This is a genomic window from Streptomyces sp. NPDC045470, assembly GCF_040646595.1.
Classification (GTDB): Bacteria; Actinomycetota; Actinomycetes; order Streptomycetales; family Streptomycetaceae; genus Streptomyces.
Window position 1 is genome coordinate 189556 of sequence record NZ_JBEZAN010000001.1, and the last position, 115343, is coordinate 304898.

Sequence of the window (115343 nt, forward strand, 5' to 3'; positions counted from 1 at the left end):
GCCCCGGACCGGCTGCGGCTGACCGGCCGCGAACTGTACCTGTGGTGCCCGGGCGGAGTCGGCCGCTCCAAGCTCGCCGAAGCCGTGTCCCGCGCCCGGCTCGGCGTGACGGCCACCGCCCGCAACTGGAACACGGTGACCAAGCTGCTGGCCTTGGCCGACGCCTGACACGGTCCGGGGCGGCCCGGCGGGCGCTCAGTGGAGGGACGTATCGGCCGGGCCCGTGGCGAAGCGGGTGAACCGTACCCGCAGCCCGGCCCGCTGCGGCGCGCAGCAGAACGGCCCCGCGGCCGCCGTCGCGTCCGGGGCGAGGGGCGCCAGCCGCACCATGCGCCACGGTTCCTGTTCGCGCCGCGCCCGCACGGTCAGCGCGTCACCGCTGCGGCTCACGCGCACGGTGACCTCGCGCCCCGCCCAGGACGGCACGGGCGCCAGCGACCAGTCCGACCACTCACGGGTGACCACCGCGCCCAACTGCGGCGCGCCGTCGCTCATTTCCACCCCGGCCTTGACCCAGGTGCGGCCGTCCACCCGCACCAGCACCCCGGCCTGGTCGTACAGTGCGTCGAAAGCGGCGATGAAGGAGACTTCCACGGCCGAGTCCGCGGGGAAGGGCGTCAGCAGCGCGTGGCCGGTGTCCCGGTCGAAGCCGTAACTGGTCCGCCGCCAGAAGTCACTCCCCTCGGCGGCTGTGACGACCAGCGTGCCACCGCCCACCACCGCCGGCTCGCGCACCGCTTCCGGCGGTGGGTTCAGCCACTGCGCCGCGTCCGTGTCCCAGCCGATGTCCTCCATGCGCAGCGCCCTCCCGGATTTCCGCACGCCGTGGTCGTCGGCTCACGCTAACCGGCACCGCACTCGGCGGTGACGGCTTGTCAGTGGTGGGGCGTACGGTTTTCGGGAGCGGGACGACTTTTCGGAAAGGGGGCGGCTTTCTGGTGGGGCGGCTTTCGCGGCGGCGTGTGCCGGTTCTCGGGAGGCGGGTGACCGTGATCGGCGGGTCAGCCGTGTCCGTTCCAGGCCGGGCGGTCGGGATCGTCCGCCTTCACGACGACATCGGCGGCCTCCTCGGGCCGTACCTCGTCCTCGTACCGCGCGAAGGCGGGCAGCGTCCACCGCTCGTCTTGCGGAGTGCGGCGGGCCAGCGCGGCGGACGACAGTTTCAGGTGGACCGACAGGTCGAAGGGGAACCAGTGCCCGAACAGCAGCGGACCGTGCAGGAGCAGCACGCCGCCCGGCGGCAGTTCGGCGTACGGGCTGCGCGTGGCCCGGTCCGTCCGGGGGTCCCACAGGTCCGGCAGCACCCGTCCCGTACCGCCCGGGTCGAGTGGCGTGAACACCTCCCGCCAGAGCGCCTGCCGGTCGAACCACGTGTCGTAATACGCGTCGGGGTCCTCCTTCCCGTACTCCAGGCGCAGGGACGCGGGACGCAGGAAGCCCTCGGCCGCGACGACGTGTACGGGCCTGCCGCGCAGCCGCAGCGCTTCGGCGAGCCGTCCGGCGGCGTCGGCCGGGCGGGCCGCCGACGCTCCGTCGACGGCCACACGCAGCCACGGGCCGCCGTCCGCCGACGTCGTCGCACCGATGCGCTCGGCGAGCGCGTCCGTCAGCCGGTCCCAGGTGATCGCTTCGAGCCGCACCTCTACATTGTGCCGGGCGCGCCGGATGACCGAGCACAGCGGCTAGGGTGGCCGGTCGAACCAGGGGTGAAGGGTGAGGTGTGTGGGGGAAGCGGTCACGGACGGGCAGAAGTGGCTGCGGGTTCCGGTCGGCCCGGAGGCGTCGCAGTGGTCCACCCGGACCGGGGTCGCACGCGTCCTGTTCGTCGTGCACAACGTCACCTCCGCCACCCGGCTCCTGGACGTGCTGCCCCTGTTCGACGCCGATCCGCGCGTCCAGTGCCTGGCGACGTGTACGGGTTCCTCGCCGTACCTGCACGGCGTACCGGAACTGCTGGCGGACGCCGGGCTGCCCGTCCTGCCCTGGGAGCAGGCCGTGGAGACCCCGGTGGACCTGGCGGTCAGTGCCAGCTATGGCGGCGAACTTCATCTGATTAAAGGGAAGTTGGCTGTCCTGTCGCACGGCATTGGCTACAATAAGAGGCTGCCTACACCGGACACCGGACACCGGACACCGGACACCGGACACCGGGAGCCGGGGCCGGGGCCGGAGCAGGATGCTGGACGGGCGCCGGTTTTCGGGCTCTCGCCGGAGTGGCTGCTGCGGGACGGTGCGCCCGTCGCGACGACGACCGTCCTGTCCCACCCCGAACAGCTCTCACGCCTCCGCGACGCCTGCCCGCCCGCTGCCCGTACCGCCGTACTCGCCGGTGACCCCTGCTTCGACCGCCTGCTGGCCGCGCTCCCCCACCGTGACAGCTTCCGCCGCGCACTCGGCGTGTCCGCCGGCCAGCGCCTCGTCGTCGTCAACTCCACCTGGGGACCGCGTTCCCTGTTCGGCGACGCCGACGACGTCCTCCCCCGGCTGCTGGAAAGCCTCACCCGCGAACTGCCCGTCGACTCCTACCGCCGCTGCGCCGTCCTGCATCCGAACATCTGGCACGGTCACGGCCCTGGTCAGGTGCGTGCCTGGCTGCGCCGTGCCGAGCAGGCCGGGCTGACCGTGGTCCCGCCGCTCGGGCCGTGGCGGCAGGTCCTGGCCGCCGCCGACGCCGTCATAGGCGATCACGGCAGCGTGACGTACTACGCGGCCGCCATCGGCACGCCCGTCCTGCTCGGTGCCTTCCCGGAAGCAGACCTCGACCCGGCGTCGCCCGTCGCCGAACTGGGCCGCACGGCTCCCCGTCTACGCCCGTACGAACCGCTCCTCCCCCAGCTCGACGAGCTGCTGGCCCACCACCGCCCCGACCGTTACGCCCAGCTCACCGCCCTGGCCAGTTCCTCTCCGGGCAGTTCGGCCGCGCTGCTCCGGCGCACTTTCTACGGGCTCATGGGCCTCGCCGAGCCCGGCACTCCGGCCTACCTGCCGCGACTGCTCGACCCCACGTTCGGTGACCTGCCCTCCGACGTCCCGCCCGCCCCTCCGCTTCTGGCTCCCCTCCGGGTCCTGACCCGCCTGCGCGACCACCGCCCCGCCGCGCCTCCCGAGATAGCCGTCACCCGCCATACGGACAGCCTCGGCGCGGCATCACACCCGGCTCCGGTCCCGGCACCGGGCCTGGGCCCGGAACCCACCGCACCCCCGGGTGCCGTCCCCACCGCATCACCGGCCCCTGCCCACAGCCCTGCCCACACCGCTGTGCACCCCGGCGCCCACACCGCCGTCCACGAGGATGTCCCGGACGCGACCCGGCTGGCCCTCGCCGACCTGGTGCTCCACGACTCCCGGCCCGAACCCGCGGCGTGGGCCCAGGAGGCGATGCGGCACCACCGGCACTGCGCCATGGCCGCGTGTGTCACCGCGCCGGACACCTGCCTCGTACGCATTCCGGACGGGCGCCTGGTCACCCTCACCGCGGCACCCGGCCCGGACGGCCATCGCGACCTGTGCGATCCGGCCGTCTACGCCTCGGCCCTCTACGCCTGGTACGAGCGCGGAAAGCCGGTTGAAAAACTCCTCGACGGCCTGGTCGTGGTGACAGGCGGCACCAGCCACCACCTGACGGTGACGATCACTCCTCCTCGCTGACCTCCTCGCCGGCCTCCCCGCTCGGAGCCGCTCTCCACCGGGCGGCGGCCTCCAGCCGGCCGAGCCGTGCCCGAACGGCACTGGTCCTGGGTGACCCCGTCCTCTCGTGGAAGCCGAGCGCTGCCCGCAGGTACCGGCTCTCGCCCGCCGTGTCCCCGGCCAGTCCGGCCCGGTCGGCGCGCAGCTCCGCCAGGTCCGCCTGCTGGACGACCGAGCCTTCCGTCGCCATGACCGACGCGGCCCGGCCGAGCGCCTCGTCCGCCTCCTCGGCACGCCCGGCGTCGAGCAGGGTCCGTCCGAGGCTCATCAACACCCGGGCCTCGTTGTACGGGTCGGGCAGCGCGCGTATCAGCTCCTGCGCGTGCCGCAGCTGAACGACCGCTTCCTCGTGGCGGCCCATGCCCTGGAGCGACCGTCCGAGGTGATGTTCGAGCAGCGCCAGCGCACGCGGGTCGCCGACCTGCTGTGCCAGGCGCCTGGCCGCCCGGAAGCACTCGGCGGCGTCGCTCCACCGCTCCTGCTTCAGATGCAGCAGTCCCAGGGACTCCACCGCCGTCGCCTCACCCCGTACGTGCCCGGCCCGCCGGTCGGCCGCGGCCGCCGCCGCGAACTGAGCCCCCGCCTGCCCGTACTGCGCCAGTCCCAAGTGGGCGAAACCGAGCTGGGCACGCATCCGCCCTTCGGCCTCGGGGCACTCCTCCGCGCAGCGGGCGGCGGCCTCGACGCCGAGCCGGTGGGTGGAGACCCACTGCTGGTGGAAGCCGAGCCGCAGGTGCAGCCCCCACATGGCCTCGCACAACTGCCACGTCAGGTCGTCGAGTCCGTGGTCGGCCGCGGCCCGTACCGCCTCCGCCAGATTTTCCCGTTCGCCCCGCAGCCAGGCCAGCGCGCTGATGCCGTTCTCGTAGGCCGCAGGCCGGCCCGCCAACCGTGTGTACGCGGGCCCCAGGTGCCAGCGGCCCGGCAGCACGCACGCATCGGCCGCGGCTGCGGCCCGCACGTACCAGAGCAGCGTGCGGCGGACGGCTGCCGCGGCCCCCGCGATTCCGTCCTGGGCCGGCGCACGCTGTTGCGCGTACTCCCGCCACAGGTCGTGAAACCGGTAACGCACCTGGCCGGAAGCGTCGGCCCGGCCCTCTGGCCCGGCTTCCGCCCCTCCTTCCTCGCCGGTCGCGTCCTCCAGCAGCCGCGCGTCGGCGAGTTCGGCGAGCAGGGGGCCCGCCGCGTCCTCGGGGATTCCCGCGGCGGCCGCGGCGGCGCCCGGCGTCAGATGCCGCCACGGCCGCAGGCTCGCCAGCCTGAACAGCCGGGCCGCGGCCTCCGAAAGGTGCCCGTACGAGGCGTCCATCGCGCCGCGCATCGGCTCTTCCGCCGTATCGGCGGGTGCGGCGACTGCGGTGGAGGGGTCAGGTGCGGTGACGGGGGCACCGGATGCGGCTGGTTCGGAGTTCGGCGCGGCGGCCGCCGCATCCGCGCCGTGCGGCGGGGGCGCCGCCTCGTTCCCGCCGTTCGTGCTCATCTCGCGCTCCAGCCGTTCCCAGTCCGGCTGCTGCCGGACGGCGGCGCGTGCCCCGATCGCGCACAGCGCGAGCGGCATACCGCCGCACCGCCGCGCCACCGCCTCGACTCCCGGGCCCGTCCCGCCCAGGCGGGCGAGCAGCCCCACCGCGTCGGGTGTGCGCAGCGGTCCGAGCCGTACGGTGTGCGCGCCGTACTCGATCACCAGGCGGCCCAGGTCGGTCCGGCTGGTCACGATCGTCAGGGAGCCCGGTGACGCGGCGAGCAACGGCCGTACCTGTGCGGCGGAATGCGCGTCGTCCAGCACCGTGAGGATGCGCCGATCGGCCGTCACGCTGCGGAACGTGCTCTCCTGGGCGTCGGGTTCCGCCGGTATCCAGTCCCGGTGGACCCCGAGGTCCCGCAGGAAGCGCGACAGCACGTCGGACGGCGCGGCCGCGGTCGTGGCGGACGCCCCGCGCAGGTCCGCGTACAGCTCGCCCTGCCCGAAGCGTCCCCGCAGCGCGGCGGCCAGACGCAGGGCGGTGGCCGATTTGCCCACCCCGCCCGGCCCCCACAAGACGACCACAAGGGGCGCTCCGGCCTCCCCCGTGCCGCCGGCGCCGTCCCTCGGCGACGCCTCGTCCAATAAGCGCGTCACCTCGGCCAGTACGGCGTCACGGTCGACGAAATGGCGGGTGCCCGGGGGCAGCGTACGGGGCACCGGCGCGCCCGGCATGATCGCCGGTGTGGCCTCCTGGATCGTCACCGTGCCGATCGTCCGGGCCTGCACGACGGCCCCGTACACCGTCCCGCCACTGATCTCGTTCCGCACACCGGCGGCCGCCGGAACGGGCGTGGCTGCATCGAGCGGAGCCTCAGCGCGTGAGGACTCATCGGGCAGGGTCGTATCGAGGGAGCGCTCATCGGGCGGGGCCGCGCCGGGCACGGAGGAGGAGGGTGCAGGAGCGCCGGGCTCCGGGTCAGCCACGAGCGGGCCCTTCGCCGAACCCACCGCCACGCTGGTCCAGCCGGGTGACCACACCGGCCTGGATGGTCGTCCCGTGATGCACCCCGCCGCTGATGGAGTTGTGCACCTCTCGCACCTCGACCCTGGTGCCCTCGTCCGGCCGGAGTTCCGCCAGCAGCCGCCGCAGTTCCTCGGCCGCCGCCGGGTCGTCGCGGAGTGCCCGCCGCAGCCGCACGCGCCACTCGGCCGCCACGTCGGCCGCGCCGTCCTCGTCACCGTCGCGCTGCGCGGTCACCAGCTCCGTGCGCGACACTTCCAGCTCCCCTTCGAGAGTTTCTTCCGCACTGCCGCCCCGGCGCCGCGCGAGGAACGCCGCCACCCGTTGCCGTGCCTGCGTCCAGCCCTCGGTCGCCATCTGCTGCACCAGCGCCGTCGCCCCCGCCGTCGCGAGCGCCGTCAACTCCGCGTCCATCGGTCCCCCCTTGTCCCTGCCGTACGAGGTGTACGGACGTGCTCGCTGTCACGGTGCGTCGCTGCCACGGTAGGGGAGGATGTCCCCCGCCCGCTTCGCCCGTTCCCTCCGCTCGCCCCTCCGACTCCTTCTTCTCCCAAGCTACTTGACACCACTGACAGTCACCGTCCTCCGCCGCTTCCCTCACCCCGAAAGGAGTCGTCGGGCAAGGGTCAGGGGCGCGGTGGCGGGGCCGGACGAGGTGACGCCGGTGCGGTGGCCGGTGGGCCGTTCGACGGACGCGGTGCCGGTTTCGGATTCGAGCGCGGGAGCGTAACCGGCACCGCGGAGCGCTTCGAGCGTCTCGGCGGGCGGCCGGGCACTGGCGAGGACGGTGGGGGCGATGGCGCGCAGGCCGAGGGCCTGGAGGGCGCGGTGGGCGGCGAGTTCGCGGATCAGGGCCTCGTCGTCGGAGCGGACGCAGCATGCGGTGGGCAGTACACGCATCCGGCCGTGCGCACGGGCGGCGTCCTGGACGAGGTAGGTCAGGGGCTGCGGCAGGGGGCCCGCCGCGGACACTTCGGCAAGTGCGGTGAGCAGATCCGCGGCTCCGTGTCCGGCGTCGAGCGCCCGGCGTACGGACGCCGGGCTGAACCGCCAGGTCACGGCGTGCCCTTCGAATTCGCGGTCGGCGGCCGAGGACAGCAGGCTCGCGAGGGGCGCGGACGGGGCTCCCGGCACGACGGCCGTCAGGTCGGCCTGGAAGTGGGCCTGCCCGACGGGCGGCGGAAGCAGCTCCCGGAGGTACGAGCCAAGCACTTCGGGGTCCGCTGGGGACGCTGCGAGCAGAGCATGGCCCAGAGGGGTCAGGGCACCGTGTGCGACGAGTGCTAGGAAGGCGGCCTCGTCCAGGATGTGCGCGGCACGGTCCTCGGCCAGCGGCTCACCGACGACGGCCAGCGGCCGGTGCCAGGCCGCGGCGTCGAGGAGCGCGGGCAGGTCGGGCCGGTGGTCCGGCGCTCCGGACGGCCCGGCCGGGAGGGACGGGTCCGCCGGAAGCCGGGGAGGCTGCTCACCCGCCGGGGCGCTGGCCAGAGCTTTGAGGAGCGCATGGCGCAGCGCCGGAGCGTGCCGGTCCTCGCCGCGCACCAAGGCGGTGGGGGTTTCGCCGAACGGCGTGTAGGTGGGGATGGCCCAGAGGCCGGTCCATGCGGTGAGGACCGGCACCAGCCGGTCACCGGGCGCCTCGGCCAACCATGCGTCGTACGCCCCGGTAGGCACCGCCGTGATGCCGGCGGGAGTCCGCTTCAGGGCGACGAGGTCGGCGGCGAGCACGAGGTCGAGCAGGAGGCGGGTACGGGCTTCGGAGGTCCCCGCCGCCTTGGCCAGCCGCTTGATCTCACGCAACGCCAGGCCACCGGTCTTGCGGAGAGCCGCGGGCTGGGCGGCGAGCGCGGCGAGCAGCCGGTCCAGGATGGCGGCGAGGGCCGATGCGGCGGCCTGGGACTCGTCCCGGAGGGAGGCCGCGGCAGGAGCGAGCGCTTGCGGTGCTGCGGCTGTCACGGGTACGGATTCCGGTGCGGCGGTTTCCGGGAAACACGGCGCGACAGGAGTGAAGACCCCCAGGTCATGGGCGGCCAGGAGTTGCGGCGTGCGCGGCGGGACCACGATGGCGCCGTCCTCGGTGGGGGCGGCGAGCCCGTCCGCGTAGAGGAGTTCCAGGGCGGTGGTGACGGCATCGCGTGCGGGGCCGGGGGCGGCGGCGCCGAGGGCCTGGAAGGCGTCGTCCGCCGGGACCGGTTCGGTGGCCAGGTCCGGGAACGACAGCCGGTGCGCCATCAGTGACTGGTAGTCGGCTCCGGCGGTGGGGGCCGCGGGTACGGGGGCGGCGCTGCGGGCCAGGCCCTGGCTGATGCGGGCGGTGGCGGCGAGCAGGTGGAGGCGGGGGTGGTCGAGATGGAGAACGGTGTGATGGAGGGTTTCGTACGACCAGAGGGCCCCGGCCAGCTCGCGGAGCCTGGTCGGGGCCGGCCTGCGGGACAGCGGTTCCGCGTGCCGGGTGAGCAGGGCGGCCAGCTCGTCGGGGGTGCGCTGTGCGAGGGAGCGGGTGAGTGTGTCGAGACCTTCCACGGTCCCGAGGTTAGTCATCGGCCGAGCAGCGCGGTGAGGGCCCCTGCGGGATCGGCGTCGGCGCGGCCGGTGGGCCACCAGTCCTCGGTGCCGGGGTCGGATTCGTACGGGTACCAGCGGTTGTCGTGGCCGAAGCGGAGCTGGATGCCGCGGGCGGGGTCGGTGAGGTGGTTGTACCGGGGTCGGAGGGCCGGGAGGCCGGCGGCGATCAGGGCGCTGCGGGCCCGATCGAAATCACCGGCCGGCGGGTTCCAGGTGGTGTCGAGCAGGTCCAGCCCTTCGAGACCGCCCTGGCGCCAGGCCGCGACGGCGCGTGCCACGTCCGTGACGGTACGGCCGGTGGCCGCGGCGAGGTCGCGGTAGAGGGCGCGGGTGGTGGAGGTCAGGCCGGCGGTGGGGTGGGCGGCCGCGGCCAGCCTGATGCCGTCCTGCCAGGGTGTGAGGGCGGGGAACGGGGACCGGTCGGACGCCTGCGGGTGGTCCGGCCCGGCCGGGTACGCCGGCGGAACGCCCGGCCGGGCCGGTTGCGCCGGCGCGGATCGTGGGCCGTCGGTCTGCGGCTCCAGGGTGGCGGTCTGCGGCTCCGGGGTGGTGGCCCGTATGTGGCTCAGGTAGGCGTGTGCCCGGACTGTGGCGTCGGTGGCGAGGAATTCGAGGGCGCCCGCGTCCAGTGGGAGGCCGTCAGCGTCCGGTAGGGCAGGGGTCTGCCCGGGTTGTGGCGGGAGGGGCATGGGGGGCGGGAGGGGCGGCAGCAGTCTGTCGGCCAGGGCGGCGCGGGCGAGCACGCCACGGGGCACACGAACTTGCCGGACCGGCTCCGACGGCGCGGAATCCGGCGTGTACTCCGTCTCCGCTTCCTCGCTCGCCCCGCTCTTCTCCCGGGCCCCGGGACTCCCCGGCGCGGTGGCGGTCCTCGCCGCCCTGCCCGCGGCAGCCGCCGCCCGTGCGTCGGCGCGGGGGCCGTTGCGGGCGTCGGACAACGGCCCGGCGGCCGTGCCCGGCGGCGCGAGCTGCGCGCCGCGGGATTCGCGGGCGGTGAGTGTCGCGTTACGGCGGGACAGCTCGTCGAGGAGTTCGCGTTCGCCGCGGCCGCGCACGAGGAGCAGGACGAACGGGTCGGCGTCCAGCAGCCGCGCCACCTGGAAGCAGACCGCGGCGGCGTGCTTGCAGGGGTTGCCGTGGTCGGGACAGGAGCAGCGCGGTACCAGGTCGCCCGGGCCGGGCAGCAGTTGTACGCCCGCTTCGGCGACGGCCTTCGGCAGCTTCTTGGCCAGGAGTGCGGTGAGCTGGGCCGGCTCGGCGGCGACCGAGTCCAGGAGGACGGTCCATTCGTCGGCGGTGAGGTGCCGGAGCCGGATGACCACGTTGTACGGGCGTGGTCTGCTGCCCCGTACGGAGGCGGCGATGCGCCCGGGGGTGATGTTGATCGTGTCGACGTTGCCGTCACGCGCGTACGTACGGCCGCGGGCGAGCCGGGCGCTGTCCAGGGCCGTGGTCTCCAGCGCGTCCAGCCAGGCGCTTCCCCACCAGGTCTCGGCGAACAGTCCTCGGGCGCCGGAACGCTGTGGCAGGGGCGGGAACGTCCGTGACCGGTCGGCGCGGTCCAGGTGTTGCGGCAGGTGCCGCGCGGCATGCCCCGCCGCCTGCCCCTGGCGGTCCTGTCCGGCACCGCGGCCGGGGCGGGCGGCCGGAGGCGCGTCCTCGCCGGATGGCGGGAAGCGGTCGGCGCCGTCTCCGGGGAAGGGGCGTGGGCGGCGGCTCATGCGGCCCTCCTCAGGGAGACGAGGTCGGCGAGCTGGGCGTCGGTCAGTTCGGTGAGGGCGGTCTCCCCGCCGGAGAGGACGGCGTCCGCGAGGGCCCGCTTGGCGGTGAGCAGTTCCGCGATGTTGTCCTCGACCGTCCCCTCGGCGATGAGCCGGTGGACCTGGACCGGCTGGGTCTGGCCGATGCGGTAGGCCCGGTCGGTGGCCTGTTCCTCGACTGCCGGGTTCCACCACCGGTCGTAGTGGATGACATGGCCGGCCCGGGTGAGGTTGAGGCCGGTGCCGGCCGCCTTCAGGGAGAGCAGGAAGACCGGTGTGCGGCCCGACTGGAACCGGTCGACCATCGCCTCGCGGGCCTGCACGGGGGTACCGCCGTGCAGGAGGGCGTTACCGATGCCGCGTGCGGTCAGGTGTTTCTCCAGCAGGCGCGCCATCTCCACGTACTGCGTGAAGATCAGTGTCGCGCCGCCCTCCGCGAGGATCGTGTCGAGCAGTTCGTCCAGCAGCTCCAGCTTCCCCGACCGGGCCGTCAGGCCGGGCGCGGCCTCCTTCAGGTATTGCGCGGGGTGGTTGCAGATCTGTTTGAGGGCGGTCAGCAGCTTCATCACGAGGCCGCGGCGGGCGATGCCCTCGGCCGCTTCGATACGGGCCAGAGTTTCGCGGACGACCGCCTCGTACAGCGCGGCCTGCTCGCGGCCCAGGGCGACCGGGTGGTCCGTCTCGGTCTTGGGGGGCAGCTCGGGGGCGATGCCGGGGTCGGACTTCTTGCGGCGCAGGATGAACGGGCGGACCAGCCGGGCGAGGCGTTCGGCGGCTTCCGGGTCCTCGCCGCCTTCGACCTCGCGCGCGTACAGGGCGCGGAAGGTCTTCAGGGAGCCGAGGAGGCCGGGAGTGGTCCAGTCGAGGAGGGCCCACAGCTCGGAGAGGTTGTTCTCGACGGGGGTGCCGGTGAGGGCGATGCGGGCCGGGGCCTTGATGCCGCGCAGTGCCTTGCCCGTGGAGGAGCGCGGGTTCTTCACGTGCTGTGCCTCGTCCGCGACGACCCAGGCCCAGGGGCGGGCGGCCAGGGCGGCGGCGCTCGAACGCATCGTGCCGTACGTGGTCAGGACGAAGCCGCCGTCCACGTCGTCCAGGCTGCGGCCGGTGCCGTGGAAGCGGCGTACGGGCACGCCGGGGGCGAAGCGTTCGATCTCGCGCTGCCAGTTGCCGAGGAGGGAGGCCGGGCACACCACGAGGACGGGGGCGGCGGGCCGTTGGTGGAGGTGCAGAGCGATGACCGTGATGGTCTTGCCGAGGCCCATGTCGTCGGCGAGGCAGCCGCCGAGGCCGAGGGAGGTCATCCGGTCCAGCCAGGCCAGGCCACGGAGCTGGTAGTCGCGCAGGGTGGCGTTCAGCCCGGCGGGCTGCGGCGGTACGGGAGCTTCGCCGGTCAGGCGGGAGCGCAGGGCGGCGAGGGCGCCCAAGGGCACCACCTCGATCTCTTCCCCGTCCACCTCGGTGGAGCCGTTCAGCGTCGCGGCCAGGGCGTCGACCGGGTCCAGATAGCCCAGTTCGCGCTTGCGGGCCTTGCGGACGAGCGCCGGATCGACCAGCACCCACTGGTCGCGCAGCCGCACCACGGGCCGGTGGGCCTCCGCGAGGGTGTCCATCTCCGCCTCGGAGAGCGGCAGGCCGTCCAGGGCCACCTGCCAGCGGAACTGCAGCAGCTTCTCGGTGTCGAAGAAGCCGAACCCGTCGGCTGCGGAGCCGGGGGCCGGGCGGATGACGGCGGCCGCGGTCAGTCCGCGAGCCAGTTCCTTCGGCCAGTGGACGGCGATGCCGGCGGCGGCCAGGCGGGGCGCCGCGTCACCCAGCAGCTCGTACAGCTCGTCCTCGGCCAGCGGCAGGACATCGGGAACCGGCCGCTCCAGAAAGCGGGACAGCGGGGACCAGACGCGGGCGGCCCGGCGCAACGCCAGGAGGGTGTCGACGCGGGCACGCGGGCCGAAGTGGTCGGAACCTTCGCCCTCCCACAGTTGTACGGCGTCGGCGACGAGGGTGGGATCGGTGAGGCTGTGCACCTGGAGGACAGCTGCCGCGGCACTGCGCTCTTCCGCAGCGGCATGATCCGCTACTGCCTCGGTGGAGACCTCGCCCTCCACAGCCCCGGGCTCCGCCCGCATGTCGAAGAGCCCGTGGGCAGCCAGGTCGAGTCGCAGCGACAGCCGCACCCCGGCATCCACCCCGGCTGCCACTTCGGCAGCCCAGTCCCGCGCGCCGGGAAGATACTGCGGCGCCACTGCGGCAAAGGGGGCGCCGGTCAGGTGTGCCGCCGCCGGCGTACGGGGCAGTGCGTCGGCCACTGCGTCCACGAGGGCTCTGACCAGCAGCTCCGGGTCGTGGAGCTGCAACGGGCTGCTGTCGGGCAGCGGAACGGCGTACCCCTCGGACGGCATGGCGGCGGCGACCGCCCGCAGGTGCGCGACATCCTCGGGCTCCAGGGGTCCGGCACGCCATGCGTCGTTGTCCCGGTCGGTCAGTCCGGGCAGTAGGCGGCCGCGCGCGACCAGGTTCAGGGCGTGCAGAACGGCCGCGCCCCAGCAGGCGGCGGCAGGATGAGCAGACGTGTCGTGCCGGGCACGGGCCAGCAGCGGAACCGCCCCGGCGACGGGCAGCAGCACCGCGGGAACCGTACGTCTACGGGCGCCGTTGCCATGCCGCCGCGCGACCGTGAGCTCCACCGCTTCGGCCGCGCCGGCCGTCCCTACCGCGCTGTCCGCCCCGGCTGCGCCGGTCGGCCGCGCTCCGTCTCCCGCAGCCGTGCGAACGCTCGGAAGCGGGCCACCGTCCGGACGCCAGAAAGCGAACCGGCCGGCCCGGGGCGGCTCGGCGGGCAGGAAAACCGCGGCACAGCGAACCCACGCGGAAGACTCCGCACTCCCCTGACTTCCCTGCTTCGTCCGCTCCTCCCGCCTCGCGTGCCCCGCAGTACCGGCGGAACCGGCGGACGGCAGCCCGGCGGCAGGCACCCACTGCCCCGCTGCCTCTCCGCGATCCACCATGCCGCTGCCTTTCCCTGGCTCCCGTCGCGCCCCACGCGCCCATCGCGCCTGACTCGTCCCCGCCCCGTTCCCTGCCTTGGCCCCCGCTCCTGCCCGTCGCCGCTCACGTCTCGGCTGTCCCGGGGGTTGCCCCACACCCCGACCTGCGAGTTTACGGTCGTCCACGCCCACCCCTCCTTTCCGCAGCCGACGGGCGACAGTGACGGACCGGAACCGGAACCGCGCCGACAGCACCGCGACCGAACCTCGGAACCGCTCGGACCGCGTGAGATCGATGGAAGCAGACGCCACTGACAACGGCCCCGCCGACGAGCGCCGGAGCGAAGTTATCCACAGGCCGCGAGAGAAATCCCACGGCCGGCCCGCGATCGGCTACCGTCGATTCCATCGTCACGCACAGTGACGACGGAACCACGACGTGAGGACCTGCCATGGACCGTCCGGGCACCGACTTCAACCACCCGACAGCCGAGCAGACCGCCGCCGCGGACGCCTTCCGCTCGGGCGACCATCTCGTGATCCAGGCCGGGGCGGGGACGGGAAAAACCACGACGCTCGCGATGCTCGCCCACTGCCCGCCCCCACGCGGACGCCCGCCGTGCGGCCAGGGCCGCTACATCGCTTTCAACAAAGCGACCGCGCGGGACGCCTCCCGGCGCTTTCCCGGCCACGTCACCTGCAGCACGGCCCACGCGCTCGCGTACGCGTCCATCGGCAAGGACTACCAGGCCCGGCTGAACGCCCCACGGCAGGCGAGCTGGCGTATCGGCGCCTCACTGGGCATCGACGCCGGGACGACCGTACGCATCGGCGCCCGCCGGATCGGCAACAAGGCCCTGTCGTACACGGCCCTGCGTACCGTGTCCCGGTTCTGCCAGTCCGCCGACCCGGATCTCACGGATCAGCATGTGCCCCGGCTGCGCGGAGCCGAGGAGGACGTGTTGCACGGGCAGTTGTCGGAGGCCGTCCTGCCGTTCGCCCGCAAGGCATGGGCGGACCTCCAGCACCCCGACCGGGGCACCGTGCGCTTCGAGCACGACCACTATCTGAAGATGTGGGCACTGCGCGGCCCGAAGATCGCGGCGGACTTCCTTCTCCTCGACGAGGCCCAGGACACCAACCCCGTGGTCGAACAGATCTTCACCGCTCAGCGCGGGCACGCCCAGCTGGTCATGGTCGGGGACTCAGCGCAGGCCATCTACGGATGGCGCGGAGCACGTGACGTGATGAGCAGCTTCGACGGGAGACAGCTGGCCCTGTCCCGGTCCTTCCGTTTCGGCCCGGCGCTGGCCGCGGAGGCCAACCGCTGGCTGGCCATCGTCGCCGCCCCGATCCGGCTCGAAGGCTCACCGTGGCTGGCCACGGAGCTGGGGAAGGTCTCCAGACCGGACGCGGTCCTGTGCCGGACCAACGTCGGAGCGATGGTGGAGGTGATACGCCAGCTCGAACAGGGTCGCCGGGTGGCACTGGCGGGCGGCGGAGGAGCCCTTGCCGCGCTGGCGCAGCCCGCGCACGACCTCCGATCGGGTCGCCGCCCGTCCCACCCCGAGCTGATGCTCTTCGAGTCCTGGCAGGAGCTACGGGAGTACGCGGGGTACGACCCGTCGGGGCGGGATCTCCAGCCCTTGGTCGAACTGGTCGACGAGCACGGAACGGAGGCTGTACTGCAAGCGCTGGACCGCTTGTCGGAGGAGGAAGCGGCGGAGGTCACCGTATCGACGGCGCACCGGGCCAAAGGGCGGGAGTGGCCGACGGTCCGGATCGCGGACGATTTCACGGGCCCTGACGACCTCGACGAACGGGACGAGCACGGAGAGCCGTTACCCGGGCCCGTCGACCTCGCGGAAGCGCGCCTGGCCTACGTAGCCGTCACGCGGGCCCGGACCCGGCTGGACATCGGCGGCCTGTCATGGATCAACAGTCATCCGGCCGGCGACCCTCGCCCTGACCTGCCCCGGGGAGCACCGTGAGCCCGCGGCGCATCAAGTGCCGGGCCCCCGTCGGGACGATCACGGGCAACATGACGCAGCCCCCAGATCAGGAGGACCCTGGAAGGGACAGAGACAGGCCCAGGGACAGGCACATCGACACCGCACGAACAGCTGGCTCAGAGCAACGAGTGATGAGTCGTGAAGGGTGATGAGTGGAGATGGGTGATGCGTACCGGTAATGAGCCTCTTCAGGCGCGCAGCCCGCTGAAGATGCGCCGTGGACTGGCGTTGTGGGGAATGCTGTGGGCCGCGGCAGGCACGGCGGCTTTCGTGCTGGCCGGCAGGCCGGGGTGGGCAGCAGCGTGCGCCGTGGTGACCGCACTGGCCGCGACGGATCTGGCCATGGTGATACGGCACATCCGCCAGGGCCCGCACTACCAGCCGGGAAAGGACGTGCCCCCGTACGAACCGGACCACGGCTCCGCCACCGGCTGCGGACCACGGAGCACCAGCCTGCCTGGCCGCGATCCGAGTGGCCGCCCGCCGGGTGATCACGACACAGGGAACCGGGGTCGAGGACGCCCTGGTGCGGACGGGAGCGAGGACGACGACGGGGAAGGGGACAGCCGAGGACGAATAGACGACGGCCGCTAGGAGCGGCCCCGGGTGGAAGCCGCACGAACGGAACCGGGAGACGCCGACCAGGCCACAGACCACATCAGGTCAGGCCAGGCTAGGTCGAGTCGGGCAAGGGAGGTCAAGGGGACAGAGACAGGGACAGGTCAAGCCGCGCCAGGCTGACCAGCCGGACCCAAGCGGGCCAGCCGGGCCAGGGTGAGTCGAGCCTTACGTCTCTTCGGAGCCTTCCGGGGGCTCGAAGCGGGCGGCTTCGATGAATTCGGGGCGGGGGTCGAGAGCTGCGGCCAGGCGGAAGTGACGCCGGGCTTCTTCCGGGCGGTTGGCGCGCTGGAGGGTGCGGGCGAGGGCGAAGTGGGCGAAGGCGTTGTCCGGTTCGCGTTCCAGAACGATCTGGAATTCCAACTCGGCCGGACGCAGTTGTGCGGCGAGGAAGAAGGCACGGGCGCGCAGCAGGCGGGCCGCGGTGTTCTCCGGGTGCGCGGCGATGACCGGGTCCAGGAGTTGCACGGCGCCGCGGGGGTCGCGGGCAGCCAGCAACTGCTCGGCGGCCCGGAAGTCGATGACGTTCGTCTCGGGGCTGCGTTCGGCCACGGCCGTCTCCTTTCCCGTGCCACGGGCCATCAGTTGCACGTGGCTCGCCGCTTCGGTACGGGCAAGCCCATGCGTCACCCGCTCGGCAGGCGTTACGTGCGGCTCAACAAGCACGTCGCCCGTCGCATTCCCCACGTGGACGTCCCGCAACCTGGCGTCGAGCGTCCGCACGGCCCATTCGATGCCGGGGGCCGGCAGCGTGGGGCCAGGGAGCCGTCGGCGGATGTGCGCCGCCGGTCGTTAGGGAGTGTGTCGCTCTCGCTCAGCCGGTCCGTTCGCGCAGGTTGTGCCACACCTTGCGTACCTGGGGCTCCAGGGCTTCCAGTGGGCCGTCGTTGTCGATGACCAGGTCGGCGATCGCGAGGCGCTTCTCGCGTGTCGCCTGTGCCTCCATGCGGGCCCTGGCCTCGCTCTCGGCCATGCCTCGCAGCCGTACCAGCCGGTCGAGCTGGGTGTCCGGCGTCGCGTCGACCACGACGACCAGGTCGTACAGGGGCGCGAGGCCGTTCTCGGTGAGCAGAGGTACGTCGTGCACGACCACCGCGTCCGGGCCGGCCGCCGCTTCCAGCTCCACCGATCGTGCGCCCACCAGGGGGTGCACGATCGCGTTCAGGGCCTGGAGTTTCTGCGGGTCGGCGAAGACGATCGCGCCCAGTCTGGGCCGGTCCAGGGTGCCGTCCGCGGACAGTACGTCCTCGCCGAACTCCGCGGTCACGGCGGCGAGTCCGGGCGTGCCGGGCTCGACCACCTCACGTGCGATCTTGTCGGCGTCCACGATCACCGCGCCGTACGACGCCAGCATCCGCGACACCTCGCTCTTGCCTGCGCCGATACCGCCCGTAAGCCCCACCTTCACCATGGGGCCCACGCTATACGGCTCGGTCCGCCCCCGGCCACGGGCACCGGCCCGATGGGCGACAGGTGCTCCTCAGGCGCCCGCTCTTCAGGCGCCTGCTCTTCGGGCACCTGCTCCTCAAGCGCCGCCGTTCTCGCCTTCGCGTTCCGCGAGGAAGCGCTCCAGTTCCCGGCCGATCTCGTCCGCGGACGGCAGTTCCATCGGCTCGGCGACCAGGTTGCCCCGGCTTTCCGCGCCGGCCACGGCGTCGTACTGGTGCTCAAGGCCGCTCACCAGCGCGACCAGTTCCTCGTCCCCTTCGGAGATCTGCCGTTCGATCTCCTCCTGGGTGCGCAGCGCCTCCGTACGCAGCGAGTGCGCCGCGGTCGGGAGCACGAGTCCGGTGGCGGCCGTCACCGCCTCCAGGGCCGTCAGGGCCGCGTCCGGGTACGGGGAACGGGCCACGTAGTGCGGTACGTGCGCGGCCACGCCCAGCACGTCGTGACCTGCCTCCGCGAGCCGGAACTCGATGAGCGACTCGGCGCTGCCCGGCACCTGGGCCTCGTCGAAGAAGCTGCTGTGGCCGGGCATGAGGTCGGTGCGGTTGCCGTGCGGGGTGATGCCCACAGGACGGGTGTGGGGGACGCCCATCGGGATACCGTGGAAGTTGACCGCCAGTCGTACGCCGAGCCGCTCCACCATCTGCCGCACCGCGGCGGCGAAACGCTCCCACTCCACGTCCGGCTCCGGGCCGGACAGCAGCAGGAACGGTGCGCCGGTGGCGTCCTCGACGAGGCGGAGTTCGATGCTCGGGGTCTCGAACGCGGTCCAGCGGTGGCGCTGGAAGGTGAGCAGCGGCCTGCGGGCGCGGTAGTCGACGAGGCGGTCGTGGTCGAAGCGGGCGACGACCCGGTGGGTGAGGCTGCCCAGCAGGCGCTCCACGATCTGGTCGCCGGTCTCACCGGCGTCGATGTAGCCGTCGAAGTGGTACAGCAGCACCAACCCCGCGGAGTCCCGCGCGGTGATCGCCTCTACCGCCGCGAGCCCGCTCGGCTCCCATTCGTACAAACCCTGGGGATCCAACACAGTGACCGCTCCTCCTCGATGTCCGTCCCCCAGAACGCCGTACGTGCCTCCGGCATTCCCGCCGCGACGCACCATCCGCCGATGCTGCGCGGACAGGTGTCCGTGGCAGCGACGCCGACCGGCGTATCGCGGGGCCACCAAGAAGGTAATGGGGAGACGCGTACACGGATGTTCATGTTGGTGAACGGCAGAGTTCGAGGGCCGAAGGTGGAACCGCCACCACCACGCAGCCACCACCGCACCTACCGCCCCCCAACACCCCATCCACCTCCCGCGGTTGACCGTGCATCGATTAGTGCTACCTTCACCATCGTTCCCTGTTCATGGTGACGTTCTGCGTTCACGTACAGGAAGGCGCATCGATGCGTACGCGTTCTCTTCTGTCGCTTCCCGCCGCCGTGCTGCTGAGCGTCGGCGCCCTGCTCTCGACCCCTGGCGCGGCGCACGGGAGCACTCCGGGGCCTGCCCCAGCCGCTCCCCCAACCACCGCCCGCACCATCGACGTCTCCACCGCCGCCCAGCTCAAGGACGCCCTGTCGGCCGCCGAGCCCGGTGACACCGTTCGCCTCGCGGACGGTACGTACCAGGGCAACTTCAAGGCCGCCACCGCGGCCGGCACTTCCGCGCGGATCACTCTCACCGGCTCGGCCAAGGCTGTTCTGGCGGCGAGCGGCGGTTACGGGCTCCACTTGAACGGCGCCTCGTACTGGACGGTACGGGGCATCACCGTCACCGGCGGCCAGAAGGGCATCGTGACGGACGGGGCGAACGGCGTGGTCCTCGACTCCGTCACCGTGCACGGCCTGGACATGGAGGGGGTGCACTTCCGTAAGTCCAGCAGGGACGGCGTCATCAAGAACTCGCGGATCTACGACACCGGGCGGGACGGCAGCGGTATGGGCGAGGGGGTGTACGTGGGCAGTGCGGGCGGAACCGGGGACAAGAGCGACAACGTGCAGATTCTGCGCAACACCATCGGGCCCGGCGTCGGCGGCGAGAACATCGACATCAAGGAGGGCACCACCGGGGCGAAGATCATTGGCAATACGTTCGACGGCAGCGGGCTGACCGGCGCCCACTTCGACGACTCGTGGGCCGACATCAAGGGCAACAAGGTGCTGGTGGAGGGCAACACCGGCAAGCACACCCGTAACAACGGTTACGAGACGCACAGCCAGCAGCCGGGCTGGGGCTGCGGCACGGTCTTCCGCGGCAACCGGTCCGACCTGGGCGGAGCGTCGGGCCCGAACCGCTACGGGTTCCACATCACCAACTACAACGCGTCCACCTGTCCAGTGACGATTTCCGGCGACAACACGGTCACGGGCGGACGCGGGATCGCCACCCCGGGCGTTCCGGTCGGCTAGCTCCCGACCCCGGCCCGAACCTCAACCCCGACCCGGCCCCGACCCCGGCCCCAGTCCCAACCCGAACCTCACCCCCAGCAGCCCCAATAAGACATCACGGCCCCCGGCAAACACCTTCAGCCCCCCGACCCCCGAACCACGACGAAGGCCCGCCCCCACAAGGGGAGCGGGCCTTCCATGTCCTACCTGTCAGCGCTCACCGGTCTTCACCGACGGCACTCACCGGCCGGGACGCGTTCAGCTCTGGCCACCGGCCAGCTTCTCGCGCAGCGCGGCCAGGGCCTCGTCCGACGCCAGGGCGCCGGAGTTGTCGCTCGACTCGGAGGAGTACGAGCCACCCGAGACGTTGCCGCCGCCGGCGTTGCCCGAGCCGCCCGCGGCCGGAGCCGCCGCACCCTCGGCCGCAGCCTGCTCGTCGGCCTCGCGCGACTTGATGACCTGGGCCTGGTGCTGCTCGAAGCGCTGCTGCGCCTCGGCGTACTGGGTCTCCCACGCCTCGCGCTGGGCCTCGTAGCCCTCCAGCCAGTCGTTGGTCTCCGGGTCGAAGCCCTCGGGGTAGATGTAGTTGCCCTGGTCGTCGTAGGACGCGGCCATGCCGTACAGGGTCGGGTCGAACTCGACCGCCGTCGGGTCGGCGCCGAAGGACTCGTTGGCCTGCTTCAGCGACAGCGAGATCCGGCGACGCTCCAGGTCGATGTCGATGACCTTGACGAAGATCTCGTCGTTGACCTGGACGACCTGCTCCGGGATCTCCACGTGGCGCTCGGCCAGCTCGGAGATGTGGACCAGACCCTCGATGCCCTCGTCGACGCGGACGAACGCACCGAACGGAACGAGCTTGGTGACCTTACCCGGGACGACCTGACCGATCTGGTGGGTCCGGGCGAACTGCTGCCACGGGTCTTCCTGGGTCGCCTTGAGCGACAGGGACACGCGCTCGCGGTCCATGTCGACGTCCAGCACCTCGACCGTGACCTCCTGGCCGACCTCGACGACCTCGGAGGGGTGGTCGATGTGCTTCCAGGACAGCTCGGAGACGTGCACCAGGCCGTCCACGCCACCCAGGTCCACGAAGGCACCGAAGTTGACGATGGAGGAGACGACGCCGGAGCGCACCTGACCCTTCTGGAGGGTGGTGAGGAAGGTCTGACGGACCTCGCTCTGGGTCTGCTCCAGCCAGGCACGGCGGGACAGGACCACGTTGTTGCGGTTCTTGTCCAGCTCGATGATCTTGGCTTCGAGCTCCTTGCCCACGTAGGGCTGCAGGTCGCGCACGCGGCGCATCTCGACCAGGGAGGCCGGCAGGAAGCCACGGAGGCCGATGTCGAGGATGAGACCACCCTTGACGACCTCGATGACGGTACCGGTGACGATCCCGTCCTCTTCCTTGATCTTCTCGATGGTGCCCCAGGCACGCTCGTACTGGGCGCGCTTCTTCGAGAGGATCAGGCGGCCTTCCTTGTCCTCCTTCTGGAGAACAAGGGCTTCGATCTCGTCACCGACGGCGACGACCTCGTTGGGGTCGACGTCGTGCTTGATCGAGAGCTCGCGGCTCGGGATAACGCCTTCGGTCTTGTAACCGATGTCGAGCAGGACCTCGTCCCGGTCGACCTTCACGATGACGCCGTCGACGATGTCGCCGTCGTTGAAGTACTTGATCGTCTCGTCGATCGCGGCGAGGAAGGCTTCCTCGTTACCGATGTCGTTGACCGCAACCTGCGGGGTGGTGGCGGTGGTCTCGGTGCTGCTCGTCATGTGGGAAAGGGCTCCGGTACGGACATTGAAGTCGTAGGTACTGCTACGCCGAGAGCCTGTATCGCCTCTGCATAAGACCGGACAGCGTCAGGGACGGCTGAACACGGCACTCCTAACCAACCGAAGCACCGGCAGCGTCCCGAAAACCGAGGGGACATACATACAGATGCGAGCGCGACCTGCTCCGTCTGAGGTGCGCAGGCCCGCAGCGCAACTTGTAGCATACGGGGGCAGCCGGACACGGTCAATGCGCGAAGACGCACACCCGGGGCGGAACGCCCCATAACCGGCACCCGCCATGTTCCGCGAGGCCGTCAGGGCCTCTGGGCCACCGGCAGCCACAAGCTCACGAAGAGTACGACGACGGGGCGCAATGAACCAAGAGTGCGAGCCGGAGGCGACACGACGTGCCGCCTCGGACGCGGAGAGCAGCCGGGCCAGCCGCGGCTGGTGGGACCGCAACGCGGACGAGTACCAGAACGATCACGGAGCGTTCCTGGGGGACGACCGGTTCGTCTGGGGCCCCGAAGGGCTGGACGAGGCGGAAGCCGGGCTCCTGGGGCCCGCGACCGGGCTGAAGGGGCAGCGCGTCCTGGAGATCGGGGCGGGCGCGGCCCAGTGTTCCCGCTGGCTGGCGGCGCAGGGCGCCCACCCGGTCGCGCTCGACCTCTCGCACCGGCAGCTCCAGCACGCCCTGCGCATCGGTACGGGGGCGGAGCCCACCGGGCCGGACGGGTCCACCGGCCGGGCCCCGGCTCCGGGCGTGTCGGCCCAGGTCGAACTCGTCGAGGCGGACGCGGGCGCGCTCCCCTTCCGTGACGCCTCCTTCGACCTCGCGTGCTCCGCGTACGGGGCGATCCCCTTCGTGGCCGACCCGGTACGCGTGCTGCGCGAGGTACGGCGGGTGCTGCGGCCCGGCGGCCGCTGGGTGTTCTCGGTGACCCACCCGATCCGCTGGGCCTTCCCCGACGAGCCGGGCCCGGAGGGCCTGAGCGTCGGCGCGTCCTACTTCGACCGCACGCCCTACGTCGAGCAGGACGAGACGGGCCGCGCGGTGTACGTGGAGCACCACCGGACGCTGGGCGACCGGGTGCGGGACGTGGCCGTCGCGGGCTTCCGGCTGGTGGACCTGGTCGAGCCGGAGTGGCCGGAGTGGAACACGCAGGAGTGGGGCGGCTGGTCGCCGCTGCGCGGGAATCTGATTCCCGGTACGGCGATCTTTGTCTGCGTCGCGGACTGAGTTCGTCTGCGTCACGAGCTGGCCGACGGGCCGGCTGCCCACCTGGCTGCCTGGCTGCCTGGCTGCCTGGCTGCCTGGCTGAAGGAACGGTCCGGCAGCGCCCCGCACCACCCCGCCCGAACCGTTCCGGGAAACTGGTGGCGTGATCCACCACGACGCCCTCGCCCAGTTGCCCGTACGGACCGCCCTGCCCTCCCTGGAGCGAGCGCTGGCCGCAGACGGCGCGGCGGTGCTCTGCGCGCCCCCGGGCACCGGCAAGACGACCTTGGTGCCGCTGGCGCTGGCCGGTCTGACCGGTCAGGACGGCCCGTACTCCCCTGCGGACACCCCCCGCCGCGTCCTCGTCGCCGAGCCACGCCGGATCGCGGCCCGCGCCGCCGCCCGGCGGATGGCCTGGCTGCTGGGCGAGCAGGTGGGCGACCGGGTCGGCTTCACCGTGCGCGGTGAGCGCCGGGCCGGGCCCCGTACGGTCGTCGAGGTCGTGACCACCGGTGTGCTGCTGCAACGGTTGCAGCGGGACCCTGAATTGTCGGGCGTCGACACCGTGATGCTCGACGAGTGTCACGAGCGGCACCTGGACGCCGACACCGCCGCCGCCTTCCTCCTGGACGTACGGGCGACGCTGCGCCCGGAGCTGCGGCTGATCGCGGCTTCGGCGACGACGGACGCGGCGGGCTGGGCCCGTCTCCTGGGCCGTGACGGCACCACCGCGGGCAACGACACCACGGGCGACGGCGACGGCGCGGCCCCGGTGGTCGAGGCGGCAGGGGTGTCCCATCCCGTGGAGGTCGTCTGGGCGCCGCCGGAGCGGCCCGTGCGGCCCGCGCACGGCATGCGGGTCGATCCGGCGCTGCTCGGGCACGTCGCGGCGACGGTGCGGCGGGCGCTGCGTGAGCGGCCGGGGGACGTGCTGTGTTTCCTGCCGGGGGTCGGCGAGATCGCGCGGGTGGCGGGGCAGTTGGGCGATGTGGCGGACGCCGGTACCGAGGTGTTGCAGGTGCACGGGCGGGCGCCGGCCGCCGTCCAGGACGCGGTACTGGCCGGCAGCGCGGACCGGCGCCGGGTGGTGCTGGCGACCTCGGTGGCCGAGTCGAGCCTGACGGTGCCGGGCGTGCGGGTGGTCGTGGACTGCGGGCTGGCGCGGGAGCCCCGTACCGATCATGCGCGGGGGCTGAGCGCGCTGACGACCGTACGGGCCTCCCAGGCGTCGGCGCGGCAGCGTGCGGGGCGGGCCGGGCGCGAGGCGCCGGGAACGGTCTACCGCTGCTGGTCCGAGGGCGAGGACGGGCGGCTGCCGCGTTTCCCGGCGCCGGAGATCAAGGTCGCGGACCTCACCGCGTTCGCGTTGCAGGCCGCCTGCTGGGGTGATCCGGACGCGGCGGGTCTGGCCCTGCTGGACGCGCCGCCCGCCGGTGCGCTGGCCGCCGCGCGCGAGGTGCTGACGGCGATCGGGGCGGTGGGCGCGGACGGCCGGGTCACGGACCGGGGCGTACGGATGTCCCGGCTCGGCCTGCACCCGCGCCTGGCGCGCGCCCTGCTGGACGGCGCGCGGCAGGTCGGCGAGCGCCGTGCCGCCGAGGTGGTCGCGCTGCTGAGCGAGGAGCCGCCGCGGGAGTACGGGGACGATCTGGCGGCCGCGTGGCGTACGGCCCGGAGGGGGCAGGACGCCTACGGTGCCCGCTGGCGCCAGGAGGCCCGCCGGCTGGCCTCCGCGGTGACGGCCGGCTCGCGGAAGCGGTCCGAGAACCGTACGGACGCGACGTCGGGGACCGGCCCGGCCCGCCCCGCCGACAGCGCCGGGGAAGGGGCCGGTGCGGGTGCAGGGGCCAGGGCCGGTACGGGTGCCGGTGCCGATGCCGGTGACGACGCGGTCGCCGGACTGGTCGCCGCTCTCGCATTCCCCGAGCGGGTGGCGCGCTCCCGGGGCGCGGGGACGTTCCTGATGGCGTCGGGGACCGGCGCCGAGCCGGCGGACGGTTCACGGCTGCGCAGCGCGCCGTGGCTGGCCGTGGCGGTCGCCGACCGTCCGGTGACGGCGGCGTCCGCGCGGGTGCGGCTGGCGGCCGTGATCGACGAGGACACCGCGCGTGCGGCGGCCGGGGCGCTGTACGCGGCGGGCGAGGAGGTCCGCTGGGCCGACGGCGACGTGGTGGCCCGTTCCGTCGAACGGCTCGGCGCCGTCGAACTGGTGGCCCGCCCACTGCGCTCCCCCGCCCCCGCCCTCGTCCGGGAGGCCTTGGAGGACGGCTTGCGCGCGGACGGGCTCGGGCTGCTGCGCTGGTCCGACGGCGCGCGGTCGCTGCGGCAGCGGATGGCCTTCCTGCACCGGGTGCTGGGCGGCGACTGGCCCGACGTGTCGGACGCGGCGCTGCTGGGGCAGCTCGACGCGTGGCTCGGGGTGGAGCTGGGCCGGGCGCGGCGGCGTGCCGATCTGGAGCGGGTCGACGCGGGTCAGGCGCTGGCCCGGTTGCTGCCGTGGGCGAGCGGGGCGGCGGTCCGGTTCGACGAGCTGGCGCCGGAGCGCATCGAGGTGCCGAGCGGGTCGCGGATCCGGGTGGACTACGGCGGCGAGCAGCCCGTACTGGCCGTCAAGCTCCAGGAACTGTTCGGCCGGCAGGAGTCCCCCCGGGTGGTCGGCGGCCGCGTCCCCGTCCTCGTACATCTGCTGTCCCCCGCCGGGCGCCCGGCCGCCGTCACGGCCGATCTGGCGTCCTTCTGGAAGGACGGTTACCGGTCCGTACGGGCCGAGTTGCGCGGCCGGTACCCGAAGCACCCCTGGCCCGAGGACCCGTCGGGCGCCCAGCCGACCCGGTACACGACGGCGCGTCTCAAGCGGAGCTGACACGCTCGGCGCGGTCCGGTTCCGGGCGGCCCCGGTGCGGGCGGCGGCCGCGGGCCTCCAGCACGAGGCTCAGGGTGAGGAGCGCGGCGCCGAGGCCGAGGAAGCCCCAGGGCAGGTGGCTGGTGAGGAGCAGGACGAGCCGGCGCTGCGAGGTCACGAGGTCGACGGTGGCCGCCACGTAGTCCGGCCGCATCTTGACGTGGCCGGAGAAGGCGGTGACCTTGCCGCCGCCGGGCACGAGGCTGCCGCCGCGCAGTTCCTCGCGGTGGTCCTCCTCCCCGTTGACGGGCGCGCCGGTGACCGGATCCACCCAGAACATCCGCTTGGTGCTGTACCAGCGGCTGGTGCCGGCCTTCTCGACGGCCTGCGGGGTGATGCCCTGGACCGGCATCTTCTTCGGGAGCGGGACCTTGGTCCAGGGGATGGTCTGCTCGAAGTAGTACACGTCCAGGCCACGGAAGGTGCGGGTGCCCTTGTAGTGGATGGGGGCGGAGGTACGGGTCTGCGCGTCGAAGTAGTCGTAGTCGCGCGGCTCCGTGAGGAAGGGCCACTTGAACTCGATGCCGGTACGCCGTACGGGGTCGCCGTCGACCATTTCGCCGGTGGCGTGCACGGGTTCCTGGGTGTGGGCGTCGAAGATGTAGCGTTCGGGGATCTGGGAGACCATGGTGCCGTCGGGGCCCACGACATGGGAGAGCGCGTCCCAGACCACGACGTCGCGGCCGGCGGTCCGCTCGATGCGTTCGGACTCCTCGACGTTGCCCTTGAGGGTCTGGACGATGGAGACCTCGGGGACCTGGCGGGCCTTCATCGTGCCGTAGTCGAGGAGGGTGGCGGGCTTCGCCTCCAGGACCATGTCCTGGTACTGGTTCGGCGGGACCTTGGCGAGCCGCGGGAAGGCGTACCAGCGCAGCAGCGGGGACAGCGCCGCGAAGAAGACGGCGAAGGCGAGCAGGACCAGGCTGGCTTTGCGTCGCATGGCGGCGGCGCCCTCCCTCTCAGGGGTGTGCGGGGACCGTGGTGCGCAGCGGTTCGGGTGAGGTCCCGCCGCTGGGCACGCCGGCCGCGGTGACGGCGAGGACCAGGGCGAAGGCCGCGGCCAGTCCGATCGCGACGGCGGTCAGTGCGCGCATGGTCGGCCTCCCTTGAGCTGTACGGGCGTCAGGGCGTCGAGGCTGGGGCACCGTAGCAACGGGCGGCGCAGATGAGAACACGTTGCACCACGGCCGCGGCCGCGGCCCGGGACCGCGACTGCCACCGCCGTCCGGCTCGGTGGGAGCGGGACGGCGGTGGCAGTGGCTTGGGAGTACGCGCGGCGGCTAGGTCGTGACGGTCAGTTGCACGGTCAGGACCGCGCCGTCCGCGGTGGTCAGACGCAGCAGGAACGTGCCCGCGTGCTGGTCGGTACGGATCTCCGGCAGCTTGAGCAGGCCGTCGGCGCCGGTCTTGAGGGTGAGGCTGCGGACCGGCTTCTCCTGGTCCTTGGCCTGGTCCTTGGCCTGGTTGTTGGCCGAACCCGTGGCCGTGCCCTGATCCTTGGCCGTGCCCTTGCCCGCCGCGGCGAAGTACGGCCCCTTGTCGTTCTCCACGGGCTGCTTCGGGTCGTCGGTGACCATGGTCGCGGTGACCGCGACGCCCGCCGCGATCTTCCCCTGGTAGGTGGCCTCGACCTCGACGGCGCCCTCGGCGAAGGAGGTGCCGGCCTTGGCCGTCAGCTCCTTGTCGGAGGTGCGGGCCAGCGCGTCGGCCTTGGGCTCGGGCGCGGGCTTGGCCTTGACGGTGGCGCGGACGTCGGTCGGCGGGACCTGGCGGCCCACCGCGGTCGCCCGGACGGTGAAGCTGCCGGCCTGGTCGCCCGCGCCGAGCTTCGGCGCGGTGGCGATGCCGTCGGCGCCGGTCGGGACGGTGACATGGTCGGTCTTGCCCGCGAAACGGGCACCGGTCCTGCCGATCAGGCGGAACTCGACGGGTACGCCCGCTACCGGCTTGCCGTCGGCGTTCTTCGCCCGTACGCGTACCGGCTCGGCGAAGTCCTCGCCCGCGGTGGCCGTGAGGTCCTTCGCGCCGAGCCGCTCCAGGGCGGTGACCGGCGCGGGCTTGGTCGGCGGCTTGGTGGGCGGGGTGGTCGGCGGGTCGGTGGGGTCGGGCTTGGAAGGGCCGGGGCCGGTGGGCGGGGTCGTCGGCTTGCCGCCGCCCGGCTTGCCGCCCGGTGTGCCGCCGCCCGGCTTGCTGCCGCCCGGGGCGGGTTCGGTGGTCTTGCCGCCGGTGTCCTTGCCGCCGTCGCCGTGTCCGGTGCCGGGCCGGGGGCTGGGGAAGGTCGTACGGCCCGGAGTGGGCCCGGCGCCCGCGGCGACGTCCCGGCCGCTGCCCGAGCCACCGCGGTGCACCGGCAGCAGACCCTTGCCGTCGGGGACCTCGTGGGTGCCCTTGCGGTAGAAGGCGAGCCAGGACAGGACGGTGTTCAGGTACTTCGTCGACGGGTTGTAGCCGAGGACCGCCTTGTCCAGGTCGCCCTGTGCGGACAGGTCGCGGTTGTTGGCACAGAGGTAGCGGCCGGCGCCGAGGGCGGCGTCATAGATGTTGTTGGGGTCCTTCTTGCCGTCGCCGTTGCCGTCGGCACCCCAGCCGGTGCCGTCGGGGCCGCCCTGGGACCAGGTCGAGGGGATGAACTGCATCGGGCCCACCGCGCGGTCGTGCGTGGTGTCGCCGTCGAAGACGCCGTGGTCGGTGTCGGTGATCCTCGCGAAGCCGTTGCCGTTGAGCTGCGGTCCGGTGATGCGCTGCACGGTGGTGCCCTCGGCGTCCACGGCGCCGCCGCGGGCGTGGCCGGATTCCACCTTGCCGATGGCGGCGAGCAGTTGCCAGGGCAGCCGGCAGCCGGGGTCCGACTGGGCGACGCGGGCCTCGGCCTCCTTGTACGCGTCCAGGACGGTGGCGGGGATGCCGGCCTCGGCCGGGCCGGTGGCGGCCGGGCCGCCGGTGCCGGGCGAACCTCCGGGCTTGACCGGGCTGTTCAGGGGCGGCAGGTCGGTGTAGTAGGGCGAGCCGCCGTCGATGGGCGTGTCGCCCGCCGGTGCCGCGGGCTCTCCGGTGGCGTTCCCGGTCCTGGCCTCGGCCGCTCCCGGCGCCTGGGACGCGGTCAGGGCGGCCAGCGCGAGCGCTGCCACCGCCGTCGAGGCCGCTCCTTTGCGGAGCCGCCGCCCGAATGTGGCTGCCATCTGTTGCCCGTCCCCTCCGCGTTGATCCACCGCGCGCACGGCGCCGTGCAGCGCTCCCCGGCGCTCCCAACTCACGTGACACTACGACAACTTCCGGCGGGCATCTACTGCTCTCAACGCCAGACATACTGATCCTAAACGATCAGGGAGAGAGTCATGCCGTTCACACTCAGCCATGCCGCCGCGGTGTTCCCGGCCCTGCGGCGGACCGGGACGGCGCGTGGGCCGCTGGTCGCCTCGGCTCTCGTCGCCGGATCGTTCGCGCCGGACCTGACGTACTACGCGGACACCGTGGTGCCCGGCGCGATGCTCTTCGGCGACGTCACACACGGGGTGCCGGGCGTGCTCACGGTGGACGTGCTGGTCACCGCCCTGCTCGTCGGCGGCTGGCTGCTGCTCCGCGAACCGCTGGTGGCGCTGCTGCCGGCGGCCTGGCGCGGCAGGGTGTACGCGGTGGTCCGCGGTCGCCCCTGGCCGACGGGCGGCGGGCCGCTCGCGGCGTTCGCCATCTGGTTCTACGTCTCGGCGGTGCTGGGCGCGCTGACCCACGTCGTCTGGGACGCGTTCACGCATCCGGGGCGCTGGGGCACGCGGCTGTTGCCCGTCCTCAACGAGGCCGTCGGGGGCTTCCCGCTCTGCACGTACGTCCAGTACGGCACGTCGGCGCTGGCCCTGGCCCTGATCGGCTGGTTCCTGTGGACGGCGCTGCGGCAGGCGCCGGACACGCCCGCTCCGGCCGGGCTGCCGGCGCTGGCCGGAGGGCGGCGGCTGCTCGGCGTGGCGCTGCTCGCGCTGTGCCTGGTCGGCGGCGCGGTGCACCGTACGCTGCGGGCCCGCGCCGCGTACGGGGACCTGGCCGTGACCTGGTTCGACTACATACCGACCGTGCTCTTCGGCGCGGGAGCGGGCCTCGCCCTCGGGCTGCCGCTGTACGCGGTGGCGGTACGGCTGCTGCACCGCCGCACGCCCCGGGCCGACGGCACGGCCGCGTACGACCACTCCGGCGCACAGTCGTAGACGGCCACACGCGCGGACGGGAGGCAGCGGCGCCGCGCACCCGTCCGTGCGCGCGGCGCCTCCCGCCCGTCACGCGGCTCAGTGCGCGGCCGACTCCCAGTCGCCGCCGGAGCCGACCGACACGTCCAGCGGGGCGCGCAGCTCCACGGCGCCCGCCATCTCGCGCCGCACCAGCTCCTCGACCTGCTTGCGCTCGCCGGGCGCGACCTCGACCACGATTTCGTCGTGCACCTGGAGCAGCATCCGGGAGGTGAGACCGGCCGCCCGCATCGCCTCGTCGACCCGCAGCATCGCCACCTTGACGATGTCGGCTGCGGTGCCCTGGATGGGGGCGTTCAGCGCCATCCGCTCGGCCATCTCGCGGCGCTGGCGGTTGTCGCTGTTCAGGTCGGGGAGGTAGCGGCGGCGGCCCATGATCGTCTCGGTGTAGCCGGTGGCGCGGGCCTTGTCGACGACGTCCTGGAGGTAGTCGCGCACCCCGCCGAACCGCTCGAAGAAGGTGTCCATCAGGCGGCGGGCCTCGTCGGGCTGGATGCCGAGCTGCTGGGACAGGCCGAACGCCGACAGGCCGTACGCCAGGCCGTAGGACATCGCCTTGATCTTGCGGCGCATCTCCGGGTCGACCTCGGACTTGGCGACCGAGAAGACCTGGGAGGCGACGGTGGTGTGCAGGTCCTCGCCGGAGGTGAACGCCTCGATCAGGCCCTCGTCCTCGGAGAGGTGGGCCATCACGCGCAGCTCGATCTGGCTGTAGTCGGCGGTCAGCAGGGACTCGTACCCCTCGCCGACGACGAAGCCGCGGCGGATCGCGCGGCCCTCGTCGGTGCGGACCGGGATGTTCTGCAGGTTCGGTTCGGTGGAGGAGAGGCGGCCGGTGGCGGCGACGGTCTGGTTGAAGGTGGTGTGGATACGGCCGTCCGCCGCGATCGTCTTGATCAGGCCCTCGACCGTGGTGCGCAACTTGGACTGCTCCCGGTGGCGCAGCATGATCACCGGGAGCTCGTTCTCGGTCTGCGCGGCGAGCCAGGCCAGGGCGTCGGCGTCGGTGGTGTAACCGGTCTTGGTCTTCTTCGTCTTCGGCAGGCCCAGTTCGCCGAAGAGGACCTCCTGGAGCTGCTTGGGCGAGCCGAGGTTGAACTCGTGGCCCGCCGCGGCGTGCGCCTCCTGCACGGCCTGCTGGACGGCGGCGGCGAACTGCTGCTCGATGCGCTCCAGCCAGCCCCGGTCGGCGGCGATGCCGGCCCGCTCCATCCGGGCCAGCAGCACGCTGGTGGGCAGCTCCAGGTCGCGCAGCAGACCGGCCGCGCCGACCTCGTCGAGCTTGGTGGTCATGGCGGCGCCGAGGTCCAGGACCGTACGGGCCTGGTTCATCAGGGCGTCCGCCTGGGCACGGTCGTCGGCGCCGAAGGCCAGTTGTCCGTCGCTCTCGGCGGCCGGGGCCAGGTCGCGGCCCAGGTACTCGACGGACAGGGCGTCCAGCGCGAAGGAGCGGCGGCCGGGCTTGACCAGGTAGGCGGCGAGGGCGGTGTCCATGGTGACGCCGTCGATGCTCCAGCCGTGCTCGCCGAAGACCCGCAGGAGGCCCTTGACGTTGTGCATGACCTTGTGGCTCGCCGGGTCGGCGCTCCAGGCGGCGAAGGCGCGCTCGTCGGCCTCGTCCAGCGTGGTGGGGTCGAACCAGACGGCCGGGCCCTCGGCGGTGGCCAGGGCGACCTCGGCGACGCTGCCGCTGCCCACCGTCCAGGTGTCGACCGTGGAGACGCCCAGCAGCTTGCCGCCGTGCTCGGCCAGCCACGGGGCCAGCTCGCCGGCGCCGGCGACCGTGCCGTCGATCTCCACCTCGGCGGGCGCGGGCCCGGCGTCCTCGGCCTCGGCCGCGCCCGGGTCGGCGGCGAGCAGGCGCTCCCGCAGCCCCTGGTTACGGATCTCCAGCGTCTCCAGGAAGACGGTCAGCGCCGAGCGGTCGTACGCCGCGCGCGCCAGCTCGGCGGGGCCGCAGGGCAGCTCCACGTCGCGCACCATCTCGGTCAGGACGCGGTTGAGCTTGACCGCCTCCAGGTGGTCGCGGAAATTCTGCCCGGCCTTGCCCTTGACCTCCTCGGCGCGCTCCACCAGCTCCGCGAACGAACCGAACTGGTTGATCCACTTCGCGGCGGTCTTCTCGCCGACGCCGGGGATGCCGGGCAGGTTGTCGGACGGGTCGCCGCGCAGCGCCGCGAAGTCCGGGTACTGGGCGGGGCTCAGGCCGTACTTCTCCTGGACCTTCTCCGGGGTGAAGCGGGTCAGCTCGGAGACGCCCTTGGTGGGGTACAGCACCGTGACGTCGTCGGTGACCAGCTGGAAGGAGTCGCGGTCACCGGTGACGATGGAGACCTCGAAGCCCTGGGCGGTGGCCTGGGTGGCGAGCGTGGCGATGACGTCGTCGGCCTCGAAGCCCTCCACGGCGAAGCGCTTGACGTGCATCGCGTCCAGCATCTCGCCGATCAGCTCGACCTGGCCCTTGAACTCGTCGGGCGTCTTGGAGCGGTTCGCCTTGTAGTCGGGGAACTCCTCGGAGCGCCAGGTCTTGCGGGAGACGTCAAAGGCCACCGCGAAGTGCGTGGGCGCCTCGTCACGCAGGGTGTTCGCGAGCATCGACGCGAAGCCGTAGATCGCATTGGTCGGTTGCCCGGAGGCGGTGGTGAAGTTCTCCACGGGCAGGGCGAAGAACGCCCGGTACGCCATGGAATGCCCGTCCATCAGGAGCAGCCGGGGACGGCCGCCCTCCACCGCTTCGGTGCCGGTCGCTTCGCTCTTCTTCGCTGCCTTTGCTGCCACACCCCGATCCTGCCACGCCCCACTGACAATCCCCGCCGCGACGACCGCGGCGGCGCCACCGTCAGCCGTCCGTGACAGGATTCTGTATACGGCACCTATCACCGCCCCGCGGTGTCGGCGGCGCCGTACCCCTAACCGCACAGCACTCGGCTCAAGGGAGAGCGTCATGGCAGGCAAGCCGCCCGCGTCGGACCCCATCCAGGACGCACCCGAGGTCACGCCGCCCGAGCACTACGCCGTCGGCCTGCCGGCCATCGGCCACGCACTGCGCGTCTCCCAGCAGCAGATGGGCGTGCGCCGCACGGCCCTGACGCTGCTCCGGGTCAACCAGAAGGACGGCTTCGACTGCCCCGGCTGCGCCTGGCCCGAGCCCGAGCACCGCCATGCGGCCGAGTTCTGCGAGAACGGCGCCAAGGCCGTGGCCGAGGAGGCCACCCTCCGCCGCGTCACCCCCGACTTCTTCGCCGCCCACCCGGTCTCCGACCTCGCGGACCGCAGCGGCTACTGGCTCGGCCAGCAGGGCCGCCTGACCCAGCCGATGTATCTGGCCGAGGGCGCCGACCGGTACGTACCGGTGTCCTGGGAGCGGGCCTTCGACATCATCGGCGAGGAGCTGACCGCGCTCGACTCCCCCGACGAGGCCGTCTTCTACACCTCCGGCCGCACGAGCAACGAGGCCGCCTTCCTCTACCAGCTCTTCGCGCGTGAATTCGGCACGAACAACCTGCCCGACTGCTCGAACATGTGCCACGAGTCGTCGGGCTCCGCGCTGACGGAGACCATCGGCATCGGCAAGGGCAGCGTCCTGCTGGAGGACCTGTACAAGGCCGATCTGATCATCGTCGCCGGGCAGAACCCCGGCACCAACCACCCCCGGATGCTCTCCGCCCTGGAGCAGGCCAAGGCCGGCGGCGCCAAGATCATTTCGATCAATCCGCTGCCCGAGGCGGGCCTGGAGCGCTTCAAGAACCCGCAGAGCCCGCGTGGCCTCGCCGGGCGCGGCACGGCCCTGACCGACCTCTTCCTCCAGGTGCGCCTCGGCGGCGACCAGGCCCTCTTCCGTACGCTCAACCGACTCGTCCTGGAGACCGAGGGCGCCGTCGACACCGAGTTCGTCGAGGAGCACACCCACGGCTTCGAGGAATTCGCCGCGGCCGCCCGCGCAGACGACGACTGGGACGCCACGCTCGCCGCCACAGGCCTGACCCGCGAGGAGATCGAGCGCGCGCTGGAGATGGTCCTGGCGTCCCGCCGCACGATCGTCTGCTGGGCCATGGGCCTGACCCAGCACAAGCACTCCGTCCCCACCATCCAGGAAGTCGTCAACTTCCTGCTGCTGCGCGGCAACATCGGCCGCCCCGGCGCGGGCGTGTGCCCGGTGCGCGGCCACAGCAACGTGCAGGGCGACCGTACGATGGGTATCTTCGAGCGCCCCGCCCCCGCCTTCCTGGACGCCTTGGAGAAGGAGTTCGGCTTCGCGCCGCCCCGCGAGCACGGCCTGGACGTCGTACGGGCCATCCGGGCCCTGCGCGACGGTGACGCCAAGGTCTTCTTCGCGATGGGCGGCAACTTCGTCTCCGCCACCCCCGACACGGACGTCACCGAGGCCGCCGTACGCCGCGCCCGGCTGACCGTCCACGTCTCCACCAAGCTCAACCGCTCGCACGTCGTCACCGGCGCCCGCGCCCTGATCCTGCCCACCCTGGGCCGCACGGAGCGCGACGTGCAGGCGGGCGGCGAGCAGTTCGTGACCGTCGAGGACTCCATGGGCATGGTGCACGCCTCGCGCGGCCGCCTCGCGCCCGCGAGCCCCCACCTGCTCTCCGAGCCCGCCATCGTGGCCCGCCTCGCGCGCCGCGCCCTCGGGCCGGGCAGCCGCACGCCCTGGGAGGACTTCGAGAAGGACTACGGCACGATCCGTGACCGGATCGCCCGTGTCGTCCCCGGTTTCGAGGACTTCAACGCCAAGGTGGCCCGCCCGGGCGGCTTCGCCCTCCCGCACGCCCCGCGCGACAGCCGCAGCTTCCCCACGGCCACCGGCAAGGCCAACTTCACGGCCGCGCCCGTGGAGTACCCGCATCTGCCCGAAGGCCGGCTGCTCCTCCAGACGCTGCGCTCGCACGACCAGTACAACACCACCGTCTACGGCCTCGACGACCGCTACCGCGGCATCAAGAACGGCCGCCGCGTCGTCCTGGTCAACCCCGAGGACGCCCGCGCGCTGGACCTGGCCGACGGCTCGTACACGGACCTCGTCAGCGAATGGACCGACGGCACGGAGCGGCGCGCGCCCGGCTTCCGCGTCGTCCACTACCCGACCGCGCGCGGCTGCGCTGCGGCGTACTACCCGGAGACCAACGTCCTGGTGCCGCTCGACCACACCGCCGACACCAGCAACACCCCCGCCTCGAAGTCGCTGGTGGTCCGCCTGGAGCCGGTGGCGCCGCAGACGTGACCGGACGCCGCAGGCGTGACGGGGAGCCGCGAGCGTGAGCGGACCGCGCAGGCGTGACCAGGAGGCGCGTACGGTACGGGTCGCCGCCCCGGCCCGTACCGCCGCTCCGTAGCCTGATAAGAACGTGCACGACTCAACGACCGGCGTCGGACCGGCGCCGCCCCGGCGCGCCGCACCGCCGCCACCGGCACACGAACGGAGCCGCAGGACATGGGCGAGCAGCGCGCGACCACGTTTCCGCAGGAGATCATCGACCAGTGGGCCGGGCTCGGCCTGGACCTCGCCGCGCTGTTCTCCGCCGGTCACCTCGGTACGCGTATGAGCGTGCAGGTCCTGGAGGCCGCGCCGGAGCGGATCGTCGGCACCATGCCGGTCGAGGGCAACACCCAGCCGTACGGGCTGCTGCACGGCGGCGCCTCCGCGGTGCTCGCCGAGACCCTCGGCTCGGTCGGCGCGATGCTGCACGGCGGCCCCACCAAGCTGGCGGTCGGCGTCGACCTGAACTGCACCCACCACCGCGGCGCCCGCTCCGGCCTGGTCACCGGCGTGGCCACTCCGGTGCACCGGGGCCGCTCGTCCGCCACGTACGAGGTCGCGATCACCGACGAGGACGGCAGGCGGGTCTGCAGCGCCCGGCTGACCTGCATGCTGCGCGACGTGGACGCGTCGGTGTACCACCGCGGCTGACCCTCTGACAGCCCGACAGCCCTGCCGCGCTCCGAGCGCGGCCCCCACGGCGTCCTGGCGGCCCCGTTCCCGGAGAGGGAGCGGGGCCGCCGCCGTACGCTCTCCGGCGCGCGCACCCCGTCGTCCGCTCAGCGCCGTACGCCCCCGCGTCCCGTAACGCTCCGTAGTCCGCGCGGCCGGCGCCACCGCCGCCGGGCCCCCTCTGCCGCACGGGCCTCTCCCCTGTCCCGCACGTCCCATCCGCTATGCGGACGTCCGCACCATGATCGGCCTCAAATCCCCTGCGGGAAGTGCCAGTTCACGCTCCGCTCGGCGTCCGCGCCGAATGTAAGGAGCATGAGGGCAAAACGCTCATCGACGGTCATAACAAGAGCGTCACATCCTGGTCAGCGCCGCTGTCAGGCCACCGGGCACCGCTCTAGAGTCACCGCCAGTCACCGCGCCGCCGGGCGCGCGTTGCGAGCACGGACCCTGTACCACCCGTACAGCCCGGCGCGCGAAACGGTCGTGCGACGCGCCCGACCGCGCCAGGGAAAGGACTGATCGTGCGTCACCGTTCCTTGCTCATACTCACCACCGCGGTCACCGCAGGCGCCCTCACACTCTCCGCATGCGGTTCCCGCGGCGACGACAAGAAGGGCGGCGAGGGGTCCAAGACGTCCGTGACCATCGGACTCGACGCCCCGATCACCGGCGAGCTCTCCGCCCTCGGCCTCGGCATCCGCAACTCCGCCCAGCTCGCCGTCGACAACGCCAACAAGGCCGGCGAGGTCAAGGGCGTCGAGTTCAAGCTCGAACCGCTCGACGACAAGGCGCAGGCCAACGTGGGTCAGCAGAACGCCACCAAGCTCGCCGGCGACAAGGACGTCCTGGGCATCGTCGGCCCGCTGAACTCCAGCGTCGCCCAGTCCATGCAGCAGGTCGCCGAGCAGAACGGCGTGGCGCTGGTCTCCCCCGCCAACACCACCCCGGACCTGACCCAGGGCAAGGACTGGAAGCAGAACAAGCGCGTGCGGCAGTTCTCCACCTACTTCCGCACGGCCACCACCGACGAGGTGCAGGGCGCCTTCGACGGCCAGTTCGCCTGGGAAAAGGCCAAGTTCAAGAACGCCTACGTGATCGACGACCAGAAGACCTACGGCGCCGGCCTCGCCGCCTCCTTCCGCACCCAGTTCACCAAACTGGGCGGCAAGATCGTCGGTTCCGAGCACGTCAACCCGGAGGACCGCGACTTCAAGGCCGTCGTCGCCAAGGTCAAGGCGGCCAAGCCGGACGTCGTCTTCTACGGCGGCGAGTACCCCGCGTCCGGGCCGCTGAGCCAGCAGCTCAAGGACGGCGGCGTCACCGTGCCCCTGATGGGCGGCGACGGCATGTACAGCGCCGACTACATCAAGCTCAACAAGAAGGCGCAGGGCGACTACGCGTCCTCCGTCGGCAAGCCCGTCGAACAGCTCGACTCCGCGAAGAAGTTCATCGACGACTACCGGGCCGCCGGCTACAAGGACCGCTACGAGGCGTACGGCGGCTCCTCCTACGACGCCGCCTGGTCCCTGATCCAGGCCGTCAAGAAGGTCGTCGCGGACAACGGCGGCAAGCTGCCCGCCGACGCGCGCAAGAAGGTCGTCGACGCCATGAACCAGGTCTCCTTCGACGGCGTCACCGGCCGCGTCTCCTTCGACAAGTACGGCGACACCACCAACACCATGATCACCGCCTACCAGGTCGACCAGGGCAAGTGGGTCGCCCGCTTCAGCGCCGAGTTCAAGAAGTTCGACAAGGCCGGCAAGAGCTGACCCGGCCGGACCGGCCCGTACCGCCGAGGCCGGCGGGCCCGTACCGCCGAGGCCGGCGGGCCCGTACCGCCGAGGCCGGCGGGCCCGTACCGTCCGCGGTCCCGGGCCCGCCGGGCCCCGCCGCTCCATCCCACCGGCCAGTGCCCCCGGGCCGCGCCAGGACGCCACGAACGCCCTCCGGCGCAGCCCGCGGCACACGGGCTCGCCGCCACCGCCCGTACCGTCTTCCCACCCCACGGAGGCCCTGCGGTGAACGAACTGCCGCAACAGCTGGCCAACGGACTCATCCTCGGCGCGATGTACGGACTCATCGCGATCGGCTACACGATGGTCTACGGCATCGTCCAGCTCATCAACTTCGCGCACGGCGAGATCTTCATGGTCGGCGGCTTCGGCGCGCTCACCGTCCACCTCGTCATGCCGTCCGGCACGTCCCTCCTCCTCGCGCTGCCCCTGATGCTCCTCGGGGCCGTCGTCGTCTCCGGACTCGTCGGCGTGGCAGCGGAACGTTTCGCCTACCGGCCGCTGCGCGGCGCGCCCCGCCTCGCGCCCCTGATCACCGCCATCGGCCTGTCCATCGCCCTCCAGCAGGCCGTCTGGATGTGGTACCCCGAGGGCAACAAGGCCCGGGTCTTCCCGCAGTTCAAAGGGGACTCCTTCGAGATCCTGGGCGCCACCGTCCAGCGCGGCGACCTCTTCGTGATCGTCGCCGCCCCGGCCTGCATGATCGCCCTCGGCTTCTTCGTCGCCCGCACCCGCAGCGGCCGCGCCATGCAGGCCACCGCCCAGGACCCGGACACCGCCAAGCTCATGGGCATCAACACCGACCGGATCATCGTGCTGGCCTTCGCCATCGGCGCGGTCTTCGCGGGCGTCGCCGCCGTCGCCTACGGGCTGCGCACCGGCGAGGTGCAGTTCCGGATGGGCTTCATCCTCGGCCTGAAAGCCTTCACCGCCGCAGTCCTCGGCGGCATCGGCAACATCTACGGTGCCATGCTCGGCGGCCTCGTCCTCGGCGTCGCGGAAGCGCTCGCCACCGGCTACGTCGAGGAGATCCCCGGCATGCAGCAGTTCGGCGGCGGTGCCTGGAAGGACGTCTGGGCCTTCGTCCTCCTCATCCTCGTCCTCCTGCTCAGGCCACAGGGCCTGCTCGGCGAACGCGTCGCGGATCGGGCGTGATAGCGATGACCACCACCACACCCGCCAACGGCGGCAACGGCACCGGGAAGACAACCGGGACCGCGACGCGGCGTCCCCCGGGGGTCCTCCCCCTCCCCGAACGCGGCGCCCTCCTCGCCACCGCGGCCGCCGCCCTCGCCACCGCCGCCTCCACCGCCCTGGCCTGGACCTGGAGCAGCGACTTCCCCGGCGACCTCACCTACTACGGTTCCCCCGCCGGCCTCCAGTTGATCACCTTCGCCGGCGGCGTCCTCACCCTCCTGTTCGCCCTCGCCGGCCTCGGCGTCCGCGGCTTCGGCTGGCTCACCCCGGCCGGCCGCACCGCCCCCGTCCTGTTCGCGTCCCTCGCCACCCTCGCCGCCACCTGGTTCACCCTCGGCGCCATCGCCGTCCAGTTGGGCGGCCTGGTCAACCTCGAAGCCGGCGGCTTCATCGCGGGCGTCGCCGCGCTCGCCACGTTCCTGGGCGCCCTCGGCCTGCCCGCCGACCGCCCCGCCCCGGCGGGCCCGGAGGCCGCCCCGGCGCCCGGCGCCCGGCAGCGCTTCACCGGCGCCCTGGCCTCCGTACCGCCACGCAAACCCGTACGGCCCCTGCCCTCCTGGGGCGAGATCCTGGTCATCGCCGCGGCCTTCGGCGCCGGGCTGTACGTCTTCACCTACGGCATCGACGCGGAGGACGGCGCGCCCTTCGTCGGCTACCTGATCTTCGTCGCGCTCGCCGCGCCCGCCCTGCTCCGCGCCGGACTCGTCCGCCGCCTCACGGAGATCACCGCACGGCACCGCGGCGTCGCGCTCGCCGCGGCCTTCGTCGCCGCGGCCTGCTTCCCGTTCACCCAGGACACCGACCAGTACACGATCATCGGCGCCAACATCCTGATCTTCGCCACCGTCGCGCTCGGCCTGAACGTCGTCGTCGGTCTGGCCGGCCTCCTCGACCTCGGCTACGTGGCCTTCCTCGGCGTCGGCGCCTACGCGGCCGCCCTCGTCTCCGGCAGCCCCGAATCGGCCCTCGGGCTCCACTTCCCGTTCTGGGCCGCCCTGCTGACCGGCGCCGCCGCCTCCCTCGCCTTCGGCGTGCTGATCGGCGCCCCCACCCTGCGTCTGCGCGGGGACTACCTCGCCATCGTCACCCTCGGCTTCGGCGAGATCTTCCGTATCGCCATGCTCAACCTCAACGGCACCACCGGCCCCGACGTCACCAACGGCGCCATGGGTATCCCCAACATCCCCAACCTGGAGATCTTCGGCTTCAACTTCGGCGAACCCCACGAGATCCTCGGCTTCACCATCGCCACCTACGGCAACTACTACCTCCTGATGATCCTCGTGACCGCCGTCGTCGTCCTGGTCTTCCGCCGGGCCGCCGCCTCCCGCATCGGCCGCGCCTGGATCGCCATCCGGGAGGACGAGACCGCCGCCGTCGCCATGGGCGTCAACAGCTTCCGGCTGCGCCTGCTCGCCTTCGCCCTCGGCGCCGCCCTCGCCGGGTTCGCCGGCACCGTGCACGTCCACGTCGTCACCACCGCCACCCCCGAGCAGTTCCAGTTCGCCGGGCCCACCCCGCCCAACTCCGCGTTCCTGCTCGCCGCCGTCATCCTCGGCGGCATGGGCACCCTCAGCGGTCCCCTGGTCGGCGCGGCCCTGCTCTTCCTCATCCCCGCCAAACTCGACTTCCTCCAGGACTACCAGCTCTTCCTGTTCGGCCTCGCCCTCGTCCTGCTCATGCGCTTCCGCCCCGAGGGCCTGATCCCCGACCGCAGGAAGCAGCTCGAATTCCACGAGACCGGCCAGCTCGACGTACCCGATACGCGCCTGCCCGCCGGGGACCAGGCCCTCGGCGGCGGCACCCAGGCGAAGGCGTGACGAGACCATGACCCCACCCACGGCATCCACCAGCACCGCCGACACCGTCCTCGAAGCCGCCGGCGTCACCATGCGCTTCGGCGGACTGACCGCCGTACGCGGCGTCGACCTGACCGTCCGGGCCGGCGAGATCGTCGGCCTCATCGGCCCCAACGGCGCCGGGAAGACCACCTTCTTCAACTGCCTCACCGGCCTCTACGTCCCCACCGAAGGCACCGTCAGCTACCGAGGCACCCGCCTCTCCCGCAAACCCCACCTCGTCACCAAAGCCGGTGTCGCCCGCACCTTCCAGAACATCCGCCTCTTCGCCAACATGACCGTCCTGGAGAACACCCTCGTCGGCCGCCACACCCGCACCAAGGAAGGGCTCTGGTCCGCCCTCCTGCGCGGCCCCGGCTTCCGCAAGGCCGAACGCTCCTCCGAGGAACGCGCCATGGAACTCCTGGAGTTCACCGGCCTCGCCGCCAAACGTGACCACCTCGCCCGCAACCTGCCCTACGGCGAACAGCGCAAGCTGGAGATCGCCCGCGCCCTCGCCAGCGACCCCGGCCTGCTCCTCCTCGACGAACCCACCGCCGGCATGAACCCCCAGGAGACCCGCGCCACCCGCGACCTCGTCCTCGCCATCCGCGACCAGGGCACCGCCGTCCTCGTCATCGAGCACGACATGCGCTTCATCTTCAACCTCTGCGACCGCGTCGCGGTCCTCGTCCAGGGCGAGAAACTCGTCGAAGGCAGCTCCGAAACCGTCCAGGCCGACGAACGCGTCGTCGCCGCCTACCTCGGCACGCCCTTCGAGGACGCACCCGGCGCCGAAGAGGCGGCCGAGGTACGGGCCGCGGAGGAACAGGCCCGCGCCGCCGGCCACGGCCCCGCCGCCCAGGAGGAGGCCCCCCGCGCCGACTCCCCGCCCGAAGACCGCCCGCCGGGCGACTCCGCACCCGGCGGCCCCGCCCCGGAAGGAGACGCCCGATGACCACATCCCCGCTCCTCCGGGTCGAGGACCTGCGCGTCGCCTACGGCAAGATCGAAGCCGTCAAAGGCATCTCCTTCACCGTCGAGGCCGGCCAGGTCGTCACCCTCATCGGCACCAACGGCGCCGGCAAGACCACCACCCTGCGCACCCTCTCCGGCCTCCTCAAACCCCTCACCGGGAAGATCACCTTCGACGGCGCGCCACTCACCGGCGTCCCCGCCCACAAGATCGTCGAACGCGGCCTGGCCCACTCCCCCGAAGGCCGCCGCCTCTTCCCCCGTCTGACCATCGCCGAAAACCTCAAGCTCGGCGCGTTCCTGCGCAAGGACCCGGACGGCATCGAGGCCGACATCCGGCGCGTCTACGACCTCTTCCCCATCCTCGGCGAACGCAGCCGCCAGGCGTCCGGCACCCTCTCCGGCGGCGAACAGCAGATGCTCGCCATGGGCCGCGCCCTGATGTCCCGGCCCAAACTGCTGATGCTGGACGAGCCCTCCATGGGCCTGTCCCCCATCATGATGCAGAAGATCATGGACACCATCCGCGAACTGCGCGCCCAGGGCACCACCATCCTCCTGGTCGAACAGAACGCCCAGGCCGCGCTCTCTCTCGCCGACCACGGCCACGTCATGGAGACCGGCACCGTCGTCCTGTCCGGTTCCGGGGAGGAACTTCTGCACGACGAGTCCGTGCGCAAGGCCTACCTGGGGGAGGACTGAGGAAGGCGGGCCGGGGACGCGGGAGTTCGGGGTATCGGGGCTGCGGGGCTCCGGGGCGGTGGGGTTCGGGACTGCGGGGGTCCAGGACTGTGGGCGATCGGGGCTCCGGCCGAAGAAACACCGGCCCGGAGCCCCACCCGGCCCCGGGCCCTACAGAGTCGCCACCACCGCGTGATACAGCGCGTAGAGCACCGCCGGCAGCGCCCCGATGAGAACCGCGACGGCCGCGAGCACCGCCGGCAGCCGACGCGTCGACTTCAACTCCCGTACGAGATAGGCGACCAGCCCGAAGAAGGCCAGCGTCACCACCACCCCGGCGGCAAGCCACATCCAGACATCCGAGTGCATGACGCACTCTCCCTTCGACCATGCCTAGTCCAGCGGGCGACCTCGGCGCACGACCGCGGAACGCTCCGGACAGGCCCGTGGTAAGGGAGCCCGCGGCCGGAACACGGCGACGCGAAGAGTCGGAACGACGGTAGCCCAAACCGCGCCCCATGGGCCACAGTTGGGAAAGAAAAACGGCGAGGCAGGGCTCCCGGGCTACCACCCCCGGGGCCCCGCCGAAAGCGCGCCGGACCAGGCATGAGTCTCAGGACGCTGTCATGCAAGAGTGGATGCACCCTGTAAACGAACGATGAACGCATCACACACCCCCTTTATACCGCCCCGACCAAGGCTCCAACCAGCATTGATCCACGCTCACTTAACGTCCACTGAATGCACTGCTAAGTTCATCGGCAGCGCGTACAGCGCACTGGAGCACCGGAAGGGGCACACCGACATGGCAACGCTCCGCTTCGGCCTGCTGGGGCCGGTGACCTCCCACTACGGCGGCACGCCCGTCGCACTGGGCCCCCCGCAGCGCAGAGCCGTCCTCACCGCCCTGCTCCTCCAGCCCGGACAGGCCCTCACCGTCGCCGCGCTCCGCGAACGCGTCTGGCCCGGCCCGCCACCCGCATCGGCGATCTCCGCGATCCACCTGCACATCCACCACCTGCGCCGCACCCTGGCGCGGTACGAAGGCCCGGGCCGCGAGCACCCGGCACGCCTGGCCACCCACCCGGGCCACACCCCGGAGAACGTCAGCTACGTCCTCCACGTCGCCCCCGGCCACGTGGACACCGACCGCTTCCGCCACCTCGCCGACGACGGCGCCGACCACCAGGCCCGAGGCGACCACCACGGCGCCCTCGCCCGTTTCGACGCGGCACTGGCCCTGTGGCGCGGCGAACCCCTCACCGGCCTCCAGCCCTCCGCCTTCGTACGCGCCACCCGGCGCACCTTCACCGAGATCCACCTGGACACCGGCAAACGCCGGGCCACCGCGCTGCTCGCCACCGGAGCGGTCACCCGCGCCACCCTCGCCCTCCAGGACCTGCGCGACCGGCACCCCGACGACGAGAGCATCGTCGTCGCCCTGGCCCGCGCCCTGTGCGCGGGCGGAGCGGAGAGCCGCGCCACGCGCCTGCTCGGCGAAGAACTCGAACGACGGCACCGCACCGACGGCATCCGGCCGCCCGCTCTGGCACACGCCCACGCGGCCCTCCTGCACGGCACCGCGCTCCACGACACGGCTCCACACGGCACCGCCCCGCATCACACAGCCCTGTACGACGCCGCCCTTCACGACACCGCGGACCGACACGATGGATCTTGAAGCGCGGGTCCTCGGACCACTTCAGCTCACCCTGGACGGCGTCGACATCACCCCGTCCGCCATCCGCCAGCAGGCACTGCTCGCAGCCCTGCTGCTGCACCACGGCCAGACCGTCCCCCTCCCCGTCCTCACCACGGACATCTGGGGCACCGACCCACCCGCCACCCCCAGAGAACAGATACAGACCCACGTCCACCGCATCCGCCGGCAGTTCGACAAGACCGTCGGCCACGGCACCGGACGTCGGCTCCTCATCTGGGCGCAGGACGGCTACGCCCTGCACCTCCCCGCGGACCACATCGACCTGAGCCGCTTCGTCACCGTCGTCGACAAGGCCAGGGGCCACCTGACCGAAGACCGCCCCGCCGTCGCCCACACCCTGCTGACCGACGCCCTCGCCATCTGGCGGGGCCCGGCCCTCGCCGGCCTCGCCACCGGCACCGGGCTCACCCCCCACATACAACGCCTGGATGACCTGCGTACCGAAGCCCTCGGGCTGCGCATCACAGCCGACCTCCGTACCGGACACGCCGCACGCACCATCCCCGAACTGCGCGCCCTCGTAACCGAACACCCCCACGACGAGACCTTCCACGCCCACCTCGCCACCGCCCTCCACAGGACCGACCGCACCGCCGAAGCCCTGCGCGTCCTCGAACGCTACGGAGCGGCCCTGGAGGCGGCACACGGCACCGGCCTGCCACCCCGCCTCCAGGTACTCCACACCGCGATCAAGAACGACGCAACGCCCCCGACCACACCCGCCCCGCCGATCACCACCGCCACACCCCACCCCGCCACCACTCAGGCCCCCCCGCCCCCCGTCAAAAGCCCCCCACCGAACCGCAGCGCACCCGACCCCCACCAGAACTCCGTCCGCTTCACCGTCCTCGGGCCCGTACGCGCCTGGCGCGGCGCGACACCACTCGCGACCGGCTCCCCGCAGCAGCGAACCCTCCTCGCCACCCTGCTGCTTCGCGGCGGCCGGACCACCACCGCGGCCGAACTCGTCGACGCCCTCTGGGGCGAAGAACCACCGCACGCCGCCCTCGCGGCCCTCCGCACATACGCCTCCCGCATCCGCAAAGCACTCGGAGCCGACGCGGACCTCCTGGTCGCCGAGTCCGGCGGCTACGCACTGCGCGGGTCGCGCAACCAGCCGCTCGACCTCGACCTCGATCACGCGGAAAGGTACGCGGCCGAAGCCGAGAACGCCCGCGCCGCCGGTGACCGCTGCGCGGCCCGCGACCTCCTGAACTCCGCCCTCGCCCTGTGGGACGGCGAACCACTGGCCAACCTCACCGGCCCCTACGCGGACAACCAGCGCACCCGCCTGGAGGAATGGCACCTCTCCCTCCTGGAGACGCGCCTGGAACTCGACCTCGACCTCGGCAACCACACCGAAGCCGTCCCGGAACTCACCGCGCTCACCGCCGCACACCCCCTGCGCGAACGCCTCCGCGAACTCCTCATGCTCGCCCTGTACCGCAGCGGCCGACAGGCCGAAGCGCTCGCCGTCTTCGCCGACACCCGCCGCCTGCTCGCCGACGAACTCGGCGTCGACCCCTCCCCCACCCTCGCCGCCCTGCACCAGCGCATCCTGACCGCCGATCCCGAACTGGGCCTCCCCGCGCCCCCGAACACCGACGAACCGCCCCCCGTCATCCCCTTGCAACTGCCCGCCACCGTCCCGGACTTCGTCGCCCCCGAAGCCACCCTGGCCCAACTCGGTGAACAGCTCATCTCCGCCCAAGGCCCATCCACGACGGTCTCAGCCATCAGCGGCATGGCCGGCATCGGCAAAACCACCCTCGCCGTCCACGTCGCCCACCTCGTCCGCGACCACTTCCCCGACGGCCAGCTCTACGTCGACCTTCAGGCCACCCATGCCCCCACCGCCCCCGAAGCCGTCCTGGGGTCCTTCCTTCGCGCCCTGGGCACCCCCGAAACCCACATCCCCGACGGCGTCCACGAACGCGCCGCCCGTTACCGCGCCCTCCTCGCCGACCGCCGCGTCCTCGTCCTGCTCGACAACGCCCGCGACGCCGCCCAGGTCCGCCCCCTCCTGCCCGGCACCAACGGCTCAGCGGCCCTCGTCACCAGCCGCTCCCACCTCGTCGGCCTCGACGGCGCCCAATTCGTCGACCTCGACGTGATGCCCCCGGACCAGGCACTTACCCTCTTCACCCGCATCGTCGGCGAACAGCGCGTCGCCACAGAAGTCGAAGCAGCCAGGAACGTGGTCCACGCCTGCGGGTACCTACCGCTCGCCATCCGCATCGCCGCCGCCCGGCTCGCCGCCCGCCGCACCTGGACCGTCTCCGTACTCGCCGCCAAACTCGCCGACGAACGCCACCGCCTCGACGAACTGCGCACCGGCGACCTCGCCGTCGCATCCACCCTGGAACTCACCTACCGACGACTGACACCCCGGCAGGCACAGGCATTCCGGCTCCTCGGCCTCGCTGACGGCCCCGACATCTCCCTCCCCGCGGCCGCCGCCCTACTCGACACCGACGCGCACGCCGACTCCGACTCCGACTCCGACAAGGCCAACAGCACCGACGCCACCGAAGAACTCCTCGAATCCCTCGTCGACACATCCCTCCTGGAGTCCGCCGCCCCCGGCCACTACCGCTTCCACGAACTCGTACGCCTCTACGCCCGCTCCCGCGCCGGACGCGACGAGCCCCCACCGGCCCGCGAAGCCGCCCGCACCCGGCTGCTCCACCACTACCTCGCCACCGCCACCGACGCCCACCAGCTCAAATGCCCCGGCGACCGGCTCCTCGACCACCTCACCCCGGCCACCCGGCCCGGCACCGTCTTCCCCAGCCGCAGCGCCGCACTGGACTGGGTGTTCACCCAAGGCTCCAATCTCCTGGCCGCCGCACGCCAAGCCGCCGCCCCCGGACGGAGCCCCCACGAGCTGCGCCCGGCCACCGACCTGCTCCTCCTCACCCAGGACCTGCTCAGCTCCGCCGTCCTCCTCCCCCAGTACGAGCAGACCGCCCACACCCTGGCCGAAGCCGCCCAGGAAGCAGGAGACACCCCGGCGGAAGCCCGCGCCCGCCTCCTCCTCAGCCGCGCCCGCGCCCGGCTCGGCCGCTTCCGGGAAGCCGAGATCCAGTCCCGCGCGGCCCGCACCCTCGGACAGCTCGCCGACGACCCCGTCGTACGCGGGCGAGCCCTGAACCTCCGCGGCGTCGAAGCACTGACCGCCCACCGCCTCACGGCCGCGCTCACCTACTTCACCCAGGCCCTCGACGCCTTCCGGCACGACGACGACCGGTACGGCGAAGCGGCGGCACTCGCCCATCAGTCCCGCGCCCTGCTCGGCCTCGGACGCAAGCGGGAAGCCCTGGCCGCCGCGGACCGCGCCCTCCGCCACTACCGCGCCCTCGGCGCCTCCGTCCGGCTGGCCCACGGCCTGTACACGACGGGAGTCACCCTGGCCGCGGCGGGCAGACCGGACGCGGCACGGTCCCGGTACGCCGAAGCTCTGGCGCTCTTCCACGAAGAACGCCAGAGCCTGTGGGCCGGGCTCACCCTCTACCGGCTCGCCGAAGCCCTCCTCGAAGCCGGACAGCCCCGCGAAGCCGCACGCCACGCGGAAGACGCCCTCAGCACTCTCCGGATCAACGGCGGCACCTGGCGACGCGCCACCGTCCTCGTCACCCTCGGCCACGCCCTGCGGGCAGCCGGCCGGCCGGAACGCGCGCACGTCACCTGGGAGGAGGCGCTACGGCTCTTCACGACGCTGCGCGTCCCCGAGGCCGACGACGTACGCGTCCTGCTCGGCCTCCCGGCACCGCGCACCCCCGCCGCCGCGCGCCTGCCCTGACCGCTACTCGCCTTCCTTGGCCTTCTTGTCCTTGTCCTTCTGCTGGTCCTTCTGCTGCTTCTTCTCCTCGGCGTCCTCGATGACGGCCTCGGCGACCTGCTGCATGGACAGCCGGCGGTCCATCGACGTCTTCTGGATCCAGCGGAAGGCGGCCGGCTCGGTCAACCCGTACTGCGTCTGCAGGACGCTCTTCGCCCGGTCCACCAGCTTGCGGGTCTCCAGCCGCTGGGTGAGGTCGGCGACCTCCTTCTCCAGCGTCTTCAGCTCCGTGAAACGGCTCACCGCCATCTCGATCGCCGGCACCACGTCGCTCTTGCTGAACGGCTTGACCAGGTACGCCATGGCCCCGGCGTCCCGCGCCCGCTCCACCAGTTCGCGCTGCGAGAACGCGGTGAGCATCAGCACCGGCGCGATGCTCTCCTCGGCGATCTGCTCCGCGGCGGAGATCCCGTCGAGGACCGGCATCTTCACGTCCAGGATCACCAGGTCCGGCCGGTGCTCCCGCGCCAGCTCCACGGCTTTCGCCCCGTCCCCGGCCTCGCCGACGACGGTGTACCCCTCCTCCTCCAGCATCTCTTTGAGATCGAGACGGATGAGGGCCTCGTCCTCGGCAATGACCACACGGGTCGTCTGCGGCGGGACATGCGACTGATCGTCCTCGGCGACGGGCTGCTCGGGCTCGGCGGCGCTCACGGGTCTCCTCGTTCCAGGCAGGTGGTGCCCCATGAGCCTACCTATCTCCTGTATGTTTGAGGCACGGCGGGTCTCCGCTAGCCTTGGTTTTCAAGGTAAGCCCTGGTAGTCCAGCGGAAGAGACACGGTGCTCAAACCACCGACAGCGTGGGTTCGAATCCCACCCAGGGCACTTTACCTTCGATTCGAAGGTAATCCAGCGGTTGGCGATCTTCACTCTACGCGGTGAACGCAGTAGCGAATCAGTCCGCTCGGGCAGCCATCCCGCCAAGCTCGTATTCGTGTACGACCTTGATACGCGTCAGCGAGCTCTGACTCTCCTACGGCAGGGCGTCACCAATCGCGTGGTGGCGCAGCAACTCGGCGTCCCGCGCGGAACCGTCGGCTGGTGGCGCCACGAAGACCGCAAGCGCCGCGGCGAGCCGTTCGAGCGCGCCCACGATTGCCCCCGTTGCGTTCCCCGGCCCTTCGACCGCAGGGCCTATGCGTACTTACTCGGCCTCTATCTCGGCGACGGCCACACCGTCTCGAAATCGAAACAGCACCACTTGTCCGTCTACTGCGGTGGTGCCTGGCCCGGTCTCGTCGACGAGGCCGAGGAGGCCATGCGCAAAGTGATGGCCATGCCGTCCACCGGCCGACGCCAGAAGACGGGGTGCGTGGAGGTGAAGTCCTACGCCTGGCACTGGACGTGCCTGTTTCCCCAGCACGGCCCCGGCAGGAAGCACGAGCGGCCCATCGTCCTGGAGCCGTGGCAACAGGAGATCGTCGACGCCTACCCGTGGGAACTGATCCGCGGCCTGATCCACTCGGACGGCTGCCGGGTCACCAACTGGACCAGTCAGCTCGTCGGCGGCCAGTCCAAGCGGTACGAATACCCGCGCTACTTCTTCACCAACAAGTCCGAGGACATCCTGAGGATCTGCTCCGACACCCTGACGGCCGTGGGCATCGAATGGAAGGCCACCCCGAAGTTCGACGCCCCGTTCAACATCTCCGTGGCCAAGCGCGCCTCCGTGGCCCTAATGGACACCCACATCGGCCCGCAGTACTGATCCCCCGAAGGCGGAACACGACCGTGTACGACCTCGCCACCCGCAAACGCGCCCTGGCCCTCCTGGCCCAAGGGCGCAGCCTCAACTCCGTCAGCAAGGAGACCGGGATATCGCGGTCGGCGATGCGCGAGTGGCGGGTCAGGCTGGAGCCGCTCGCCCGCCCGAGGACGGAGTGCGTCCGGTGCGCGAGTGTGCCGCGGCCGCCCGCCGACGCCGCCGCGTACGCGTATCTGCTCGGGCTCTACCTGGGGGACGGCTGCATCAGTCCGCACCCGCGCGGCGGCTTCGTCATGCGGATCGCGTGTGCGGATGCGTGGCCGGGCCTCATCGATGCTTGCCGTACGGCTGTACTGCGTGCGGGAACCGGCAACAGCGTCTGCCTGGTGCGTAAGCAGGGCTGCGTCATGGTGTCCTGTTACAGCGCGCACTGGCCCTGTCTCTTCCCGCAGCACGGGCCCGGTAAGAAGCACGACCGCCCGATCGTCCTGGAACCCTGGCAGCAGCACGTCGTCGACGCCCACCCCTGGGATTTCCTCCGTGGCCTCTTCCACTCCGACGGCTGCCGGATCACCAATTGGGCGACCCGCCTCGTGGGCGGCGAGCGCAAGCGGTACGAGTATCCGCGCTACTTCTTCACCAATGCGTCCGCAGACATCGTCCGGCTCTGTACGGACACGCTGGACGCGGTGGGTGTGGCGTGGCGTCAGGCCCGTCACAGCCGCCGCGCGCAGAACGTGTCGGTGGCCCGCCGTGCCTCTGTGGCGCTGATGGATGTGCACGTCGGGCCAAAGTACTGAAGTGCCGTCCGCGGATGACGGGTTACTTCGGGAAGTCGTCCTCGCCGATGTGGTGGACGCGGACCAGGTTGGTGGAGCCGGCTACGCCGGGTGGGGAGCCGGCGGTGATGATGACGACGTCGCCGGGTTCGCAGCGGCCGATGCGCAGGAGTTCTTCGTCGACCTGGGCGACCATTTCGTCGGTGGAGTCGACCTTGGGGCCGAGGAAGGTCTCGACGCCCCAGGTGAGGTTGAGCTGGGAGCGGGTGGCCGGTTCGGGGGTGAAGGCGAGGAGGGGGATGGGTGAGCGGTAGCGGGAGAGACGGCGGACGGTGTCGCCGGACTGGGTGAAGGCGACGAGGAACTTGGCGCCGAGGAAATCGCCCATCTCGGCGGCGGCGCGGGCGACGGCGCCGCCCTGGGTGCGGGGCTTGTTGCGGTCGGTGAGCGGGGGCAGGCCCTTGGTGAGGATGTCTTCCTCGGCCGCGGCGACGATGCGGGCCATGGTGCGTACGGTTTCGGTGGCGTACTTGCCGACGCTGGTCTCGCCGGAGAGCATCACCGCGTCGGTGCCGTCGATGACGGCGTTGGCGACGTCGGAGGCTTCGGCGCGGGTGGGCCGGGAGTTCTCGATCATGGAGTCGAGCATCTGGGTGGCGACGATGACCGGCTTCGCATTGCGTTTGGCGAGTTTGATGGCGCGCTTCTGGACGATCGGGACCGTTTCCAGGGGCATTTCGACGCCGAGGTCGCCGCGGGCGACCATGATGCCGTCGAAGGCGGCGACGATGTCGTCGATGGCGTCGACGGCCTGAGGTTTTTCGACCTTGGCGATGACGGGCCGGAAGCAGTTCTCCTGGCGCATGATGCGGTGGACGTCGTCGATGTCGTCGCCGCTGCGGACGAAGGAGAGGGCGATGATGTCGGCGCCGATGCGCAGGGCCCAGCGGAGGTCTTCGCAGTCCTTCTCGGAGAGGGCGGGGACGGAGACGGCGACGCCGGGGAGGTTGAGGCCTTTGTGGTCGGAGACCATGCCGCCTTCGACGACCTTGGTGTGGACCTCGGTGTCGCGGACGTCGGTGACCTGGAGGGTGACCTTGCCGTCGTCGACGAGGATGCGTTCGCCGGGGGTGACGTCGTCGGCGAGGCCTTCGTAGGTGGTGCCGCAGCAGTGGCGGTCGCCTTCGACGCCGGGACGGACGGTGATGGTGAAGGCGTCGTCGCGTTCGAGAAGTACGGGGCCTTCGCGGAACCGGCCGAGTCGGATCTTCGGACCTTGAAGATCGGCGAGGACGCCGACGCTGCGGCCGGTCTCCTCGGATGCTTTGCGTACCCGCTCGTACCGCGCCTCGTGGTCGGCATAGGTGCCGTGGCTGAGGTTGAAGCGGGCCACGTCCATGCCGGCCTCGACGAGTGCCTTGATCTGCTCGTACGAGTCGGTGGCGGGTCCCAGTGTGCAGACGATCTTTGCTCGGCGCATGCTTCGACCCTACGACCTACTCATAGGTAGGGAACTGTGGGGAAGTGACTGCCCAACGGCCTTTACGTGAAAGGCTCTTGACAAGTAGTTGAATGCGCGCGCCGGTGCTCCGATGAGCGGATAAGCGAACGTCGCAGCGCTCGGGTCACAGGATGGGGCGGGTCATCGTGAAGCGGGCGTTGATCTGTGCGTACACCTCTTGGCGCGCGGGTTCGAGGTCGAGAGCGGGGGCGCTTTCGGCCGCGTCCGCTCCCCCGTAGGCGACGGACCGGAACGCGCCGCCGGGCAGCGGCATCGGCGTGGCGTCGTCGGCGCCGGTGTCGGCGAGTTCGAGGACGGCGTCGAGGCGTGCGCCGAGGGCTTCGGCGTATTCGCGGGCGCGTTGGACGGCTTCACGCACGGCCTGCCGGCGGGCTTCGCGGTGGGCGGGCGAGTCGGGGCGCAGGGCCCACCAGGGGCCGTCGACGCGGGTGAGGTCGAGGTCGGCGAGGCGGGTGGTGAGTTCACCGAGGGCGGTGAAGTCGGCGAGGGTGGCGGTGATGCGGACGCGTCCGTGGTAGGCGCGTACGCGTTCGTGGCGGCCTTTGGCGGTGATTTCGGGAGTGACGGAGAAGGCGCCGGTGTCGAGTTTCTCGACGGCGTCGCCGTAGCTCTTGACGAGGGTGAGGACCTGGTCGTTGCGGTGGGTGAGGTCCTTGAGGGTGGCGGTGCGGTCGGTGCCGCGGGCCTGGACGGTGATGTCGATACGGGCGATCTCGGGGTCGGCCTCGATGCGGGCTTCGCCGCGTACGGCGAGGCGGGGTGCGTCGGGGGTGCCGTACGGGAGGGCGGCGGGCCGGGTGTCGGGGTCGGTCATGGGGGCAGCCTGGCACGGGGCGGGGTGTTTGTCAGGGAAGGGCCGGGGGAAGGGCCGGGCGGTCATCTGATCGCAACCTGTGGGGACTGTTGCGGGTGGGGCTGCTGAGTCAGAATCTACGCGCGTTGTCCATGAGTGTCGCGGTGGTCGGAGTGTTGTGGTGGGCGGAGTGGTCGGAGTGTCCCGGTGGGCGATGGTCCCGTCGCGTTGCCGCCGGGGCCCGTCGCCGTCGCCGATGTCCGCTGCCGCCGTGTTTCGTCGAAGGAGATGTTCATGCCGCTCGGCCGTAGGAAGTTTCTGGGGAGTTCGGTCGCCACGGGCGCGGGGGCCGCGCTCATCGGTACGGGGGCGCCGTCGGCGGCGGCCGCACCGGTGTCCGGCGGTGGGGCACGGTCCGCGCGGCGTTACGCCTTCACGGTCATGGGGACCACGGACCTGCACGGCAATGTCTTCAACTGGGACTACGCGGCCGACGCGGAATTCGACGACAAGGACCACAACGATGTGGGGCTGGCGAAGATTTCCACGCTGGTGCGGCGGATACGGGAGGAGAAGGGGGCGCGCAATACGCTGCTGATCGACGCGGGTGACACGATTCAGGGTACGCAGCTGGCGTATTACTACGCGAAGGTCGATCCGATCACGGGTCCGAACGCTCCGGTGCATCCGATGGCGAAGGCGATGAACGCCATCGGTTACGACGCGGCGGCGCTCGGCAATCACGAGTTCAATTACGGCCTGAGGGTGCTCCGGAAGTTCGAGGAGCATTGTGACTTCCCGTTGCTGGGGGCGAACGCGGTGGACGCGAAGTCGCTGCGGCCGGCTTTTCCGCCGTACTGGATGAAGCGGCTCCGTACGCCGTGCGGTGGTCAGGTGAAGGTGGCGGTGCTGGGGCTGACGAATCCGGGTGTCGCGATCTGGGACAAGGCGCATGTGCAGGGGAAGCTGGCGTTTCCGGGGCTGGAGGAGCAGGCGGCGAAGTGGGTGCCGAAGCTGCGGTCGATGGGTGCGGACGTGGTGATCGTGTCGGCGCATTCGGGGACGAGCGGCACGTCGTCGTACGGGGACCAGTTGCCGCACGTGGAGAACGCGGCGGCGCTGGTGGCGGAGCGGGTGCCGGGGATCGACGCGATTCTGGTGGGGCACGCGCATGTGGAGGTGCCGGAGCGGCGGGTGGTGAACCGCGGGACCGGACGCACGGTGGTGCTGTCGGAGCCGTTGAAGTGGGGGCAGCGGCTGACGGTGTTCGACTTCGAGCTGGTGCGGTCGCGGGGGCGCTGGTCGGTGGATTCGGTGTCGGCGAAGGTGCTGAATTCCAATACCGTGCCGGAGGATGCGCGGATCACTCGGCTGCTGCGTGCCGAGCAGCGGAAGGTGGTGGCGTACGTCAATCAGGTCATCGGGCGGTCGAAGGCGGAGATGACCGCGGCGCAGGCGCCGTACCGGGACACGCCGGTGCTGGATTTCATCGCGTTCGTCCAGGCGGAGGCGGTGCGGAAGGCTTTGGCGGGTGGTGCGTACGCGAAGTTGCCGGTGCTGTCGCAGGCTTCGTGCTTCTCGCGGTCGGCGGCGGTTCCGGCGGGTGAGGTGACGATCCGGTCGATGGCGGCGTTGTATCCGTTCGACAATACGCTGGAGGCGCGGGTGCTGACCGGGAAGCAGTTGCGGGAGTATCTGGAGTTCTCCGCACGGTATTACGTGCGGACGCCGGCGGGCGGTCCGGTCGATCCGGCGAGGCTGACGAATGCGGACGGCATTCCGGATTACAACTACGACGCGGTGAGCGGTGTCTCGTACGAGATCGACATCGCGCGGGAGCCGGGGCGGCGGATCGGGAAACTGTCGTTCGAGGGGAAGCCGGTGGCGGACGACGCGCGGTTCGTGCTGGCGGTGAACAACTACCGGGCGAGCGGCGGCGGCAATTTCCCCCATGTGGCGAAGGCGCCGCAGGTGTGGTCGACGTCGGAGGAGATCCGGAATGTGATCATCGGGTGGGTGAAGGAGACCGGGGAGATCGACCCGGCGCGGTTCGCGGCCGAGGACTGGCGGCTGACCCGGGACGGGGTGCCGGTGTTCTGACCCCGGGGTGCGCTGATCCGGCGCGGTGTGCGGCGGCCCAGGTGTCCGTAGGGGCGGAGCCTGGGCCGGGTGGGTCAGGGGTTCTCGATGAGGGTGGAGTTGGGGCGGGGGATGTCGGTGAGGTTGCGGGGCGGGGAGGGGCGCAGGCCGAAGGTGGTGAAGGCGGTGCGTGAGGGGAGGGAATAGGTGGTGCTGTCGGTGAGGGAGTTGAGGATGGTGGCGCTGCGCCAGGCGGAGAGGCCGAGGTCGGGGGTGCCGACGCCGTGGGTGTGGTGTTCGGCGTTCTGCACGTAGACGGAGCCGGTGACGCAGGGGTCGAGGAGGAGGCGCTGGTCGGCGTCGATACGGGGGCGCCCGGCGGCGTCGCGGCGCATGTAGGGGTCGAGGGCGGCGAGCAGGGTGTCGGTGCGGCCTTCGCGGTAGCCGGTGGCGAGGACGACGGCGTCGGTGGTCAGGCGGGAGCGGGCGCCCTGGTGGGGGTGGTCGAGGTGGAGTTCGACCTTGGTGGTGCCGACGCGTCCTGCGGTGCGGACGGTGACGCCGGGGGTGAGGGTGGCGTCGGGCCAGCCGCCGTGCAGGGTGCGCCGGTAGAGCTCGTCGTGGATGGCGGCGAGGGTGGCGTGGTCGATGCCCTTGTGGAGCTGCCACTGGCCGGGGAGGAGCTGGTCGCGTACGGGTTCGGGGAGGGCGTGGAAGTAGCGGGTGTAGTCGGGGGTGAAGTGTTCGAGGCCGAGTTTGCTGTATTCCATGGGGGCGAAGGCGGCGGTGCGGGCCAGCCAGTGGAGGCCTTCGCGGCCGGTGGGGCGGGAGCGCAGCAGGTCGAGGAAGACTTCGGCACCGGACTGTCCCGCGCCGACGACGGTGATGTGGTCGGCGGCCAGCAGGCGTTCGCGGTGGGCGAGGTAGTCGGCGGCGTGCAGGACGGGGACGGCGGGGGCGTCGACGAGGGGTTTGAGGGGGTCGGGTACGTGGGGGACGGTGCCGATGCCGAGGGCGAGGTTGCGGGCATGGGTGCGGCCGAGGGCTTCGGCTTCGCCGTCGTCGCCGAGCTGGGTGTAGTCGACCTCGAAGGAGGCGCGGTCGCTGTTCCAGCGGACGGCGTCGACCTGGTGGCGGAAGTGCAGGCCGGGGAGGTTTTCGCTGACCCAGCGGCAGTAGGCGTCGTATTCGGCGCGGTGGATGTGGAAGCGCTCGGCGAAGTAGAAGGGGAAGAGGCGTTCCCGGTACTTGAGGTAGTTCAGGAAGCTCCAGGGGCTGGCGGGGTCGGCGAGGGTGACGAGGTCGGCGAGGAAGGGGACTTGGAGGGTGGCGTCCTCGATGAGGAGGCCGGGGTGCCAGCGGAAGGCGGGGCGCTGGTCGTAGAAGGCGGTGCGCAGGTGGGTGAGGGGCTGGGCGAGGGCGGCGAGGGAGAGGTTGAAGGGGCCGATGCCGATGCCGGCGAGGTCCAGGGGGGTGTCGGGGTCGGTGGGCGGCCGGGGGGTGGCGGGTTCGGGGTCGGGGGGCCGGGTGGCGGCGGTGCGGAGGCCGGTGTGGGCGGGGCGTCCGGGGTCCGGGGACGGGAGTTGGAGGGTGATGGCTTCGGGGTGGGGGGTGGTGCTCATCGGGGGGTGTGGCCTTCCACGAGTTTGAGGAGCGAGGCGAGGTCGTCGGTGGTGGTGTAGGGGTTGAGGAGGGTGGCTTTGAGCCAGAGGCCGGTGGGGGTGGCGGCGCGGCCGAGGACGGCGCGGCCCTGGTGCAGGAGGCGGCGGCGGATGGTGGCGACGGTGGTGTCGTCGGCGCCGGTGGGGCGGAAGAGGACGGTGCTGAGGGTGGGGTGGGAGTGGAGTGCGAAGGCGGGGTGGTCGTCGATGAGGCCGGCGAAGGTGCGGGCGGCGGCGAGGGTGCGGTCGACGAGGTCGGCGAGGCCCGTACGGCCGAGGGCCTGGAGGGTGACGGCCATCTTGAGGATGTCGGGGCGGCGGGTGGTGCGCAGGGAGCGGCCGAGGAGGTCGGGGAGGCCGGCTTCGGTGTCGTCGTCGGCGTTGAGGTAGGCGGCGCGGTGGGTGAGCGGGGCGAGGTCGGCGGCGCGGGGGACGGCGAGGAGGCCGGCGGCGACCGGTTGCCAGCCGAGTTTGTGCAGGTCGAGGGTGACGGTATGGGCGCGGTGCAGGCCGTCGAGGAGGGGGCGGTGGGTGGCGCTGAAGAGGAGCGGGCCGCCGTACGCGGCGTCGACGTGGAGCCGGGCGTAGTGGGTGCGGGTGAGGTCGGCGAGGGCGGGCAGCGGGTCGATGGCGCCGGTGTCGGTGGTGCCCGCGGTGGCGCAGACGAGGACGGGGACGGTGGGGGCACCGGGGCTGCCGGGGTAGCAGAGGTCGGTGAGGGCGGTGTGGAGGGTGTGGGGGTCGAGAGTGCCGTCGGGGGTGGGGAGGGTGAGAGGTTCGGGGAGGCCGAGGAGCCAGGCGGCGCGGTGGACGCTGTGGTGGGCGTTGGCGCCGCAGACGACGCGCAGCGGTTCGGTGTGGCGGGTACGGGCGTGTTCGCGGGCGAGGAGGAGGCCGAGCTGGTTGGACTCGGTGCCGCCGGTGGTGACGAGGGCGTCGGGCTGTTCGTCCTCGTGTGTACGTCCGGGGTTCGCGGGGGTGCCGGGCCGGTAGGGGCTGGGGTGATCCGTGAGCGCGTGGGAGGCGTGCGGCTGTCCGGCGCTCGGGGAGGTGCCGGGGTCGTACGGGTGGGGGGAGCCGTCGGGGTCGTATGGGAGAGGGGGGCCGACGGGGGCGTACGGGGGTGCGGAGGCAGCGGGGGCGTACGGGGGCGGGGAGGCGTGCGGTCCGTACGGGGGTGTGGGGCCGCCCGGCCTGTACGGGGGTGCGGAGGCGTCCGGTCCGTAGGGGTGCGCAGGGCCGTCCGGTCCGTACGGGTAGACGAGGGCGGCGAGTTCGCGGGCCGTGCGGGCTTCGAGGGCGGAGGCCGCCGGGGCCTGGTCCCAGGAGTCCATGGACGGGTTGAGGGCGGCGGCGGCCAGCTCGGCCGCGGCGGCGAGGGCCAGCGGCGGGCAGTGCAGATGGGCCGCGCAGTGCGGGTCGGCCGGGTCGGCCGCGCCTTCGGCCAGGGCGCGGACGAGGGCGCGCAGCGCTTCGTGCGGACCGTGGCCGGCCTCGGGGAGGACGGGCCCGGTGGCCTCCCGCAGCCGTGCGGCGACACGGCCGGGGCCCCCGGCGGGCAGGGGGCCGCCCCGGGCTTCGGCACCGTCGCGCAGCGCGTCGAGGACGGTGCCGAGGAGGGGGCGCAGGGCATCGGGGCCTGCGGCTCCGCCGGCGAGGGGCGGGGTGTTCATGGGCGGTCCTTCGGGTGCGCGACAGCGGGCACACCACAGACTGGCCGGGGCCGGGTGGCGTACCTGCCGAGCTGGGCGAGCTCAACCCGAAAGGGGTACCCATGTGCTGGGTGGGGCGGCGGTGATCGGATTGCCTGCTATGCAGTCCGTAGGGGTTGCGGGCGGGGGTCGGGGGCGCGCAGGGACCGGATGCGGCCGGGGCCGGGAGCGGATGCGGCCGGGGCTGGGGGCGGAAGCGGGGCCGGCGCGTGACGGAACCTTTCCTCTTGTACGCGCTCGTCTCCGCGGGGCCCGGCGCCGCCCCGGCGATGCTCGCGTCCCGGCGGGCTCGGCGGCCGTCACTCCCCCGGCGGCCCCGCCGGACCTACCGGGCCTGACGAGGCCGCCGGACCGCGCGTCTCGCCGCGCCTTCCGAATCCGCCGGACCCGTCGAATCCGTCGAGCCTGCCGAAGCTCGCCGAGCCCGTCGGCCCGCCGCCACCGCGCGCCGCGCCGTCACTCCCCCCGTACCCGCAGCGCCCTCCTCAGATCGTCGAGTTGGTCGATGAGCTTGCGGCGCAGGGCCGGGGACGGGTCGGCGGTGCGCAGGCACTCCTCGCCCAGTTGGAGAGTGGCCGTGTCGACCAGCGGTGTGGGGAAGGCGTAGCGGCCGGCGGAGTCGGCGAGGGCGGGACCGCGGCGGGCGGCGAGGGCCACGGCTGCGGGGAAGTAACGGGTGACGTAGGGGCGTACGAGATCGAGCTGTTCGGGGGCCCAGAAGCCGACGGCGGTGGCGTTGAAGAGGTAGTTGGACAGGTCGGTGTGCTCGTCGGTGGCGAACAGGGCGTCCCAGGCGGCTTGTTTGGCGGCCGGGTCCGGCAGGGCGGCGTGGCAGGTGGCGGCGCCCTGCCGGCCGGTGGCGCTGGGGTCGCGGGCCAGTTCGTCCTCGATGGCGGCGGGGGTGGTGGCGCCGAGGACGGCGAGCCGGCCGAGGATGCGCCAGCGCAGTTCCGGGTCGAGGGCGGGGCCACCGGGGACGCTGCCGCCGGAGAGCCAGTCCTGTATGCCGTCGGGGGTGGTGGCGCTGTCGATGAAGGTGCGGACGGCGGCCAGGCGCAGTCCTTGGCCGTCGCCGTTCTCGGAGCCTTCGGTGCGGCGCAGGATGTCGCGGGCGATGGTGCTGAGGGTGTTCAGTGCGGCGGGCCGGTCGGCGGCGGGGAGGTAGCGGTCGGCGATCTGGGCGCGGGCGAAGGCGAGGGCGCCGGAGACGATGGCGATGTCGGTCTCGTAGGGGAGGTGGGCGCGGGCGGTGTCGAGGTAGGCGGTGGGGTGCAGTTCGCCGTCGCGGACCATGTCGCGGGCGGCGTTCCAGGCGACGGCGCGGGTGAGGGCGTCGGGCAGGCCGGAGAGGGCGGTACGGACGGTGTCCCAGGAGGTGGGGTCGAGGCGGACCTTGGTGTAGGTGAGGTCGCCGTCGTTGAGGAGGACCAGGGCGGGGCGGGGGCCGGGGGCGGTGTGGAGGCGCTGCGGGGCGCCGTCCCGCGCGCCGGTGGAGTTGGTGCCGGCGGCCCGTGTGGCGCCGGACGCACCGGGAGCCGCGGAGGTGCCCGGCGCGTCGGCGGCCGTGGCGGTTCCGGGGTCCTGGGGTGTCGCTGCGGGGATGTCCCAGGTGAGGTGGTCGCGGGCGACGAGGCGGGTGGGGTCGGTGGGGTCGCGGTCGTAGAGGCCCGCGGTGAGGTGGTGGGGGCGGCTGCCGTCCCGGTCGACGCGGAGTGTCCAGCCGCCGCCGGGTGCGGTGCCGACGACGGGGGTGAGGGTGTCGATGCCGGTGGTGCGCAGCCAGTTCTCGGCCCAGGCGTGTACGTCCCGGTCGGTGGCCTGGGCGAGGGAGTCGACGAAGTCGGCGAGGGTGGCGTTGCCGAAGCGGTGTCGGGTGATGTGGTCGTTGACGCCGGCGAGGAAGTCCTTCTCGCCCATCCAGGCGACGAGCTGGCGCAGGGCGGAGGCGCCCTTGGCGTAGGAGATGCCGTCGAAGTTGAGGAGGGCGGAGTCGGTGTCGGGCACGTCCGCGGGGGCGACGGGGTGGGTGGAGGGGCGCTGGTCGGCGTCGGAGCCCCAGCCCTTGCGGGCGATGCCGAAGTCGGTCCAGGTGTCGGTGTAGCCGGTGGCTTCGGACAGCACCTGGTAGCTCATGTACTCGGCGAAGGACTCGTTGAGCCAGATGTCGTCCCACCACCGGAGGGTGACCAGGTCGCCGAACCACATGTGGGCCATCTCGTGGGCGATGACCAGGCCGCGGGTCTGGCGCTCGGTGTGGGTGACGGCGGAGCGGAAGACGAACTCCTCCCGGAAGGTGACCAGGCCGGGGTTCTCCATGGCGCCGGCGTTGAACTCGGGGACGAAGGCCTGGTCGTAGGAGTCGAAGGGGTAGGGCTCGTCGAAGAGGGTGTGGTAGCGGTCGTAGCAGCGGCGGGTGATGTCGAAGATCTCTTCGGCGTCCGTGGTCAGGTGGGGGGCCAGGGAGCTGCGGCAGTGGATGCCGAAGGGCAGTCCGGCGTGTTCGGTGCGGACGGTGTGCCAGGGGCCGGCCGCGACGGCGACGAGGTAGGTGCTGATGGGCGGGGTGGGGGCGAGGACGACGTGGTTCGCCTCGCCGGCCTGGCGGGTGGCGGTGCTGTTGCCCAGTACGGTCCAGCCGCCGGGTGCGGTGACGCTCAGGTCGAAGACGGCCTTCAGGTCGGGCTGGTCGAAGGCGGCGAAGACGCGCTGGGCGTTGTCCAGGAACAACTGGGTGTAGACGTAGGTCTCGCCGTCGGCGGGGTCGGTGAAGCGGTGCATGCCCTCGCCGGTGCGGGAGTAGGGCATGGTCGCTTCGAGGCGGAGTTCGTGGTCGCCTTCGGTGAGGCCGGTGAGCGGCAGGCGGTTGCCGTCGAGGGTCGCCGGGTCGAGGGGGCGGCCGTCGAGGGTGGCGGAGCGCAGCTCGTGCGGTGCGATGTCGATGAAGGTGTCGCCCGGGGTGCGCGCACTGAAGCGGACGGCCGTGCGGGACACGAAGTGCTCGGGGCCGTGGGTGAGGTCGAGGTCGATCACGTAGCGGTGGACGTCGAGGAGTCGGGCTCGGGTCTGCGCCTCGTCGCGCGTCAGTGCGGGCATGTGCTCATGCTGCCGTACGGCACTGACACCGCGCACTCGACCCGTGATTTTCCCGGTCCGGCCGGGCCCCTCGGTGCTCCGCGCGTGCCCCGGGCGTGCCCCGCGTGCGTGGCGGCGTGCCCTGGGCCGTGGCCGTCTCAGCCGATCCGCGGCGGGTCGTCGGGGTCGGGTACGCGGGTGGACCAGCCGCCGGGGACGTGGTGCCCCTGGCGGGCGCGGAAGTGGACGGGTGCGGTGCCGACGCGGCGGGTGAACAGGCGGCTGAAGTAGGCCGGGTCGGTGTAGCCGACGCGGCGGGCGACGGCGGCGACGGGGAGTTCGGTGGCGGCGAGGAGTTCTTTGGCGTGGCCGAGGCGGATGGCCAGGAGGTAGTCCTTGGGGCTGCATCCGGCGCCGCGGCGTACGGCGGTGCGCAGCGCGGCGGGGGTCATGCCGTGGCGGGCGGCGTGTTCGGCGACGGACAGGGGCAGGAACGCGTCGCGGGCGAGGGCCTGGAGTACGGGGTCGCCGTCCGCGTCGGTGTCGGCGCGGGCGCGCCGCAGGGCGACGAGGAGTTCGTGGACGGCGGCGGCGGTCTCGACTTCCAGGAGCGGGTTGCCGCGGCGGGCGGCGCGGGTGATGCGGCCGATGGCGGTGCGGGCGGCGGCGGTGTCGGCGAGCGGTACGAGGGAGCGGTCGGGTTCGATGTAGCCGAGTTCGGTGTAGGTGGTGGTGGCGGGGCCGGTGAAGTCGACGAAGCTTTCGTCCCAGCCGGTGTGCGGGTCGGCGCCGTAGTGGTGGGGGACGCCGGGGAGGAGCCACAGGAGGGCGGGGGCCGTGACAAGGGCCCGGGTGCCGTCGGGGGTGGTGAACCAGCCGCGGCCGGCGTGGACGACGACGGCGACGTGGTGGTCGAGGACGCGTGGGCCGACGGGTGGCAGGGTGCCGTGCTGAAGGCCGACGCCGAGGCAGACCAGGCCGAGCCGGTGGTGGACCGGGCGCGGTGTGAAGTACCGCATCCAGGTGTGGTACATGCGGGCGTCCTCCCGTCTCCGCGTACGGGGGCGTGTTCGTACGGGGTGGCGCGCCGCGCCGAGTCCGTCCGTGGCGCGGCCGTGTCCGCGTCCGTGTGCGGTCGGCCGGTTGCTTGCGCTTACTGGCCGGTCTTGCCCCTGTGCCGCCCGAGTTCCGTCCGAGTTCCGTCCAATCACTGCCGATCTTTGTCCATGGATTCCCGTGCCGCCAGAGGTGAGGGTGACCGGGACGGCGGACGGGCCGAGCACCGGGCGGGCCGGGACGGCGGAACGGGACAGGGTGGGCGGTATGGGCGAGTTCGTGGTGGGCGAGCGGAATTTCGAGCGGGACGGGCGGCCGATGCGGCTGCTGTCGGGGGCCCTGCACTACTTCCGGGTGCACGAGGCGCAGTGGGGGCACCGGTTGGCGATGCTGCGCGCCATGGGGCTGAACTGCGTCGAGACGTACGTGCCCTGGAACCTGCACGAGCCGCGGCCGGGCGTCCACCGCGATCCTGAGGCGCTGGGCCGCTTCCTGGACGCGGCGCGGGCGGCGGGGCTGCTCGCGCTGGTCAGGCCCGGTCCGTACATCTGCGCGGAGTGGGAGAACGGCGGGCTGCCGCATTGGCTGACCGGCCCGCTGGGGCGGCGGGTGCGGACCCGTGACGCGGAGTTCCTGCGGGCGGTGGACGCGTGGTTCGGGCGACTGCTGCCGCAGGTGGTGGCGCGCCAGTACGACCGGGGCGGTCCGGTCGTGATGGTGCAGGCGGAGAACGAGTACGGGTCGTACGGCAGCGACCGGGAGTACCTGGCGCACATGGTGGATCTGCTGCGCGGTCTGGGGGTGAGCGTGCCGCTGTTCACCTCGGACGGCCCGGAGGACCACATGCTCACCGGCGGTTCGGTGCCCGGTGTCCTGGCGACGGCCAACTTCGGTTCGGGGGCGCGGGAGGCTTTCGCGGCGCTGCGCCGTCATCAGCCGGGCGGCCCGTTGATGTGCATGGAGTTCTGGTGCGGCTGGTTCTCCCACTGGGGTGACGCTTCGGTGGCGCGCTCTTCGGGGGACGCGGCGGACGCGCTGCGGGAGATCCTGGAGTGCGGTGCGTCGGTCAACGTCTACATGGCGCACGGCGGTACGAACTTCGGGGGCTGGGCGGGGGCGAATCGTTCCGGCGAGCTGCACGACGGGGTGTTGCAGCCCACCGTCACGTCGTACGACTACGACGCGCCGATCGATGAACGCGGGCACCCTACGGAGAAGTTCCGCCGGTTCCGCGAGGTCCTGGCCGCGTATGCGCCGGGCCCGCTGCCGGAGGTCCCCGTACCGCCGCCGGTCCTCGCCGCGCCCGTACGGGCCGAGTCCGGCGGGTGGGCGCCGCTCACGGACGTGCTGGAGGTCCTCGGTGGTCCCGAGGTGGCGTCGGGTGTGCCGCCGACATTCGAGGAGCTGGACGTGGACCGTGGTGTGGTGCGGTACCGCTTCGAGGTTCCCGGGCCGCGCGGGCCGCTTCCGCTGCGGGTGGCGGGGCTGCGCGATCTGGCGGTGACGTACGTGGACGGGGCGCGCGGGCCGACCCTGTGCGAGGAGGACGCGGAGATCGGTGCGGCGGTGTCCGGGCCCGCCACTGTGGAGCTGTGGGTGGAGTCGCTGGGGCGCGTCAACTACGGTCCGCGGCTCGGGGAGCCGAAGGGCATCAGGGGCGGGGTGCTGCACGAGCGGCAGTACCTGCACGGGGTACGGGCGCGGGGGCTGCGGCTGGACGCGCTGGAGGACGCGGCGGCGGTGCGGCGGGTGCCGTTCAGGGTATACGGCGACCGCCCCTTCGGTTCCGGGCAGCCGGGCCTCCACCGGGCCACGCTGTCCGTGCCCTCCCCCGGCGACGCCGCCCTCGAACTGTCCGGATGGACGCGCGGTTTCGCCTGGGTGAACGGGTTCTGCCTGGGCCGCTACTGGGCGGCCGGTCCGCAGCGGACCTTGTTCGTCCCCGGCTCGGTGCTGCGTCCGGGCGCCAACGAGCTGCTCCTGCTGGAGCTGGAGGGCGCCCCCGCCCTTGAGGGGGAGCGGGCAGAGGCGCCCCGCCTGGTGCCCTGACGCGTCGGTCTTCCGTTGCCGGGCCGGCCGGTCGCCGGTGCCTGACGTGTCAGGCTTCCCGTACCTCGAAGGCGTCCAGGACGAATTCCGCCTTTCCGTCGCCGCCCGTCTTGCGCAGTCCCACCCACGCCTCGCCGCTCTCCGGGGCGGTGAACTCGTAGGCGTGCGAGGTGGGCCGCGTGGCGACGGGCAGCGGGGTGCGGCTCAGTTCGCGGGCTCCGGGGTCGTCGACGGCCGTGATCCAGGCGTACTGGCCGGCCTTCTCGTTCTCGTAGCGGAAACTGACCCGGTAGCGGCGTCCGGGGAGGAAACGCACGGTGTGCGGCACGGTCCGGTAGACCAGTCCCGTGTTCTCGCCGCGGGACTTCAGGGACTGGCCGCCGTCGATGACGTCGTCGACGCTCTTGCCGTTCCAGCCGCGCTGGGTGAAGGGCGCGTGCCGCTGCGCGATGTGCGTGCGCGGGTCGGTGACCTGGCCCGCGTCGCCCTTGACGAAGGGGCCCCAGCCCTGCGGTACGTGCTCGAAGTCCTCGTACGCGACGGTGCCCGGCCGGCGGGCGGGAACCGCGGCGACCACCCGCACGTCGTCGAATCGAATACGCGGAGTGCCCGCCGCGGTGCGGAGGGTGAGGGTGGCGGGACCGCCGCCCTCGGGGACGGTGAAGGGGGTGAACATCCGTTGGAAGCGAGTGCCGTGCTTGCGGTCGGCGGCGACGAAGTTCCCGGCAGTGGAGGTCTCCGTCCAGTTGGCGGCCGTGACGCCGTCGCCGGTGCGCACCTCCAGCGTGGCCCGGCGCCGCTCCCCCGGCCGCGCGCCGACCTCCACCTGCACGGATGCCGTGTAGGTGCCGGGCGCGAGGCGGGCGAGCCGCTGGCTGACGGCTGCCGCGCCGCCCGCGCCGACGACCAGTTCGTAGTCGCCGAGGGCGCTCGGCTCGACGGTGGCGGGCCCGCTGACCTGCCAGGCGTCGAGAGTGCCGGAGTGGAAGCCGGGGTCGGCGAGCGGCGTGCCCTCGCCCCAGCCGGGTCCGGTCCGCCCGGCCCCGTGCCGGCCGTGTCCGCCGCTCCCCTGGCCCCAGCCGCGGCCGCCCTGGGCCGGTGCGGGGCGGCGGTAGAGGACGTACGGCCGGCCGGCCGCGGCGGTGACGGTGACCTTGCCGCCGCGTACGGTCAGCCGCTCCGGCCGACTCCGGCCCTGGTCGGTGAGCCGGTAGGCGTACACGCTCCGGGTGCCGGACCAGCCGCGGGGCAGCGTCCAGGTGGTCGCGCCGCCACCGGGGTTGTAGTGGTAGAGCTTCTCGGGGTCGGTGGCGCGGCGGGGTTCCCAGGGCAGCAGGTAGGTGCCGCCGTCGTACACCAGGCGTCCGTCGGTGGTGATGCGGCGGGTGCCGCCGGTGTCGGTGACGGTGGTGCCGGTCGGCCCCTCGAAGGTGATCTCATGATCGCGCCAGGTGCGGATCGGGTACGCCTGGAGGTACTTGGCGGGCAGCGCGTCCACCCAGATGACGGTGTAGAAGGCGTGCCAGTCGGTCTTGCCGACCCAGCCCTCGAAGTTCCCCATCCGGGCACCGCCCAGCAGCGTGGGCCACTTGTCCGCGAACACGTCCTTCTGGTGGTTGCGGACGAAGCGGATGAGCCGGGAGTTGATGCCGCGGGAGGTGTCGCCGCCGTAGTCGGTCTCGTTGGCCCAGTGCGACCACAGGGCGGAGCGCTCCAGGCCGTGGCCCCATTCGGTGGTCACCTGCCAGCCCTGGGCGCGCAGGTGGCGCTGGAGGCGGTCGGAGTTCCAGCCGGATTCGCGGAAGACGTCGATGTAGAGGGTGTTCAGGGCGGGGTCGGTCTCCTCGCGGAGCTGCCGGAAGCGGCGGACGATGTCGCCGGAGACCAGGTCGCGGCGGGCGTCGATGCGGTAGGACTGGTCGAGCCAGTCCCACTGGGCGTCGTTCTTGTCGACCAGGGTCTCGGAGAAGGCGTGCGCGACGGGGTAGGACTCGGTGGCGTTGACATGCACGGCGAAGTCGCTGTGCCAGACCTTTCCGGCACGCAGCAGGGTGTTGAGGTCGGCGAGGCCCCCGGCGCGGGTGTTGTGGTTGCCGCCGTAGTCGGGGTGGGCGGAGTCGTGGCCTTCGGACTGGTAGCCCTTCAGGAGCGTGAACTGCCGCAGCCCGTCGGTGGCGAGCGCGATCCGCTTGACGTTGTCGAGGGTGGCCAGGAAGGGGTTGGTGGCCTGGCTGGCGAAGTTGAAGGGGATGTGGGCGACGACGCGCAGGTGCTGGTCGTCGGCGCCGAGCGGGTCGAACATGATGTCGCGCAGCGCGATGGCCGCGTCCTGCCAGTCGGCGGTGCCGTCGCCGTTGCGGTCGCGGGTGAGGACGACGGTGGCGTACGGCAGGGGTTCGGTGTCGTCCAGGGGCGCGGTGGCCGCGCGGTGGGTCCACTGGCCGCAACCGAGGCGCGCGTAGCGGTGGCCGCCGCTCGCGGTGGTCTGCCGCCACAGTCGCCCGTTCTCCCAGGTGGTGGCGCCGCTGGGCGTGTCGTACACGGTGTTGGTCTCGACGGCGGCGGCCAGTTCGCCGGTGGCGGCCACCGCGTACGCGCATCCGGTAGGGGCGGCGTCCACCGGGGTGACGGGCGTGATCCGGACGAGGGTGTCACCGCTCTTGGCCTTGTCCAGGTCGATCCGGGCGGCCAGGAGGGCGGCGCCGGGCTGGTCGCTGCGGACGCTCAGCAGGGCGAGCCCGGGGATCTGGAGGGTTCCCACGCGGAGGGCCGGGGTGTCGGCGATTCTGGTGACGCGCCAGTCGACGTGCCATCCGCCGACGGTGATCTCGGCGTCGATCTCGGTGCCGCCGTCGAAGGCGAGGGTGTAGGTGATGCGGTCGGCGGCCGGGCGGGAGGTGACCCGGGGCGTGCGGACGGTGCCGTCGATGAGGAGCCGGGTGACCGGGTCGGGCTGGCCGTGCAGGACGGCTCCGGTGCCCCGGTCGGTGTAAGAGAGGACGCGGGGGAAGCCGGTGTCGACGCGGACCTCCAGGGCGCCGGACCGCAGCACCGCCTCACCGGCCCGGGGCCGCGGGTACGGTGCGGTGCCGGTGCCGGTGCTTGCGGCGTACGCGCTGGTGCCGCCGAGCGGGAGGGTGGCGGCGATTCCGGCGAGCGCGGTACCGACGACGAGCTTCCTGCGGGTGGGGCCGAGCTCGGCGTCGGTCGGGGTTCCGGGGCCGGGCGGGGTTCCGGGGCCGGGCGGGGTTCCGGGGCCGGGCGGGGTGGCGGCGTCGGGCGGGGCTTCGGCGCCGGACGGGGTGGCAGGGCCGGGCGGGATTCCGAGGCCGGGCGAGGTGGCAGGGCCGGGCGGGATTCCGAGGCCGGGCGAGGTGGCGGCACCGGGCGGGGTGTCGGCACGGGGCGGGGTGTCGGCGTCGGGCGGGGTTGGTACGAACGCCGGTCCTCCCCCGGCGGTCGCGGCACCCGCGCCTGCCGCCTGCCCCGCGTCCATCGGCTCCCCGCCCGCCGGTCGCCCCGCGCCCGTTGGCTGCGCTCCGGCCGGTTGTTCCGCTCCTGTCGGTCCGTTCACAAGCGCTCTCCGTCCTTCGCACCGGCTCTGTCCGTCGCGGGACAGGGTGCTGGGTGCGCGGCGGGCGCGCCCATGGACAAAGGGGCGGGAGGTGTTGGACTAACGAATCGGTGCCGAGGAGGTCTTGTACGGCTCGTACGACTCGTACGGGCCACTGGGGCCACCGGGTTCACCGGACCAGCGGGGCCAGCCGGGGCAGCCGGGGCAGCCGGGGCAGCCGGGGCAGCCGGGTCAGCCGGGTCAGCCGGGGCAGCCGGGGGGCTCCTTCCCGTACCCCCCGTCCTCTTCCCCTACCTTTGCCTCCCCCTCCCCCAGCGGCAGCACGGCCCGTACCTCCCAGCCGCCCTCCGGTGCGGGGCCTGCGGTCAGCCGGCCGCCCATCGCCTCGGCGCGCTCGGTGAGTCCGGCCAGGCCGAAGCCGCCGCCGCTGGCCTGTTCGGAGAGGCGGACGGGGTGTCCCCCGTCGTCGGCGACGCGCAGTTCCAGGCCGGACGGGACGGTACGGAGATTGATGCGGACGACGGTGGCGTCCGCGGCGTGCTTGCGGATGTTGGTGAGGGCTTCGCGGACGATGCGGTAGACGGCGGTGGCGACTTCGGCGGGAACCGTCCCGTCGAGGCCCTTCTCGATGTGCAGGGCGACGGGCGGGCCGGTGCGGGCGTATGCCTCGGTGAGGGTGTGCACGTCGGCCAGTCCGGCGAGCGGCCGGCCGCGGACAGCGCTCTCCCGCAGGACGTGGACCAGGCGGCGCATCGCGCTCAGCGCCTCGCCGCCGGAGGTCTCGATCCGTTCGAAGGCGGCGTCCGCCCCTGGCCCGTCGAGTGCGGTGAAGCGAGCGGCGCGGGCCTGGACGACGATGCCGGTGACATGGTGGGCGACGACGTCGTGCAGTTCGCGAGCGAGTTCCAGGCGTTCGGCGGTCCGTACGGCGGCCAGGTCACGCATCCGCTGGGCGTCCTGCCAGCGCAGGATCAGCGAATAGGCGCTGACGACGACGGTCAGTACGCCGTAGACGACGGTCCACAGGCCCAGCCGGATGTCGCGCATCGGGGCGAGGACGCAGGCCAGGCCCAGCAGGGGACCGAGGATCGCGGCGGTGCGGCCGGGGGCGCGGTGCACCACGCCGGTGAGCAGGACCAGCAGGGCGATGCCTTCGCCGAGTCCCCACACCGCGAGAGCGTGCTGTCCGGCGATCAGGACCACCGAGGCGGCGAGGGAGACACTCGCGGCGGTCCAGGCACGGACGCGCAGTGGCACGCGCGCGTTGGGTACGGCACACAGGCAGACGACGACAGCGGCGGCGACGACCGTGGCGTGCGGGCGGGTGGGCTGCCGGGCCAGCGCGACGCTCTCGAAGCCGATGAGGAAGAGCAGGACCGCGGCGAGGGCGGCCTTGCCGGCGGTGGCCTTACGCGGGTGGGCACGGGCCCAGCCGGTCAGCGGGCTCACGGTACGGCCGGCCCGCCGCCGGTGCCGCCCGCGGCGAGCCCGCTCTTCCAGGCCCAGGCGGCGATCTCGACGCGGTTGCGGGCATCCAGTTTGGCCTGGACGTTGGCGAGGTGAGTCTTGACGGTGGACAGCGAGACATAGAGTTCGGCGGCGATCTCGGCGTTGGTCCGGCCGCGGGCGAGGGCGCGTACGACGTCCTGTTCGCGTTCGGTCAGCGGCTCGGTGAGGGTACGGGTGGTGCCGGCGGCCGTGGCGGGGGCCAGTTCGCGCAGCAGCCGTACGGTGATCGCGGGCGAGATCAGCGCGTCACCGGCCGCGGCGGCGCGTACGGCCTCCACGAGCATGGCGGGGCTGGCGTCCTTGAGCAGGAAGCCGGAGGCACCGCCTTGCAGCGCGGCGTGCACATACGCGTCGAGGTCGAAGGTGGTGACGATGACGATGCGCGGCTTGTGCCCGTACTCGGGGTGGGCGGCGGCGCGCTCGGCGAGCCGACGGGTGACCTCCAGGCCGTCGGCCTCGGGCATCCGGATGTCGAGCAGCAGGACGTCGGGGCGCAGCCGCTCCACCGCGGACAGGGCCGCCGCGCCGTCCACGACGTCGGCGAGGACCTCGATGTCCGGCTGGCTCTCCAGGATCATCCGGAAGCCCGTCCGGACCATCTCCTGGTCGTCCGCGATGACCACGCTGATCGCCATGTGTCCCTGTGCTCCTGTGCCCCTGTGTTGCTGTGCTCCTGTGCTCCTCGCGCTGTCCGTGCGCCGTACGTCGTGCGCCGCGTCCCGTTCCCGGTGCCCGGCAGCGGCCCGGGTCCCTCCGCTGCGTTCCATCTGACCTGCGGTGATCGCGCCCCGCAACCGCTGGGGCGGGCCCGGCCCGGTCACCGGCGGGCGGCGTGTGGGGCGCAGTGACCGTCGTGGTGCGGAGGCCGGCAGCAGACGGGCGGATGCGGGATTCGGCAGCAGGCCGGTGGGTGCGGGCCCGGGCGTCCGGCGTGCTCGCAAGCGCGGGGGCCGGGAGCCCGAGCGGCACAGTGCGGCTCCGGGCCGTCGCGGGACGGCCTGGGTGCTCGTACGGGACAGTCGCCGCCGGGGCGGGCGGCGCTGCCGGACTGGGCGGTCCGGTTGAGCCGGTCGAACCGGACGACCCGATCGGTCCAGTCAGTCCGGTCGGTCCAGTCAGTCCGGTCGGTGCGGTCGGTTCCGGCAAGGGTGGAGGCCGTCGTGGGAACGGTCTGAAGTTCGTGGCCGCCGCTGCCGAGCAGCAGCCAGGTGACGGCTGCGGCGGAGGCGGCCAGCAGCAGGACGGCGATCGCCGTCGTCCGGTGGTCGCCAGGGTGGGCGGGACCGTGACCCGGAGGCTGTGGCGTGCGGCGGAGGCGGGGCTCGGTGGTCACCCGGCCCACGCTAGGAAGGAGGCGCGCCTGCGGGTATCGGCCTTCCGGCCAAGCGTCGGCGCCCGCACCCCGGCCGAAAGGACGAGCGGGGTACCTCTCCGGTAGGACACGGTGGGCCAGTAGTACCCAGTGGGCCCAGTAGTACCCGGTACAACTCAGCCGGGCCCCAGTAGGCCCCAGTACACCCGGCCAGGTCCGGCTAGGCCCGGCAGGTCCGGCAGGTCCGGCAGACCCACGCCAGAACCCGTTGGCCCCGGCGCCGAAAAGCGCGACCGCGCCCCGTTGCCGTCCGGCACCGGGACGCGGCCTCCGCGCTGCATGGTGGCGGCCCTCAGCCGGCCGATCCCCCAGCCCGCCGGCCCCTCGGCCGGCCGGGCCGTCAGTCGGCCGAACCGTCGGCCGGCCGGACCGTCAGCCCTCCGGCCTCCCAACCGACCGAACCTCAGCCCGCCAGACGGCCACACCGCCGGACCGCCGAACCCCAGCCCGCCGCACGGCCGCACAGCCGCACAGCCGCACAGCCGCACAGCCGCACGGTCAGCCGACCGAACCTCAGTCCGCCAGACCACCATCCGTCGGGCCTCAACCCGCCGGACGACCGCACGGCCGCACGACCGCACAGCCGCACGGCCAGTCACCCGGACCTCAGCCCGCCAGCCCCTCAGCCGCCTTCTTGATGTCCGCGGCGAAGGTGCTCACCTCGGTGTAGACGCCGGGCTTGCCGGGGCGGGCGCAGCCCTCGCCCCAGCTGACGATGCCGACCTGGAGCCACTGGCCGGCCTCGTCCTTGCGGAACATCGGGCCGCCGGAGTCGCCCTGGCAGGTGTCGGTGCCGCCGGTGTCCAGCTTCCCGGCGCAGATCTCCTCGCCGGGGGTGAGCTGGTCGCCGTACGCCTTCTTGCAGGTGGCGTCGTCGACGAAGGGGACCTTGGCCTTGAGGAGGTAGCGCTGCTGCTGGCCGCCCTCCTTGTCGGCGCCCCAGCCGGCTATGTCGAACTCGCCGGTGGTGAGCTTGTCATCGGTGGCGATCTTCAGGGTCGGCAGGTCGATGGGCTTGGCGAGCTTGATGAGCGCCCAGTCCTTGCCCTTGCCGTTGTAGCCGGGGGCCTGGAGGACCTCGGTGGACTTGACGCTGACGGCCTTGGAGTCCTCCAGGTCGACGACGCCCGCGGTGGCCGTGATGGAGGTGTTGGGGCCGCTGCCGTCGACGCAGTGGGCGGCGGTGAGCACGACGTCCTTGGCGTAGAGGGCGCCGCCGCAGCCCATCGACAGCCGGACCATGAACGGGAATTCGCCCTGGCTCGCCTTGGTGCCGCCGACGATCTTGGTGTGGATGCCGTCGGGCTGCGGTGTGGGGGTGGGCGCGGCGTTGGCGGCGGCGGGCTGGAGGCTGACGGCCGCGAGGGCGACGGCCGCGGTGGCGGTGGCTCTCTTCAGGTTCTTCAGCTGGCTTCGCAACGGGCTTCCTTTCGTGGGGGGTTGCACGCCGATGTCAGGCCCATGCCAACGCGAGAACCGGAAAGGACCGCCGTAGAACGTGCGCGAAAGTCGGCAGCACGCCGCAAGGCGTCCGGACCCAGTGGGGGATGAGCCCGCAAAGCGCCCTTGGATTATGTGGACTCGGCGATCACAGTGGCAAGGGTGTACATCTGACCAACTCCTGTTCTACCCATGTCGCCTGCCGCCCATACCGGACGTTCCCGGCGAGACGTACAGTGGCCGTGTGGCGGCGACGGGAAGTCCGGGCAGTTCCGGCGGTGACATCGAGCACGGCTATCCGCACCTGGACACGGTGCGCGCGGCCGTCACCGCGCTCTACAAGCGCCTGTCGTACGACACAGTGCGCACCTTCGACACGAGCGTGCCGCCCGCCGAAGTCGCCTTCGACGACGGCGAAGAGCTGTACGCGGGCGCGCAGCGGGTGGCCCGCGCCATGGTGCAGCACCTGCGGCTGCCCGACGCGCGGGTGATCGTCGCCTTCCGCGACATGACCCTCGCGGCCAACGTCGAACTGACCGCGGGCCCCGAGTACTTCGTCGAGCTGAACAGCCGCTTCAAGACACACCGCCGGGACATCGGCGCCGCCCTCGCCCACGAGGTGATGCACGTCTATCTGCACCGCCTCGACCTGTCCTTCCCCGGCACCCGCGCCAATGAGATCCTCACCGACACCGCTACCACCTACCTGGGGGCGGGCTGGCTGCTGCTGGACGCGTACCGCGAGCACGGGCCGTTCTCGCAGAAGCTGGGCTACCTGACGCCGGAGGAGTTCGGTTACGTCCTCGCCAAGCGCGCGCTGCTCTTCGGCGAGGACCCGGCGCCGTGGTTCACCAGCCCGCAGGCGTACGACGCCTACAAGGCGGGCATGGCGCTGGCCCGCCGCGACGCGCAGCAGCCGCCGCTGGCCGCGGCCGGCTGGGCGGGCCGCCGCCGCTACGCCGGAGCCCGGCGCGCGGCCCAGGACCCGCGGCGCGCCGGCCGGCCCGACAGCCGCACACCGGCCGGCGGCTACGCCTTCGAGGGAAGTGCGCCGCTGCGCGTGTCCTTCCCCTGCCCGACGTGCCACCAGCGCATCCGCGTCCCGGTGCGCGGCCGGCTGCGGGCCCGCTGCGGGCTGTGCCGTACGGAGCTGGAGTGCGACACGTAGCCGCACCCGGCGGCCCTGCTGGCACCTGGCAGCTCGCAACGGTCCCCCGGCAGCACGGCGGCGGCCCCCTGCCCGAAGGCCGGTCTCACCCCGCCTCAGCCGTGGCAGACCACCTTCGCGGCCCCGGCCCCGTGGTGGGCGCGGTCCCGGCCCGGCGAGTGGTTGTCGCCGCGGTCCATCAGCTTGACGCCGATCTTGTTCTGGCGGACCGGGAAGGTGCCGACCGTCTGCCAGCTGCCCCGGTGGGCGACCTGGTCGATGGCGAAGTCCCCGACCTTGGTGCCCGCGTTGAAGGGGTCGGTGAGCACCTGGTAGTGGGTCGGGCTGCCCTGGACGTCACGCTCGCTGGGGCCCCAGGGGACGTAGATCTGCACCTGGCAGCTACGGGACTCCGGGCCCGGCTCCCACCACCACATGATGTTGTTGTCGGTGTCCTTGTTCGGGTCGCCGGACATCGGTACGGACGTGAACTGGCCGCTGCAGCCGCCGTCGCGGGTGCTGCCGCCGCTGAGCCCGTACCAGCCCACGCCGACCTCGCCGTGGACGCCGGCCTGGTGGTAGCCGCCGCGCGGGGGCGTCGGGCAGCCGGGGCCCGCGATGCCCTCGTACGTGACCTTGGCGTTGGCGCCCTTGACCTTCGGCGGGTCGGGCTTCTTGGGCTCGGACTTCGGGGTCTTCTTGGGGGTGGGAGTGCCGGCCGGGGTCTTCTCCGCCCCCGGCGCGGCCGGGTCGGGCTTCTTGTCGTCCGGTGTCGCGCCGGGTGCCTTGCCGGGCTTGGCCGACGGCAGCGGGTTGCCGGTCTTCGTCTGCTGCGGCTGCTTGGCGGCGACGGCCTGCTCCTGGCCGTCGCCGAAGCGCACCTGGGAGACGCCGAGGGTGGCGAGCGCCACCGCGCCCACGCCGACCCCGGCCAGGACGGGCAGACCGAGCGCCGTCTTCCACACCCGGCGCCCGGGTGCCAGGCCGCGCTTCGGTGTGCGCGCGCCCTTGGAGAAGGCTTCCGCGAAACCGGACCGGGACGGGTCGGATGCGCCGGAGCGGTCCGGTCCGGCGCTCTTGTTCGGCTGTGACAACGGGGGTTCCTCCTGGGGATGGTCGGGGGTGTCGGACCGGAACCGGACCGGGCCCGGCGGGACGCTGGTCAGGCCCGCCGCTGGTCAGGCCCGCTGGACGGGCCCGCCGGGGCCGGACGGGTACGGCTGCGGCGGTGCCTGCGGTCCGGCGGTGCCGCCGGGCGGCTCCGCCTGCGGCAGGTCCTGCCGCGGCAGCTCCAGTTCCGGGACGTCCAGTTCGGAGAGTGTCCGCAGGTCCGCCTCGGACGGGGCGTCGTTCTCCGCGACGCGGTACGCCTGGCGTTCGGTCATCGCCTGGAACGTCTGCCGGGCGGAGCGCCCGTTGCCGAACCGGCCGTCGCGCGGGACGTGGTCGAAGTAGCCGACGAGGGTGTCGCGTGCCGCGTCGGTGAGTTCGTACTGGTGGGCCGAGGCGTGCTGTTCGACGATCCGCACCAGGTCCTCGGTGCCGTAGTCCTCGAACAGCAGGGTGCGGTTGAAGCGGGAGGCGAGGCCGGGGTTGGAGTCGATGAAGTGCTCCATCTCGACCGGGTATCCGGCGACGATGACGACGACCGCGTCGCGGTGGTCCTCCATCAGCTTCACGAGGGTGGCGATGGCCTCCTGGGCGAAGTCGTTACCGCCGGTGGCATGGGCGGGCGCCAGCGAGTACGCCTCGTCGATGAACAGCACGCCGCCCATCGCCTCCATGAAGACCCGCTGGGTCTTCGGGCCGGTGTGGCCGACGTACTCGCCGACCAGCGCGGAGCGGTCCGCCTCGACGAGGTGGCCCTTCTCCAGCAGGCCGACGGCGGCCAGGATGCGGCCGTAGAGCCGGGCGACGGTGGTCTTGCCGGTGCCGGGGTTGCCCGCGAAGACCAGGTGGCGGCTGAGCGGCGGCGCGGCCAGCCCGGCCGCTTCGCGGCGCTGGACCATGCGCATCAGCTTGACGAGAGAGGCGACGTCCTGCTTGACGCGTTCCAGGCCGATCAGCTCGTGCAGTTCGCCGAGGAGGTCGTCGAGGTCGGTCTCGGTGGGCGGGACCGTGGTCGTGGTGCCGTCCCCGGTCGGTGCGCCGGCGGACTGCGCGCCGCTCGCGGCGGCCGCGGCGGTGGCCGGGACGGGCGCGAAGGGCGCGGGCCACTGCGCGTCCTGGACCCGCCAGGACACACAGTCGCGCACCGTCGGCGCGGCGCCGTCCTCGGTGCTCAGGTCGGCCTCGGCGTCCTGGACGCGGACCCGGGTCAGGGCGGGTGCGGCCGCCTCGCCGAGGTGGACGGCGGGGAAGCCGGGCCCGGTGATCTCGCAGTCCTCGAAGGAGCCGGCGCCCTTGGCGTCGACGATCAGACCGTTCTTGCCGGGGCGGACGATCCGTACGGCACGGACGTCGGGCGTGGCGCCGGCCGCCACCACCATGCCGGAGCCGGCCGCTTCGGTGATGTCCACGTCCGCGGCCCGTACGGTGGCGCCGCCTTGGAAGACCAGTCCGGCGGTGCCGGCGCGCAGGACGCGGCCGCCGGTCAGTTCCGCGTCGCCGCCGCCGAAGGTGAGTCCGGCGCGTTCGGCGTCGGTGACCGTGCAGCCGGTCAGGCGCACGGTGCCGCCGGAGGCGGCGACGACGCCGTTGCGGCAGCGGACGACGGACAGTTCGGCCGCTTCGGCGGCGGCCTCACCGGACAGGTCCAGGCCGGACATGCCGCAGTCGGTGAGGTGCACCTCGGTGAGGGTGAGGCGGCTGTCGGCGACGGCGTGCAGTCCGTGTTCGGGGGTGGTTCCGGCGCGCAGCCGGGTCAGCGTCAGTTCGGCGTCGCCACCGGCGTGCACGGCGCTGAAGCGGCAGTCCGTCACTTCGCTGTCGGTCAGGGAGACGGTGGCGGAGCCGGTGGCGAGCACGCCGTTGGCCGACGAGCCGCGTACGGTCGTGCCACGTGCCTCCAGGCGGGCCGTGCCGTGGGCCGTCAGGGCGGCGGCGGTGGTCCGTACGATCCGGGTGTCGGCCAGCCGTACGCGGGCCCGCTCCCCCGCGGTGGCGCCGGCGCCGCCGCCGTCGCGCAGCACACAGCCGTCGAGCACGGCGTCGCCGGACCCGGCGACGTGCAGGGCGTCCGCGCCCGCGCCGGTCAGCTCGCAGCCGTACAGCAGCAGTCCGCCGCCGGCCCGCGCCGGGATCTGCCCGTCGGCGGCTTCGTACGGGTCGCCGTCGCGCGGCACCGGCGAGGAGTCCAGCACCCGTACGGCCTCACCGCCGCAGTCGCGGATGCGGCAGTCGACGAGCAGGGCCGCCGACCGGTCCTCGAACAGCAGGCCGCTGCGGCCCGCGCCGTCGATGAGGCAGTCGCGCAGCACGATGTGCGCGTCCTCGCGGACCCGCACTCCGGAGCCGGTGGCCCCCTTGATCCGGGTGCCGGTCAGCTCCAGACGGGAGTCGCCGCCCACGACCACGCCGGTGCCCTGGGCGCCTTCGAGGACGCAGTCGGTGAGGCGGACCGCGCCGATGGTACGGATCAGCGCCCCGGCCAGGGCCGCGCCGGTCAGGCGGGCACCGGTCATGGTGAGCGCGGCCTCGCGCAGCACCTCCAGGCGTCCGCGGTCGGTGCCGCCGCCGTGCCAGTGGGTGACGCCGCCGGACAGCAGGACGGCGGGCCGGTCGGCGGCGCCGCCGCGCACGGTCAGGCCGTCGAGCGTCAGCCGGGCGCCGGGCAGCACTTCGAGCGCCGGTGTGGTGCCGCCGGGGGCGGCGAGGGTGACCGTGCCGCCGTGTGCGCGCAGGACGACGTCGCGGTCGATCCGCAGGACTTCCTCGTAGGTGCCGGGCGCGATGCGGATCTCGTCGCCGGGCGCGGCCGCGTGCAGCGCGGCGCCCAGGGTGGCGTGCGCCGCCGGGTGCCCGGCGGCGACTGTGTGGACCGTCCCGGTGTCCGGGTGTTCTGCGGTGGTCATGCGTCGCCCATGGTCGTGTCCTCGTCGTCCGGCCGGAGGTTCCTGACGGCGCGCCCCTTGCCCTTGCGGGGACGCTTGACCGGCTGGTCGGCCGGCTCCTCCATGTCGTCAGACTCCCGTACGGTCCAGTGCCAGCCGCCATCGGGGTCCGGTTCCCAGCGGAAGTCGAGGCCGGGGCGGGGGCGCGTCCGCGCGCCCGTCGTGGCCGGCGCGGCCTCGTGCACCACCATGCCGTCCTCGTCGATGATGCGGATGCGGGCGCCCAGTCCCTGGGCGTAGAGCCGTACCGAGAGTTCGGCCGGCGAGCCGGCGGCGAACGAGCCGTGCGGGTCGAGCCGCCCGGTCGCCAGGGTGGCGAACAGGTCGCGGGAACCCGTGCCGGCCCGGTCCGCCTCGGCCAGCACCAGCTTGACGACGGGGTCCTTGATGCCCTTGGGCTTGCTCCTGAGGTACTGCTCCACGGCGTCGAGCAGGTTGCCGGGGGTGTGGCCCGGCGCGCCGGTGCCGTCGGCGGCGTTCTCCAGGGCGTGGAACAGGGACCGGGGCGGCGAGTGCACCGGCGGGTATCCGGCGACGACGAGGTGCAGGTTGCGCATGAACGCGGCCGGCTCGGGGTGCGTCGCCGCCGCCAGGCTCGCGAACGCCTTGTCGTTCAGCGGCACGCCCGCCCGCAGCGAGAGGCCCGTGTCGCCCGGGATGGGCGCGGAGACGTTGAAACCGAGGGTGTTGCCGTCGGCCCCCAGGCCGTCGAGTCCGTTGACGAGGTCCCGTGGCGAGTGGGTCCTGCCGCGTCCCGGGTCGACGGGTGCCAGCGGGTCGCTGGAGAGTCCGGTGGCGGAGTTCTTCGTCAGGTGGTCGTCCCGGCGCTCGGCCCAGTGCAGGCCGCTCTTGACCCTCCTGGACGTCTGGGGGTCGACGTCCGTGAACGAGTCGCGGCCGAACATCCGGCCCATCGCCTGCCGGACGTCGTTGTGGTCCTGCGGCAGCGCGGGCCGGTCTCCGAACAGGCCCTCCATCATCCGGGACAGGTCGGTGGGGGTGGCCGCGCCCTCGAAGTCGGCCACGAAGGGTACGCCGCGGTCCGGCAGTGTGTTGGTGTGCGCGGCGATCAGCCGTTCCGCCTGCCGGGTCGCGATGGCGTTCAGTTCCCCGGGGGTGAGCAGCCGGCTGACCGCGTCGATCTCCGGTGTACTGAGCGGTCCGTCGCTGCCGCCGCCCGGTCCGCGGGCGGCCAGCCGCTGCCGTACGGCGTCGATCTGTCCGGCCGTCGGTGTCTCGATGTCGGCGCCGTACGTCCGGTCGTACGGGCGCTGGGCGACGGCCTCGATCTCCCGGTCGGTGAGCCGGTGGACGAGGGAGTCGCCGGGAAAGGCCGAACGGTCCAGTACCGGCAGGGTGCGGTCGAGTTCCCAGGCGTTGAAGGAGTTCAGGGTCTCGGCCAGGCCGTTGAACTCGCTCTTGCCGGCGCTGAACCTGATGGGCTGCCAGCCGGGGCCGACCCGGTCCAGCAGGGTCGCGGCGGCGTCGGTGAAGAGGTTGGGTTCGGGCGAGTACGGCAACTGCGGGTGGATACCGGCCAGGCGGGTGCGGGCCCGCATGTCCGCGCGGACGGCGGTGTCGAAGGCGGGCAGGTCGGCCGCGGAGACCGTGCGCAGCGGTCCGACCTCCTTGCCCTTGGCCACGGCCTTGGCGTGCTCCTTGGCCAGGCGGACGTTGGTGTCCTCGATGAGCTGGGCGGTGTCGGCGCCCGGCACCTGCCCCTCGGGCAGGCGGTAACCGCCGGACATGGACAGCGGGCGCAGCGGCGGGATGCCGTCGCCGCCCATCGCGAACTCCTTGACGAAGTGCTGGAAGACGTGGTCGCCGGTGGGTACGAGCCGCTGGTAGGTGTCGAAGTCCATGAAGGAGAAGTACGGGTGCGCCGGCTGGTGCGGGTCGTACATCATCGAGCGCGTCAGGTACCGGCTCGGCGGGCTGGTCATGGTGACGTTGCGGATGGTTCCGTAGGGGAAGTTGTCCCTGCCGCCGGTCCAGCCGATGCCGACCGCGGCCACCGGGTAGGGCACGTCGTCCAGTCCGTCGAGCACGTCGCGGACCGCGGCGTTGACCGCCGCCATCTCGTTCGTACGGCCGTTCACCCCGATCACCACCGCGAACCTGCCCCGGTATTCGCCGCGCGGGTCGGTGGTGATCGCCGTGAGGAAGTCCCGCAGCCGCCGGCGTCCCGCTTCCCCGGCGATGTCGCTGTGCCGGACGACGGTGTTCACCACGTACGCCATCGGGAGCTGCTGGTCCAGGCTGGCGTGGATCCAGTTGGTGTACTGGTCCGGTGTCAGCGGGCGCTGGCCGAATCCGGGCAGCCGCTGGAAGGCGCCGTTGACGGTGATGTCGCCGCGGGTGACCTGGTTGCCGAGGTTGGGGACGTCCTGCTGCCATGCCAGGTCGCGCGGCAGCGGTCCGGCGGTCGGCGGGCCGCCGTGGCCCAGGTCGCCGTACGGTCCCGTGCCGCCCGTCGGCCCGTCGCCGTGCGGGGTCGGGGCCGCATCGTCGCCCGCGCCGACGGGGCCGGGGGCTTCCGTCATCTCCAGGTCGTCGACGTGGTGCGCGGACGAGCCGCCGGCCACCTCCAGGTCGTCGAACGCCTGGGTCAGGTTGGTGTGCCGGGACGGCGCGCCGCCGAGCGGGCCGACGTACTCGCCACGCTGCGCGCGGTCGACGGCGATCGCGTGGTTGGCGTCGTCGATCTGCCGCTGGATGGCGTTCGGGTCCATGCCCAGCTCGTCCAGGCGGGTCTCCGCCTTGGCGAACTCGGCGCGCTTGACGCCCAGGTCGTCGAGGGCGCCGGTGGCCGCGGCGGACGGCTGGGACGGGCCGGGCTGCCCTGCCTCGGGCACCAGCTCGTCCACCTTGTTCTCGGCACGCGCCAGGTCGGCCGACGCCCGCTCGTACTGTTCCCAGGCACCGAGCCGCAGGTCGGCCTCCACCCCGCCCGCGCCACCGGTGACGATGTCGTGCCGGACCGCGGACCGCTCGCCGATTCCGGAGCCGGGCTCGAAGCCGAGCCGCGCGGGCGCGGGAGCGGGCGGGGGCGGCGCCGCGTTGCTCACGTCCCAGTGCCCGGAGTGCGGGCCGCCGTGGCCCGGGACCCAGGTCACGTACAGCGGCGGGCCCGGCTTGCGGGCCGTGAGGTCGACCGTGTGGACGGAGCCGTCCGCGCCCCGGATCTCCAAGGGACGGTTGAGCGCCTGGGCGTAGCGGTCCAGCACGATCCGCTCGATCGGGCCGATGTCCGACACGTCCGGGCCCAGGCGTCCGCTGACCAGCCCGACGGTCAGCGCGCGGCCGTCGAGGCCCCGCGTGAAGGTGTCGTTGACCAGGTCCTCGAAGCCGTTCTTGCCCATCTGCCGCTGCACCTGCGTCAGCAGCGTCCGGGCGTCCGGGATCGCGCCGGGCGTGATCCGGCCGCCCTTGGCGCCGGCGGAGGCCGGGGGCGGCTCCGGGAGGGCGCGCAGCAGCGAGTCGTTCGGCAGGCCGCCGTGGGGCAGCAGATCGGCGATCACGTAGTTGTGCAGCCGCTTGTACGTCCCCTCCTCGGTGGCGGTGATCAGCGCATGGCTGAGGAACCGTTTGTCCGCCGGCACGATGCCCACCACGAGCCCGTCCGGCCGGCCGGGTACGCGGATGGAGATGTTCAGGCCGAGGGTGTTGGAGTCGCCGCCCAGTCCGGCGCCCAGCCGGTCGAGGGTGGCCCGGGGAGGTTCGTTGAGCTCGGGGGGCCGTCCGTCGATGCCGACGGGCTTCAGCGGGTCGTCCCGGAAGCCCTGCTCCGGTGACTTCCCCTTCAGCAGCTCTTCGCGCAGCTTGGCGATCTTCGTGTCGTCCTTGGCCCGCGACAGGCTCGGGTCCAGGTCGAAGGTGTCCCGGGCGAAGACGTGCTCCACCACGTTCTTCGGGGTCAGGTGCTCCTGCGGCATGTTGCCGACGCCGCCGGCCTTGCCGTGCTTGTAGTAGCCGGCCATCAGGCGGGACAGGTCGGTGGGGACCGCGCCGTTCACGAAGTCGGCGACGAACGCGGTGCCGCGGTCGGGCAGCGCGGAGTTGGCGGCGGCGATCTCCCGCGCGACCGCGTTGCCCGGCACGTCCGGCAGGGTCTGGTCCAGTTCCCAGGCGTGGAAGTGGTTCAGGCGCTCCCGCAGGCCCTTGTACTCGCCGGTGCCGCCGCCGAACCGGACCGGCCGCCAGGGGCCCGCGGCCAGCGGTACGTCGTCCACCATGGTGACGGCGGCGTCCACGAAGAGGTTCGGCTCGGGCCCGTACGGCAGCAGTCCGTGCCAGTCGGCCATCTTGGCGCGGATGCGCATGTCGGAGTCGACGACGGACGCGAACTTGTCCACGTCCTGCTGGGTGAAGACCATCCCGTCGGGGGTGTCGCCGCGGGTCTTGGTCGCCTTGATCAATTCCTCGGCCGAGCGGTCCACCGCGACGCCGTCGACGATCACCGTCTCGCCGGTCTTCCCCGGCACCCGGTAGCCGCCGGTCATCACCAGCGGGCGCAGCGGCGGGGTGTCGGGGACGCCCGGCACCGTCACGGAGTCGTCGGACACCTTCGCCGCGGGCCCCGTGTCGTCGGGGAGATTCTTGGCCCAGTCGTCCACGGCGCCGCCCTCGCCGAGGTTCAGCTCCCGGTCGAAGTGGTCGAAGACGTGCCGGCCGCTGGGGACGGTGTGCTCGTACACGTCGAAGTCCATGAAGGCCCAGTACGGGTGGCTGGGGCCGCCCGCCCCGCCGCCGTGCATCATCGAGTGCGCCATCGACCGGGCCGCCGGGCTGGTCATGGTGAGGTTGCGCATGGTGCCGTACGGGAAATTCTCGCCGTAGAAGGTGGTGGCCACCATCGCCAGCGGGTGGTCGAAGTGCGTGGAGGCGAGGGCGTCGTCCATCGCGCGGTGGATGGCGGCGAGGTCCTCCAGCTTGCCGTTGACGCCGATCACCACGCCGAGGCGGCCGTCGTAGCCCTCCAGGCCGCGGGTGATCGAGTTGAGGAAGTCCTGGAGCTTGCCGCCCCCGAGTTCGCTGTACGAGACGATGGTGTTGACCACGTAGGACAGCGGCCGGCCCTCCCCCGTGCTCGACCGCATCCAGCTCAGGTAGTCGCCTCCCGTGAGCGGCTGGTGGCCCGCGAACGGCAGGTCGCGGAAGGACTGGTTGACCATGGTGCGGCCCGCCGCGTGGGTGCCGGGCTCGGGCCACAGGGCGTGCGGCGCCCGTGGGTCGGGGGACCAGTCGTGCGGCCCGAGCGGCAGCGGGTCGCCGCCGTGCGGGTCGGGCGCGCCGCCGAGCGGGCCGACGTACTCGCCGCGCTGCGCGCGGTCGACGGCGATCGCGTGGTTGGCGTCGTCGATCTGCCGCCGTATCGCGTTCGGGTCCATGTCCAGTTCGCCGAGGCGGGCCTCGGCATCGTGGAACTCGGCGCGCTTGACGTCCAGGTCGGCGAGCGCGTCGACGGCCGCCGCGGACGGCTGGGACGGGCCGGGCCGGTCCGCCGTGGGCGCCAGTGCGTCCGCCTTGCCCTGGGCACGGGCCAGGTCGGCCGAGGCCTGCTCGTACCGCTCCCAGGCACCGAGCCGCAGCTCGGCCTCCGGCCCGCTCGCGCCACCGGTGACGATCTCGTGCCGGGCCGCGGCCCGCTCGCCGATGCCGGAACCGGGGGCGTGGCCGAGCCGGTCCTGCGCCGGGGGCCGCGGGACGTGCGTCTCCGGGACGGGCCCGAAGTCCGCGGAGTCGGCGAAGTCGGCCTTGGCCTTGTCGATCGTCGGGACCGGCTCGAAGTCCGCCCTGCCCTTGCCCTTGTCCGTCGTCGGGACCGGCTCGAAGTCCGCCTCGCCCTTGTCGACATGCGGGACCGGCTCGAAGTCCGTGGAGCCCGCTGTGCCCTTGCCCTTGTCCACGGGCGGCACCGGCTCGGTGTCCGCGAGGTCCGCCGTGCCCTTGCCCTTGTCCACGGACGGGACCGCCTGCGTCTCCGGCTGCGGGTGCGGCCGCGGTCCGCCACCGAGGCCGTGTTCACCGAAGATGCCGCCGGTGAGGGCGTTGATCTGGGTGCGGGTGCGCGCGGCGTCGATGCCCAGCTCGTCCAGCTTGGCCTCCGCCTTGGCCACCTCGGCGCGCTGGACGCCCAGGTCGTCCAGGGCCTCGGCCAGCGCGGGCGAGGGCTCGCCGGCGGTCACGCCGGGCGGCGGCGCCAGCTCGTCCACCTTGCGCTCCGCCTTGCCGAGCTGCGACAGCGCGTTCTCGTACCCGGCCCACGCGTTGAGTTTGGCCCCGGCCTCCGGGCCGACCGAGCCGCCCAGGATCAGGTCGTTGCGGACGCGCAGGCGGTGGTTCATGGCCGCGGCGCCGGAGAAACCGCCGAAGCGGCTGCCGGGGGGCGCGGTGACGGTGCCGGGTTCCTTCGCCCCGGGCGCGGGGGTGGGTGTCTCGGCCTTCGGCGCGGGTACGGGCGTCGGGGCGGGCGCGCTGTCGGTGGCCTTCACGGCGGCCGGTACGCCGGCCGCGGCCTCGTTCTCCGCCTTCGCCGGGCCGCCCGGGTGGGCGATCAGGTCGAGGACGCTGTGGTCCGCGGGGCCGGTGGCGCCGCGGGCGCCGGCACCGTCCAGGTCCGGGAGGGCGGACACCCCGGAGGGGCTGTTCGAGGTGGCGCTGTGGCCGGCGGACGGGACCGGCTTGCGGTCGCCGGTGTCCAGCAGGCTCATCGCCATGTCGTGTTCGTTGACGACGGGTTGGGGCGTCGCCTTGGCCGTGGCGCCCGCGCCGGTGCCGGGTGTCTTGTCGGCCTTGAAGTCCGGAGTCTTCAGTCGCACCGGGTCGTTGGCTCCGACCGACGCCGGTACGTCGGCGGGTGCCTTGGCCAGGTCGCGGGGCGGAGGCACCGCGCCCGCGATGAGCGGGACATCGCCCTGTGCCCCGACGCCCGTCGGCCGGATCGTTTCCGCACCGCCGTGCACTCCCGGCATCTGCGTGGCGCCGCCGGGTACGTGCTGCGTGCCCGCCAGGTTGCCCGTCAGGTTCTGGGGGGCCGTCGTGACGGGCGTGCCGGGCGCCGTGGCCGCCAGGTGGTCGGCGGTGATCGTACGAGGGGGCGCTTCACCGATGCGGAAGCTGATGCCGTCCCCGTGGAAGGCGGTCACCGCGACGTCGCCGTTGGCCAGCGCGGTCAGCTCGGGGAAGGTCATGTCCTCCAGTGCCTCGCCGTGCCCGATCGCGCCGCGGGCCATGGAGTGACCGTCGCCGATGCCGTGGACGAAGGTGTTCTCGAACGAGGTCTCGGGGACGTGGACGCTGGTGCTCTCCGGCACGTGGCCGAGGACGGAGGACGACCCGTGGGCGTCCTTGAGCAGGTCGATGGCGGTGTCGGCGTTCAGCAGCAGGTTGTTGTCCATACGGACCTGGCCGGCCGCGAAGTCCGTCTGCTGGATGAGCTGGGTGGCACCGGCGCCGTGCACGTCCGGGACGCTCAGGCCGTTGTCGAGCGTGGTCATGCCCGGCATGTGCAGGTCGGGGGTGGCGATCAGGCCGGGCTGGTCGAAGTGCGCGCCGGTGTGCGTGAGGGAGCCGCTGGGCACGGTGATGCCGTGCGGCGTGTTCACACCGGTGTGCGGCACGGTGATTCCGTTCGGCACGGTGATCCCCTGCGGCACGGTGACCCCGTTCGGCATGTTCACGCCGACGTGCGGGACGTTCCCCAGGCCCTTGACCCCGAACCCGCCCAGGTTGCCGGGGACGTTGAGGTTCAGTCCGCCGGGTCCGAAGGAACCGATGCCGTTGGGGATCAGGTTGCCGACACCGTTGACGTTGAACGTCCCCAGGCCGCCGGGCCGGAACGCGCCCAGCCCGTCCAGGTGGAGCCCGCCGATGTTGTTCGGGACGAGGGCGCCCGGGAACTTGGTGAGCCCGCCCGGTGACACGGAGGGGATGTGCACCCCGGGGAAGGACACGCCGTGGAAGCCGCCGGGGACGAAGTGCAGGGCCGACAGGTCCACGAAGCTGCCGGGCACGAAGTGCACACCGTTCCCGCCGACGGGCCGGAACGGCGCCAGCGCGCCGAAGTCACCGGTGGGGACGCCCTTGGCCAGCGCCGCGTCCGTACGTCCCGCGTTGGCCAGCAACTGGTGCAGGTCCGGCTGCTTGATGCCCAGCACGCGCTCGGCGAAGGCGAGCCGCGCGGCGCCGCCGAAGCCCAGCACGCCCATCTCGGTGAAGTCCAGGGGCACGACGGTGGCGATGCCCGCCCGGCCGAGCCGCTCGAAGTTCACCTTCGCGTACGCGCCGAGCTTGTTCCAGTCCCCGGTGATGCCCTTGGTGACATCCACCCAGTCCTTGGAAACGGTCTTGACCAGCGACTCCCAGCCGCCCTTGGCGAGGTTGCCGAGGCCCTTCACGCCGTTGACGACGTTGAAGGCGGGGGCCGCGTGGATGCCGAGCACGATCGGCGCCACCACGATCTTCGGCATGTTGTGCAGCGAGGAGAAGTGGCCGATCTCCTTGATGATGTTCTTCCCGGCGCCCGCGATGCCCTCGACGCCGCCCTTGAGGACGCTGCCCAGGCCCTTGAGGATGGAGCCGACCGGCAGCGCCTTGGTGGTGGGGAAGAGCACGCCGAGGAAGGCCAGGCCGAGTTCCAGGCCGCTGGCCTTGCCCTGGCTGAAGTCGACGATGGTCTTGATCAGCAGGACCGCGTTCATGCCCCAGGCGAGGATGGCGAGCACGCCGCCGGTGAAGATGGCGATGACCGAGAGGATGATGGTCAGCCACTGGAAGGCTTCCCAGAACAGGTCGCAGTCGCTGACCGGCTGGACCATCAGCGACCCGGCCGAGGTCAGCGACTTGTCCAGGGTGCTCGCCGCGGAGCTGAGGGCGGACTTCGCGTCGTCGGCCCGGTCCTTGTGGGTCTGGAGCTGCGGGTCGTCCTCGTCCAGTCCCTGGGCGGCGGTCAGTGCCGCGTCGGCGTCGGCCTGCGCGTCGGTGACGGCGGTGGCGTACTTGCGCAGCGCCGCCTCGGCCTGATGGAAGGAGTCCGACACATGGCCGACGAAGTTGTGCAGGTGGTCGTCGACCATGTCGCGCAGTTGGTCGGCGGTCTTGCCGATGAAGCGCTGGCCGTCACCGGCGGTCTGCTGGAGCGCCTTGAGGCCGTTGTTGATGGTGCCCGCGTGCGTGGCGAGGTCGCGCATCGCGTCGGCGATGGTGGTGATGGCGGCGGCGTCACCCGGGGTCGGGTCGCCGTCGAGACCGAGGGCCCCCCAGTCACCGGGACGCGTAGCCAAGCCTCTTCCCTTCGTGCAGCAGACCGTTCACAGGTGTCACGACCGGCGCGTTCCGCGCAGCGGGATCATGGGACACCACACCTACGTTCACGTATCGGCGGGGCGATCGGTTCACTGTGTGAACGACATCACTTCGGGCCGCTTCCGCGGATCAGGGGTGAACCGTTCCGCTTTCCCGTGCGTGTGACCATGTGAGACGTGAAGTGATCTCCGAACCGCGCGAGGGGTGCGACCGTGTCCGACATAGCCGTTGACTACGAGCTGCTCAACGATGTCGCGCAGAAGTCCGGCAAGCTGAAGGACGAGGTCAAGCAGGCCCGCGAGAGCAAGCAGGAGTACTCGGTCGACGAGGTCGGCTCCCGGGTGGCCGTCGCGGCGATCCGCAAGTACTACGCGACGTGGAAAGGTTCCTTCAAGCGCTCGGAAGAGAAGCTGGAGAAGCTCAAGAACCTCTACGAGGGCGTCGCGAAGAAGTGGGCCGACTGGGACTTCGACCTGGCCAACAAGGCGGCCAAGCAGAGCGCCCAGATCTCCTCCGACCTGTGGAAGGCCCGCGACAAGGAGTGGAACGCGTGGCACGAGGCGGTCGAGAAGGCCAAGAAGGAGCACCCGGACCTCGACCCGAAGCTGCTGCCGAAGGAGCCCGAGAAGCCCGGTGAGCGTCCCCACGAGTGGACCACCGACGACGGGCACGGCAACAAGACCACGACGACGTACGAGTACGGGCCGGACGGCGAGCCGACGAAGGTCACCACGACCATGGAGACCAAGACCGGCCTGAAGGCGACCGACACCACGAACTACCACGACGACGGTACGTACGACTCGAAGTCGACGGACGTCTTCGGCAACGTCACGAACACCACCGGCACGTCCACGAAGACCGAGACGCCGGAGCACAAGACCACCACGGACGACTTCAAGAGCAAGACGAAGGACACCGAGGGCAACGAGAGCACCACCACCGGCACCACCACCTCGGTCACCGACCAGAAGACCGGTCACCGGGACACCAAGACCACCTACACCACCGTCGGTCCCGACGAGGACGGCAACGAGCAGACGGTGAAAGGCACGACCCACTCCTCCGTGGAACTCAACGGCCGCGAGGTGACCACCACCATCGAGGTCAACGAGGACGGCAGCGGCACCAAGACCGTGGTGACCGACGGCAAGACGGAGGAGTGGACGAGCGACGACGCCGAAGGGGACACCGGCTGGAAGCCGAAGAAGTCCGACGACTGACGGCCCGTCCCTCCGGCCCGCCGCACCCCGGACCCCGTCCGGATCTCCACCCATCACAGCGATTCAGGGAGCCAGCACCATGCCCGCAGGCAACATCAACATCGACTACAACGAGATCCAGCGCGTCTCCGGCGTGATGAACCAGGCCGTCAACGACATCAACCCGCTGCTGCTGAGCACCAAGACCTCCGTCGAGGGCCTGCTGGACAACGGCATGTTCATGCAGCAGAGCAGCCCGGCGCTGAAGGAGTCGTACACCAACCTCACCGCGTCGCTGCAGAAGGCCGTGGAGAGCATCAACTCCTTCGCCAACCAGTTCAACCAGATCAAGAACAACATCGAGAAGATGGACGCGGACATCGCGGCGGGCACCAAGAAGGCCGGCTGACCTTCCGCACCGCACGACGGTGCCCCGCCGCCGGACGAGAGGTCCGGTGGCGGGGCACCGTCGTGTGCGCCCTGCGGCGGGTCAGCCCGCGTCGCCGTCGCGCAGCACCGTCTCCGGCACCAGCACCGACACCAGCGCGCCGCTGACCGGGTCGACGGTCAGGCCGCGGCCCGGCGTCGGACGGCCGCGCAGCAGGTCGTACGGCACCCGTACGCCGAGGATGTCGCCCTCGCTCGGCGACTGCGGCGACAGCAGCACGCCCTTGCGCACCCGCCGTACGAGGCCGAGCCAGCCGATGCCCACCGAGGTCAGCGTCTCGGCGGTGGCGGCGGCGACCAGGCCGATGCCGCGGTCCCGCCCGGTGGTGGCGACCTCGCGCAGCGCCGCGTCGGCCGCGGGCAGTTGGGCGAGCAGGTCGGCGTCGTCGACCAGGATCACGGCGGGGCCCGGTTCGGCGTTGAGCGCCGCGGTCACCTCGTCGGCCAGCGGGTCCGGGTCCTGGATGACCACGGCGCGCGGGTGCCGGGCCAGGCCCCGCAGCGGCGATTCGCGCGGGGTGAGCGCGACCACCCGGGTGCCGCCGGCCAGCAGCGACACCGCGAGCGTGGTGAGCGCGGTGGACCGGCCACTGCCGGGCGGGCCGCTGACGAGGAAGGACGGCGCGTCGGCCGCGAAGTCCACGCCGATGGCGCCCAGTTCGTCGCCGCCGACGCCGAGCAGGCCCCACAGCGGGCGCCGGTCGGCGGCCGGGACCTTCTCGTACGCGTCGGTGAAGGAGACCTGACGCGGCAGGCTGAGCACGCGCGCGGGGCGGCGTGCGGCGGGCACGTCCCGGTCACGCTGTTCGGCCCGTTCACCGATGCGCTTGAGCGCCTCGGCCTGGTCCCGGCCGGTGACCGGCCCTTCCGTACGCTCGCCGAGCAGCGCGACCTGCACCTCGGTGGCGCTGCCGCCACGCCAGCCGCGGCCCTGCGGGACGACGGCCGGCACCTGCTTCGGCGGGATGCCCGCCAGGCTGTACTCGTTGCGGTCGGTCAGCCGCAGCAGCAGCCGCTCGTCGTTGAGCGAGGCGACCTTGCCGGTCATCAGCGCGCGTTCGGACGTGGCGATGACGTGCAGGCCCATCGGCGCGCCCTCGCGGATCAGCGAGGTCAGCTCCTGGACCGGGCGGCCGCCGTCGTGGTCGTTGAGCAGGGCGGCCAGCGAGTCCCAGCCGTCGATCAGGACGACGATGTGGGCGGGGCGCTCGGCGGGCGGCAGGAAGGCACGCAGCTCGGTGAGGTTGGCCGCGCCGTGCGAGGTGAGCAGTTCCTGGCGGGCGCTCATCTCGGCGGTCAGGCGGGACAGCAGGCGGCCCAGCCGTTCCAGGTCGGCGCGCGGTACGACGGCGCCGCAGTGCGGCAGCGCGGACAGCGGCGACAGGGCGCCGCCGGCCGCGTCGATGCCGTACAGGTGCACGTCGGCGCTGGAGTGCCGCCGGGCCAGGGCACCGCCGATGGTGCGCAGGACCTGGGAGCGGCCGGAGCGGGGGGTGCCCAGCACGTACAGGTGCCCGAAGCGGGTGAGGTCCAGCTCCAGGGGCTCCTGGCGCTGGGCGCCCGGCAGGTCGGCCAGACCCCAGACGACCGGCGCGAGACGCCCGTCGGCCGGGTCGGGCCGGTCGGGGAGTTCGGCCAGGCTGACGGCGTGCGGCAGCGCGGGCAGCCAGGGGCTGGGCTGCCGCTCGATCTCCAGGTCGGCGGCGGCCTGCTGGACCGCGTCGACCAGGGCCGTCAGGTCGGTGGGCGCGTCGCGGTCGTCCATCGCCTCCTGGATGGCGTCGAAGAGATCCGTGGTTTCCTCGACGGGTTCGGCGGCCGTACGGCCCAGCAGCGACCAGGTGAGTTCGCTGGTCCACACGTCGGCGTCGGACTGCGGCTGCGCGCCCTGCCCGCCGTCCCCGGTGTCCTGGGGCGCGGCCTGCGCGCCGTCGCGTACGGCGCCGACGAAGGCCGTCTGGAACGGCAGCACCGAGCGGTGCCCGATCCGGGCCAGGGCGCGGCCCGGGGTGTCGCTGGAGATGCTCACCGCGTCGTTGACCTCCAGGACGTCCTGGCTGTCGAGGGCGTCGGTGACCCGCAGCGAGATCCGCAGGTTGGTGTTGGCGCGGATGTCGGCGGTGACCACACCGGCCGGACGCTGGGTGGCGAGCAGCAGGTGCAGGCCGAGTGAACGGCCGCGCTGGGCGATGCCGACCAGCCCGGGGACGAACTCGGGCACGTCGCGGGCGAGGGTGGCGAACTCGTCGATGATGAGCAGCAGCCTCGGCAGCGGCGGCATCGCGGGGTCGCGGCGGCGCATCGCCCGGTACTCGGTGTGGTCCTTGGCGCCCGCGTCGGCCAGGAGGCGTTCGCGGCGGGTCAGTTCGGCGGTCAGCGAGGTCAGGGCCCGCTCGACCAGGTGGCTGTCCAGGTCGGTGACCATGCCCAGCACGTGCGGCAGCTTCTCGCAGCCCGCGAAGGCGCTGCCGCCCTTGTAGTCGACGAGCACGAACGTCATCTCGTCCGGCCGGTTGACCGCCGCCAGGGAGGCCACCAGCGTCTGGAGGAGTTCGGACTTGCCGGCGCCGGTGGTGCCCGCGATGAGGCCGTGCGGGCCGTCCTTGACCAGGTCGAAGGTGACCGGTCCGGTGTAGCCGGCGCCCAGCAGGACGCCGGTGGAGGCCGGGCGCTTGGTCCAGCGGGCGGCCAGTTCGGCGGCCTGCGGCGGCTCCAGGCCCAGCAGGTCCAGCAGCTTGACGCGGTCCGGCAGGCCGTCGGAGCCGTCCGGGGTGACGTCGCGTACGGGGGCCAGGGCGCGGGCGATCCGCTCGCACCAGCCGGTGTCCACCAGGTCGGGACGGATGCCGGTGAGGTCGGCGCTGCCGGTACGGCGCAGCGTCACCTCGCGGGCGCCGACCGTGCAGACGGTGACGCACTCCTCGGGGAGCATCCGCTCCTCCTGGTCGAGGCAGATCAGGAAGACCCGTACGGACGGGCCCTCCTTGAGCACCTGCACCACACCGGGCACGTCCCGCAGCCGCCGGGCGCCGTCCAGCACCACGACGAGGTCGGGCTCGGCGAGCAGCGCGCCGCCCATCGCGGACTCCCGGGAACGGGCCCGGGAGCGGATCGCGGAGACCAGTTCGGAGACCCGGTTGGCGACCGTCTCCGGGTCGTTGCCGACGGTCACGGTGGGCCCGCCGGTGGGCGGCGCGGCGACGCCGCCCTCGCCGGGGCGGGCGTGCGGCAGCCAGCGCACCCACTCCCAGGCGGGCGCGCCCGCCGCGTCGGTGAGCACGGTGATCCGTACGTCACGGGGGCTGTGCAGGACCGCGGCCTGCGCCACCGTCCAGCGGGCCAGGGCACGGGCCGCGTCGGTCTCGCCCGAGATGCCGATGACGCCGTCCCCGCACAGGTCCACGCCGATCGGCATGTCGGGGATCTGCCAGTTCACCGAGCGGTGGTTGTCCTCGCGGGAGCTGTCCTCGATGGTCAGCAGCGACGCCTGGCGGACGGTGCCGACCCGCAGCAGCAGGTGGTCGGGGTGGCCGCGGCGGCGTTCCCACAGCCGGGCGCCGGGGCCGACGGCCCACATGCCGGCGGCGGCCGGGTCGGGCCCGGCCGCGACCCGCAGGCCGCGCTCGCGCTCCACCATGCCCTTGACGTCGTCCTCCAGCGAGGCGCGCCGGGCGCGGTAGTTGGCGACCGAGGTGAGGAAGTCGCGCCAGCCGCTGCGCCGGGAGCTGATGTAGTTGCCGATGGCGAGCACCGGGCTGAAGAACGCGAACATCAGGTAGAAGTACGAGTGCAGGAAGACGACCATGCCGATGCCCATGAACATCGGCGCGATCACCACCAGCAGCGGGATGGTGCGCCGGGGCGGCGGCGCGGGCGGTGAGGGCAGCGTGAACCGCTCCGGCACCAGCGGCGGGACGATCCGCGGCGGCCGGTTGAAGTCCAGGTGGGCGCCGTCCTCGGAGGCCGTCACCGCGGCGTCCGCCTCGGTGGGCTCGGCGATCCGCAGCAGGAACTCGCCCAGCCGCAGCTCACCGCCGAGCGGCCACTCCGCCCAGCCCTCGGGGACCGGCAGGTGGGTGTCGGCGTACGGGTCGGGCAGCTCGGGCGGCGGCGGGGGCGGCAGCGGGGTCGCGTCCGCCCGGGGCCGGGCGGGCGGCGGCTCGGGCACCGACAGGGCCACGTCGGTGCGGTGGCCGGGCGTCTGCCCGCTGCTGTGCGCCGCTGTGCGGTCGGCGGACGGGCGGGCGGCCGCCGAACCGGCGTCCAGCAGCACCGTGCCGTCCGGGCGGACGGTGATCCGGATGCCGGCGCCGGGCACGTCGCGGCCCTGGAGCCGTACCGAACTGCCCGCTGCCGGGCCGATGGTGTGCGTACCGAGGTCCAGCGGCCAGACCCGCCCGGCGCCCCGGCCGCCGATCAGCTGGAGTTCCACGCGGGGCGCGCGCGGCAGCCGCTCGCCGTCGGCGGAGCGGGACGGGGGCGGCAGCTCGGTGCGGTCGGGGCCGTAGCCGCCGTCCGGCTCGGGCGGTACGGGGCCGCCGATGCCGATCGTCGCGCCGTCGCGGATGCCGGTGGCGGACACCGGCAGGTCGGCGGGGAGTTCACGGTCGCCGAGGAAGAGGGCGGGGGGCGTGTCGCCGGTGGCGTGGTCACCGGCGAGACGCGCGGACAGGGCGCCGACGGTGGTCGTGCCCGGGGTGTGCAGAACCAGGTCGCGCCGCTCGGGGGCGGGCTGCGGGGAGCCGGGCCGGGCCGGAGCGGCCGGAGCGAGGGTGACGAAGAGTCTCACGGGGTACGCGGGGTCCGTTCCTGAGGATCGGCGGGGTCGGAGTCGGCGTCGGAGGCGCCGCGGGTGCCGGAGGCGGCGGACACCCCGGCCAGGCCGGGCGGCGCGGCGGCGGCCCGGGGCTCGGCCAGATCCGGCTCCGCGAAGTCGGCGCCGGAGCCGGTGTCGTGGCCGGTGTCGGGTTCGGGCTGGGCTCCGGCCGGGGAGCCGGTTGCCGCCGGGCGGGCGCCGGGGGCGTCCGGCCGCTGCGCGGGTACGGGTGCGGGCGCCGCCCCGGGAGCGGCGGCCGGAGCGGGGGCGCCCGGCTCGGGCTCGGCGAAGTCGGCGTCGAAAGCGGCGGTTTCGCGGGGTGCTGCGCCCTGGTGGGCGCCGCCTCCGTGGTCACCGCGCGCGGGCGGCGCGGCGGGCCAAGGGGCCGGGGCGGGCTGGGCGGGCTGCGCGGGCTGCGCGGACGGCGGAAGCACGGCCGTCTCTTCCCACACCGGCTCGGCGGGAGCCGGGGCGGACGCGGGCTTGTGCAGGTCCGGCTTGGCGGAGCCCGGTTCGTGTACGGGCCCGGCGGGACCGCCGTGACCGGCGCCCGGCCCCATGCCCGTAACCGGATTCGCCCCCGTGCCCGTGCCCGCTCCGGCGCCCGGCAGGACGCAGTGCGGCGCGGGCTGCCTGCGCCGTACGGTGCGGGCCACGGCGCCGCCGAGTGCGGGCGACTCCACGTCCACCCGCGGCCCGGGGCCGAGCAGCCGCCCGTCCGGCTCGGCGTGCAGCACCCAGCAGGCGCCCGGCAGGCGCCCGCCGACGAGCGCGCGGACGCGTCCCCGTGCGCACAGCTCCGCCAGCCGTGCCGCCTGGTCGGCCGTGGGCGTCCAGCAGACGACCACCGGGACCGCCGTCACGTCCACGGTTCGCGGTCCCTGCTGCACTCCGTGCTCCGGGTCCGTCCACCGGTCAGCGGACAGTTCGGTGAGGATCTCGTCCAGCGGGCGGCCCGGGAAACGCGGGTGCACGCCGTGCGCCACCAGGACCGGCGGCCCGTCCGGCATCCGGTCCACCTGGGCCGTCAGCGCCTGGAGCACGCTGCGGGACACCCGCGGGTCGCCTTCGACGCCCAGCGCCGCGGGGCCGCGCAGCCAGTCGACGAGCACCACGCCCGTCGACTTGCGGTCCACGCCGAGGACGAGCGGCAGCCGTACGGCGCGTCCGTGCGCCGCCGACGACCCCCGTACCGCTTCGGCGGGCGCCGACCAGGTCCACTCCCCCGGTTCCGCGGCCGCGTCCGTCCACGGCAGAACCGGTCCTGCGGCACCGGCCGGGTCGCGGCCGGCGACGACGACGTGCACCCGGTCCCCGGCCTGGGCCAGTTGGACGGTCGGCGCGTAGCAGTCGTCGCCCGCGTCCGCGTCCGCGCGGTCGAGCGCCGCGCGGGACACCTCGTACGCGGCCGGGTCGGCGAAGAACGCCGCCAGGGTCCGGGCGCAGCGCCGGTGCCGCAGGTAGGCGCGGAGCGGCGCGGTGAACGCCCGCGCGGTCATCCGGACCTCCCAGGCGATCCGGCGGCAGGTGCGGCGGAGGCCGCCCTGCTTGCGCACGGTCCGGGCGAGCAGCCAGACGAGCAGGATCAGGACGACGAGGAAGCCGATGAGGATCAGCCAGGAAGTGCGGTCCGGCATACCGAGGGCCAGCGGCACCGGGGACTGCGCCGGTGCCACGACGGCCGCCGTTCCCGGCGGCGCGATACGGCCCGGGCCGCTCATCCGCGGTCCCGGGCGTCGGGGGCGGCGGCCCGCCGCAGGTGGTGCATCGCGTGGTGCAGCCGGGACTTGACCGTGCCGGGCGGTATGCCCAGCGCGTGCGCCGTGTCGGGTCCGGAACAGCCGAGCAGGTATGTGTACACCAGAACCTCTCGATGGGGGCGGGACAGTTGGGCGAGCAACTCGACGACGTGCGTCCGCTCCACGACGCGCGCGACCTCGTCCGCCGGGCCGGCCGTCTCCGGCGGCAGTCCGGTCGGTACCGCCGGCCGGGAGCTGTCGCGCCGGCTCCAGTCGATCACGACGTTGCGGGCGACCCTGAACAGCCAGGGCAGACCGGGTTCCCACCCGGCCTCGCGCCGGCGGCTCCCCGCACGGGAGAGGTCGCTCTCCAGCCAGGCACGCAGCAGCGTCTCCTGGACGACGTCCTCCGCGCGCTGCGGGTCGGCGGGCAGCAGGCCGGTGACGTACCGTAACAGCGTTTGGCGGTACGACAGTACGAGGGCCGTGATGCGCTCCTCGGTGAGGGGCCGGGCGGACGGCGCGGAGACCGGCGCGGGGCGTCCCGGCGCGGCGGCGGGGCCCCGGGCCGGTATCGCCGGTTCGGTCATCGCTGTGCTGCCTCAGGGGATTTCGGGTCGCCGGTCCGCGGGCCGACCGGGGCGGGTGGTTGCTACGACCACGGACCACACCCTAATCAGCCGTCACGGACCGCGGCAAAGCGCCCCGGGCGGGGACCGGCGCCCACCGCCGCATCCCGCCGGCCCCCAGGTGGTACAAGTTTGAACATCGGATGCCAAAACCGGCAGCTCCGTGCTGCCGGGTCAGATCCACCCTTCCAGCGATTTCATGAAGCCGTCGAAATCGTCCCGGTGGATGGTGTGCCCGGCGCCCTCGACCGTACGGACCTCGAAGCCGCGCGCCGCCACCCGCTCCTTGTCCGCCTCCGTGAAGAGAAACCCCTCCCCGGCCACCTGCACCAAGGAGGGCACCACCGGCCGCTCCGGTATGCGCTCCCTGAGGTCACCGCCGGACAGTGCCAGCGCCGTGTCCGGATCCCACGCCTCGATCGTCGCCATCTCGATCTCCACGTCGGCCTCCTCCCAGCGCGGGTTGAAGCTACGGATCATCTGGCGGGTGGCGCGCTTGAACTCGACGAACAGCGCGGGGTCCATCGGGCGCTCGGTGTTGCCGAGGGTCCAGGCCGGGTCCGAGTAGACGGCGCGCCGCGGGCGCAGCCGCTCGGCCGCCAGTGACAGCGCCATCGCGCCGAGCGAGTGTCCGAGGGCCACCTCCACGCCCGCGGGCAGGGTCTCCACCAGGTCGTCGGCGAACAGCTCGTCACTGTACGGGCCGTGCGGGCTGGCACCGTGGCCGCGCAGGTCGACGGCGATGACGCGGTAGCCGCGCGCGGCCAGCGCGGGGCCCACCCGGCGCCAGGTCCGGTGGTCCGACATGATGCCGTGGACCAGCACCGCGACCCGGTCGCCGGTACCCCACTCCTGGGTGTGCAGCTGCATGGACAAGCCTTTCCGTTCCGTTCCGCGCCACGGTCGGGCAGCGCGCCGGACCCTATTCTCGCCTCCTGAGCAATCCGCCCTTCGTGCCTGCCGACTTCACCGTCCCCGGCGGACTGATCACCGGCCGCTTCCGACTGGAACCGCTCATTTCCGGACCACAACGCCGCCGACCACGCCGCCTGGAGCGCCGGCATCACGCACATCAGGGCGACCCCCGGGTTCACCGACCGCGACTGGCCGCCCGAGGCCGGGCCGCCCCTTGAGGAGAACCTCGGCGACCTGCGGCGGCACGCCCGGGACTTCGAGCGGCGCACGGGTTTCACGTACTCCGTCATCGGGATACCGGACGGTGAGGTGATCGGATGCGTGTACATCTACCCCGTACGGGACGGACACGTACAGGACGGACACGGGCAGGACGGACGCGTACCGGAGGGACACGGACCGCAGGGACACGGACAGGACGGAAACGGTCCGGCGGGACACGGCGATACCGGGACGGAACCGGGCGATACGACGTCCGGGGCGCCGGGCAGTACCCCGGGCCAAGCCCCGGACACGACGGTCCGCTCCTGGGTCCGGGCCGACCGCGCCGAGCTGGTCCTGCCCCTGTACGAGGCGGTACGGGACTGGCTGGCCGCGGACTGGCCGTTCAGGACGGTCGCCTACGCGGCCCGGCGACCGCGGCCCCACACCGGTGCCGCCCGGCTCACAGCCAGTCGGTCTCGGGCGTGGCCGCGGCCAGGGCACGTGCCGCGCCTGTACGGACCGGAATGCCGTGCGGTACGCACAGCGTGTCCACGCCGGGCAGCGCGGCCAGCCGCCGGAAGGACACGACGGCCGCCGCCCGGTCGACGTTGAAGGGGCCGAGGACGACCCGGCCGTCCGGCCCCGTCCCTATGAGGTCGCCGGTGAACAGCACACCCGCGGCCGGCAGGTGCAGCGCCGTGCTGCCCGGCGTGTGGCCGGGGACGTGGAGGACGCGGGCGGGCTCGGGCCAGTCGTCGAGGATGTCGCCGTCGTGCAGTTCGACGTCCACCTGTACATGCTTCAGCGGCGGCGTGCCCGCTTCCGCCATGCCCGCCAGGACCTGTTCGAGCAGGGGCGCCTCGGTGGCGGTGAGGGCCGGCGGCGGCTCGGGCGCGGTGCCGGAGACGGCCGGGGCGTCCGCCGCGCCCGCCAGGACGCGGGCGCCGGTGGCGGCCACCAGGTCGGCGGCCGACCCCATGTGGTCGACGTGGGAATGGGTCAGCACGATCTGCCGCAGCGCGTCCGGCCTCCCGGCCAGACGGGTGACCGCCTCCAGGATCGCGGGGGCCGAGCCCGGAACGCCGGTGTCGACGGCCGCGAATCCGCCGTCGGACAGCCGTACGAGGTAGACATGGCCCACCGGGAACGGCAGGTGCCAGACGTCGGGGACGATCGGGAGGGGACCGGTGGAGGCGCGACCGGCATCGGGAGAAGCAGTCATGGTCGGGACGCTAGCGGACGACCCCCGTGAAGCCATCCGCTCTGCGCCCAGGGCGGATTGAGCGGACGGCGAACCTCACCGCCTGGGGCCTGCCCCGCATGGGCGCCGTCCCAGTCCCTGCCCCTCTCTCCAGAGAGCCCCTACTCCTCCCCCTGCCCCTGAAAGGCCGGCAGCGCGAAGACGCGTTCCTTGGCCGGCTCGTCCATGATCTCCACCAGTGGCAGCACCGCGTCCCACAGATCCTGCTTCCCGACCTCCAGCACCATCGCGTCCAGCTCCGCGTCCGGCAGCGCCCCCGCCGTGTCGGCCACCACCTTGCGCGACTCCGGCGGCAACTCCGCGACCAGCGGCAGGAACTCCGCCCACAGTCCGGTCACGACGACCGCCCGGACGACCGTGCCGAGCACCTGGCCGTCGCGCAGCGACGGCAGTCCGGCGACCGCGCGCCGGTCCTCCTCGGACAGCAGGGCCACCAGCGGCAGCAGCGACTCCCACAGCCCCTGCTCGTGCGCGGTACGGACCAGCCCGTCCAGCTCGACGGGGTCCTGGCGGGCGGCGAGCGCGGCCACCCGCGCGCGGCGCTCCGGCCCGGCCAGCCCGGCCACGGCCAGCGCCTCGGGCCACAGACCGTGGCCGGCCGCGGCCACCACCGAGGCCAGCCGCTCCTCCCCCATCAGTTCCAGGATGGCGTCCAGACGTTCCGGCATGTCGATGAAGAACCCGACGCGCAGCACCACCTCGTCGTCGATGAGGTGGAGGATCCGCTCCAGGGCCCGGTCGCGCAGGTGGCCGACGAAGCGCCCCATCGTCAGGTGGTCGCCGCGTTCGGCGAGGGCGACGGCGATACGGACCACGAGGTCCTCGTCCAGCCGGTCGACGATCCCGGCGATCCGACGCGGGTCCAGGTGACCGCAGGACTCGGCGGTGAAGGCGACCGGCAGCTTCTCGATGATGTCGGCGGCGCGGCCGGGGTCCAGCCGCCCGGCCACGGAGGCGGCCAGCCGCGGCCCGAGCGCCTTCTGCGAGATCGCGGCGGCGACTCCGGCCGGTACGAGCTTGGTGGCGGCGGCGATCCGGTCGAGCATGTCCGGCACGTCGTCGAAGAGCGTGTCCACGGTACGGGCGCGGAGCTGCCGTACGTCCTCGGCGGGCAGCCCGTGCAGGAACTCCAGTTGTTCCGGCAGGACATCGAGCAGTTGGGCGATCTTCTGTGCCTCGGCGCGGTTGCTGAGCGTGTCCATGAGGGTCACCGTTCGGTCGGCCGGGTCAGCGGAACAGGATGCGGCGCACGGGGCCGCGGGCGAGGGCGGGCACCAGCTTCAGGGCCTCTTCGGCCGCGTCGTTGAGGCCCGCGGCGCGGCTCTCCTTACGGGTGCGCAACGCGCGCGTCAGTACGCCGAGTTCTTCGGGCGCGGCAGCGGCGAGACCGGGCGGCGCCGGGGCGCCGAGCGCTTCGGTCAGAGCGCGGAACGCCTCACCGCCCGCGCCCGCGCCGGTCCGTGCGTCGGTGCTCGAACCTGTACCCACCAGTCCTCCCGGGGTGCGGCTACGACGGTTGCCCAGCAGCGTCGTTCCCGGCTGACTTTTAGTCAATAGCGCGGGCGCGGCGGACCGCACCGTCCCCCGGAACGTCGCCCCCTTAGAGTGCGCTCCACGGCCTAGGCTCGCCCGTATGAGCCCTTCCATCGCGACCAACACCCGGGTGGACCTCGACGGCCTGTTGGAGTTCGCGCGCCCCCGGCACCGCGCGGTCCTGCTCACCCGGCGCTCAGACGGCACGCCCCAGGCATCGCCGCTGACCTGCGGTGTCGACGACTCCGGGCGGCTGGTGATGGCGACGTACCCGGAGCGCGCCAAGGTACGCAACGCCCGCCGGGCGCCCACGGTGAGCGTGCTCGTGCTGTCCGACGAGTGGCACGGCCCCTGGGTGCAGATCGACGGCGAGGCGGAGATCCTGGACGCGCCGGACTCGGTCGAGCCGCTGGTCGAGTACTACCGCAGCGTCGCGGGCGAACACCCGGACTGGCACGAGTACCGCGCCGCGATGATCACACAGGGCAAGTCGCTGATCCGGGTGACGCCGCTGCGGTGGGGGCCGATCGCCACAGGCGGCTTCCCGGCCCGCCTCGCCGAGGAGGAGGACCGGGACGGGGAGGCACACTAGAGCGCACCGGACCCCGTAACCGGGCCTCCCCCTTCAGCGCACCGCACTCGTACGGCGCACCTCGCACCCCGTACGGCGCACCTCGCACTTACGGCGCACCACGCACCCCGTACGAAACGCCTCTCCCGTACGGGCTCATCGCGTCTGATCCGCACCCCGTACGCGCTCACCACACCTTGTGAGCGCCCCCGTACGCGCTCAGCGCGTCTTGTCCGCACCCCCGTTCACGTTCAGCACCTGCCCCGTGATGTGCCGCGCCCCTTCGGACGCCAGGAACGCGACCGCCGCCGCGACGTCCTCCGGGCGCCCGGCCCGGCCCGTGGCGGTGGCGTCCACCAGCCCCGCCCGCCGATCGTCGGAGAGCCGGTCCCGGAAGAACTCGGTGTCCTCGATGTAGCCGGGCGAGACGACGTTGGCGGTGATGCCGCGCGGTCCCAGCGTGTTCGCCAGGTCGAGGTTCCAGGTGGTGAGCCCCGCCTTGGCCGCGCCGTACGCACCCAGGGAACCCGCTCCCCGTGCCGCGGCGATCGAGCCGATGTGCACGACGGCGCCGCCCTCGGCGAGCCGGTCCTCGACGGCCTTGGTGGTGAGGGCCGCGGTGAGCAGATTCGCGTCGAGGTTGGCGCGGAAGGCCCGTGCGTACGAGGCCAGATCGCCGCCCGGCGCGTCGTCGAAGTCGGTGTTGCCGCCGGCGTTGTTGACCAGGATGTCGATCCGCTCGGGCAGCTCGTCCAGGAGGCGGGCCAGCGCGGCGGGGTCGGTGTGGTCGCAGACGACCGCGCGGGCGCCGGTCTCCTCGGCGGCCTTCTCCAGGGGCGCGGGGCGGCGGCCGGTGACGGTGACCGCGTCGCCCTGCGCGGCGAAGTGACGGGCGACGGCCAGGCCAATGCCGGTGGCGCCGCCGGTGACCAGGATGGTGCGTGACATAAGGTAGCTCCCGACGTCGTTGTTCAGACCTAAATTCAGACCTGAATTTAGGTCTGAACGTAACATCCGCAGGAGGGCCCATGGCAAGCGCGGACGCCCCGTACCCCGTCCAGGAGATCGCCGACGCCTGGGAACGCGAGCGCCCCGGCATGCCCGTCTCGTCCATCGGGATCGTCACGCCCCTGTGGCAGTTGGCCAAGCTGCTGGGCGACGACCGGCGCCGGGTGCTGGCCCGCGCCGGGGTGGACACCGCCACCCTCGACCTGCTGAGCGTGCTGCGCCGGGCCGGCGACCCGTACACCCTCAGCACCCGCGAACTCGCGGCCCGCTCCATGGTGACGGCCGGCGCGATCTCCCAGCGCGTCGCCCGCGCCGAGCGTGAGGGACTGGTCGTACGCCGCCCGGGCCAGGGCCGCCCCCGCACGGTGTGGGTGGAGCTGACCCCGGCCGGACACACGCTCGTCGAAGAGACCGTGGACCAGGTACTGCACCGGGAGACCGAACTGGTCAGCGGCCTGAAGCCGGACCAGCAGGAGCAACTCGCCGGCCTGCTGAAGCTCCTGCTCCAGGACGTCCAGACCCGCCTGGGCGACGACCGGATCACACAGGTCGGGGAATAGCGCCCACCCCCGCCCCGCCCTTGCCCGCCCCCACGCGGGCAGTCGTACGCCTTCCCCGGTGGCCGGTACGCGACCGCTGCGGCGTTATTTCCACCATTGACACAGAAACGTTCATGCAGGATGCTCCTGCGGCGTGAATTGCGCTCCCCCGACGCGCGCGACCTACAGGGTCAGTGACTGAATTCCCCGAGCAACGTCCCGGCCACACCCCTGTCGTATTCCCTCCTTTCCACGCACCGTCAGTGAACACGACCAGAAATGCGAAGGAACATTTTGCGCCATCGAATACGTACCTCGGATTCCGCCCGGCGGCGTCTCTTCGCCGTGCCGGTGCTCACCGCGGCCCTCTCCTCGCTCCTCGCCGCCGCGACCCCGGCGACGGCCGCCGCAGCGACACCGGCGCAGCCGACGTCCCCGAAGGTGACCTGCACGTCCGCCAAGGACGGGCTCGCCGACCGGCTCTCGAAGGACCTCGGCCAGGTGTTGGGTTCGCACACTTCCGGCCATACGTCGTTCGCTCTGTACGACCGCACGAGCGACACCCGGTGCGCGTACGACGCGGACCGGCAGTACGACTCGGCGAGCGTCGTGAAGGTCGTGGTGCTGGGCACCCTCTTGCGGCAGGCCCAGGACGAACGGCGCGCTCTGACCGCGGACGAGAAAAAGCTCGCGGAAAAGATGATTACGAGGTCGGACAACGACGCCACCACCACGCTGTGGAAGCGGGCCGGCCTCGGGCGGATAAACGGCTTCCTGCGGCTCGCCGGAATGCACAACACCGTTCCGGACACGGAAGGGTACTGGGGGCTGACCCAGATCAACGCCGCCGATCAGCTCACTCTGCTGCGGCTCCTCACCTCCGAGAACTCCGTGCTCGGTGGCGCCTCCCGCGCCTACGCCCTGGACCTCATGAGCCGGGTCGTGCCCGAACAGCGCTGGGGCGTGCCGGCCGGGGCGCCGGCCGGTGCGAAGGTGCACGTCAAGAACGGATGGCTGCAACGGAGCAGCGGCGGCTGGCGGGTGCACAGTGTCGGCGCGGTCACCGGCGGCGGGCACGACTACGGGCTCGTCGTCCTGACCGCGGACCACCCGGGCATGGACGCCGGTGTCCGGACGATCGAAGACCTCGCCCGCACCCTGCACAAGGACCTCAACGGCACCGCGCGTCCGGCCCGGGAGGCCCGTGCCAGGGTGCTCCCCCACACGTCGGACGGCTCACTGGTGCCCGAAACCGGACGCTGAATCCGGCACGCATAGATCGCGGCGCCTGCCCTCCGGTCGGGGAGGGAGGCAGGCGCCGCGGGTGTTCCGCACGTCGTTGTACGGGACATCTGTGAGCCGGGCCGCTACACGGTCAGTGCGCGGTCCGTCGGCTTGACGGGGGCGGGCAGCGCGCTGGCGCCCGCGAGGTAGCGGTCCACACCGCGGGCCGCCGAACGGCCCTCGGCGATGGCCCAGACGATCAGCGACTGGCCGCGACCGGCGTCACCGGCAACGTACACGCCGGGGACGTTGGTGGCGAAGTCGGCGTCGCGGGCGATGTTGCCGCGCGCGTCCAGCTCCAGTCCGAACTGTGAGACCAGACCGTTGTCCTGGTCGGTGCCGGTGAAGCCCATGGCCAGGGTGACCAGCTGCGCGGGGATCCTGCGCTCGGTGCCCGGCTTGGGCTCCGGACGGCCGTCCTTGAACTCCACCTCGACCAGATGCAGCCACTGGACGTTGCCGTCCTCGTCGCCCTCGAAGTGGGTGGTGGAGACGGAGTACAGCCGCTCGCCGCCCTCCTCGTGCGCGGAGGTGACCTTGTAGAGCATCGGGAAGGTGGGCCAGGGCTGGTCCGGGTTCCGCTCGTCGCCCGGCTTGCCCATGATCTCCAGCTGGGTGACCGAGGCCGCGCCCTGGCGGTGCGCCGTGCCGACGCAGTCAGCGCCGGTGTCGCCGCCGCCGATGACCACGACGTGCTTGCCCTCGGCGGTGATCGGGGAGACGGTCAGGTCGCCCTCCTGCACCTTGTTGGCGAGCGGCAGGTACTCCATCGCGAAGTGGACGCCGTTCAGCTCACGCCCGGGGACCTTCAGGTCGCGGGAGGTGGTGGCGCCGGCGGCGATCACGACGGCGTCGTAGCGCTTGCGCAGCTTGGCGGCGTCGATGTCCCGGCCGATCTCCACCTCCGTACGGAACTTGGTCCCTTCCGCCCGCATCTGCTCGATACGGCGGTTGATGTGGCGCTTTTCCATCTTGAACTCGGGGATGCCGTAGCGGAGGAGTCCGCCGATCCGGTCCGCGCGCTCGTAGACGGCGACGGTGTGGCCCGCCCGGGTCAGCTGCTGGGCGGCGGCCAGGCCGGCCGGGCCCGAGCCGATGACGGCGACGGTCTTGCCGCTGAGCCGCTCCGGCGGCTGCGGGGTGACGTCCCCGTTGTCCCACGCCTTGTCGATGATGGTGACCTCGACGTTCTTGATGGTCACCGGCGGCTGGTTGATGCCCAGCACACACGCCGACTCGCAGGGGGCCGGGCACAGGCGACCGGTGAACTCCGGGAAGTTGTTGGTCGCGTGCAGCCGCTCGCTGGCGGCCGTCCAGTCCTCGCGGTAGGCGTAGTCGTTCCACTCGGGGATGAGGTTTCCGAGCGGACAGCCGTTGTGGCAGAAGGGGATGCCGCAGTCCATGCAGCGTCCGGCCTGCTTGCTGATGATCGGCAGCAGCGAGCCGGGGACGTAGACCTCGTTCCAGTCCCGGACGCGCTCCTCGACGGGGCGGGTCTCGGCGACCTCGCGGCCGGTGGTCAGGAAGCCCTTGGGGTCAGCCATTGATCGCCGCCTCCATCATCTTCTCGTGGGTCTCGGACTCGGAGAGCCCGGCTCGCTCGGCGGCGTCCTTGGCGGCGAGCACTGCCTGGTAGGTGGCCGGAATGACCTTGCTGAAGCGGGGCAGCGCGGCGTCCCAGTCGGCGAGCAGCTTCGCGGCGACGGTGGAGCCGGTCTCCTCCTGGTGGCGGCGCACGACGTCGTGCAGCCACTGCCGGTCGGTGGCGTCCAGCTCGGTGGAGACGGCGGCGGTCAGCTCGCGGTTGACGTTGGCCGGGTCCAGGTCGATCACGTATGCGATGCCGCCGGACATGCCGGCCGCGAAGTTGCGCCCGGTCTCGCCCAGGATGACGGCATGGCCGCCGGTCATGTACTCGCAGCCGTGGTCGCCGACGCCCTCGGACACCACCGTGGCACCGGAGTTGCGGACGCAGAACCGCTCGCCGACACGGCCACGCAGGAACAGTTCGCCGCCGGTGGCCCCGTAGGCGAGGGTGTTGCCCGCGATGGTCGAGTACTCGGCCAGGTGGTCGGCGCCGCGGTCCGGGCGGACCACGATCCGGCCGCCGGACAGGCCCTTGCCGACGTAGTCGTTGGCGTCGCCCTCCAGCCGCAGCGTGACGCCGGGCGGCAGGAACGCGCCGAAGGACTGGCCGGCCGAGCCGGTGAAGGTGATGTCGATCGTGTCGTCGGGCAGGCCTTTGCCGCCGAACTTCTTGGTCACCTCGTGGCCGAGCATGGTACCGACGGTCCGGTTGATGTTGCGGATCGCGACCTGGGCCCGTACGGGCTGTGCGGCCTCGGCGGTGTCCGCGGACAGCGCGTCGACGGACAGCTTGATCAGCTCGTTGTCGAGCGCCTTCTCCAGGCCGTGGTCCTGGACGGTGACCTGGTGGCGTACGGCACCTTCGGGCAGCTCGGGCACGTGCAGCAGCGGGGCCAGGTCCAGGCCCTGCGCCTTCCAGTGGTCGACGGCCTTGGAGGTGTCGAGCAGTCCGGCGTGGCCGACCGCCTCCTGCAGCGAGCGGAAGCCCAGTTCGGCGAGGATCTCGCGGACCTCCTCGGCGATGAACTGGAAGAAGTTGACGATGTACTCGGCCTTGCCGCTGAAGCGCTCGCGCAGTGTCGGGTTCTGGGTGGCGATGCCGACCGGGCAGGTGTCCAGGTGGCACACGCGCATCATGACGCAGCCGGAGACCACCAGCGGCGCGGTCGCGAAGCCGTACTCCTCGGCGCCCAGGAGGGCGGCGATGACCACGTCGCGGCCGGTCTTGAGCTGACCGTCGGTCTGTACGACGATCCGGTCGCGCAGGCCGTTGAGCAGCAGCGTCTGCTGTGTCTCGGCCAGCCCCAGCTCCCAGGGGCCGCCCGCGTGCTTCAGGGAGGTCAGCGGGGAGGCGCCGGTACCGCCGTCGTGGCCGGAGATCAGGACGACGTCCGCGTGCGCCTTGGAGACGCCCGCCGCGACCGTGCCGACGCCGACCTCGGAGACCAGCTTCACGTGGATGCGGGCCTGCGGGTTGGCGTTCTTCAGGTCGTGGATGAGCTGGGCGAGGTCCTCGATGGAGTAGATGTCGTGGTGCGGCGGCGGCGAGATCAGGCCCACGCCGGGCGTCGAGTGCCGGGTCTTGGCGACCCACGGGTAGACCTTGTGGCCGGGCAGCTGGCCGCCCTCGCCGGGCTTGGCGCCCTGCGCCATCTTGATCTGGATGTCGTCGGAGTTGACCAGGTATTCGCTGGTCACACCGAAGCGGCCGGAGGCGACCTGCTTGATCGAGGAGCGGCGGGCCGGGTCGTACAGGCGCTCCGGGTCCTCGCCGCCCTCACCGGTGTTGGACTTGCCGCCCAGTTGGTTCATGGCGATGGCGAGGGTCTCGTGCGCCTCCTGGGAGATGGAGCCGTACGACATCGCGCCGGTGGAGAAGCGCTTGACGATCTCGGAGGCGGGCTCGACCTCCTCCAGCGGCACCGCGGGGCGGTCGGACTTGAAGGAGAACAGGCCGCGCAGCGTCATCAGGCGCTCCGACTGCTCGTTCACCCGGTCCGTGTACTGCTTGAAGATGTCGTAGCGGCGCGAGCGGGTGGAGTGCTGGAGGCGGAAGACCGTGTCCGGGTCGAACAGGTGCGGCTCGCCCTCGCGGCGCCACTGGTACTCGCCGCCGATGTCCAGCGCGCGGTGGGTGGCGGCGATGCCGGTGGCCGGGTACGCCTTGGCGTGCCGGGCGGCGACCTCCTTGGCGATCACGTCGAGGCCGGCGCCGCCGATCTTGGTGGTGGTGCCGTGGAAGTACGCGTCCACGAAGCCCTGGTCCAGGCCGACGGCCTCGAAGACCTGCGCGCCCCGGTAGGAGGCGACGGTGGAGATGCCCATCTTGGACATCACCTTCAGGACGCCCTTGCCGAGCGCCTTGATCAGGTTCTTGATCGCGGGCTCGGGGTCGGTGGCCTTCGGCAGGAACGTACCGGCGCGGACCAGGTCCTCGACCGACTCCATCGCCAGGTACGGGTTGACGGCGGCGGCGCCGTACCCGATGAGCAGCGCGACGTGGTGCACCTCGCGCACGTCACCGGCCTCGACGAGCAGGCCGACCTGGGTGCGCTGCTTGGTGCCGATGAGGTGGTGGTGCACCGCGGCGGTGAGCAGCAGGGACGGGATCGGGGCGTGCTCGGCGTCCGAGTGCCGGTCGGAGAGCACGATCAGGCGGGCGCCGTCCTCGATGGCGGCGTCGGCCTCGGCGCAGATCCGGGCGATCCGGGCGGCCAGTGCCTCGCCACCGCCGGAGACCCGGTACAGGCCGGACAGGGTGACGGCCTTCATGCCCGGCATGTCCCCGTCGGCGTTGATGTGGATGAGCTTCGCCAGCTCGTCGTTGTCGATCACCGGGAACGGCAGCATGACGCTGCGACAGGACGCCGCGGTCGGCTCCAGCAGGTTGCCCTGCGGGCCGAGCGAGGAGATCAGCGAGGTGACCAGTTCCTCGCGGATGGCGTCCAGCGGCGGGTTGGTGACCTGCGCGAACAGCTGGGTGAAGTAGTCGAACAGCAGCCGCGGGCGCTCGGAGAGGGCGGCGATCGGCGAGTCCGTGCCCATCGAACCGATCGGCTCGGCACCGGCCTTGGCCATCGGTGCCAGGATGACGCGCAGCTCCTCCTCGGTGTAGCCGAAGGTCTGCTGGCGGCGGGTGACCGAGGCGTGGGTGTGCACGATGTGCTCACGCTCGGGCAGGTCGGCCAGCTCGATCAGGCCCGCGTCCAGCCACTCCTGGTACGGGTGCTCGGCGGCGAGCTGCGCCTTGATCTCGTCGTCCTCGATGATGCGGTGCTCGGCGGTGTCCACCAGGAACATCCGGCCGGGCTGCAGACGGCCCTTGCGCACGACCTTGGCCGGGTCGATGTCCAGGACGCCGACCTCGGAGGAGAGCACCACCAGGCCGTCGTCGGTGACCCAGTAGCGGCCGGGGCGCAGGCCGTTGCGGTCCAGGACCGCGCCGACCTGGGTGCCGTCGGTGAAGGTGACACAGGCCGGGCCGTCCCAGGGCTCCATCATCGTGGAGTGGTACGCGTAGAACGCCCGCCGCGCCGGGTCCATGGAGGTGCTGTTCTCCCACGCCTCCGGGACCATCATCAGCACCGAGTGCGGCAGCGAGCGGCCGCCCAGGTGCAGCAGCTCCAGTACCTCGTCGAAGGAGGCGGAGTCGGAGGCGTCCGGCGTGCAGACCGGGAAGAGCCGCTCCAGGTTCGCGCTGTCGCCGGTGGCGTCCGCGAAGAGCTTGCTGGCGAGCTGGGACTCGCGGGCCCGCATCCAGTTCCGGTTGCCCTGGACGGTGTTGATCTCACCGTTGTGGGCGACGAAGCGGTACGGGTGGGCCAGCGGCCAGCTCGGGAAGGTGTTCGTGGAGAAGCGGGAGTGCACCAGCGCGATCGCGGTGGCGAAGCGGCGGTCGGACAGGTCCGGGAAGAACGGCTCGAGCTGCCCGGTCGTCAGCATGCCCTTGTAGACGATCGTGCGGGCCGACAGCGACGGGAAGTAGACGCCCGCCTCGCGCTCGGCGCGCTTGCGCAGCACGAACGCCTTGCGGTCCAGGGCGAGGCCGGTGTCCTCGCCGTGCTTGTCGGCCACGAACAGCTGGGAGAAGGCGGGCATCGTGGCGCGGGCGCCGTTGCCGAGCAGCTGCGGGGCCACCGGGACGACCCGCCAGCCGAGGACGTCCAGGCCCTCCTCGGACGCGATCGTCTCGATCCGTGAGACGGCGGCCGCGGCGTCCTCGGCCACGGACGGCAGGAAGGCGATGCCCACGGCGTACGCGCCGGCGTCGGGCAGGGCGAAGGTGACGCTCTCGCGCAGGAAGGCGTCCGGGACCTGGAGGAGGATGCCGGCGCCGTCACCCGAGTCGGGCTCGGAACCGGTCGCGCCGCGGTGCTCAAGGTTGCGCAGGACGGTGAGGGCCTGTTCGACCAGGGCGTGGCTGGGCTCGCCGGTAAGGGTCGCCACGAAGCCGACGCCGCAGGCGTCGTGCTCGTTGCGGGGGTCGTACATTCCCTGCGGGGCGGGGCGCCCGTCCATGGGCGACCAGGGGGCGGCGCTGGCGCTGCCGGTGGTCGCGGAGTGCGTGGACGCGGAACGCATCGGCTCTCCCAACGTCGTCGTGGCATGTGAAGTGCCGAGGGACGACGTTGGCCCTCCGCGAAATTTCGTGCAGGTTACAGGATGGCTCGCTTCTCGAAAAGCGGATAGAGCCTTCCAGCATGCGGACACCACTCGTGGCGGTGGACCGGGGGCACGGGCGGACGGATCGACCTCCACCGGCGCCGTGTGCGTCGTTTTCGAGCAGGCGACATTGCCCGCAACGCTTGGGCCTTATGCCCGGCCCCTCACGAGACCAAACCGCTCAGTAACGCTTTAGTTATACGGTGGTCCGCATAGCACTGCACGAGGGGTCACCCTACGGCCGTACCGAACAGTGCGCCCAGGACGTACGTCACACCCGCCGCCGCGCCGCCGAGGGCCAGCTGCCGCAGGCCGCTGAACCACCAGGACCGCGCCGTCACCCGCGCCACGACCGCCCCGCACCCGAAGAGCCCCACCAGCGCCAGCAGCACCGCGGGCCACAGCTCGGAGGCGCCCAGCAGGTACGGCAGGACGGGCAGCAGGGCGCCCAGCGCGAAGGAGCCGAAGGACGAGACGGCGGCGACGGTGGGCGAGGGCAGGTCGGACGGGTCGATACCCAGCTCCTCGCGGGCGTGGATCTCCAGCGCCTGCTCGGGGTCCTTCGACAACTGCCTGGCCACCTCACGGGCCAGCTCCGGCTCCACACCGCGCGACTCGTACAGCGCGGCCAGCTCCTCCAGCTCGTCCTTGGGGTGCTTGCGCAGCTCCCGCCGCTCCACGTCCAGTTCGGCGAGGACCAGCTCCCGCTGGGAGGCCACCGAGGTGTACTCGCCGGCCGCCATGGAGAACGCACCCGCGGCCAGGCCCGCGAGACCGGTGATGATGATGGTCTGCTGGGAGACCGCGCCGCCGGCGACGCCCGTCATCAGGGCGAGGTTGGAGACCAGCCCGTCCATCGCGCCGAACACGGCGGGCCGCAGCCAGCCGCCGTTGACGTCGCGGTGGGTGTGGTTGTCGCGGTGGGCTATGTGCGTGGCCGCCGAAGCGTCCATGACATCCATGACAGACATATGGGGACCCGTTCCCTTCTCGCGAGGTGTGGGCCGATGCCGGCGCTTCCCCCTCCAACACCTCGAAGCTATGCGCCGTACACCCGGCCGCGCTAGCAAGGAAGGCCGAACTTACTGCGCTGACCTGGGGCTTTGTGGGCGGCTCAGACGGCAGTGAGGGGTGGATCACACCGCGCGGGACGGCGGGGTGCGGGAAACCGCAGACGATCCTGCGGGAAACCGCAATGCGGCCGGGGGCCCGGCGCGGGAGTCTGATCACAGCTTCACCGACGGTGGACGAACTGCCGGTGTACGGACTGCACGTGTACGTACTGCCGGTGTACAGGCTGCGCGTGCACAGACTGACGGCGTGCGAGGGGGCGGGACATGAGCGGACGACACCATCCAACCGCGGGAGCCGCGGTGCGAGAACTGGCCCATGTCGCGCCGGAGGTGCGCGACCGGCTCGTCGTCCGGTTCGGGGAGAAGGTGCGCGCCTGGTGCGACGCACTGCCGGATCTCGTCGGCGCCCTCACCGCCCGCTGGCGCCTGGAACTTGCCGAGGCGAACGGTGGCGGCACCTCACGGGTGTTCCGCTGCCGGCGTCGTGACACCGGCACATCGGCATGGCTGAAGCTCACGCCGGAGCCCGCCCTCGCCCGCGAGGAGGCCGAAGCCCTGTCCGCCTGGGCAGGGACCCCGTCGGTCGTCCCCCTGCTGGCGCACGACCTCGCGGCCGGTGCCCTGTTGCTTGCGGACGTGGAGCCGGGCGTGCCGGTGAGACACCTGGACTGGCGGCTGCCCGAGGTCGCGCCCCTCCTGCGGGACCTGCGGAGCCTTGCTCCCCCGCCGGACAAGCCCTCGGCGGTGCAACCTCTGGCGCACCGGGTGGACTTCCTCTTCCATCTGACGGGCCGCAGGCTGGCGGCGTCCGGCGACAGCGGCCCGCTCGGCCCGGCGGTGCTCGGCCGGGCCCGGGCGGCGGCTCTGGACCTCGCCACCAACGGGCCCCGGACCCTGGTGCACGGCGATCTCCATCCGGGCAATGTGCTCTCAGGTCCGGGCGCCCGCATGGTGGCCATCGATCCGCGCCCCGCGTGGGGCGACCCCGACTTCGACGCGGTGGACTGGGTACTGGGCGGTGTCACGACGCTCGCCGCGCTGGAGGAACGGGCCGAGGCACTGGCCGCGTTGGTGCCCGGTCAGTCCCCCGACCGCGTACTGGGCTGGTGCCGGGCTCTGGCCGCCCTCAACGCGGCCCTCGCGATCTGCGCGCGGCGGGACGACGCGGAGACGCGGTTCCTCATAGCCCTGGCAGGCGGCTGAACCACCCGAGACCGGCCCGGAGCAGGCCTTTTACGACGGCAGCCCGGAGAACTGACACTCAGGTCAGAAACCGACAACTCCCCTGACATGGAGCTGATCCGGACAATCGGGGGCGTATTCCAGCCGGGGGGCCGGAAGAAGATTGCCATGTACAGGAGATTTACAGGATCGTCTTTTTTGTCAGGACGAGGCGATCTGGTGGCCGCGGTTCCGGGTCATGCAGATACTCGTTCGGCACGCCGCGATGCGCGTCGGTCGCCGCGTGCCCTCCGGTTCGACATTCGAATTGAGGAGAACACATGCTGTCCAAGACGAAAAGGGTCGGGCGTTCCGTCGCCGTGGCGTTCGCCGCGGCTGCCGCGTTCACCATGGCCATGCCTACCGGTAACGCATTCGCCATCAACAAGGTCGAGTGCCGCGGCGGGGAGAACTTCCTGAAGATCTGGTCGCACAGCGGCGGCAAGAACAGCGTGGACTGCTACGCCAACCGCGGGCGAATCGACTTCGGCAGTTGGTGGGTCGACAGGATCTACACGGGCAACAACGACCTGATCTACTACGACGACAACGGCGATTCGGTGCGGGTAAACCGGTGGACCGACATTTCCTACCCCAACCGTCCGCCGAAGGTGAAGTCCATCGAAATCCTGTGACAGGTAGCGCATGGGCCGACCGGTATCGGGAATGGGGATTTCCCCTGACTGCCCATTCCTGACCTGGCCGCGTCCCGGGCGGGAAAAGAAATTCCCGTGACGCGCGTACCGCCGGAAACGGCGGAGGCCGCCCGGCCCCGGTGGGGTCGGGCGGCCTCCGCCGGTCTCTTCGCGGTGTGGCGCCGCGCGTCAGGAGTCCTTGCCGCTCCGGCTCCCGGTCCCGGCGTCCTTCGTCAGCCTCGCCGCACCGTCGGCCGCGTGCTCCGTGCCGCTGCCCGCGGCCTTGGGCGCTCCCTTGACCGTCTTGGGCGCCGCCTTGGTGGTCTCGGCTTCGGCCTTCGCCGCCTTGGCGCCGGCCTTCTTCGACTCGGCGCCGGGCTTCCCCGTCCCGGTGTCGTCCGCGGCCGCTTCCAGCGCGCCCGGCTCGACGACCTCCTCGCGGCCCGGGATCTTCTTCGCGGAGACCACGATGTAGGCGACGGACACGACGAGGCCGATGAGCGCGGTCCAGACGTTCAGGCGCAGGCCCAGGATGTGGTGGGCCTCGTCGACCCGCATGTACTCGATCCAGGCGCGGCCGGCGCAGTAGGACGCCACGTACAGCGCGAACGCCCGCCCGTGGCCCAGCTTGAAGCGCCTGTCCGCCCAGATCACGAGCAGCGCGACACCGATGCACCACAGCGACTCGTACAGGAACGTCGGGTGGTAGGTGCCGCCGACCCGGCCGATGGAGGGGTCGTCGCTGATCTTCAGCGCCCACGGGAGGTCGGTGGCGCGGCCGTAGAGCTCCTGGTTGAACCAGTTGCCCCAGCGGCCGATCGCCTGGCCCAGGGCGAGGCCGGGCGCCAGCGCGTCCATGTAGGCGGGCAGCGGGATGCCGCGGCGGCGGCAGCCGATCCAGGCGCCCACCGCGCCGAGCGCGACGGCGCCCCAGATCCCGAGGCCGCCCTCCCAGACCTTGAAGGCGTTGAGGGGGTGACCGCCCTCGCCGAAGTACGGCTCGTACGTCGTGATGACGTGGTAAAGGCGGCCGCCGACGAGCCCGAAGGGCACGGCCCACACGGCGATGTCCGCGACGGTTCCGGAGCGGCCGCCGCGCTGGATCCAGCGCTTGTTGCCGAGCCAGACGCCGATGAAGACGCCGATGATGATGCAGAAGGCGTACCCGCGCAGCGGGATCGGGCCGAGGTGTACGACGCCCGTCGACGGGCTGGGAATGAATGCGAGGTCCATGGCAGGGACGACGCTACCGCGCCAGGTGGGCGCGGCGACAACCCACCCGGCTACGGCTGTGTAACGACCGTCACTGCCGACGGTCGGTTACGGACCCGGTCGGCGATCGGGCACGGGCCTGTCCGGCGGTCGGCTACGAGCCCGTCCAGCGGTCAGATGCGGGTCCGGCCGAAGCCCGGTCACGTACCCGGTCGGCATCCGGAACGCGGTCGGCGACCGGCCCCGCCCGGCACCGACCTGTGCGCGGACCCGAGCACGAGCGCCGACCCGAGCGCGAGCGCGGCCCCGAACGCGAGCGCGAGCACGAGCGCCGCCCCGAGCGCGAGCGCGGCCCCGAACGCGAGCGCCGACCCGAGCCCGAGCACGAGCGCGGAGACGGACACGGAAGGCACCGCGCCGCACCGTCGCCGCACGGTGCCGGTCCAGGAGCCGGTCCCGCTGCCGACCCCGTCGCCGCACGGTGCCCATCCCAGCGCCAATCCCGCTGCCGCCCCCGTCGCCGCACGGTACCCATCCCAGTGCCGGCCCCAGCGCCAATCCCGGTGCCGCACGGCGCCGACCCAGGTGCCGCACGGCGCCGACCCAGGTCCCGATCAAAGACCGGTCAAGGAGCCGGAACCCGGTCCGTGCTCCCGCCCGGTTGCCCGGTGTCCGCCCCGGCACTGTGCCCCTGACCGGCACCGTGGCCCGCTCCGGCCCCGTCCCCGGCTCCGGCACCGTGGCCCGCGCCGGCCCCCTGCCCGGCACCGTGGCCCGTACCGGCCGAGGCACCCGCCGAGTGCCCTGACCCGCTGCCCGCCGAGGCGCCGACCGTGCCGGCTCCCCGCTCTGCCCCCGCACCGCCGGGCTTCGCGCCGGACGCCTTGCCCCCGGAGGCCCCGGAAGCCCCGCCCGCCTTCTTGTCCTTGGCGGCGTCCCGCACCTTCTGCTTGAGCCCGTCGGGGGTGAGGTTCTTCTCCTCCGCGAGGTTCTTGCCGTTCAGCAGGACCGTCGGAGTGCCCTGGTGGCCGGAGTTGGTGAAGGCGGTGTTGGACTTGTACACGAAGTCCGTGTAGGTGCCCTTGTCGACGCACTGCTTGAACGTGTCGCTGACCAGCCCGTTCACCTTCCCGGCCAGCTCGATCAGGTACTTCTTGTCGGCGAACCGGTCCTGCTGCTCCGGCGGCTGGTTCTCGTACAGCACGTCGTGGTACTCACGGAAGCGGCCCGCGTCCTGGGCGCAGAGCGCGGCGTTGGCGGCGGTGACCGACCCCTTGCCGCGCATGCTGCCGTCGATGATCGTCGCGAGGTGGTAGTCGGTCCTGAGCAGCCCGGCGTCCTCCAGCTCGTGGATGGCGCCGCGGAAGCCCTTCTCGAACTGGGCGCAGGCGGGGCAGCGGAAGTCCTCCCACACCGTGAGCGTGGACGGGGCCTCTTTCTTGCCGACCGGCACCGCGGGCTTGTCGCTGTCCTGGGTGCCCTTGGGCAGGGCCACCTTGCCGCCGCCGGAGTCGTCGCCCGAGGAGGAGGCGGCCCAGACGCCGACGCCACCGGCGACGGCCAGCACCGCCACCACTGCCCCGGCGACCTTCAACTGGCGGCCGCGCCGTTCGCGCGCCTTCTCCTTCGCGCGCTGGGCTTGCAGCCGCTCACGGGCGCTGCTCTTTTTGTCTTGATTGTTCTGGCTCACGCCCCTGAACAACGAAGCGGAGGGGCGCCGTCGCACCCCTCCGCCGCGTTCTTCGTCCTAACGAGGGACAGCCTCGCCGGGCACCGGCCCGGACATCCGCCGACGCCCACTCAGACGTGCGACCGCACGCCGCCCGGCGTCACCCGCGCTTGCGTACGCCCGCCGCCAGGTCACCGGCGAGTGCGCGGACGCCCGCGAGGCCGGCCTCCAGGTCGTCCCCGGCGTCCAGCAGCC

At 72.5% G+C, this 115343-nt stretch carries 74 protein-coding genes and 1 tRNA gene (2 of these 75 only partly in view); 30 read left to right on the top strand and 45 right to left on the bottom strand.

Features of this window, described 5'->3' with window-relative positions; genetic code table 11:
* Positions 1–168, top strand: the 3' portion of a protein-coding gene (locus AB0A97_RS00885; RefSeq protein ID WP_361142597.1) for a DUF1697 domain-containing protein. The gene continues 375 nt to the left of window position 1, outside the view; only the last 168 of its 543 coding nucleotides appear in the window; its start codon lies off the left edge, out of view; its stop codon occupies positions 166–168.
* Between the two features lie 27 nt (positions 169–195).
* Here AB0A97_RS00885 and AB0A97_RS00890 read toward each other — a convergent pair whose 3' ends face one another.
* Both AB0A97_RS00890 and AB0A97_RS00895 read right to left on the bottom strand, forming a co-directional pair.
* Positions 196–795: a DUF1349 domain-containing protein gene (locus AB0A97_RS00890; RefSeq protein WP_361142600.1), complete on the bottom strand. Its 600-nt coding sequence runs from the start codon at positions 793–795 to the stop codon at positions 196–198.
* 206 nt (positions 796–1001) lie between these two features.
* Positions 1002–1640, bottom strand: a complete 639-nt coding sequence (locus tag AB0A97_RS00895) for a uridine kinase (RefSeq protein WP_361142603.1) — start codon at positions 1638–1640, stop codon at positions 1002–1004.
* 82 nt (positions 1641–1722) lie between these two features.
* Here AB0A97_RS00895 and AB0A97_RS00900 point away from each other — a divergent pair, with 82 nt between their 5' ends.
* A complete protein-coding gene (locus AB0A97_RS00900) occupies positions 1723–3648 on the top strand; it encodes a hypothetical protein (protein WP_361142606.1) in 1926 nt (641 codons plus the stop codon).
* On the opposite strand, the gene AB0A97_RS00905 is transcribed toward AB0A97_RS00900, so the two are convergent.
* The 5 genes from AB0A97_RS00905 to AB0A97_RS00925 form a co-directional block, all read right to left on the bottom strand.
* Complete coding sequence (locus AB0A97_RS00905) at positions 3632–5980, bottom strand: tetratricopeptide repeat protein (RefSeq protein WP_361142609.1); 2349 nt, start codon at positions 5978–5980, stop codon at positions 3632–3634. The two genes, AB0A97_RS00900 and AB0A97_RS00905, sit on opposite strands and share 17 nt — an antisense overlap.
* A 148-nt stretch (positions 5981–6128) precedes the next feature.
* Positions 6129–6587: a hypothetical protein gene (locus tag AB0A97_RS00910; protein ID WP_361142612.1), complete on the bottom strand. Its 459-nt coding sequence runs from the start codon at positions 6585–6587 to the stop codon at positions 6129–6131.
* Between the two features lie 183 nt (positions 6588–6770).
* Entirely contained in the window at positions 6771–8696 is a 1926-nt protein-coding gene (locus tag AB0A97_RS00915) for a helicase-associated domain-containing protein (RefSeq protein WP_361142615.1), read from the bottom strand.
* Positions 8697–8710: 14 nt separating this feature from the next.
* Positions 8711–10459, bottom strand: a complete 1749-nt coding sequence (locus tag AB0A97_RS00920) for an SWIM zinc finger family protein (protein WP_361142618.1) — start codon at positions 10457–10459, stop codon at positions 8711–8713.
* Positions 10456–13119 carry a DEAD/DEAH box helicase gene (locus AB0A97_RS00925; protein ID WP_361142620.1) on the bottom strand — a complete coding sequence of 888 codons (2664 nt, stop codon included), beginning with the start codon at positions 13117–13119 and terminating at the stop codon, positions 10456–10458. The genes AB0A97_RS00920 and AB0A97_RS00925 overlap by 4 nt, the downstream gene beginning before the upstream one ends.
* An 812-nt stretch (positions 13120–13931) precedes the next feature.
* Here AB0A97_RS00925 and AB0A97_RS00930 point away from each other — a divergent pair.
* Complete coding sequence (locus AB0A97_RS00930; protein WP_361142623.1) at positions 13932–15470, top strand: UvrD-helicase domain-containing protein; 1539 nt, start codon at positions 13932–13934, stop codon at positions 15468–15470.
* Between the two features lie 231 nt (positions 15471–15701).
* Positions 15702–16085: a DUF6343 family protein gene (locus AB0A97_RS00935; RefSeq protein WP_361145110.1), complete on the top strand. Its 384-nt coding sequence runs from the start codon at positions 15702–15704 to the stop codon at positions 16083–16085.
* A gap of 192 nt (positions 16086–16277) precedes the next feature.
* Here the strand turns inward: AB0A97_RS00935 and AB0A97_RS00940 are convergent, their stop codons facing one another.
* The 3 genes from AB0A97_RS00940 to AB0A97_RS00950 all read right to left on the bottom strand — a co-directional run bounded on the left by AB0A97_RS00940 (position 16278) and on the right by AB0A97_RS00950 (position 18582).
* Complete coding sequence (locus AB0A97_RS00940) at positions 16278–16661, bottom strand: tetratricopeptide repeat protein (protein WP_361142626.1); 384 nt, start codon at positions 16659–16661, stop codon at positions 16278–16280.
* 262 nt (positions 16662–16923) lie between these two features.
* Positions 16924–17520 carry a dephospho-CoA kinase gene (gene coaE / locus AB0A97_RS00945; protein ID WP_361142629.1) on the bottom strand — a complete coding sequence of 199 codons (597 nt, stop codon included), beginning with the start codon at positions 17518–17520 and terminating at the stop codon, positions 16924–16926.
* Between the two features lie 114 nt (positions 17521–17634).
* The gene (locus AB0A97_RS00950; protein WP_125056926.1) at positions 17635–18582 is read right to left on the bottom strand and encodes a PAC2 family protein; all 948 of its coding nucleotides are present in this window, start codon (positions 18580–18582) and stop codon (positions 17635–17637) included.
* A gap of 362 nt (positions 18583–18944) precedes the next feature.
* On the opposite strand from AB0A97_RS00950, the gene AB0A97_RS00955 reads away from it, so the two are divergent.
* Complete coding sequence (locus AB0A97_RS00955; RefSeq protein WP_361142632.1) at positions 18945–19949, top strand: right-handed parallel beta-helix repeat-containing protein; 1005 nt, start codon at positions 18945–18947, stop codon at positions 19947–19949.
* Between the two features lie 237 nt (positions 19950–20186).
* Here AB0A97_RS00955 and rpsA read toward each other — a convergent pair whose 3' ends face one another.
* The gene (rpsA, locus tag AB0A97_RS00960) at positions 20187–21704 is read right to left on the bottom strand and encodes a 30S ribosomal protein S1 (RefSeq protein WP_361142635.1); all 1518 of its coding nucleotides are present in this window, start codon (positions 21702–21704) and stop codon (positions 20187–20189) included.
* 373 nt (positions 21705–22077) lie between these two features.
* Between rpsA and AB0A97_RS00965 the strand changes: the two genes are divergently transcribed.
* Together AB0A97_RS00965 and hrpB are read left to right on the top strand one after the other, a co-directional pair.
* Positions 22078–22944 carry a class I SAM-dependent methyltransferase gene (locus tag AB0A97_RS00965; protein ID WP_361142637.1) on the top strand — a complete coding sequence of 289 codons (867 nt, stop codon included), beginning with the start codon at positions 22078–22080 and terminating at the stop codon, positions 22942–22944.
* Between the two features lie 142 nt (positions 22945–23086).
* The gene (gene hrpB / locus AB0A97_RS00970) at positions 23087–25786 is read left to right on the top strand and encodes an ATP-dependent helicase HrpB (RefSeq protein WP_361142640.1); all 2700 of its coding nucleotides are present in this window, start codon (positions 23087–23089) and stop codon (positions 25784–25786) included.
* Here hrpB and AB0A97_RS00975 read toward each other — a convergent pair.
* From AB0A97_RS00975 to AB0A97_RS00985, 3 genes are all read right to left on the bottom strand, one after another.
* Positions 25773–26765: a DUF3068 domain-containing protein gene (locus AB0A97_RS00975; protein ID WP_361142643.1), complete on the bottom strand. Its 993-nt coding sequence runs from the start codon at positions 26763–26765 to the stop codon at positions 25773–25775. The two genes, hrpB and AB0A97_RS00975, sit on opposite strands and share 14 nt — an antisense overlap.
* Before the next feature lie 19 nt (positions 26766–26784).
* A complete protein-coding gene (locus AB0A97_RS00980) occupies positions 26785–26919 on the bottom strand; it encodes an SPW_0924 family protein (protein WP_361142645.1) in 135 nt (44 codons plus the stop codon).
* A 186-nt stretch (positions 26920–27105) separates the two neighbouring features.
* A complete protein-coding gene (locus AB0A97_RS00985; RefSeq protein WP_361142647.1) occupies positions 27106–29004 on the bottom strand; it encodes a lytic transglycosylase in 1899 nt (632 codons plus the stop codon).
* 156 nt (positions 29005–29160) lie between these two features.
* On the opposite strand from AB0A97_RS00985, the gene AB0A97_RS00990 reads away from it, so the two are divergent.
* On the top strand, positions 29161–30021 hold the full coding sequence (locus tag AB0A97_RS00990) for a DUF4184 family protein (protein WP_361142650.1): 861 nt from the start codon (positions 29161–29163) through the stop codon (positions 30019–30021).
* Positions 30022–30099: 78 nt separating this feature from the next.
* Here AB0A97_RS00990 and polA read toward each other — a convergent pair whose 3' ends face one another.
* Positions 30100–32838 (bottom strand): DNA polymerase I, encoded by a 2739-nt coding sequence (gene polA, locus AB0A97_RS00995; RefSeq protein ID WP_361142652.1) that lies wholly within the window; start codon positions 32836–32838, stop codon positions 30100–30102.
* A 166-nt stretch (positions 32839–33004) separates the two neighbouring features.
* On the opposite strand from polA, the gene AB0A97_RS01000 reads away from it, so the two are divergent.
* The 7 genes from AB0A97_RS01000 to AB0A97_RS01030 all read left to right on the top strand — a co-directional run bounded on the left by AB0A97_RS01000 (position 33005) and on the right by AB0A97_RS01030 (position 42509).
* Positions 33005–35293, top strand: coding sequence for an FdhF/YdeP family oxidoreductase (locus AB0A97_RS01000; protein ID WP_361142655.1), 2289 nt, complete (start codon positions 33005–33007; stop codon positions 35291–35293).
* A 210-nt stretch (positions 35294–35503) separates the two neighbouring features.
* Complete coding sequence (locus AB0A97_RS01005) at positions 35504–35980, top strand: hotdog fold thioesterase (RefSeq protein WP_361142657.1); 477 nt, start codon at positions 35504–35506, stop codon at positions 35978–35980.
* 560 nt (positions 35981–36540) lie between these two features.
* Positions 36541–37773, top strand: a complete 1233-nt coding sequence (locus AB0A97_RS01010) for a branched-chain amino acid ABC transporter substrate-binding protein (RefSeq protein WP_361145113.1) — start codon at positions 36541–36543, stop codon at positions 37771–37773.
* A gap of 249 nt (positions 37774–38022) precedes the next feature.
* Entirely contained in the window at positions 38023–38952 is a 930-nt protein-coding gene (locus AB0A97_RS01015) for a branched-chain amino acid ABC transporter permease (RefSeq protein ID WP_361142660.1), read from the top strand.
* 5 nt (positions 38953–38957) lie between these two features.
* Positions 38958–40814: a branched-chain amino acid ABC transporter permease gene (locus AB0A97_RS01020; protein ID WP_361142663.1), complete on the top strand. Its 1857-nt coding sequence runs from the start codon at positions 38958–38960 to the stop codon at positions 40812–40814.
* Positions 40815–40821: 7 nt separating this feature from the next.
* A complete protein-coding gene (locus AB0A97_RS01025; protein ID WP_361142666.1) occupies positions 40822–41790 on the top strand; it encodes an ABC transporter ATP-binding protein in 969 nt (322 codons plus the stop codon).
* On the top strand, positions 41787–42509 hold the full coding sequence (locus AB0A97_RS01030; protein WP_361142669.1) for an ABC transporter ATP-binding protein: 723 nt from the start codon (positions 41787–41789) through the stop codon (positions 42507–42509). The genes AB0A97_RS01025 and AB0A97_RS01030 overlap by 4 nt, the downstream gene beginning before the upstream one ends.
* Positions 42510–42659: 150 nt before the next feature.
* On the opposite strand, the gene AB0A97_RS01035 is transcribed toward AB0A97_RS01030, so the two are convergent.
* On the bottom strand, positions 42660–42857 hold the full coding sequence (locus tag AB0A97_RS01035) for a hypothetical protein (protein ID WP_361142671.1): 198 nt from the start codon (positions 42855–42857) through the stop codon (positions 42660–42662).
* A 436-nt stretch (positions 42858–43293) separates the two neighbouring features.
* Between AB0A97_RS01035 and AB0A97_RS01040 the strand changes: the two genes are divergently transcribed.
* Entirely contained in the window at positions 43294–44169 is an 876-nt protein-coding gene (locus AB0A97_RS01040) for a BTAD domain-containing putative transcriptional regulator (RefSeq protein ID WP_361142674.1), read from the top strand.
* Positions 44159–48013: a BTAD domain-containing putative transcriptional regulator gene (locus tag AB0A97_RS01045; RefSeq protein WP_361142677.1), complete on the top strand. Its 3855-nt coding sequence runs from the start codon at positions 44159–44161 to the stop codon at positions 48011–48013. Before AB0A97_RS01040 ends, AB0A97_RS01045 begins: the two co-directional genes overlap by 11 nt.
* A 3-nt stretch (positions 48014–48016) precedes the next feature.
* Here AB0A97_RS01045 and AB0A97_RS01050 read toward each other — a convergent pair whose 3' ends face one another.
* Positions 48017–48706: a response regulator gene (locus tag AB0A97_RS01050; RefSeq protein WP_361142679.1), complete on the bottom strand. Its 690-nt coding sequence runs from the start codon at positions 48704–48706 to the stop codon at positions 48017–48019.
* Positions 48707–48805: 99 nt separating this feature from the next.
* On the opposite strand from AB0A97_RS01050, the gene AB0A97_RS01055 reads away from it, so the two are divergent.
* The 3 genes from AB0A97_RS01055 (at position 48806) to AB0A97_RS01065 (ending at position 50558) form a co-directional block, all read left to right on the top strand.
* Positions 48806–48878, top strand: a tRNA-Leu gene (locus AB0A97_RS01055).
* 109 nt (positions 48879–48987) lie between these two features.
* Positions 48988–49761: a helix-turn-helix domain-containing protein gene (locus AB0A97_RS01060; protein WP_361142681.1), complete on the top strand. Its 774-nt coding sequence runs from the start codon at positions 48988–48990 to the stop codon at positions 49759–49761.
* A gap of 23 nt (positions 49762–49784) precedes the next feature.
* Positions 49785–50558 (top strand): transcriptional regulator, encoded by a 774-nt coding sequence (locus AB0A97_RS01065; RefSeq protein WP_361142684.1) that lies wholly within the window; start codon positions 49785–49787, stop codon positions 50556–50558.
* Between the two features lie 22 nt (positions 50559–50580).
* Here the strand turns inward: AB0A97_RS01065 and pyk are convergent, their stop codons facing one another.
* Together pyk and AB0A97_RS01075 are read right to left on the bottom strand one after the other, a co-directional pair.
* Entirely contained in the window at positions 50581–52017 is a 1437-nt protein-coding gene (pyk, locus tag AB0A97_RS01070; RefSeq protein ID WP_361142687.1) for a pyruvate kinase, read from the bottom strand.
* Positions 52018–52162: 145 nt separating this feature from the next.
* Positions 52163–52873 (bottom strand): SIMPL domain-containing protein, encoded by a 711-nt coding sequence (locus AB0A97_RS01075; RefSeq protein WP_361142690.1) that lies wholly within the window; start codon positions 52871–52873, stop codon positions 52163–52165.
* Between the two features lie 273 nt (positions 52874–53146).
* Here AB0A97_RS01075 and AB0A97_RS01080 point away from each other — a divergent pair, with 273 nt between their 5' ends.
* A complete protein-coding gene (locus AB0A97_RS01080; protein ID WP_361145116.1) occupies positions 53147–54952 on the top strand; it encodes a 5'-nucleotidase C-terminal domain-containing protein in 1806 nt (601 codons plus the stop codon).
* Positions 54953–55026: 74 nt separating this feature from the next.
* Here AB0A97_RS01080 and AB0A97_RS01085 read toward each other — a convergent pair whose 3' ends face one another.
* The 4 genes from AB0A97_RS01085 to AB0A97_RS01100 form a co-directional block, all read right to left on the bottom strand.
* The gene (locus tag AB0A97_RS01085) at positions 55027–56553 is read right to left on the bottom strand and encodes a SidA/IucD/PvdA family monooxygenase (RefSeq protein WP_361142693.1); all 1527 of its coding nucleotides are present in this window, start codon (positions 56551–56553) and stop codon (positions 55027–55029) included.
* On the bottom strand, positions 56550–58265 hold the full coding sequence (locus AB0A97_RS01090) for a pyridoxal-dependent decarboxylase (RefSeq protein WP_361142696.1): 1716 nt from the start codon (positions 58263–58265) through the stop codon (positions 56550–56552). The genes AB0A97_RS01085 and AB0A97_RS01090 overlap by 4 nt, the downstream gene beginning before the upstream one ends.
* A 495-nt stretch (positions 58266–58760) precedes the next feature.
* Complete coding sequence (gene pepN / locus AB0A97_RS01095) at positions 58761–61397, bottom strand: aminopeptidase N (RefSeq protein WP_361142699.1); 2637 nt, start codon at positions 61395–61397, stop codon at positions 58761–58763.
* 137 nt (positions 61398–61534) lie between these two features.
* Positions 61535–62410: an AraC family transcriptional regulator gene (locus AB0A97_RS01100; protein WP_361142702.1), complete on the bottom strand. Its 876-nt coding sequence runs from the start codon at positions 62408–62410 to the stop codon at positions 61535–61537.
* A gap of 289 nt (positions 62411–62699) precedes the next feature.
* Here AB0A97_RS01100 and AB0A97_RS01105 point away from each other — a divergent pair, with 289 nt between their 5' ends.
* Positions 62700–64481 carry a beta-galactosidase gene (locus AB0A97_RS01105; protein WP_361142705.1) on the top strand — a complete coding sequence of 594 codons (1782 nt, stop codon included), beginning with the start codon at positions 62700–62702 and terminating at the stop codon, positions 64479–64481.
* 49 nt (positions 64482–64530) lie between these two features.
* Here AB0A97_RS01105 and AB0A97_RS01110 read toward each other — a convergent pair whose 3' ends face one another.
* From AB0A97_RS01110 to AB0A97_RS01125, 4 genes are all read right to left on the bottom strand, one after another.
* Complete coding sequence (locus tag AB0A97_RS01110) at positions 64531–67977, bottom strand: endo-alpha-N-acetylgalactosaminidase family protein (protein WP_361142708.1); 3447 nt, start codon at positions 67975–67977, stop codon at positions 64531–64533.
* A 318-nt stretch (positions 67978–68295) separates the two neighbouring features.
* A complete protein-coding gene (locus tag AB0A97_RS01115) occupies positions 68296–69495 on the bottom strand; it encodes a histidine kinase (RefSeq protein WP_361145119.1) in 1200 nt (399 codons plus the stop codon).
* A 5-nt stretch (positions 69496–69500) separates the two neighbouring features.
* Positions 69501–70199: a response regulator transcription factor gene (locus AB0A97_RS01120; protein WP_361142711.1), complete on the bottom strand. Its 699-nt coding sequence runs from the start codon at positions 70197–70199 to the stop codon at positions 69501–69503.
* Positions 70200–71542: 1343 nt separating this feature from the next.
* Positions 71543–72355: a serine protease gene (locus AB0A97_RS01125; protein ID WP_361142714.1), complete on the bottom strand. Its 813-nt coding sequence runs from the start codon at positions 72353–72355 to the stop codon at positions 71543–71545.
* 265 nt (positions 72356–72620) lie between these two features.
* On the opposite strand from AB0A97_RS01125, the gene AB0A97_RS01130 reads away from it, so the two are divergent.
* The gene (locus AB0A97_RS01130) at positions 72621–73544 is read left to right on the top strand and encodes a hypothetical protein (RefSeq protein ID WP_361142717.1); all 924 of its coding nucleotides are present in this window, start codon (positions 72621–72623) and stop codon (positions 73542–73544) included.
* 95 nt (positions 73545–73639) lie between these two features.
* Here the strand turns inward: AB0A97_RS01130 and AB0A97_RS01135 are convergent, their stop codons facing one another.
* The 3 genes from AB0A97_RS01135 to AB0A97_RS01145 all read right to left on the bottom strand — a co-directional run bounded on the left by AB0A97_RS01135 (position 73640) and on the right by AB0A97_RS01145 (position 86859).
* The gene (locus tag AB0A97_RS01135) at positions 73640–74617 is read right to left on the bottom strand and encodes a hypothetical protein (RefSeq protein WP_361142720.1); all 978 of its coding nucleotides are present in this window, start codon (positions 74615–74617) and stop codon (positions 73640–73642) included.
* An 84-nt stretch (positions 74618–74701) separates the two neighbouring features.
* Positions 74702–77536, bottom strand: coding sequence for a right-handed parallel beta-helix repeat-containing protein (locus AB0A97_RS01140; protein WP_361142723.1), 2835 nt, complete (start codon positions 77534–77536; stop codon positions 74702–74704).
* Positions 77533–86859 (bottom strand): putative T7SS-secreted protein, encoded by a 9327-nt coding sequence (locus tag AB0A97_RS01145; RefSeq protein WP_361142726.1) that lies wholly within the window; start codon positions 86857–86859, stop codon positions 77533–77535. The genes AB0A97_RS01140 and AB0A97_RS01145 overlap by 4 nt, the downstream gene beginning before the upstream one ends.
* A gap of 234 nt (positions 86860–87093) precedes the next feature.
* Here AB0A97_RS01145 and AB0A97_RS01150 point away from each other — a divergent pair, with 234 nt between their 5' ends.
* Together AB0A97_RS01150 and AB0A97_RS01155 are read left to right on the top strand one after the other, a co-directional pair.
* Complete coding sequence (locus tag AB0A97_RS01150) at positions 87094–88104, top strand: hypothetical protein (RefSeq protein ID WP_361142729.1); 1011 nt, start codon at positions 87094–87096, stop codon at positions 88102–88104.
* A 79-nt stretch (positions 88105–88183) separates the two neighbouring features.
* Positions 88184–88492: a hypothetical protein gene (locus AB0A97_RS01155; protein ID WP_030020961.1), complete on the top strand. Its 309-nt coding sequence runs from the start codon at positions 88184–88186 to the stop codon at positions 88490–88492.
* An 81-nt stretch (positions 88493–88573) separates the two neighbouring features.
* Here AB0A97_RS01155 and AB0A97_RS01160 read toward each other — a convergent pair whose 3' ends face one another.
* The 7 genes from AB0A97_RS01160 to AB0A97_RS01190 form a co-directional block, all read right to left on the bottom strand.
* On the bottom strand, positions 88574–93319 hold the full coding sequence (locus tag AB0A97_RS01160) for an FtsK/SpoIIIE domain-containing protein (protein WP_361142732.1): 4746 nt from the start codon (positions 93317–93319) through the stop codon (positions 88574–88576).
* Complete coding sequence (locus AB0A97_RS01165) at positions 93316–95067, bottom strand: hypothetical protein (protein ID WP_361142735.1); 1752 nt, start codon at positions 95065–95067, stop codon at positions 93316–93318. Before AB0A97_RS01165 ends, AB0A97_RS01160 begins: the two co-directional genes overlap by 4 nt.
* Complete coding sequence (locus AB0A97_RS01170; protein WP_361142737.1) at positions 95064–95675, bottom strand: sigma-70 family RNA polymerase sigma factor; 612 nt, start codon at positions 95673–95675, stop codon at positions 95064–95066. The genes AB0A97_RS01165 and AB0A97_RS01170 overlap by 4 nt, the downstream gene beginning before the upstream one ends.
* A gap of 213 nt (positions 95676–95888) precedes the next feature.
* The gene (locus AB0A97_RS01175; protein ID WP_361142740.1) at positions 95889–96584 is read right to left on the bottom strand and encodes an alpha/beta hydrolase; all 696 of its coding nucleotides are present in this window, start codon (positions 96582–96584) and stop codon (positions 95889–95891) included.
* Between the two features lie 709 nt (positions 96585–97293).
* Positions 97294–98055 carry an MBL fold metallo-hydrolase gene (locus tag AB0A97_RS01180; RefSeq protein WP_361142743.1) on the bottom strand — a complete coding sequence of 254 codons (762 nt, stop codon included), beginning with the start codon at positions 98053–98055 and terminating at the stop codon, positions 97294–97296.
* A 140-nt stretch (positions 98056–98195) separates the two neighbouring features.
* Positions 98196–99296, bottom strand: a complete 1101-nt coding sequence (locus tag AB0A97_RS01185) for a hypothetical protein (protein WP_361142746.1) — start codon at positions 99294–99296, stop codon at positions 98196–98198.
* A 25-nt stretch (positions 99297–99321) separates the two neighbouring features.
* Positions 99322–99582, bottom strand: a complete 261-nt coding sequence (locus tag AB0A97_RS01190; RefSeq protein WP_361142748.1) for a hypothetical protein — start codon at positions 99580–99582, stop codon at positions 99322–99324.
* Between the two features lie 145 nt (positions 99583–99727).
* On the opposite strand from AB0A97_RS01190, the gene AB0A97_RS01195 reads away from it, so the two are divergent.
* Entirely contained in the window at positions 99728–100219 is a 492-nt protein-coding gene (locus AB0A97_RS01195; RefSeq protein ID WP_361142751.1) for a PPOX class F420-dependent oxidoreductase, read from the top strand.
* A 198-nt stretch (positions 100220–100417) separates the two neighbouring features.
* On the opposite strand, the gene AB0A97_RS01200 is transcribed toward AB0A97_RS01195, so the two are convergent.
* On the bottom strand, positions 100418–101146 hold the full coding sequence (locus tag AB0A97_RS01200) for an SDR family oxidoreductase (protein ID WP_361142754.1): 729 nt from the start codon (positions 101144–101146) through the stop codon (positions 100418–100420).
* Between the two features lie 80 nt (positions 101147–101226).
* On the opposite strand from AB0A97_RS01200, the gene AB0A97_RS01205 reads away from it, so the two are divergent.
* Both AB0A97_RS01205 and AB0A97_RS01210 read left to right on the top strand, forming a co-directional pair.
* Positions 101227–101766, top strand: a complete 540-nt coding sequence (locus tag AB0A97_RS01205; RefSeq protein WP_361142756.1) for a MarR family transcriptional regulator — start codon at positions 101227–101229, stop codon at positions 101764–101766.
* 273 nt (positions 101767–102039) lie between these two features.
* Positions 102040–103008: a serine hydrolase gene (locus tag AB0A97_RS01210; protein ID WP_361142758.1), complete on the top strand. Its 969-nt coding sequence runs from the start codon at positions 102040–102042 to the stop codon at positions 103006–103008.
* Positions 103009–103112: 104 nt separating this feature from the next.
* Here the strand turns inward: AB0A97_RS01210 and AB0A97_RS01215 are convergent, their stop codons facing one another.
* The 3 genes from AB0A97_RS01215 to AB0A97_RS01225 all read right to left on the bottom strand — a co-directional run bounded on the left by AB0A97_RS01215 (position 103113) and on the right by AB0A97_RS01225 (position 110240).
* Complete coding sequence (locus AB0A97_RS01215; RefSeq protein ID WP_361142761.1) at positions 103113–104573, bottom strand: glutamate synthase subunit beta; 1461 nt, start codon at positions 104571–104573, stop codon at positions 103113–103115.
* Positions 104566–109197: a glutamate synthase large subunit gene (gene gltB, locus AB0A97_RS01220; protein ID WP_361142764.1), complete on the bottom strand. Its 4632-nt coding sequence runs from the start codon at positions 109195–109197 to the stop codon at positions 104566–104568. The genes AB0A97_RS01215 and gltB overlap by 8 nt, the downstream gene beginning before the upstream one ends.
* A gap of 311 nt (positions 109198–109508) precedes the next feature.
* Entirely contained in the window at positions 109509–110240 is a 732-nt protein-coding gene (locus AB0A97_RS01225; RefSeq protein WP_361145121.1) for a VIT1/CCC1 transporter family protein, read from the bottom strand.
* Positions 110241–110615: 375 nt separating this feature from the next.
* Here AB0A97_RS01225 and AB0A97_RS01230 point away from each other — a divergent pair, with 375 nt between their 5' ends.
* Together AB0A97_RS01230 and AB0A97_RS01235 are read left to right on the top strand one after the other, a co-directional pair.
* Positions 110616–111554: an aminoglycoside phosphotransferase family protein gene (locus AB0A97_RS01230; RefSeq protein WP_361142767.1), complete on the top strand. Its 939-nt coding sequence runs from the start codon at positions 110616–110618 to the stop codon at positions 111552–111554.
* Positions 111555–111853: 299 nt separating this feature from the next.
* Positions 111854–112207 (top strand): beta/gamma crystallin domain-containing protein, encoded by a 354-nt coding sequence (locus AB0A97_RS01235; RefSeq protein ID WP_361142770.1) that lies wholly within the window; start codon positions 111854–111856, stop codon positions 112205–112207.
* A gap of 189 nt (positions 112208–112396) precedes the next feature.
* Here the strand turns inward: AB0A97_RS01235 and lgt are convergent, their stop codons facing one another.
* The 4 genes from lgt to trpA form a co-directional block, all read right to left on the bottom strand.
* Entirely contained in the window at positions 112397–113440 is a 1044-nt protein-coding gene (lgt, locus tag AB0A97_RS01240; RefSeq protein ID WP_361142772.1) for a prolipoprotein diacylglyceryl transferase, read from the bottom strand.
* Between the two features lie 179 nt (positions 113441–113619).
* Positions 113620–113823 (bottom strand): hypothetical protein, encoded by a 204-nt coding sequence (locus tag AB0A97_RS01245; RefSeq protein WP_361142775.1) that lies wholly within the window; start codon positions 113821–113823, stop codon positions 113620–113622.
* 221 nt (positions 113824–114044) lie between these two features.
* Positions 114045–115109, bottom strand: a complete 1065-nt coding sequence (locus AB0A97_RS01250) for a thioredoxin domain-containing protein (RefSeq protein ID WP_361142778.1) — start codon at positions 115107–115109, stop codon at positions 114045–114047.
* Positions 115110–115248: 139 nt separating this feature from the next.
* Positions 115249–115343, bottom strand: the end of a protein-coding gene (trpA, locus tag AB0A97_RS01255) for a tryptophan synthase subunit alpha (RefSeq protein WP_361142781.1). The gene runs 724 nt beyond the window's last position; the window shows 95 of its 819 coding nt (coding positions 725–819); its start codon lies beyond the right edge, outside the window; it ends in the stop codon at positions 115249–115251.

Coding starts and splice junctions, on each gene's coding strand:
- AB0A97_RS01105 (WP_361142705.1), top strand. CDS start 62,700: ATGGGCGAGTTCGTGGTGGGCGAGCGGAATTTCGAGCGGGACGGGCGG.
- AB0A97_RS00975 (WP_361142643.1), bottom strand. CDS start 26,765: ATGCGACGCAAAGCCAGCCTGGTCCTGCTCGCCTTCGCCGTCTTCTTC.
- AB0A97_RS01100 (WP_361142702.1), bottom strand. CDS start 62,410: ATGTACCACACCTGGATGCGGTACTTCACACCGCGCCCGGTCCACCAC.
- AB0A97_RS00965 (WP_361142637.1), top strand. CDS start 22,078: ATGAACCAAGAGTGCGAGCCGGAGGCGACACGACGTGCCGCCTCGGAC.
- AB0A97_RS01005 (WP_361142657.1), top strand. CDS start 35,504: ATGGGCGAGCAGCGCGCGACCACGTTTCCGCAGGAGATCATCGACCAG.
- AB0A97_RS01205 (WP_361142756.1), top strand. CDS start 101,227: ATGGCAAGCGCGGACGCCCCGTACCCCGTCCAGGAGATCGCCGACGCC.
- AB0A97_RS00890 (WP_361142600.1), bottom strand. CDS start 795: ATGGAGGACATCGGCTGGGACACGGACGCGGCGCAGTGGCTGAACCCA.
- rpsA (WP_361142635.1), bottom strand. CDS start 21,704: ATGACGAGCAGCACCGAGACCACCGCCACCACCCCGCAGGTTGCGGTC.
- AB0A97_RS01235 (WP_361142770.1), top strand. CDS start 111,854: ATGCTGTCCAAGACGAAAAGGGTCGGGCGTTCCGTCGCCGTGGCGTTC.
- AB0A97_RS01170 (WP_361142737.1), bottom strand. CDS start 95,675: ATGACCGAACCGGCGATACCGGCCCGGGGCCCCGCCGCCGCGCCGGGA.
- AB0A97_RS01215 (WP_361142761.1), bottom strand. CDS start 104,573: ATGGCTGACCCCAAGGGCTTCCTGACCACCGGCCGCGAGGTCGCCGAG.
- pyk (WP_361142687.1), bottom strand. CDS start 52,017: ATGCGCCGAGCAAAGATCGTCTGCACACTGGGACCCGCCACCGACTCG.
- AB0A97_RS00955 (WP_361142632.1), top strand. CDS start 18,945: ATGCGTACGCGTTCTCTTCTGTCGCTTCCCGCCGCCGTGCTGCTGAGC.
- AB0A97_RS00910 (WP_361142612.1), bottom strand. CDS start 6,587: ATGGACGCGGAGTTGACGGCGCTCGCGACGGCGGGGGCGACGGCGCTG.
- AB0A97_RS01230 (WP_361142767.1), top strand. CDS start 110,616: ATGAGCGGACGACACCATCCAACCGCGGGAGCCGCGGTGCGAGAACTG.
- lgt (WP_361142772.1), bottom strand. CDS start 113,440: ATGGACCTCGCATTCATTCCCAGCCCGTCGACGGGCGTCGTACACCTC.
- AB0A97_RS00920 (WP_361142618.1), bottom strand. CDS start 10,459: ATGAGCCGCCGCCCACGCCCCTTCCCCGGAGACGGCGCCGACCGCTTC.
- AB0A97_RS01225 (WP_361145121.1), bottom strand. CDS start 110,240: ATGGATGTCATGGACGCTTCGGCGGCCACGCACATAGCCCACCGCGAC.
- AB0A97_RS01195 (WP_361142751.1), top strand. CDS start 99,728: ATGAGCCCTTCCATCGCGACCAACACCCGGGTGGACCTCGACGGCCTG.
- AB0A97_RS01175 (WP_361142740.1), bottom strand. CDS start 96,584: ATGCAGCTGCACACCCAGGAGTGGGGTACCGGCGACCGGGTCGCGGTG.
- AB0A97_RS01035 (WP_361142671.1), bottom strand. CDS start 42,857: ATGCACTCGGATGTCTGGATGTGGCTTGCCGCCGGGGTGGTGGTGACG.
- coaE (WP_361142629.1), bottom strand. CDS start 17,520: ATGGTGAAGGTGGGGCTTACGGGCGGTATCGGCGCAGGCAAGAGCGAG.
- AB0A97_RS01000 (WP_361142655.1), top strand. CDS start 33,005: ATGGCAGGCAAGCCGCCCGCGTCGGACCCCATCCAGGACGCACCCGAG.
- AB0A97_RS00930 (WP_361142623.1), top strand. CDS start 13,932: ATGGACCGTCCGGGCACCGACTTCAACCACCCGACAGCCGAGCAGACC.
- AB0A97_RS01020 (WP_361142663.1), top strand. CDS start 38,958: ATGACCACCACCACACCCGCCAACGGCGGCAACGGCACCGGGAAGACA.
- AB0A97_RS01090 (WP_361142696.1), bottom strand. CDS start 58,265: ATGAACACCCCGCCCCTCGCCGGCGGAGCCGCAGGCCCCGATGCCCTG.
- AB0A97_RS01140 (WP_361142723.1), bottom strand. CDS start 77,536: ATGACCACCGCAGAACACCCGGACACCGGGACGGTCCACACAGTCGCC.
- AB0A97_RS01180 (WP_361142743.1), bottom strand. CDS start 98,055: ATGACTGCTTCTCCCGATGCCGGTCGCGCCTCCACCGGTCCCCTCCCG.
- AB0A97_RS00935 (WP_361145110.1), top strand. CDS start 15,702: ATGCGCCGTGGACTGGCGTTGTGGGGAATGCTGTGGGCCGCGGCAGGC.
- gltB (WP_361142764.1), bottom strand. CDS start 109,197: ATGCGTTCCGCGTCCACGCACTCCGCGACCACCGGCAGCGCCAGCGCC.
- AB0A97_RS01040 (WP_361142674.1), top strand. CDS start 43,294: ATGGCAACGCTCCGCTTCGGCCTGCTGGGGCCGGTGACCTCCCACTAC.
- AB0A97_RS01155 (WP_030020961.1), top strand. CDS start 88,184: ATGCCCGCAGGCAACATCAACATCGACTACAACGAGATCCAGCGCGTC.
- pepN (WP_361142699.1), bottom strand. CDS start 61,397: ATGCCCGCACTGACGCGCGACGAGGCGCAGACCCGAGCCCGACTCCTC.
- AB0A97_RS00985 (WP_361142647.1), bottom strand. CDS start 29,004: ATGGCAGCCACATTCGGGCGGCGGCTCCGCAAAGGAGCGGCCTCGACG.
- AB0A97_RS01165 (WP_361142735.1), bottom strand. CDS start 95,067: ATGAGCGGCCCGGGCCGTATCGCGCCGCCGGGAACGGCGGCCGTCGTG.
- AB0A97_RS01080 (WP_361145116.1), top strand. CDS start 53,147: ATGCCGCTCGGCCGTAGGAAGTTTCTGGGGAGTTCGGTCGCCACGGGC.
- AB0A97_RS01075 (WP_361142690.1), bottom strand. CDS start 52,873: ATGACCGACCCCGACACCCGGCCCGCCGCCCTCCCGTACGGCACCCCC.
- AB0A97_RS00990 (WP_361142650.1), top strand. CDS start 29,161: ATGCCGTTCACACTCAGCCATGCCGCCGCGGTGTTCCCGGCCCTGCGG.
- AB0A97_RS01200 (WP_361142754.1), bottom strand. CDS start 101,146: ATGTCACGCACCATCCTGGTCACCGGCGGCGCCACCGGCATTGGCCTG.
- AB0A97_RS00980 (WP_361142645.1), bottom strand. CDS start 26,919: ATGCGCGCACTGACCGCCGTCGCGATCGGACTGGCCGCGGCCTTCGCC.
- AB0A97_RS01085 (WP_361142693.1), bottom strand. CDS start 56,553: ATGAGCACCACCCCCCACCCCGAAGCCATCACCCTCCAACTCCCGTCC.
- AB0A97_RS01120 (WP_361142711.1), bottom strand. CDS start 70,199: ATGGCGATCAGCGTGGTCATCGCGGACGACCAGGAGATGGTCCGGACG.
- AB0A97_RS01045 (WP_361142677.1), top strand. CDS start 44,159: ATGGATCTTGAAGCGCGGGTCCTCGGACCACTTCAGCTCACCCTGGAC.
- AB0A97_RS01030 (WP_361142669.1), top strand. CDS start 41,787: ATGACCACATCCCCGCTCCTCCGGGTCGAGGACCTGCGCGTCGCCTAC.
- AB0A97_RS01025 (WP_361142666.1), top strand. CDS start 40,822: ATGACCCCACCCACGGCATCCACCAGCACCGCCGACACCGTCCTCGAA.
- AB0A97_RS01110 (WP_361142708.1), bottom strand. CDS start 67,977: ATGGACGCGGGGCAGGCGGCAGGCGCGGGTGCCGCGACCGCCGGGGGA.
- AB0A97_RS01185 (WP_361142746.1), bottom strand. CDS start 99,296: ATGGACACGCTCAGCAACCGCGCCGAGGCACAGAAGATCGCCCAACTG.